The sequence below is a fragment of the Paraburkholderia sediminicola genome, from assembly GCF_046027825.1.
Taxonomy (GTDB): Bacteria; Pseudomonadota; Gammaproteobacteria; order Burkholderiales; family Burkholderiaceae; genus Paraburkholderia; species Paraburkholderia sediminicola_D.
Genome location: NZ_JAQQDU010000010.1, coordinates 1 through 115,343, shown reverse-complemented (window position 1 = coordinate 115,343; position 115,343 = coordinate 1). Strand labels below are relative to the sequence as shown.

96 protein-coding genes, 1 pseudogene and 2 riboswitches (1 of these 99 running past the window's edge) are annotated in these 115,343 nt (G+C 61.8%); of the genes and pseudogenes, 58 read left to right on the top strand and 39 right to left on the bottom strand.

What is annotated here, in order from left to right; genetic code table 11:
* Nucleotides 1-339: the start of an alpha-ketoglutarate dehydrogenase gene (mdeB, locus tag PQQ96_RS08020; RefSeq protein WP_408290616.1), read on the bottom strand. Its footprint begins 2,439 nt before the window's first position; 339 of the gene's 2,778 nt are visible here — the first part of the coding sequence; its start codon is at nucleotides 337-339; its stop codon lies beyond the left edge, outside the window.
* A 152-nt stretch (nucleotides 340-491) separates the two neighbouring features.
* Between mdeB and PQQ96_RS08015 the strand changes: the two genes are divergently transcribed.
* The 3 genes and pseudogenes from PQQ96_RS08015 to PQQ96_RS08005 all read left to right on the top strand — a co-directional run bounded on the left by PQQ96_RS08015 (nucleotide 492) and on the right by PQQ96_RS08005 (nucleotide 1,699).
* The gene (locus PQQ96_RS08015) at nucleotides 492-1,019 is read left to right on the top strand and encodes an Lrp/AsnC family transcriptional regulator (protein ID WP_408290614.1); all 528 of its coding nucleotides are present in this window, start codon (nucleotides 492-494) and stop codon (nucleotides 1,017-1,019) included.
* A gap of 23 nt (nucleotides 1,020-1,042) precedes the next feature.
* Nucleotides 1,043-1,204 (top strand): annotated as a pseudogene (locus tag PQQ96_RS08010) (helix-turn-helix domain-containing protein); the annotation flags it as partial.
* Between the two features lie 69 nt (nucleotides 1,205-1,273).
* Nucleotides 1,274-1,699, top strand: coding sequence for an HIT family protein (locus tag PQQ96_RS08005; RefSeq protein WP_074281748.1), 426 nt, complete (start codon nucleotides 1,274-1,276; stop codon nucleotides 1,697-1,699).
* A gap of 239 nt (nucleotides 1,700-1,938) precedes the next feature.
* Here PQQ96_RS08005 and PQQ96_RS08000 read toward each other — a convergent pair whose 3' ends face one another.
* Nucleotides 1,939-2,121, bottom strand: coding sequence for a hypothetical protein (locus PQQ96_RS08000; RefSeq protein WP_408290650.1), 183 nt, complete (start codon nucleotides 2,119-2,121; stop codon nucleotides 1,939-1,941).
* A gap of 277 nt (nucleotides 2,122-2,398) precedes the next feature.
* On the opposite strand from PQQ96_RS08000, the gene speG reads away from it, so the two are divergent.
* Nucleotides 2,399-2,941, top strand: a complete 543-nt coding sequence (gene speG, locus PQQ96_RS07995; protein ID WP_408290612.1) for a spermidine N1-acetyltransferase — start codon at nucleotides 2,399-2,401, stop codon at nucleotides 2,939-2,941.
* Nucleotides 2,942-3,385: 444 nt separating this feature from the next.
* Complete coding sequence (sap1, locus tag PQQ96_RS07990) at nucleotides 3,386-3,724, top strand: surface attachment protein Sap1 (protein WP_201071662.1); 339 nt, start codon at nucleotides 3,386-3,388, stop codon at nucleotides 3,722-3,724.
* A 1-nt stretch (nucleotide 3,725) separates the two neighbouring features.
* Here the strand turns inward: sap1 and PQQ96_RS07985 are convergent, their stop codons facing one another.
* The 5 genes from PQQ96_RS07985 to PQQ96_RS07965 all read right to left on the bottom strand — a co-directional run bounded on the left by PQQ96_RS07985 (nucleotide 3,726) and on the right by PQQ96_RS07965 (nucleotide 9,538).
* Complete coding sequence (locus tag PQQ96_RS07985; protein ID WP_408290610.1) at nucleotides 3,726-3,932, bottom strand: hypothetical protein; 207 nt, start codon at nucleotides 3,930-3,932, stop codon at nucleotides 3,726-3,728.
* Between the two features lie 57 nt (nucleotides 3,933-3,989).
* Nucleotides 3,990-5,723 (bottom strand): IlvD/Edd family dehydratase, encoded by a 1,734-nt coding sequence (locus PQQ96_RS07980; protein WP_408290608.1) that lies wholly within the window; start codon nucleotides 5,721-5,723, stop codon nucleotides 3,990-3,992.
* 59 nt (nucleotides 5,724-5,782) lie between these two features.
* On the bottom strand, nucleotides 5,783-6,787 hold the full coding sequence (araH, locus tag PQQ96_RS07975) for an L-arabinose ABC transporter permease AraH (RefSeq protein WP_408290607.1): 1,005 nt from the start codon (nucleotides 6,785-6,787) through the stop codon (nucleotides 5,783-5,785).
* Between the two features lie 85 nt (nucleotides 6,788-6,872).
* The gene (gene araG / locus PQQ96_RS07970; RefSeq protein ID WP_408290605.1) at nucleotides 6,873-8,432 is read right to left on the bottom strand and encodes an L-arabinose ABC transporter ATP-binding protein AraG; all 1,560 of its coding nucleotides are present in this window, start codon (nucleotides 8,430-8,432) and stop codon (nucleotides 6,873-6,875) included.
* Nucleotides 8,433-8,533: 101 nt separating this feature from the next.
* Entirely contained in the window at nucleotides 8,534-9,538 is a 1,005-nt protein-coding gene (locus tag PQQ96_RS07965; RefSeq protein ID WP_408290603.1) for an arabinose ABC transporter substrate-binding protein, read from the bottom strand.
* Between the two features lie 309 nt (nucleotides 9,539-9,847).
* Here PQQ96_RS07965 and PQQ96_RS07960 point away from each other — a divergent pair, with 309 nt between their 5' ends.
* Together PQQ96_RS07960 and PQQ96_RS07955 are read left to right on the top strand one after the other, a co-directional pair.
* Nucleotides 9,848-10,825, top strand: coding sequence for a LysR family transcriptional regulator (locus PQQ96_RS07960; RefSeq protein WP_408290601.1), 978 nt, complete (start codon nucleotides 9,848-9,850; stop codon nucleotides 10,823-10,825).
* 152 nt (nucleotides 10,826-10,977) lie between these two features.
* On the top strand, nucleotides 10,978-11,532 hold the full coding sequence (locus PQQ96_RS07955; RefSeq protein WP_074281756.1) for a YaeQ family protein: 555 nt from the start codon (nucleotides 10,978-10,980) through the stop codon (nucleotides 11,530-11,532).
* Nucleotides 11,533-11,702: 170 nt separating this feature from the next.
* On the opposite strand, the gene PQQ96_RS07950 is transcribed toward PQQ96_RS07955, so the two are convergent.
* Complete coding sequence (locus PQQ96_RS07950) at nucleotides 11,703-12,128, bottom strand: VOC family protein (protein WP_408290599.1); 426 nt, start codon at nucleotides 12,126-12,128, stop codon at nucleotides 11,703-11,705.
* Nucleotides 12,129-12,524: 396 nt separating this feature from the next.
* On the opposite strand from PQQ96_RS07950, the gene ada reads away from it, so the two are divergent.
* The 4 genes from ada to PQQ96_RS07930 all read left to right on the top strand — a co-directional run bounded on the left by ada (nucleotide 12,525) and on the right by PQQ96_RS07930 (nucleotide 17,338).
* Nucleotides 12,525-13,700: a bifunctional DNA-binding transcriptional regulator/O6-methylguanine-DNA methyltransferase Ada gene (gene ada / locus PQQ96_RS07945; RefSeq protein ID WP_408290597.1), complete on the top strand. Its 1,176-nt coding sequence runs from the start codon at nucleotides 12,525-12,527 to the stop codon at nucleotides 13,698-13,700.
* Nucleotides 13,697-14,614 carry a DNA-3-methyladenine glycosylase family protein gene (locus PQQ96_RS07940; protein WP_408290596.1) on the top strand — a complete coding sequence of 306 codons (918 nt, stop codon included), beginning with the start codon at nucleotides 13,697-13,699 and terminating at the stop codon, nucleotides 14,612-14,614. Before ada ends, PQQ96_RS07940 begins: the two co-directional genes overlap by 4 nt.
* Before the next feature lie 330 nt (nucleotides 14,615-14,944).
* Nucleotides 14,945-16,561, top strand: coding sequence for a glutamate--cysteine ligase (gene gshA, locus PQQ96_RS07935; RefSeq protein WP_408290594.1), 1,617 nt, complete (start codon nucleotides 14,945-14,947; stop codon nucleotides 16,559-16,561).
* A 273-nt stretch (nucleotides 16,562-16,834) separates the two neighbouring features.
* Nucleotides 16,835-17,338, top strand: coding sequence for a hypothetical protein (locus PQQ96_RS07930; protein ID WP_408290592.1), 504 nt, complete (start codon nucleotides 16,835-16,837; stop codon nucleotides 17,336-17,338).
* Between the two features lie 390 nt (nucleotides 17,339-17,728).
* On the opposite strand, the gene PQQ96_RS07925 is transcribed toward PQQ96_RS07930, so the two are convergent.
* Both PQQ96_RS07925 and PQQ96_RS07920 read right to left on the bottom strand, forming a co-directional pair.
* Complete coding sequence (locus tag PQQ96_RS07925; protein ID WP_408290590.1) at nucleotides 17,729-19,291, bottom strand: DHA2 family efflux MFS transporter permease subunit; 1,563 nt, start codon at nucleotides 19,289-19,291, stop codon at nucleotides 17,729-17,731.
* 135 nt (nucleotides 19,292-19,426) lie between these two features.
* Entirely contained in the window at nucleotides 19,427-19,969 is a 543-nt protein-coding gene (locus PQQ96_RS07920) for a MarR family winged helix-turn-helix transcriptional regulator (protein WP_408290589.1), read from the bottom strand.
* A 254-nt stretch (nucleotides 19,970-20,223) separates the two neighbouring features.
* On the opposite strand from PQQ96_RS07920, the gene PQQ96_RS07915 reads away from it, so the two are divergent.
* Nucleotides 20,224-20,580 carry a hypothetical protein gene (locus PQQ96_RS07915; protein ID WP_408290587.1) on the top strand — a complete coding sequence of 119 codons (357 nt, stop codon included), beginning with the start codon at nucleotides 20,224-20,226 and terminating at the stop codon, nucleotides 20,578-20,580.
* A gap of 249 nt (nucleotides 20,581-20,829) precedes the next feature.
* Entirely contained in the window at nucleotides 20,830-22,398 is a 1,569-nt protein-coding gene (locus tag PQQ96_RS07910; protein ID WP_408290585.1) for an efflux transporter outer membrane subunit, read from the top strand.
* A gap of 189 nt (nucleotides 22,399-22,587) precedes the next feature.
* On the opposite strand, the gene PQQ96_RS07905 is transcribed toward PQQ96_RS07910, so the two are convergent.
* From PQQ96_RS07905 to gspG, 8 genes are all read right to left on the bottom strand, one after another.
* Nucleotides 22,588-23,367, bottom strand: a complete 780-nt coding sequence (locus tag PQQ96_RS07905) for a type II secretion system protein N (RefSeq protein WP_408290583.1) — start codon at nucleotides 23,365-23,367, stop codon at nucleotides 22,588-22,590.
* A gap of 22 nt (nucleotides 23,368-23,389) precedes the next feature.
* Nucleotides 23,390-23,893: a type II secretion system protein M gene (locus PQQ96_RS07900; RefSeq protein WP_408290581.1), complete on the bottom strand. Its 504-nt coding sequence runs from the start codon at nucleotides 23,891-23,893 to the stop codon at nucleotides 23,390-23,392.
* A complete protein-coding gene (gene gspL, locus PQQ96_RS07895; RefSeq protein WP_408290579.1) occupies nucleotides 23,890-25,311 on the bottom strand; it encodes a type II secretion system protein GspL in 1,422 nt (473 codons plus the stop codon). The genes PQQ96_RS07900 and gspL overlap by 4 nt, the downstream gene beginning before the upstream one ends.
* 28 nt (nucleotides 25,312-25,339) lie before the next feature.
* Nucleotides 25,340-26,383, bottom strand: a complete 1,044-nt coding sequence (gene gspK / locus PQQ96_RS07890; RefSeq protein WP_408290649.1) for a type II secretion system minor pseudopilin GspK — start codon at nucleotides 26,381-26,383, stop codon at nucleotides 25,340-25,342.
* A gap of 1,198 nt (nucleotides 26,384-27,581) precedes the next feature.
* Nucleotides 27,582-28,259, bottom strand: coding sequence for a PulJ/GspJ family protein (locus PQQ96_RS07885; protein WP_408290577.1), 678 nt, complete (start codon nucleotides 28,257-28,259; stop codon nucleotides 27,582-27,584).
* The gene (gene gspI, locus PQQ96_RS07880) at nucleotides 28,237-28,653 is read right to left on the bottom strand and encodes a type II secretion system minor pseudopilin GspI (RefSeq protein ID WP_408290575.1); all 417 of its coding nucleotides are present in this window, start codon (nucleotides 28,651-28,653) and stop codon (nucleotides 28,237-28,239) included. The genes PQQ96_RS07885 and gspI overlap by 23 nt, the downstream gene beginning before the upstream one ends.
* A 1-nt stretch (nucleotide 28,654) precedes the next feature.
* The gene (locus PQQ96_RS07875; RefSeq protein ID WP_408290573.1) at nucleotides 28,655-29,233 is read right to left on the bottom strand and encodes a GspH/FimT family pseudopilin; all 579 of its coding nucleotides are present in this window, start codon (nucleotides 29,231-29,233) and stop codon (nucleotides 28,655-28,657) included.
* A 136-nt stretch (nucleotides 29,234-29,369) separates the two neighbouring features.
* Complete coding sequence (gene gspG, locus PQQ96_RS07870; protein WP_408290572.1) at nucleotides 29,370-29,834, bottom strand: type II secretion system major pseudopilin GspG; 465 nt, start codon at nucleotides 29,832-29,834, stop codon at nucleotides 29,370-29,372.
* A gap of 226 nt (nucleotides 29,835-30,060) precedes the next feature.
* On the opposite strand from gspG, the gene PQQ96_RS07865 reads away from it, so the two are divergent.
* Entirely contained in the window at nucleotides 30,061-30,474 is a 414-nt protein-coding gene (locus PQQ96_RS07865) for a type II secretion system protein N (protein ID WP_408290570.1), read from the top strand.
* Nucleotides 30,475-30,622: 148 nt separating this feature from the next.
* Here the strand turns inward: PQQ96_RS07865 and gspF are convergent, their stop codons facing one another.
* The 3 genes from gspF to gspD are packed head-to-tail and all read right to left on the bottom strand — an operon-like array spanning nucleotide 30,623 to nucleotide 35,770.
* The gene (gene gspF / locus PQQ96_RS07860) at nucleotides 30,623-31,840 is read right to left on the bottom strand and encodes a type II secretion system inner membrane protein GspF (RefSeq protein ID WP_408290568.1); all 1,218 of its coding nucleotides are present in this window, start codon (nucleotides 31,838-31,840) and stop codon (nucleotides 30,623-30,625) included.
* A 4-nt stretch (nucleotides 31,841-31,844) separates the two neighbouring features.
* Nucleotides 31,845-33,413 carry a type II secretion system ATPase GspE gene (gene gspE, locus PQQ96_RS07855; RefSeq protein WP_408290566.1) on the bottom strand — a complete coding sequence of 523 codons (1,569 nt, stop codon included), beginning with the start codon at nucleotides 33,411-33,413 and terminating at the stop codon, nucleotides 31,845-31,847.
* The gene (gene gspD / locus PQQ96_RS07850; RefSeq protein ID WP_408290564.1) at nucleotides 33,410-35,770 is read right to left on the bottom strand and encodes a type II secretion system secretin GspD; all 2,361 of its coding nucleotides are present in this window, start codon (nucleotides 35,768-35,770) and stop codon (nucleotides 33,410-33,412) included. Before gspD ends, gspE begins: the two co-directional genes overlap by 4 nt.
* A gap of 515 nt (nucleotides 35,771-36,285) precedes the next feature.
* On the opposite strand from gspD, the gene PQQ96_RS07845 reads away from it, so the two are divergent.
* Nucleotides 36,286-36,735 carry a lytic transglycosylase domain-containing protein gene (locus tag PQQ96_RS07845; RefSeq protein WP_408290563.1) on the top strand — a complete coding sequence of 150 codons (450 nt, stop codon included), beginning with the start codon at nucleotides 36,286-36,288 and terminating at the stop codon, nucleotides 36,733-36,735.
* A gap of 147 nt (nucleotides 36,736-36,882) precedes the next feature.
* Nucleotides 36,883-38,211, top strand: coding sequence for a GTP-binding protein (locus tag PQQ96_RS07840; RefSeq protein WP_408290561.1), 1,329 nt, complete (start codon nucleotides 36,883-36,885; stop codon nucleotides 38,209-38,211).
* A 118-nt stretch (nucleotides 38,212-38,329) separates the two neighbouring features.
* On the opposite strand, the gene PQQ96_RS07835 is transcribed toward PQQ96_RS07840, so the two are convergent.
* Nucleotides 38,330-38,608 carry an HU family DNA-binding protein gene (locus PQQ96_RS07835; protein ID WP_006050811.1) on the bottom strand — a complete coding sequence of 93 codons (279 nt, stop codon included), beginning with the start codon at nucleotides 38,606-38,608 and terminating at the stop codon, nucleotides 38,330-38,332.
* Between the two features lie 414 nt (nucleotides 38,609-39,022).
* Between PQQ96_RS07835 and mnmC the strand changes: the two genes are divergently transcribed.
* From mnmC to PQQ96_RS07800, 7 genes are all read left to right on the top strand, one after another.
* A complete protein-coding gene (mnmC, locus tag PQQ96_RS07830) occupies nucleotides 39,023-40,990 on the top strand; it encodes a bifunctional tRNA (5-methylaminomethyl-2-thiouridine)(34)-methyltransferase MnmC2/FAD-dependent 5-carboxymethylaminomethyl-2-thiouridine(34) oxidoreductase MnmC1 (protein ID WP_408290559.1) in 1,968 nt (655 codons plus the stop codon).
* 843 nt (nucleotides 40,991-41,833) lie between these two features.
* Nucleotides 41,834-43,039 carry a cation:proton antiporter gene (locus tag PQQ96_RS07825; RefSeq protein ID WP_408290557.1) on the top strand — a complete coding sequence of 402 codons (1,206 nt, stop codon included), beginning with the start codon at nucleotides 41,834-41,836 and terminating at the stop codon, nucleotides 43,037-43,039.
* Between the two features lie 128 nt (nucleotides 43,040-43,167).
* Nucleotides 43,168-44,283 (top strand): YbdK family carboxylate-amine ligase, encoded by a 1,116-nt coding sequence (locus tag PQQ96_RS07820; protein WP_408290555.1) that lies wholly within the window; start codon nucleotides 43,168-43,170, stop codon nucleotides 44,281-44,283.
* A gap of 537 nt (nucleotides 44,284-44,820) precedes the next feature.
* Nucleotides 44,821-45,459 carry a MarR family winged helix-turn-helix transcriptional regulator gene (locus tag PQQ96_RS07815; RefSeq protein WP_074281782.1) on the top strand — a complete coding sequence of 213 codons (639 nt, stop codon included), beginning with the start codon at nucleotides 44,821-44,823 and terminating at the stop codon, nucleotides 45,457-45,459.
* Between the two features lie 128 nt (nucleotides 45,460-45,587).
* Nucleotides 45,588-46,301 carry a glutamine amidotransferase gene (locus PQQ96_RS07810; RefSeq protein ID WP_408290553.1) on the top strand — a complete coding sequence of 238 codons (714 nt, stop codon included), beginning with the start codon at nucleotides 45,588-45,590 and terminating at the stop codon, nucleotides 46,299-46,301.
* A 73-nt stretch (nucleotides 46,302-46,374) separates the two neighbouring features.
* Nucleotides 46,375-47,487, top strand: coding sequence for an NADH:flavin oxidoreductase/NADH oxidase (locus tag PQQ96_RS07805; protein WP_408290551.1), 1,113 nt, complete (start codon nucleotides 46,375-46,377; stop codon nucleotides 47,485-47,487).
* Between the two features lie 220 nt (nucleotides 47,488-47,707).
* Nucleotides 47,708-48,232: an SET domain-containing protein gene (locus tag PQQ96_RS07800; protein ID WP_408290549.1), complete on the top strand. Its 525-nt coding sequence runs from the start codon at nucleotides 47,708-47,710 to the stop codon at nucleotides 48,230-48,232.
* A 62-nt stretch (nucleotides 48,233-48,294) separates the two neighbouring features.
* On the opposite strand, the gene PQQ96_RS07795 is transcribed toward PQQ96_RS07800, so the two are convergent.
* Together PQQ96_RS07795 and PQQ96_RS07790 are read right to left on the bottom strand one after the other, a co-directional pair.
* Nucleotides 48,295-49,797 carry a sensor histidine kinase gene (locus PQQ96_RS07795; RefSeq protein WP_408290547.1) on the bottom strand — a complete coding sequence of 501 codons (1,503 nt, stop codon included), beginning with the start codon at nucleotides 49,795-49,797 and terminating at the stop codon, nucleotides 48,295-48,297.
* A gap of 135 nt (nucleotides 49,798-49,932) precedes the next feature.
* Nucleotides 49,933-50,619: a response regulator transcription factor gene (locus PQQ96_RS07790; protein ID WP_028197606.1), complete on the bottom strand. Its 687-nt coding sequence runs from the start codon at nucleotides 50,617-50,619 to the stop codon at nucleotides 49,933-49,935.
* A 160-nt stretch (nucleotides 50,620-50,779) separates the two neighbouring features.
* Here PQQ96_RS07790 and PQQ96_RS07785 point away from each other — a divergent pair, with 160 nt between their 5' ends.
* Entirely contained in the window at nucleotides 50,780-51,004 is a 225-nt protein-coding gene (locus PQQ96_RS07785) for a DUF3717 domain-containing protein (protein WP_408290545.1), read from the top strand.
* A gap of 95 nt (nucleotides 51,005-51,099) precedes the next feature.
* Here the strand turns inward: PQQ96_RS07785 and PQQ96_RS07780 are convergent, their stop codons facing one another.
* Both PQQ96_RS07780 and phhA read right to left on the bottom strand, forming a co-directional pair.
* Nucleotides 51,100-51,444: a 4a-hydroxytetrahydrobiopterin dehydratase gene (locus tag PQQ96_RS07780; RefSeq protein ID WP_408290647.1), complete on the bottom strand. Its 345-nt coding sequence runs from the start codon at nucleotides 51,442-51,444 to the stop codon at nucleotides 51,100-51,102.
* A gap of 49 nt (nucleotides 51,445-51,493) precedes the next feature.
* Complete coding sequence (gene phhA / locus PQQ96_RS07775) at nucleotides 51,494-52,384, bottom strand: phenylalanine 4-monooxygenase (RefSeq protein ID WP_408290543.1); 891 nt, start codon at nucleotides 52,382-52,384, stop codon at nucleotides 51,494-51,496.
* 148 nt (nucleotides 52,385-52,532) lie between these two features.
* On the opposite strand from phhA, the gene PQQ96_RS07770 reads away from it, so the two are divergent.
* The gene (locus PQQ96_RS07770) at nucleotides 52,533-53,024 is read left to right on the top strand and encodes an Lrp/AsnC family transcriptional regulator (RefSeq protein WP_408290542.1); all 492 of its coding nucleotides are present in this window, start codon (nucleotides 52,533-52,535) and stop codon (nucleotides 53,022-53,024) included.
* A 90-nt stretch (nucleotides 53,025-53,114) separates the two neighbouring features.
* On the opposite strand, the gene PQQ96_RS07765 is transcribed toward PQQ96_RS07770, so the two are convergent.
* Both PQQ96_RS07765 and PQQ96_RS07760 read right to left on the bottom strand, forming a co-directional pair.
* On the bottom strand, nucleotides 53,115-53,651 hold the full coding sequence (locus tag PQQ96_RS07765) for a class IV adenylate cyclase (RefSeq protein WP_408290540.1): 537 nt from the start codon (nucleotides 53,649-53,651) through the stop codon (nucleotides 53,115-53,117).
* A gap of 343 nt (nucleotides 53,652-53,994) precedes the next feature.
* A complete protein-coding gene (locus tag PQQ96_RS07760; protein WP_408290539.1) occupies nucleotides 53,995-54,894 on the bottom strand; it encodes a LysR family transcriptional regulator in 900 nt (299 codons plus the stop codon).
* Nucleotides 54,895-55,027: 133 nt separating this feature from the next.
* Between PQQ96_RS07760 and PQQ96_RS07755 the strand changes: the two genes are divergently transcribed.
* The 26 genes from PQQ96_RS07755 to PQQ96_RS07630 all read left to right on the top strand — a co-directional run bounded on the left by PQQ96_RS07755 (nucleotide 55,028) and on the right by PQQ96_RS07630 (nucleotide 86,987).
* Entirely contained in the window at nucleotides 55,028-56,566 is a 1,539-nt protein-coding gene (locus PQQ96_RS07755; protein ID WP_408290537.1) for a CoA-acylating methylmalonate-semialdehyde dehydrogenase, read from the top strand.
* A 1,086-nt stretch (nucleotides 56,567-57,652) separates the two neighbouring features.
* Nucleotides 57,653-59,368 (top strand): GMC family oxidoreductase, encoded by a 1,716-nt coding sequence (locus PQQ96_RS07750; protein ID WP_408290536.1) that lies wholly within the window; start codon nucleotides 57,653-57,655, stop codon nucleotides 59,366-59,368.
* Nucleotides 59,369-59,823: 455 nt separating this feature from the next.
* The gene (locus tag PQQ96_RS07745; RefSeq protein ID WP_054038612.1) at nucleotides 59,824-60,603 is read left to right on the top strand and encodes an ABC transporter ATP-binding protein; all 780 of its coding nucleotides are present in this window, start codon (nucleotides 59,824-59,826) and stop codon (nucleotides 60,601-60,603) included.
* The gene (locus PQQ96_RS07740; protein ID WP_172309471.1) at nucleotides 60,600-61,358 is read left to right on the top strand and encodes an ABC transporter ATP-binding protein; all 759 of its coding nucleotides are present in this window, start codon (nucleotides 60,600-60,602) and stop codon (nucleotides 61,356-61,358) included. Before PQQ96_RS07745 ends, PQQ96_RS07740 begins: the two co-directional genes overlap by 4 nt.
* A gap of 51 nt (nucleotides 61,359-61,409) precedes the next feature.
* Nucleotides 61,410-62,624, top strand: a complete 1,215-nt coding sequence (locus PQQ96_RS07735; protein ID WP_408290535.1) for an ABC transporter substrate-binding protein — start codon at nucleotides 61,410-61,412, stop codon at nucleotides 62,622-62,624.
* A gap of 192 nt (nucleotides 62,625-62,816) precedes the next feature.
* A complete protein-coding gene (locus tag PQQ96_RS07730) occupies nucleotides 62,817-63,701 on the top strand; it encodes a branched-chain amino acid ABC transporter permease (protein WP_408290533.1) in 885 nt (294 codons plus the stop codon).
* Nucleotides 63,701-64,672, top strand: coding sequence for a branched-chain amino acid ABC transporter permease (locus PQQ96_RS07725; protein WP_408290645.1), 972 nt, complete (start codon nucleotides 63,701-63,703; stop codon nucleotides 64,670-64,672). Before PQQ96_RS07730 ends, PQQ96_RS07725 begins: the two co-directional genes overlap by 1 nt.
* A 519-nt stretch (nucleotides 64,673-65,191) precedes the next feature.
* A complete protein-coding gene (locus PQQ96_RS07720; protein ID WP_408290531.1) occupies nucleotides 65,192-66,358 on the top strand; it encodes an ABC transporter substrate-binding protein in 1,167 nt (388 codons plus the stop codon).
* A gap of 405 nt (nucleotides 66,359-66,763) precedes the next feature.
* Nucleotides 66,764-67,924: an ABC transporter substrate-binding protein gene (locus tag PQQ96_RS07715; protein ID WP_120346424.1), complete on the top strand. Its 1,161-nt coding sequence runs from the start codon at nucleotides 66,764-66,766 to the stop codon at nucleotides 67,922-67,924.
* Between the two features lie 205 nt (nucleotides 67,925-68,129).
* Entirely contained in the window at nucleotides 68,130-69,185 is a 1,056-nt protein-coding gene (locus tag PQQ96_RS07710; RefSeq protein WP_408290529.1) for a branched-chain amino acid ABC transporter permease, read from the top strand.
* A 4-nt stretch (nucleotides 69,186-69,189) separates the two neighbouring features.
* Nucleotides 69,190-70,974, top strand: a complete 1,785-nt coding sequence (locus PQQ96_RS07705) for a branched-chain amino acid ABC transporter ATP-binding protein/permease (protein ID WP_408290527.1) — start codon at nucleotides 69,190-69,192, stop codon at nucleotides 70,972-70,974.
* 11 nt (nucleotides 70,975-70,985) lie between these two features.
* Nucleotides 70,986-71,738 carry an ABC transporter ATP-binding protein gene (locus PQQ96_RS07700; protein WP_408290525.1) on the top strand — a complete coding sequence of 251 codons (753 nt, stop codon included), beginning with the start codon at nucleotides 70,986-70,988 and terminating at the stop codon, nucleotides 71,736-71,738.
* A 175-nt stretch (nucleotides 71,739-71,913) separates the two neighbouring features.
* Entirely contained in the window at nucleotides 71,914-73,872 is a 1,959-nt protein-coding gene (gene mnmG / locus PQQ96_RS07695) for a tRNA uridine-5-carboxymethylaminomethyl(34) synthesis enzyme MnmG (RefSeq protein WP_408290523.1), read from the top strand.
* Entirely contained in the window at nucleotides 73,869-74,552 is a 684-nt protein-coding gene (rsmG, locus tag PQQ96_RS07690) for a 16S rRNA (guanine(527)-N(7))-methyltransferase RsmG (RefSeq protein WP_408290521.1), read from the top strand. The genes mnmG and rsmG overlap by 4 nt, the downstream gene beginning before the upstream one ends.
* A gap of 99 nt (nucleotides 74,553-74,651) precedes the next feature.
* On the top strand, nucleotides 74,652-75,443 hold the full coding sequence (locus PQQ96_RS07685; RefSeq protein ID WP_074281806.1) for a ParA family protein: 792 nt from the start codon (nucleotides 74,652-74,654) through the stop codon (nucleotides 75,441-75,443).
* A gap of 18 nt (nucleotides 75,444-75,461) precedes the next feature.
* A complete protein-coding gene (locus PQQ96_RS07680) occupies nucleotides 75,462-76,349 on the top strand; it encodes a ParB/RepB/Spo0J family partition protein (RefSeq protein WP_074281807.1) in 888 nt (295 codons plus the stop codon).
* An 892-nt stretch (nucleotides 76,350-77,241) separates the two neighbouring features.
* Nucleotides 77,242-77,787, top strand: a complete 546-nt coding sequence (locus PQQ96_RS07675; protein ID WP_408290519.1) for an ATP synthase subunit I — start codon at nucleotides 77,242-77,244, stop codon at nucleotides 77,785-77,787.
* Nucleotides 77,788-77,962: 175 nt separating this feature from the next.
* A complete protein-coding gene (atpB, locus tag PQQ96_RS07670) occupies nucleotides 77,963-78,814 on the top strand; it encodes a F0F1 ATP synthase subunit A (RefSeq protein WP_408290518.1) in 852 nt (283 codons plus the stop codon).
* A 93-nt stretch (nucleotides 78,815-78,907) separates the two neighbouring features.
* Entirely contained in the window at nucleotides 78,908-79,177 is a 270-nt protein-coding gene (gene atpE, locus PQQ96_RS07665; RefSeq protein ID WP_007180033.1) for a F0F1 ATP synthase subunit C, read from the top strand.
* Between the two features lie 138 nt (nucleotides 79,178-79,315).
* Entirely contained in the window at nucleotides 79,316-79,786 is a 471-nt protein-coding gene (locus PQQ96_RS07660; RefSeq protein ID WP_074281809.1) for a F0F1 ATP synthase subunit B, read from the top strand.
* Nucleotides 79,787-79,788: 2 nt separating this feature from the next.
* Entirely contained in the window at nucleotides 79,789-80,328 is a 540-nt protein-coding gene (locus PQQ96_RS07655) for a F0F1 ATP synthase subunit delta (RefSeq protein ID WP_408290516.1), read from the top strand.
* Nucleotides 80,329-80,386: 58 nt separating this feature from the next.
* Nucleotides 80,387-81,928 (top strand): F0F1 ATP synthase subunit alpha, encoded by a 1,542-nt coding sequence (gene atpA / locus PQQ96_RS07650; protein WP_408290514.1) that lies wholly within the window; start codon nucleotides 80,387-80,389, stop codon nucleotides 81,926-81,928.
* Between the two features lie 139 nt (nucleotides 81,929-82,067).
* Entirely contained in the window at nucleotides 82,068-82,952 is an 885-nt protein-coding gene (gene atpG / locus PQQ96_RS07645; RefSeq protein WP_408290513.1) for a F0F1 ATP synthase subunit gamma, read from the top strand.
* A gap of 101 nt (nucleotides 82,953-83,053) precedes the next feature.
* Nucleotides 83,054-84,448, top strand: coding sequence for a F0F1 ATP synthase subunit beta (gene atpD, locus PQQ96_RS07640; protein WP_074281813.1), 1,395 nt, complete (start codon nucleotides 83,054-83,056; stop codon nucleotides 84,446-84,448).
* A 199-nt stretch (nucleotides 84,449-84,647) separates the two neighbouring features.
* On the top strand, nucleotides 84,648-85,073 hold the full coding sequence (locus tag PQQ96_RS07635; protein WP_012434800.1) for a F0F1 ATP synthase subunit epsilon: 426 nt from the start codon (nucleotides 84,648-84,650) through the stop codon (nucleotides 85,071-85,073).
* 183 nt (nucleotides 85,074-85,256) lie between these two features.
* Nucleotides 85,257-86,987 (top strand): AMP-binding protein, encoded by a 1,731-nt coding sequence (locus PQQ96_RS07630; RefSeq protein WP_408290511.1) that lies wholly within the window; start codon nucleotides 85,257-85,259, stop codon nucleotides 86,985-86,987.
* A 732-nt stretch (nucleotides 86,988-87,719) separates the two neighbouring features.
* Here PQQ96_RS07630 and PQQ96_RS07625 read toward each other — a convergent pair.
* The gene (locus PQQ96_RS07625; RefSeq protein ID WP_408290510.1) at nucleotides 87,720-88,517 is read right to left on the bottom strand and encodes a transporter substrate-binding domain-containing protein; all 798 of its coding nucleotides are present in this window, start codon (nucleotides 88,515-88,517) and stop codon (nucleotides 87,720-87,722) included.
* 230 nt (nucleotides 88,518-88,747) lie between these two features.
* Between PQQ96_RS07625 and hemE the strand changes: the two genes are divergently transcribed.
* The 4 genes from hemE to PQQ96_RS07605 all read left to right on the top strand — a co-directional run bounded on the left by hemE (nucleotide 88,748) and on the right by PQQ96_RS07605 (nucleotide 94,429).
* The gene (gene hemE, locus PQQ96_RS07620; RefSeq protein WP_408290508.1) at nucleotides 88,748-89,848 is read left to right on the top strand and encodes a uroporphyrinogen decarboxylase; all 1,101 of its coding nucleotides are present in this window, start codon (nucleotides 88,748-88,750) and stop codon (nucleotides 89,846-89,848) included.
* A gap of 464 nt (nucleotides 89,849-90,312) precedes the next feature.
* Nucleotides 90,313-92,559, top strand: coding sequence for a primosomal protein N' (locus PQQ96_RS07615; protein WP_408290506.1), 2,247 nt, complete (start codon nucleotides 90,313-90,315; stop codon nucleotides 92,557-92,559).
* A 194-nt stretch (nucleotides 92,560-92,753) separates the two neighbouring features.
* Nucleotides 92,754-94,184, top strand: a complete 1,431-nt coding sequence (locus PQQ96_RS07610) for a YeiH family protein (protein WP_408290505.1) — start codon at nucleotides 92,754-92,756, stop codon at nucleotides 94,182-94,184.
* Nucleotides 94,184-94,429 carry a hypothetical protein gene (locus PQQ96_RS07605; RefSeq protein WP_408290503.1) on the top strand — a complete coding sequence of 82 codons (246 nt, stop codon included), beginning with the start codon at nucleotides 94,184-94,186 and terminating at the stop codon, nucleotides 94,427-94,429. Before PQQ96_RS07610 ends, PQQ96_RS07605 begins: the two co-directional genes overlap by 1 nt.
* 110 nt (nucleotides 94,430-94,539) lie before the next feature.
* On the opposite strand, the gene PQQ96_RS07600 is transcribed toward PQQ96_RS07605, so the two are convergent.
* On the bottom strand, nucleotides 94,540-94,713 hold the full coding sequence (locus PQQ96_RS07600; protein ID WP_408290501.1) for a hypothetical protein: 174 nt from the start codon (nucleotides 94,711-94,713) through the stop codon (nucleotides 94,540-94,542).
* A gap of 313 nt (nucleotides 94,714-95,026) precedes the next feature.
* Between PQQ96_RS07600 and putA the strand changes: the two genes are divergently transcribed.
* Nucleotides 95,027-98,956: a trifunctional transcriptional regulator/proline dehydrogenase/L-glutamate gamma-semialdehyde dehydrogenase gene (putA, locus tag PQQ96_RS07595; protein WP_408290499.1), complete on the top strand. Its 3,930-nt coding sequence runs from the start codon at nucleotides 95,027-95,029 to the stop codon at nucleotides 98,954-98,956.
* An 87-nt stretch (nucleotides 98,957-99,043) separates the two neighbouring features.
* A complete protein-coding gene (locus PQQ96_RS07590; RefSeq protein ID WP_201071490.1) occupies nucleotides 99,044-100,192 on the top strand; it encodes a branched-chain amino acid ABC transporter substrate-binding protein in 1,149 nt (382 codons plus the stop codon).
* Between the two features lie 141 nt (nucleotides 100,193-100,333).
* Here PQQ96_RS07590 and PQQ96_RS07585 read toward each other — a convergent pair whose 3' ends face one another.
* The 8 genes from PQQ96_RS07585 to PQQ96_RS07550 form a co-directional block, all read right to left on the bottom strand.
* Nucleotides 100,334-102,043 (bottom strand): thiamine pyrophosphate-binding protein, encoded by a 1,710-nt coding sequence (locus PQQ96_RS07585; protein WP_408290497.1) that lies wholly within the window; start codon nucleotides 102,041-102,043, stop codon nucleotides 100,334-100,336.
* A 239-nt stretch (nucleotides 102,044-102,282) separates the two neighbouring features.
* Nucleotides 102,283-103,671: an L-serine ammonia-lyase gene (locus PQQ96_RS07580; RefSeq protein WP_408290496.1), complete on the bottom strand. Its 1,389-nt coding sequence runs from the start codon at nucleotides 103,669-103,671 to the stop codon at nucleotides 102,283-102,285.
* Nucleotides 103,672-103,699: 28 nt separating this feature from the next.
* Nucleotides 103,700-104,830 (bottom strand): alginate lyase family protein, encoded by a 1,131-nt coding sequence (locus PQQ96_RS07575; RefSeq protein ID WP_408290494.1) that lies wholly within the window; start codon nucleotides 104,828-104,830, stop codon nucleotides 103,700-103,702.
* A gap of 117 nt (nucleotides 104,831-104,947) precedes the next feature.
* Entirely contained in the window at nucleotides 104,948-107,878 is a 2,931-nt protein-coding gene (gene gcvP / locus PQQ96_RS07570) for an aminomethyl-transferring glycine dehydrogenase (RefSeq protein ID WP_408290492.1), read from the bottom strand.
* 94 nt (nucleotides 107,879-107,972) lie between these two features.
* Nucleotides 107,973-108,353, bottom strand: a complete 381-nt coding sequence (gene gcvH / locus PQQ96_RS07565) for a glycine cleavage system protein GcvH (protein ID WP_408290490.1) — start codon at nucleotides 108,351-108,353, stop codon at nucleotides 107,973-107,975.
* A gap of 62 nt (nucleotides 108,354-108,415) precedes the next feature.
* Nucleotides 108,416-109,534 (bottom strand): glycine cleavage system aminomethyltransferase GcvT, encoded by a 1,119-nt coding sequence (gene gcvT / locus PQQ96_RS07560; RefSeq protein WP_408290489.1) that lies wholly within the window; start codon nucleotides 109,532-109,534, stop codon nucleotides 108,416-108,418.
* An 81-nt stretch (nucleotides 109,535-109,615) separates the two neighbouring features.
* Nucleotides 109,616-109,767: riboswitch (glycine riboswitch) on the bottom strand.
* A 34-nt stretch (nucleotides 109,768-109,801) separates the two neighbouring features.
* A riboswitch (glycine riboswitch) is annotated at nucleotides 109,802-109,902 on the bottom strand.
* A gap of 142 nt (nucleotides 109,903-110,044) precedes the next feature.
* Nucleotides 110,045-110,398 (bottom strand): hypothetical protein, encoded by a 354-nt coding sequence (locus tag PQQ96_RS07555; RefSeq protein ID WP_408290488.1) that lies wholly within the window; start codon nucleotides 110,396-110,398, stop codon nucleotides 110,045-110,047.
* 201 nt (nucleotides 110,399-110,599) lie between these two features.
* Nucleotides 110,600-111,649, bottom strand: coding sequence for an oxidoreductase (locus tag PQQ96_RS07550; protein WP_408290487.1), 1,050 nt, complete (start codon nucleotides 111,647-111,649; stop codon nucleotides 110,600-110,602).
* 428 nt (nucleotides 111,650-112,077) lie between these two features.
* Here PQQ96_RS07550 and PQQ96_RS07545 point away from each other — a divergent pair, with 428 nt between their 5' ends.
* Complete coding sequence (locus tag PQQ96_RS07545) at nucleotides 112,078-114,168, top strand: UvrD-helicase domain-containing protein (RefSeq protein ID WP_408290486.1); 2,091 nt, start codon at nucleotides 112,078-112,080, stop codon at nucleotides 114,166-114,168.
* Between the two features lie 70 nt (nucleotides 114,169-114,238).
* Here PQQ96_RS07545 and PQQ96_RS07540 read toward each other — a convergent pair whose 3' ends face one another.
* A complete protein-coding gene (locus PQQ96_RS07540; protein ID WP_408290484.1) occupies nucleotides 114,239-115,138 on the bottom strand; it encodes a c-type cytochrome in 900 nt (299 codons plus the stop codon).
* Nucleotides 115,139-115,343 lie beyond the last annotated feature (205 nt).

Genomic DNA, 115,343 nt, shown 5'->3' with positions numbered 1-115,343 from the left:
GCGCACCACCATCGCCAGCGCATTCCAGCGCAGCGCGCCGGCAAGGCGTTCTTCGAGTTCGAGATTGCCCGGATAGCGCGGCTGCTGATCGAACGGGATCGTATTCTGGTACGGCGTGACGTTGGTCCGCGCCGACTCCACACCCAGCGACAGCGCATGCCCCGCGAGCTTGTCGAACAGAAACTGCGCGCGGTCCCGCCCGACATGCGCGACGACTGCATCGAGCGCTTCCAGCCATTCGGCGGTTTCCTGCGGGTCGGTATCTTCACGCGCCGCACGTTCCGCGCGCTGAAGATCCAAAGACCGCAACTGCTCGCTACCACTGGACAAATCCGTCATGGCACCACTCCCGCATTGACGCGTTCGGTTCAAGATCGAGTGAGTCAATGGTACCCACGTGCTCACAAAATGAGCCTCTCATTTGCTTGCGATCCCGCTCTGGGATAGGCTATTTATTCCGGATTTCGCCACTGTCACGGAATATTTCATCTATGACCACGCCACCCAGACGGCTCGACCGCATCGACATCGGCATCCTGAGCCAGTTGCAGCAGAACGCGCGCATCACCAATGCGGATCTGGCCCGCTCGGTCAATCTGTCGCCCACGCCCTGCTTCAACCGCATGCGCGCGCTCGAAAAGCTCGGCCTGTTCAAGCAGCAGGTCACGCTGCTGAACCCGGAGCCGCTCGGGCTGCGCATCAACGTGTTCATTCAGGTAAGTCTGGAAAAGCAGGTGGAAGACGCGCTGCTGCGCTTCGAGCAGGCGATTTCGGAGCGCCCCGAGGTGATGGAGTGCTATCTGATGACGGGCGACGCCGACTATCTGCTGCGCGTGGTGATGCCGGATATGCAGACGCTGGAGCGCTTCATCGTCGATCATCTGACGAAGATTCCGGGTATCTCGAACATTCGCTCGAGCTTTGCGCTCAAGCAGGTGCGCTACAAGACGGCGCTGCCGCTGCCGTCGTCGGGACTGACACTGGTCGATCCCGACGACGTTGCAACCGATTGGCGCTAGGCAAACATCAGGGGTCGCTAAGCCGCCGCCGACCCGCGCGCGCCATGCTCGAAGCGGGCCGTCACTCGATGGAAGCCGTCGCGGCCGAAACTGGTTTCATCGATACCGAACGGATGCGGCGCGCCTTTCTGCGTGCGTTCGGCCAGCCGCCGCAAGCGATCAAACGCGCAGCGCGCGCGTTGTAATAGTTGTGGTGGACAATATCGCCAACAGCATCTCCACCTTGATACGTACGGCAACCCAGAGGACGCGTGATGAATTACGACGACAGCAATCCCTTCGCGAAGATTCTGCGCGGCGAACTACCCTGCATCAAAGTGGCGGAAAGCGACGCCGCGCTGGCCTTCATGGACCTGATGCCGCAAGCCGACGGTCATGTGCTGGTCGTGCCGAAAGAAGCGGCCGTTGAGATTTTCGAGTTGTCGGATGCCTCGACGGTGGCCTGCATGCGCATGACGCAGAAGCTCGCCATCGCCGTTCGCGCTGCCCTACGCCCCGACGGCGTGTTCATCGGACAATTCAACGGCGCCGCGGCTGGACAAACGGTGCCGCATGTGCATTTTCACGTGATCCCACGCTGGGAAGGACAGCCGCTGCGCATGCATGCACGCGATGTCGCCGACGCCGCTACGCTCGAAGCGCTGGCCACCCGCATCCGCGACCATTGGCGTGCTGACTGACGCCGGGCGCGGCGCGACTGTGGTCATACCCCGTAATATGTGTAATGGCCGGTGAAACCAGCGGGACGCGCCATCCGGATAGACTGGCACATGCCTTGTACCCGCAAGGCATTGAGTGTGGATCTCTTTTTAGCCTGCCCGAAACGGCAGGCTTTTTTATTTGCGAGTCCGGTTCGCGCCCCACCCTCGCCGTGCGGCGATGCTTTCAGCGTGAAGATTGGTGCAACTCGCCACGCCACTCAAACCCGATGCCGCGGGCGGCGCAGCGGATGCCGCCAGTCAATGCGGCGAGGTCTCGCGTACATGGGCTCCGTGTGGTCGTGCAGATGCCGATGTTCTTGCCACAATTCGTCGGAGAAAAGAAACGCGACGATAAGCAGCGGGATGACCAGAAAAGCGCCTAATATCAAGTGCTCAATCACGGTAGCCTCCATCGCAAGAGCCTGATTTCATTGTAGAGCACCGCATGTGCCCGCACGGTGGCGAGTCCCTCACAAATTTGCGATAAGCGGCCTGCGACAACGCGTCGCCCCACCCTTGCCGAACCCGCGCGGCGCCTCGCGCTTTACAAGAGCGCGCTGCGCCCGAACGAGGCGTTGTAAGAACTCCCCACGCTGAGCCCGGACTAACAGGAAACGCAAGCCGGGGCTCTCACCCTGAGCCTGCTCACTCAAACCAATAATTCTGAAGGGGAATCCAATGACTACCGAACGCAGCAGCGAACTGACCCTGCGCCCGCTCGAGCGCACCGATCTGCGCTTCGTCCACGAAGTGAACAACAACGCGAAGATCATGCGTTACTGGTTCGAAGAACCCTATGAAACGTTCTCTGAACTGACCCAACTGTACGACCAGCACGTGCACGATCTGCGCGAGCGCCGCTTCGTGGCGATCGACAACGCAGGCGAAACCGTCGGCGTCGTCGAGTTGATCGAGCTGGACTATATCCACCGGCGCGGCGAGTTCCAGATCATCATCGCGCCGGATGCGCAGGGCCGCGGCTATGCCACCATCGCCACGCAACTCGCGATCGACTATGCGTTTTCGGTGCTGAATCTGCGCAAGGTCTACCTGATCGTCGACAAGTCGAATACCGCTGCCATCCACATCTATGAGAAGTGCGGTTTCCGGCACGAGGCCGAGTTGATCGAGGAGTTTTTCGGCAACGGCCGCTATCACAATGCGTTGCGCATGTGCATGTTCCAGTCCGAGTTTTTCGAGGCCAACAAGCTCGGCGAGTGACCTAACCTACGTCGCCCAGGGACGCCATGCTGCGTCGCCTGGCAGACCTGGCACCGTTTATCTTCTGCACACACACCCTTATTTCGTGATTTTTGATTAGTCGGGTGAATGACTTTGTGTGCAATGCACCAAATGCGCCCGTTGATTGTATTAATTCACTTAATTGGTGCCCCTCGTTTACGCCAATACGCGCCGCAAAGCCTTACTGGTTAAAGCGGTGCGCCCTGCCCGTCTTTTAGTTATCCGTTTCAATGCGCCCTGTTTAAGCTGCTGCTTAAGGTTTAAGCAGGTGCGACAGGTGGTGCGACAATTCGCCGCTGTTGCGACCGCACACAAGATGTGCTTGTCGTTCTCTCGCGTTCTCCTAAAGTGCAAGGTGCGGGTTCGACGTTAAAGTTAAATACATAGCTAACCTGAATAATTCAACCCGCACCGGAGGAAAATATGAAAATGCGAATCGCCCTTGTTTTCGCCATTGCGGGTTTGGCTGCCGCTTCCGTTCAGGCGCAAGACGCCATGGTCAAGCCGCAGCAAACGATCCAGTTCAAGGCCAATGCGTATGGCTGCCTGTCGAAGGATAAACTCGACGCCGCCGATCAACATGCGCAAGCCGGCGAACAGCAAAAGATGCAGGAATTCTTCTCCGGATATCAATGCGTCTCCACGCCGGAGAACTCCAGTTTCCGCGTTGTGCGCGTGGTCGGCCATGATGTCGAATTTGTGAATTCGGCCAATAGCGATACACAAGGCCTCTGGGCAAACGATCGATTTATCAAACAATAAGCTAAACGCCAACGCTCCGGCGAAAAGCCCGGGCGTTTGATTTTCTGCATAAACCCTCTGCTTTAAAAGTCGAGGGGCTGTGAGTCTGCGAGTTATAAAACGGCTGGGCATTGAACGCCCAGCCGTTTTTATTGCTGCCCGCGTTTTCCATGACTTTTTCCACGGTGTAAAGCCGATAAAAAAGCCGATGCGGGCTGTCGATCCGCATCGGCAATACGCCTTCTCGCAAAGCGCAGGGAGAAACGTCTAGCCGTTCAAACGGCGATCAATGCGAGTCGCGCGGCACCGGCGCACCGCTCGATCCGACCAGGAAGTCGAGATCCGCACCCTGGTCCGCTTGCAACACGTGTTCGACATAGAGCTTGTAGTAGCCGCGCGCGGGCGGTGCAGGCGGCTGCCAGGCCGCACGGCGACGCGCGAGTTCTTCGTCCGTAACGTCCAGATGCAGACGACGCGCGTCGACATCGAGTTCGATCATGTCGCCGGTTTGCACGAACGCGAGCGGCCCGCCTGCCGCCGCTTCCGGCGATACATGCAGCACCACCGAGCCATAGGCCGTGCCGCTCATACGGCCGTCCGAAATGCGCACCATGTCCGTGATGCCTTTTTGCAGCACCTTCTTCGGCAGCGGCATGTTGCCGACTTCCGCAAAGCCCGGATAGCCCTTCGGCCCCGCACCCTTGAGCACCATGACGCAGTGCTCGTCGATATCGAGTGATTCGTCGTCGATCTTCGCGTGCAATTCCTCGATGTTCTCGAACACCACGGCGCGGCCGCGATGCTTCAGCAGGTGCGGCGTCGCCGCCGACGGCTTGATCACCGCGCCGTTCGGCGCCAGGTTGCCCTTGAGCACCGCAATGCCGGCCTTCGGCTTGAACGGTTCGGCGAACGTTGTGATCACCTTCTCATCGTAATTCGGCGCGTTGCTCACGTTGTCCCAGATCGTCTTGCCGTTCACCGTCAGCGCTTCACGATGCAACAGGCCTTGTTCGCCGAGTTGCTTGAGTACCGCCGGCAAGCCGCCCGCGTAATAAAAGTCTTCCATCAGGTATTCGCCTGACGGTTGCAGGTTCACCAGGCACGGCACGTTCGAGCCCAGTTCCCAGTCTTCCAGCGAAAGCTCTACGCCGATGCGCTTGGCCAGCGCGATCAGATGCACGACCGCGTTGGTCGAGCCACCGATCGCCGCATTGGTGCGGATCGCATTTTCGAACGCCTGGCGCGTGAGGATCTTGTCCATCGTCAGATCCTCGCGGACCATGTCGACGATGCGCCGCCCGGCAAGATGCGCGAGCACTTGCCGGCGGGCGTCGACGGCAGGAATCGCCGCGTTGTGCGGCAAGCCCATGCCGAGCGATTCGACCATCGAGGCCATCGTCGACGCCGTGCCCATCGTCATGCAGTGGCCGCGCGAACGGTTCATGCACGACTCGGCTTCGGTGAATTCTTCCTGCGTCATCGTCCCGGCGCGTACTTCCTCGGACATCTGCCAGACACCCGTGCCGGAGCCAATGTTTTTGCCGCGAAAGCGGCCATTGAGCATCGGGCCGCCGGAAACCGCAAGCGCGGGCAGGTTGCACGACGCTGCGCCCATCAGCAGCGCGGGCGTGGTCTTGTCGCAACCCACCAGCAGGATCACGCCATCCATCGGATTGCCGCGAATCGACTCCTCGACGTCCATCGAAGCGAGGTTGCGAAATAGCATCGCGGTAGGCCGCAAATTGGTTTCGCCAAGCGACATCACCGGAAACTCCAGCGGCAGGCCGCCCGCTTCGTGCACGCCCTTTTTTACATACTCGGCAAGCTCGCGAAAATGCGCGTTGCACGGCGTCAGTTCGGACCAGGTATTGCAGATACCAATCACCGGGCGGCCGTCGAATTCGTCGTGTGGAATGCCCTGGTTTTTCATCCACGAGCGATGCAGAAAACCGTCGCGGTCCTTGAGGCCAAACCACGCCTGGCTGCGCAGCGGCTTTTTAGTCTGGTTGGAATCAGCCATGAAATCTCCTGTTGGCAAATAGGTAGGGCGGGGCGCGTAGCCTGGGCGTGCGTCAGTCGTCAGTGCACGCGCTTGCTGCGGCGGTACTGATCGAACAGCACCGCGAGCAGCAGAATCCCGCCGCGAATCAGGTACTGATAGAAGGTCGGCACATTCATCAGGCTCATTGCGTCCTGCACGGAGCCCATGATCAGCACGCCGACCAGCACACCGGAAATCGTCGCGACGCCGCCCGTCAGCGAGACGCCGCCGAGCACGCATGCGGAGATCACGCCGAGTTCGAGGCCCACCGACGTTTTCGGGTCACCGAGACTCATGCGCGACGCCAGCATCACGCCCGCAAAACCTGTTACGAGGCCCTGCAATACGAACACTGTGATCTTGATGCGCGTGACGGGCAAGCCCGCGAGCAAAGCGGCCTCGCTATTGCCGCCAACCGCCAGCACGTTCTTGCCGAACACGGTTTTCTTCAGCAGAAAGCCGAACAGCACGAAGCCGACGATGTTGCTCCAGATCGGATACGAAATGCCGAGGAACGCACCGCCGCCGAGGTCGAAGAAACGCTCCTCCGAGATCATCACCGCGTCGCCATTCGACGTGATGTAGGCGAGGCCGCGCACGACTTCCATCATCGCCAGCGTGACGATCAGCGAGTTGATCTTGTAGCGCGCGACCAGCACGCCGTTGACCAGTCCGACCGCGCCACCCGCGAGCACCCCGGCGGCGATGCCGAGCGTCACGCTATGGGTCGCGGTGATCAAGGTAGACGCCACCACGCCTGCAAACGCAACGATCGACGCCACGGAGAGATCAACTTCGCCCAGCGCGAGCACGAACATCATCGTTACGGATATCGAACCAATCAGCGTGACGGAAAGCAACAGGCCCTGGATGTTTCGCGAGCTTAAAAAATCTGGCACGGTGAACGACAAAACCGCGAACAGGATGACGAACACCATCACGATGCCGGATTTGTTGATCAGGTCCCAGGCGCGTGCGGCGCGCGCGCCCAGGCCGGCGGGAGCGACGGCTGGCAGAGAAGAGTCGGTGGAGGGTGTCTGCATGATGTCTATTCCGTTTTCAATGGCGCGATTCAGTTGGCTTCGGTGGCCTTCAGTGGCACTCGGTGGCCTGATAGGTGCGGCGTTCCTAGCGAGGCAACGCGAGCTTGATCAGCGCATCGGGCGTGGCCTGTGCCTTCGGCAGATTGCCGACGATGCAACCTTCCTTCATCACGATCACGCGATCCGCCACGCCGATCACTTCAGCCAGATCGCTCGACACGACAATGACCGTGCGGCCCGCTTCAGCCAACCCGTAGAGCAGGCCGTAAATCTCGCTGCGCGCGCCGACGTCGATGCCACGGGTGGGTTCATCCATCAGGAACACATCGATGTCTTCGGCGAGCCAGCGCGACAGAATCACCTTCTGCTGATTGCCACCGGAGAGGGTGCCGATTGGCGTGTCGCCATTACGTGTCTTGATCGCGAGCTTGCCGATGAACGTCTTGGCGGTCTGCGCTTCCTTGCGGCCGTTGAGCACGTTGAAGCGGCTGAAGTGGCGGCGGCAACTGATATTGAGGTTGTCCGATACCGAGGCGATCGACACGATGCCTTCCTGCTTGCGATCTTCCGGACACAACGCGACGCCTGCACGCACGGCATCGCGCGGTGTAGCGAAGCGCACGCGCTTGCCTTTGAGCTCAATCTCGCCGGAAGCCGGTTTGACCGCGCCGTAGATGAGCTTCATCAACTCCGAACGTCCCGCGCCGACCAGGCCGAAGAAGCCAAGGATTTCGCCCTTACGGGCCTTAAACGAAGCCGGTTCGCGTAAGCCACGTCCCATCAATGCCCTGACGTCGAGCTGGACGCCGCCGAGTTCGCGTGAGCGGTAGCCGTACACGTCGGCGATCGAACGACCCACCATGCAACTGATCAGGCGATCGCGATCGAGCCCGTCACCGGCTTCGAACGTATCGATGTGGCGGCCGTCGCGAAACACCGTCACGCGGTCGCACAGTTCGTAGACTTCATCCATTCGATGCGTGACGTAGATGATCGCGCGGCCCTCGGCCTTCAACGCGCGAATGATCCGGAACAGTTGCGTGGTTTCGCGCGACGACAGCGAGCTGGTCGGTTCGTCGAACGCGATCACACGTGCATCGCGCATGAGCGCCTTGCCGATTTCGATCATCTGCCGCTGACCGATCGACAGATTCTTCACCTGCTGCGCAGGATCGATCTTTTCGCCGAGTCTTTCCAACTCGCGCACCGCACGCGCAATCAGCGCCTTTTCATCGAGCACGCCGAAGCGGTTGGGCAGGGCGCCGAGCATCAGGTTTTCGGCAACCGTCAGCTCGGGCACCAGATGCAGTTCCTGATAGATGATCGCGACGCCCGCCGCGATGGCCGCCTTGGTGGTGACGAACTGCTGCTCGACACCATCGAGCAACAAGGTGCCCGCCGCGGGCTGATTCACGCCGGACAGCACTTTGAGCAGTGTCGATTTGCCTGCGCCGTTTTCGCCCATCAAACCGTGTACTTCGCCACGCCGCACGTCGAGCGACACCTGGTCGAGCGCGAGCACGCCGGGAAAGCGCACGGTGATACCGTCGAGTTCCAGATACGGATCAATCGACGTAGACGCAGGCGAGGGCGCTTGCGCGGGTCGCGCCGCTTGGCCCGTTTCGCCAGTGTGAGAAACCGTCATCGAAAGCCTCTAGCGGGTGGACAACCAGTGCGGGCCTTTTCTCGCGTTAGCGTGAGCATCAACGCGAGAAATGGCCCGCAGCGTGCAGACTCGAATACCGCTTAAATTCCGAGCTCTTTACGCACGTCCAGCCAGTTGCTGCGCACCATCAGCTTGCCGGTAGTTTGCGTGTCGGCGGGCGGCTGCTTGCCGTCCTTGATCCACTCGACGAGGTTCTCCGTGCTCTCCTTGCCGTGCATCGTCGAACTCACAGCGATCGTGCCGTAGAAGCCCGTCGGTTCCTTCTTCTGGAACTCGGCAAACGCTTCGCCCGCACCGTTGATGCCGACGCCAATCACATCTGCCGCCGGAATGTGCAGTTGTTCCGTCGCGCGAACGCCGCCCAGCACGCTTTCCTCGTTGAGCGCGAAGATCACCCACTTCTTGATGTTCGGATGCTGCGCGAGCACCGGCGACGACGCGTTGAAACCGCCTTCGTCATCGGTCGTCTTTTGCGGTGCGTCGAAGATGTTTTCCTTCTTGAAACCACCGGCCAACAACGTTTCCGTTGCGCCGTCGGTACGCAGTTTGGCGGTCGGCAGTTCGTAGTTCGTGATGCGCAGCGCGCCGACTTCTTCCGGCTTCCAGCCACGGCGCTTCATCTCTTCGGAGATCGCCGTGCCGACCTGATTGCCGATCTTGAACGCGGACATGCCCAGATGCGGCACGTTCGGCAGCGGCTTGCCGGTGGAGTCGACCAGTTGATCGTCGACCGTGACGAACTTCATGTTGTAACGCTTCGCACGCGCCTGAATCGCCGGTCCGAGTCGCACGTCGGGCGCACAGATCACGAAGCCTTGGGCACCTTGCGCGCCGAGGTTGTCGATTGCGGCCAGCACTTTTTCGCCGTCCGGCGTGCCGATATTGACCACCGAAAAGCCGTCCTTCTGACCGAGCGCGGTGGCGGCTTTCTGTTCGTTGATGAACCAGGCCTGTTCCGGCATCTTCACGAGAAAGCCAACTTTGAGCGACTGATCCGCGTGCGCGGAGAATTGTGCGGCAAAGGGTGCGGCGAGCGCCGCGGCGGCAATCGCGGATAGCGTCAAACGGCGAAGCGTGCTGGTCATATCTGTCTCCTGTCGATCCGGAGTTAGCGCCGTGGCACTGACTCCGGTCCCATGCAACGTAGTTGCTGAGATTTAAACGCTGCGTTGATTTCGTTTATTTGCAGCATGCGGATTCACGGCGGCGTCAGCCTGGACATGGATGAACGCTGGGGTGAGTGGTCAGAAAGCCCACGAATGGTATGAGCCGCCCCAATAACTTTCCAATCCCTTTTTTGGCCATCCCGATATCAATTTCGATATGGCATGATGGAGGCTGAACGACGGCAAATCGTCCGACAGACGGCTTCAAGCCGCATAGGGAGACAGGCCATGACGCGTAGTTACTCGAACTGGTTCGTGCGAGCGCGGCTTAAGACGCGACAGTTGCAACTGCTCGCGGCGATGGAAGAGGAGGGTAACGTCCGGCGTGCCGCCGACGTACTCGGCATGACCCAGCCCGCCGCATCACGGCTGCTGAAAGAGCTGGAGGACATGCTGGAGGTGAGCTTGTTCGACCGCACGCCGCACGGCATGCACGCCACGCTGTATGGCGAAGTGATGATCCGTCACGCGCGCATGGTGCTCTCGAATCTCAGCCACGCGCACGAGGAAATCTCGGCACTGCGTGCCGGTCTGGCCGGCCAGGTGCGCATCGGCGTGATCGCCGCGGCCGCCGCGACGATGGTGCCGCGCGCCATCGCCAGCGTGAAAGAACGTTATCCCCAGTTGCAGATCTGGATGGAGGTGGAAACCTCAGACGTGATGTTGCCGAAGCTCGCCGAAGGTGAACTGGATATCATGATCGGCCGGGTGTTGGAGCGGCAAAACCAGTTCAAGGCCGACGTCCGCTACGAACCGCTCGCCGACGAGCCGCTATGCGTGGTGGCGCGCCCCGGCCATCCTCTCGAAAATGAAACAGGTTTGACACTGCGAGGAATCGTCAACGCGAGCTGGGTTTTGCATCCGCCGGGCAGCGTTCTGCGCCATCGTTTTGATCTGATGTTTTCGCAGATCGGACTGAATCCGCCCCAAAACGTCGTCAATACCAACAACTTTCTGGCGATTTCGAGCTTATTGCTCCAAAGCGACATGTTGGCGGTTTTACCTGATGAAGTGGCGCGTCAGTACCAACAGTACGGTGTTCTCAAGCAGGTACCGATCGAATTACCGTGCAGAATGGATACATTCGGTATCATCACGCGCCAGTCCCACCTGCTTTCGCCGGCGGCCTCCGTCGTGCTGGAAGCCTTGCGGGAAGCCGCTGCCGAGGTCTATGACACCGCTCTCGAGCCGACAGTGGCGCGATAAATGCTTCTCCCATTGCGATAGTCGCAATAGCAGCCGGCGTTTCGGCTCGGGAGGAACACGCGATGTACAACACACACCGAAAACGGCAACGCGCCGTCGACGATTCTTTTTCTGTTCGCTCCGGTGGAGCGAGCGCCTGGTTTAGTAACGGCATGGCTCTCAAATCGACGATTTACAAGGCAGAACTCCAGATCGCCAACATGGACCGGCACTACTACGCCGACCATTCCCTGACGATCGCCCGCCATCCCTCGGAAACCGACGAACGGATGATGGTCCGCGTCGCCGCGTTCGCGCTGTTCGCGCAGGAACGCCTCGAATTCTGCAAAGGTTTGTCGGACGTCGACGAACCGGACCTCTGGCAGAAGGACCTCACCGGCGCGATTGAAACCTGGATCGAAGTCGGCCAGCCGGACGAACGGCGCATCGCCAAGGCGAGCGGCCGCTCGAACGAGGTGATCGTGATCGCCTATGGCGGCCGCACGTCGGACATCTGGTGGCAGGGCGTACGCAGTAAGGTCGAACGCATGCGCAATGTGACGGTATGGTCGCTTGGCGAAGACGTCGCCGCCGCGCTCAGCAAGCTCGCCGAGCGGACCATGCGTCTGCAATGCACCGTGCAGGACGGCGAAGCATGGCTCGGCAGCGCCGAGGCCGATGCGGTGAAGATCGAGTGGACGGTTTTGAAGGCGCCTGCCAACGCCTGATCGTGGCTGATAAGGGCGGTAGCGCTGGTACCGCCGGGTAGGACAGCTAACGCCGGTAGCTCTGGTAGCGCCGGTCGCGGATGCCGCTTGGTTTTATAACCGCCGGTGAGCGCGCGTCGATCTTGACCCCAGCGTGCTGTTCACCGGCCGGGCTGCGACGGCCACGCCCATTACAACGACGTCACACGCGCCGCTTCGGGCGGCCCTTTCAGCTCGACCATATTGCCTTCCGGGTCGAATAGATACAGCGACTGCCCAAACCCATCCGCGCCATAGCGCAAAGCCGCCTCCCCAGGCCGCGCGCCGTGTTCGTCCAGATGCGCCTTGAGCGCCTCGGCATCGAACGGCTCAACGCGCAAACACACGTGATCCATATTCCGGCCCGCGCCCGGCTCGCCGTTCTCGGGATGATCGAGCTTCCCGCCGACCTTTAACAGATCGATCAGCGAGCGCCCCGCCCGTAATTGCGTCAGGCCCAGATCGGCCTGTTCCTTCTCAAGGCTGCAACCGAGCACCTCGCAATAAAAGCGTGTCATCTCCGGGACGTTCGACGCCCGAATGACGATGTGATCAATTTCGCGAATGTGGATTTTCATGTCAAACGCCCCTTGGCTGGTTCGCAGAACAGATGAACAGCCCACCAGTGTAGGAGAAAGGAGGGGCAGCGGGAGCGGGCGATGAAGCAGCCGCGAGGGACAGATCATGAATGATTAGACGAAAAAAAGCCCGCTCTATGTGGAGCGGGCTGAATCCATATCAGGAGGAGACATGGAGGAGACAAGGACTAATATACACATGAGGTTGGTGCGACGCAATAACTTTTTAAGGGAAAACCCGATATCGTGCCAAATTGTCGCAGTTTGAGGCGAAACGAGCGCCTGGCGGGGCTTCAGGTCTACGAGGAAGCGCAATGACAGAGCAAGAACCGGGGCGTAGTGTGTTGGCATGCGGCCTACATTGGTGAGCATCGACACCTCCTTTCCGGGACCATCATGAACCGCACCGACCCTACCGATACCGGCAGCGAAACCGCCGTCGGCACCACCCACTGGGACACCGACGCCGAGCGTTGGGAAGCCGTCAGCCGCCGCGAGCCGCAGGCCGACGGCGCGTTCTTCTACGCCGTCAAAACGACGGGGGTGTTCTGCCGCCCGTCATGCGCGTCGCGCCAGCCGCGCCGCGAAAATGTCGCTTTCTTCACCGATGTAACCGCCGCGCGCGCCGCAGGCTATCGCGACTGCAAGCGTTGCCAGCCCGGCGGCTTGCCACGTGAGCTGGAGATCGTCAATCGCGCGTGCGCCGCGCTGGATGCCGATCCGCAGCAACGCCTCACGCTCGCGCAATTGAGCGATGCGGTGCACGTCAGCCCGTTCCACCTGCAGCGTCTGTTCAAGCGCGTGGTGGGCGTGTCGCCGCGTCAATATCAGGCCGCGCAGCGCGGCGCCGCGTTGCGCGATGCGCTGCAGAGCGGGTCTGATGTGACGCGCGCCACGCTCGATGCCGGCTTCGGCTCACCGTCGCGGATGTACGACAGCGCCTCGGCGGAATTGGGCATGGCGCCGTCCGCGTTTCGCCGCAAGGGCGCGGGGCTCACCGTGCGCTACGCCAGCGCGCCGACCTCCCTCGGCTTCGTGCTGGTCGCCGCAACCGACAAAGGGATCTGCAAAATCGGTTTCGGCGACGATGCCGCGACACTCGCCGACGATCTGCGCGGCGAGTTCGCTAATGCCGAGCTGATCGAAGACACAGCGCGGCTTGCACCGTTCATCGCCCAGATCGACGCGTATCTGCTCGGCACCCGCCAGGACTTCGATCTGCCTCTGGATATCGCCGCCACCGCGTTCCGGCAGCGTGTATGGGACGCCCTGCGGCGCATTCCCTACGGCGAGACCCGCAGCTATTCGCAGATCGCGGAAGCGGTCGGCTCACCCCGCGCCGTGCGCGCAGTGGCAAGCGCGTGTGCGACGAATCCGGTTGCATTGGCGATTCCCTGTCATCGGGTCGTGCAAAAGGGCGGGGCGCTGGCAGGGTATCGCTGGGGCCTGCCGCGCAAGGCCGCGTTGCTCGACAACGAAGCCCAGCACGCAGGCGGCGTTTCGCTCGATGAACCCAATCGCCGCGAACACGCGGCCCTTGCTGCCACCACCAACCTGGACCACGCCGCGTGAGTACGCTTGACGACGTCGCAACACTCGAACTGCCCTTCAAACCACCCTTCGACTGGCCCCGCCTGCTGCGCTTTTTCGGCGGACGCGCCACGCCCGGCGTCGAAGCGGTCGAAGACGGCGCCTATCGCCGCGCGATCGACTGGGCTGGCGACAGCGGCACACTGACCGTGCGCCTGCATCCGCGCAAGCGCTGCATTGTCGCGAACATCGACGGTCCCGCGAGCCGCCACGCCGACGCGCTCGCCGCACCGATCGCGCGGATGTTCGACCTGCGCGCCGATCCGAAGAAAATCGGCAACGAACTGTCCGCCGACCCATGGCTCGCGCCGCTGATCGAAGCGGTGCCGGGCTTGCGCGTACCGGGCGCGTGGTCCGGCTTCGAACTGGTGGTACGCGCGATCGTCGGCCAACAGGTCAGCGTGAAGGCGGCGACCACGATCATCGGACGGCTGGTGCAGCGTGCCGGCGAGCGCATCGAAGGTCATCCGCATGAGAACACCGCCTGGCGCTTTCCGACGCCCGCCGCTCTCGCGGCTGTGGATCTGGACAAGATCGGCATGCCGGGTAAACGCGTAGCGGCTTTGCAAGGCTTCGCGCAGGCGGTCGCGTCAGGCGACGTACCGGTCGACAGCAGCGTCGCCGATGCCGACAGCCTGCGCGCAGCGTTGCTTGCCCTGCCTGGCATCGGTCGATGGACGGTCGAATACGTGGCGATGCGCGCATGGCGTGACGCCGACGCCTGGCCCGCATGGGACCTCGTGCTGATGCAGTCGATCTGCGCGCGCGACCCATCGCTCGTGCGGCCCACGCAGCAACGCACCCGCACCGACGCATGGCGGCCATGGCGCGCGTATGCGGCCATGCATCTGTGGAACGAGGTGGCGGATCGGGCAGGGGCCGCGCGCGGCGGCTGAGGTAGTGTGGCAGTCGGGGAGCATGGCCGCCCGATAGATTGGACCGGCGCCCTCGCCCTTCGGCCACGGTCATACGCTGATCGGGGACAAGCGCGAATCGCGCGACGCGGGTAATCGGTAGCGTAACGAGGCGCGCGGCAGGCCGTTTCGTCCTGAAATTAGGCCGGGGTGTGTCGCCCGAGGGCCCGCCGAAGCGGCCTCAAGCAGCCGTCGTGGCGAGATGTTAAAGTGCCCGCTACCCGAAAATTCCGCCGAACGTTGTCAACCGCGCAGTGCTGCCTGTATGGAGTGAAGCGGCACATGGCGGCCGACAACGCCCGACTCGCATCAATGCCAAACACGACACCTTCCCGCACGAACGACGCGTTATTGCACCGCCTGTCCGTGCTGACCTCAGGCCCGCAGCGCGACTCGCTGATACGTGGCCTGCGCGGCATCGAAAAGGAAAGCCTGCGCGTGACGCCCGAGGGCCAGCTTGCCCTGACGCCGCATCCGGTCGCGCTCGGTTCGGCTCTTACGCATCCGTCGCTCACCACGGACTATTCCGAAGCGCTGATCGAACTGATCACACCGGCTGAGCACGACGTCGCGATCACGCTCGAGAAGCTCGATACGTTGCATCGTTTTGTCTACGCAGAACTCGGCGACGAGATCTTGTGGAACAACTCGATGCCCGGCCTGCTGCCCGACACGGACGACGGCATTCCGATCGCGCATTACGGCACGTCGAATATCGGCAAACTGAAGTACGTGTACCGCATTGGCCTGGCGCTCCGTTACGGCCGCACGATGCAATGTATTGCGGGCATCCACTACAACTATTCGCTGAACGAAGAAGTGTGGCGGGCGTTGCATGCCGACCAGCAATCCACGGCGACCGCCGTCGATTTCCAGTCCGACCGTTACCTTGCGTTGATCCGCAATTTCCGCCGCACCAACTGGCTGCTGATGTACCTGTTCGGCGCATCGCCGGCACTGGATCGCCGCTTCCTCCGCGACCGTAAACACACGCTCGAAACCTTCGACGCCGACACGCTGTATCGCCCGTACGCAACCAGCTTGCGCATGAGCGACCTCGGCTACTCGAACACGACGGCACAAGCCGCGCTGCAGGCCGACTACAACACCTTGGCGGGCTACCTGGATGCACTCGCGAAGGCCGTGAGCCAGCCCTATCCCCCGTACGAGGCGATTGGTACCCAGCGCGACGGCGAGTGGGTGCAGATCAACACAAACGTGCTGCAAATCGAAAACGAGTTCTATTCGACGATCCGTCCGAAGCGCGTCACGTATCCCGGCGAGCGCCCGCTGCACGCGCTGGCTGCGCGCGGCGTGCAATACGTCGAAGTGCGCTGCATGGACATCGATCCGTTTGAGCCGACCGGCATTTCGCTTGAGACGTCGCGTTTTCTCGACGCTTACCTGCTGGTCTGCGCGCTCGACGACAGCGCACAACTGCCGCCGGACGCCTATGCGGAGGCGAACCAGAACTTTGGCCGCGTGACGATGGAAGGCCGCAAACCGGGCCTCGAACTAACGCGCGACGGCAACCCGATCGCGATGACGGACTGGGCAAACGAACTGCTCACCAAAATCGACGCAGCCGCTGCAACGCTCGACGCTTTGCACGGCGGCGACCAGCACGCGCGCGCCGTGACGGTTCAGCGCGCCAAGTTGGCGGACGCATCGCTGACGCCGTCGGCGCGCGTATTGCAGACGATGCGCGACAAGCAGCAGAGCTTCCTTGCCTTCGGCCTTGAGCAAAGCGAGGCGCACGCCGCTTATTTCCGCTCGCGTCCGCTGGATGCCGCCCAGACCAAGGAATTCACCGACCTTGCAGCGCAATCGCTTGCAGAGCAGGCGAAGCTTGAACGGGAAGAGGTGGGTTCATTCGACGCATTCGTCGCAGCATACCGGGCGTACACGCTAAACCGGTTTAGCGTCTAGGCGACAAAGGTAGTTGCGCCGGAAAAAGCGACCCTGGGGGAAATGCCGTTCAGCGAACACTGAACGGCATTTTGCCTTGTGAAACAGGAAGCAGCCTTGGAGGGCTGCTTTTTTATTGTGCACCGGTAACGTCTGCGCAAAGCGATGCTGGCCGCCTAACAGTATCGGCAAAATCTCCGCTCGTTTTGTCCATTCGCAAATGGGTATGAAACACCGTGCCGGGGAAGCGGTCCAACTTACACGACACGCTCCAGAGCGGGAGGCTTCAGCGAAATGAAAAAAGGTCTGTTGGCAGTACTGTGCCTGGTGTCGGCGGCGGGATGTTCGACGCAGGGTCAGGTCGATCCGGACGTCATGCAGATCGCGACTACCCCGTTGACGTGTTCGACCAAAACCGAGTGCGATGTCTGGTGGCAGCGCGCGCAGACGTGGGTGGCGAGTCATTCGAAGTACAAGATCGAATCTGCGACTGACACTTTGATCCAGACGGCGGGCCCGGACGGCGGCAAGCGCGCGCTGGCATACCAGATTACGCGCACACAGAACCCGGACGGCACGGCAACGATTGGATTCGCGGCACATTGTGATGGCTCGATGGGCTGCAAACCGAACCCATGGGAGGCGGGCGCCGACTTCAAGGAATACGTCCGAGGCACCACTGCGGGCGAGCCGCAGGACGGTGCAAAACCAACGCAGCCGGGGCCAACGGCGATGCACCCAGACGCCATGCAGGGCCAGTCGATCCCGGGAACGAGTGGGGAAGCGGTAACGCAGTGAGGGGGAAACGGCAAAGCCGTCTGCGAGGAGAACGCGCCCACGCATGAACCGCGAGTGCGGCACTGAGTAAACCAGCCGCGCGAAAACACGGCGAGTCGTCTTAAGAACTACGCTTCGGCGCGCGCAGCGCCGCCGGAAGAATGACGCCCGTGTCACTGGCGCCGAATGTGCGAAGACACAGATTCCAGATGCACCACTACCGCAACTGCGCGGGGGACCCGCTTAAGAACTAGCGGTATAAGCCGCTTTCTTTGCTTATCTTTCTTTGCGGCGGCAAAGAAAGTAAGTGCCGCCCCGCACAGGGGCGACGCTAATAAACCAATATCAATTCAAGGAAAGGCCAACGCCACAGGCACACAGACGACCAAGCGCCGCGCGGCAAAAAACTCATCAATGCCCCATAGAAGGCCCGACCCCCTTCCTGGGTTTAGTCACCCAAACAAGCACAGCCAGCACAAGAAACGCCGCACACGAGATGCGGAAAAAGTCATTAGTGGCCATCATATAAGCCTGCGCCGTCACAACCTGATTCAACTGAGCCGTGAGACTATCCCCCGAAAGCCCAAGACTCGCCAACCCATTGGTATAAGCATTCGTATTAGCCGAATAAACATTAACAGAATCAGTCAACATCGCATGATGATAAATCGTATCGTTTTCCCAATAAGTCGTACTAACAGCCGTCCCAATCGCCCCTGACAGAGTCCGAAAAAAGTTCGACAACCCAGAAGCACTAGCAAGCCGATCATCCGACACGCTGGACAGCGTAATGGTCGTCATCGGGACAAAGAAACAAGCCACCCCAATCCCTTGCACCAACCGCGGCCAGATCACATGATTGAACGGCACATCGAGCGTAAAAGTCGAGTTCCAGAACGACACAAACGCGAACACGATGAACGCAAAACTCGCCACTACACGCAGGTTCAACCGATGCATGTTCTTGCCGATCATCGGCGACAAAAACAGCGCGAGAATGCCGACCGGCGCCGTTGCCAAACCGGCAAGCCCCGCGGTGTAACCCATCACCGTCTGCAGCCAGAGCGGGAAAATCACCACTGACCCGAAGAACGCCATAAACCCGAACGAAATAATCACCACGCCGAGCGCGAAGTTCCGATCCTTGAATAGCGAGAGATCGACAACGGGTTCCTTGTCCGTCATCTCCCACACCAGCAGGAACGCAATCGACACCACCGCGATAATCGCCAGCGTGATAATAAACGTCGAGTTGAACCAGTCGCGATCCTTGCCGAGGTCGAGCACCATCTGCAGACACGACACGCCGATCACGAGCAACGCGAGGCCGATCGCATCGATACGCTGTTTGGTGACCTTCGTCTCACGGCCGCGCAGCAACAGGAACGCGCACACCGCCGAGAACAACCCGATCGGCACATTGATGTAGAAGATCCACGGCCACGTGTAGTTATCGGTGATATAGCCGCCCATCACGGGTCCGAAAATCGGCGCGCAAATCACGGTCATCGCCCAGAGGCCGAGCGCGAGCCCACGCTTCTCCGGTGGATACGAGCGCATCAGAATCGTCTGCGAAAGCGGGACCATCGGCCCCGAAACGAGCCCTTGCAGAAGCCGGAACGCGATCAGCGACTCGAAGTTGTGCGCAAAGCCGCACAGCGCCGAGGCGATCGTGAACAGCAGAACGGACAGCGTGAACAGCCGCACCTCACCGACGCGCCGCGCGAGCCAGCCGGTCAACGGCACGGCGATCGCGGAGGCCACGGAATACGATGAGATGACCCAGGTGCCCTGACTGGTCGCCACACCGAGGCTGCCGGAAATGGTCGGCACCGCCACGTTCGCGATCGAAGTGTCGAGCACTTCCATGAACGTGCCGAGCGCAAGACCGACGGTGAGCAACGCCAGCGTCCCGCCCTTAAGTGGGGCGAGTTCGGCGGCGGGTAGGGCTTCGGCGGGAGCCGTGGCAGCCATGTGTGTTTCTCCTCAGCTGGGAAAGCTTGTCACGGCAGCCTTATCGCACCCCGCGAATGGCGCGCTTACATGCCGGATCACCCTCTGCCCAGACAGACATTTTCAAACAATGGCGCTCTTGAAAGCGCCTCTTGGTTACTGCCCGCCGTGATCTGGCGGCGGCTCTTCGGGTGAATCTTCCAGCGATTCCTGCGGGGACCCGACGCCGCAACACGCGATGGCTCCCTCACCGATGCCGTTCGCAATGAAGCGGCCAAGCAGGTCGAGCAAGGTGGCGTGGTCCGCCGCGGAAAATCCGCGCAACTGCTCGTTCAGCACGGCGGCGCCCAGGCTGGGCAATTGCCGCGCGGCTTCGTGGCCCTGCGGCGTCAGCTCCAGCTTGACCATCCGGCGGTCGGCGTCGCTGCGCGTGCGCACGATAAAGCCTTTCTTTTCAAGGCGATCGAGCAGACGCGTCATCGACCCACTGTCATACGACATGACCCGCGACAACTCGAACGGCGTGCTCGCGCGTTGCGCCGACAACACCAGAATCACGCCAATCTGCTGAGCAGTCAGTCCTAACGGTTTGACCGCACGGTCCATCCGCTCGACAAGCACGTTTCGCGCTTTCGTCAGGTAATAGCCAAGACTCGATTCGAGGTGAATCTCGTCCGCGTTGTAGGGGCCGTCAGTCATCGTGTATCCGGGAACATCGTCGAGCAGAACGAATTCTAGCTGCCTAAGCAGACAAGTCAAACTCCGTTTCGCGTAGCGCGAACAGCGCAAAAAACAACACCGCTGCGGCGCGCGAAGCAAAGTATCTTGAAATTTAATTGCATAGTCAATATTATTATAGGCAACGAGTTACGCGCGATCCGCGCCACCCGAGACCATGTTCTGACCCGATTGTCTGCACGCCGCAATGGCGCCGTGCGAAAAGGATTTCCCCGATGCTGTACCTCAAAAACACCCTTGGCGGCTTGAGCCGCTCCCTGACCGATTCCGCGCTGAGCAGCTTTCAAGGGCCGCACCGCTGGTGGAAACTGGCGTTGTTCGCTGTGCTGTTCGTGCTGCCGGGTGGATCGGTGGGGGTCGCGGTGTTGGCATGGGCGGAGCATCGGCGAGGGCAGAAGGGGGCTAAGGCTGCCTCAGCGAAATTGGCGGGGCCCGCCATTGCGGCAAGCAGCGCCGCTATTGCCGCTGACGCAAGCCCGGCAAGCGCGTGTCAGGCACGCTCAGGTGCGCCGTGCCGCGCTGCAGCCGGCAAGCTGGCCCGGCAGACTACGTCCTCGGATTCGCGGGTTTAATTCTCTTCTCGCCGCGCCAGCGTTCGTTGCCTTCGCGGCGTTTTTGCGTCGCCCAAGGCAACGAAGCTGGTAATAGCACGTAACCATCCCGCCCCCTTCAGTAACACACCTCCGCCGTCCCCCGCATTACCCTTTCAGTTTCCCGCGCCCAAGCGGGCCCATACGCTAACATTCCGGCAGAGCCATGATCTCGCCCGGCCAGCAGTGCCGCCATTGGCCGCATTGCGGCGTCCTGAAGGAATCCATTGCATGCAGTTTGAACGAATCGCGCGCGCGCGGACGCTTGCGCCCCGCGCCCTGACTATCGCAGTCGCTGCGGCCCTCGCCACCCTGCTGGCCGGTTGCGTGGTCGGCCCCGACTACAAACGGCCCGCGGCCGAGATCCCCGCGTCCTATAAGGAAGCCGCCCCCGGCTGGAAAGTCGCCCAGCCCGCCGATCAGCATGACCGCGGCGACTGGTGGACCATTTACGAAGACCCACAACTCAACGCGCTCGAAGACAAGCTGAACGCATCGAACCAGACTATCGCCCAATACGCCGCCGCCTACCGGCAGGCACGAGCGCTGGTTAGCGAGGCCCGCGCGGCGTATTTCCCGACCGTCGGTGCATCGGCAGGCGGTACGCGTTCCGGCTATGGTTCGTCGTCCAGTAGCAGCACGACGACCACCTCGAGCCGCTCCGGCATCAGCAACAGCTACAACGTGCAACTCGACGCAAGCTGGGAGCCGGACCTGTGGGGTTCGGTCACCCGCTCGGTGAATTCGCAGAAAGCCGGCCAGCAGGGCGCCGCCGCCGATCTGGCGAATGCGCGGCTGTCCGCCCAAGGCACGCTCGCGCAAACCTATTTCTCGCTGCGCGCGCTCGACTCCACCCAGAAGCTGCTCGACGACACCGTCGTGGCCTATCAGAAATCGCTGCAGCTCACGCAGAATCAGTACGCGGCAGGCGTCGCCGCACGCTCGGACGTGATTCAGGCGCAAACGCAGTTGCAATCGGCGCAAGCGGCCGCAATCGACAACGGTGTGCAGCGCGCGCAGGACGAGCACGCGATCGCCGTGCTCGTCGGCGAACCGGCCTCAACCTTCTCGATTCCGCCGATGCCGCTGACCGCCACGCCGCCTGCCGTGCCCGAGCAGATGCCGTCGGCGCTGCTCGAGCGGCGTCCGGATATCGCGTCGGCCGAGCGCAAGGCGGCCGCAGCGAACGAACAGATCGGCGTCGCGATCGCGGCGTTCTTCCCGTCGCTCACGCTGTCAGCCACCGGCGGCTTCGAGAGTTCGGTGTTCTCGCAACTGCTGACCTTACCGTCGCGCTTCTGGACGCTCGGCCCGCAGCTCGCCGGTACGATCTTCGACGCCGGCTTGCGGCAGGCCAAGACCGAAGCCGCTCGCGCGGCCTACGATCAGGAGGTGGCTGTCTACCGTCAAACGATTCTGGCCGCGTTCCAGGACGTCGAGGACAATCTTGCCTCGCAGCGCATTCTCGAACAGGAAATCGTCGTGCAGCGGCAAGCGGTGGATTCAGCGCGTCAGGCGGTCGACATCGTCACCAACGAGTACAAGGCGGGTACGGTTGGCTACGTCAACGTGCTGACCGCGCAGACCACGGCCTTCCAGGCCGAACAAAAGCTGGAGAGCCTCGCAGGGCAGCGGATGGTGTCGTCGGTGGGCCTGGTGAAGGCGCTCGGCGGCGGCTGGGATGTGTCGCAAATGAACCGCGAAACGGGCGATGTGGCGGCGCCCGCGCCGCTGCCGGCAGCGTCGGCGACGCCTGTCGCGCAAAGCGGGGCCACGCCGCAACCGGCGCAGAGCAACTAGGCGGGCGATTCGCCAAGGCAAAGCCAAGCAAAAGCAAAAGCAAAAGAGGCATGCCCGCGCAACGCGGCCATGCCTCTTTTTTATTCACCCAATGGTATTGATTCACGCGGTGGGCGCATCGCGCGAACGGCCTCCGATCACCTCAACCGCGTGACTCGCGCTTCAAACCCTCACCTTAATGCACGAACTTCAGTGTACGAAAGTCAGCGCGACCGTATCCGGTCCGCTTGGCCGGCCCAACAGGTTCAGGAGTCCCGCGAGGTTGTCACGCGCTTCCGGAGCGGCGCTGGCCGTCCCATGAAACGATGTCGAGGCTGGCGACACGCTACCGTTGCCGGTCAGCATCAGCGGCCCCTTGAGGGTCGTCAGATCCAGCGTGGACGACGCACCCTGCGCCTGGAACACCAGCCGATAGGAACCGAGCGGCTTGACCAGCGAGACGCGCGAACTGACATCGTTGAGGGTCACAGTCAGCTGGCCGAACGCTTCCTGATTGAAGCTGCGCCAATCGGACCATGCGAGGCGCACGTCGCCTTGCAGATCGAGCGTATTGAACGGCGCGCCCAGGCCGCTCAGCAGCGAAGCCGGCACCGCCATCGCTCCCGGCGTGACGGTGGCGCTGCGCAGGGTCGCGTCGACGGTGATCGGGTCGGGCATCGCTTCGCTGTGCCGCATGATCATCCGCACACGGCCGGTGAAGAGCGGCCAGAACGCGGTACGCCATTCGATCCGCCCCGGCAGCAGGGTCGCCGCGCTCATGTCGGAACCGGCGGCGAGCATCAGCGTAGCCGAGCCGTGCCACAGCGAGCCGGCCGGATCGACGAGATTGACGTGACCACGGGTCTGTTTGGCGAACTGCGGCGTGATCCAGGCTGCCGGCAACAGCGTGAGCAGCACAGCCGCACTCGCCAGCACCGCGACCACCAGCCAGGGTAGCGCGACGCGCAGGCGCCGCATCCAGTAAGTCATGCGAGATCCTGTAGCGGCGCGGTCATTTCGCGGTAGACGGCTGCATCGAAGCCGTCAGATCCACCTGGCCGTCTTCCTTGAGCGCGGTTACGTGCGCCTCGGCGACCTGCACCTTGAACTGCTTGCGCGCGTCGTCAACCCAGCTCGTCCATGCGGGGAACGACGCATTCTTCATCTGGATCTGCACCGCGTTGCCGATCACCTGCACCTGGGTCGCGGCAAGGCCGTGATCGCTGAGCGAGGCGGTGAGGGCGTCCTTTAACGCCGCGCCGGTCGGCGCGACACCTTGAGCCGCCGCGGAGAGCTGGCGCGCTTCATTCGACTGCGCGGTCATCTGCGCCAGTTGGCGCTGCAAGCTGGGCAGCGATTCACGCAGATGCGCGCGGCCATCCTGCGCCGGCGCCCACAGCACCGACCACGCGATCACGACGGCCAGCACTCCGCCGCCCCACGCCAGCAGCGTTTTTTCGCGCTCGGTGCGCTGGTCCCAGAATCCAGCCCAGCTTTGGGCAAGTTCAGCTTTCATTGTCCGTTCCTGATGGTCCACTTGCCGGTGTTGCTATCGATCGCGCCGGTCAGGCCGTTGCGCGCAAGGCGCTTGGTGAAATCGGCATCGAGTTTCACTTCGGGCTTGAAGGTCACATCGAGCCGCCGGTCGTGATAGTCGAGCGCGGCGATGCCGTTGACCGGCACCGGCGCCAACGAACGCGCCAAGCCATCGGCGAGCGACAGAAAATCGTCCGGCGACAGTTCACCCGCCGCCACCCGCAACTGCTGCAGCTGACGCGACATCTGATCGGGCGCATCGAGCACGACCGTCGTCTTGGGGAAGGTGTTGAGGAGCAACTCGGTCATCTGCGTGTTGATCGCGTCGCGCTGACGCGAGAGCATCAGCCACTGCACGTTCGAGCCGATAATCGCGATCACCAGCGCGCCGACCGCCAGCATGACCGGCAGGCGCAGACGCCGCAGTGTCGCGCGGTCGAGCCGCCACGGCTGCGAGGCGAACTCGAACTGACACAGGTCGAAGCGGCACGTCAGCGCACGGCGCGCGAGTTGTTCGAACGGCAACGGGCTGGCCCCGTGCACATAGGCGGCGAGCTTCGCCGGGCTCGTTGCTGCGAGACTCGGCTCGTTGCCGGGCACCTCCGTCAGCATGTACAGCGAGACCGGCGCGGCGCCGGCAAGCGCGCTGAGCGTTGCGTTCACTGCGCTAGCCGGCACCGCCAGCCCCTCGCCTTGCACGCCGCGCGCGATCGCCAGTTCGACGCGTGGCGCACCGTTCACCACCACGCTTTCGACCGCGCCTTCAAGCAGGAACGCGGGCGCGGTCTGGACGACAGCGCCGAGCACGGCCGCCACCATCGGCACGGCCGACGCGACGCCCGGAGCGATGACCGGCGCCACGCCCGGCAGCGACGTCGCCACGCTAGCCGAGCCCGCTACGACCGGCTCGCCCGCGTTGACCATTTCCGCGACTTCGGCGGGTGTATCGAGCGCGACGGCTTGCGGCAGGCAGCGCGTGACCGGCACGGCGCGCACGCTGCGGTGGCCGGCGGCGGCAAAGCCTTCGCAGATGAAGCGGAACCAGCCGCGGTCGATGATCGCGAGCAACTGCCGGCCGCCTGCGACCGGTTGCGGGTCGACGGCGATGTGACAGGTTTGCGGGTCCTGGATCAGTTGATCCTCGACGATATTCGGCAATGCCTGACGTAGCCGCGGGCCGCGCAATGGTGGCAGCTTGGCGGGCATCATCAGCAGGTCGCGGGCGGCGACCATCAGCACCGTCGACGAAGCGCGCGGCAGCAGCGCGAGCGTCGAGCGGCCCGCGCGTTGGGTGCGGCCCGACTTGTCGAGCAGCACGAACGGCAACTCCGGAAGTTGCCATTCCTGCGATGGCACCGCCGGATCACGCGGCGGCAATAGGACGATCAGCGTGCTCAAAGGCCACTCTCTCTGGGAAAGGCGTTATTCATAATTGATCTTGTATCCGCACGATACGCGTAGTGTGAGTCAATGCGTCGCGATAGACGAGGGTCGTGCGGTCCACTACCGCGCGTTCGTGCTGCACGCGGCCGTGGATCAGAAAGTAGTTCGTGTTGACGTCCATTTCATTCGGATCGATTGCGGCCGACGGTACGCCGGAACCGACCAAGGCGAGTTGCACGTCGCTGACGTTACGGAAAAATACCGTCTGCCGGCGCGCGACGAAGGCTTGCGCGGCGGACAGACTCATTCCTGGCACGATCGCCGCGACCACTTCGGCGGAGGCCGTATTCATGTTGACCGCCGATACCGTGGGCAGCACGGTGACGAACGGCCGCAAGCGCGCGACCATTTCCGGCGTATAGCCGGGGATATCGAGCAGCGCATCGACGCTGGTCATTTGCAGCGGCGCGACCGCCGCGTTGTCGTCGCCGTCTTCAATACCGGGTTTATCGGTGAAGCTGCCGCCGGTGGCGCCACCGCCTGGGGCGATCGGGGTCGCCGTTGTCCCGGCGGCGGAGGTGACCGTCTGAAAACGCGTTGCCGATTGAGCAAGACTCGCGCGTACCTGCACGGCGGTGGTTTTTGCCAGTGCGCTGTTCACGCCGAGGGATACCAGCAGGCGCTGGTAGGCGTCGATCTGCTCGGCGTTGAGTTGCATGACGCCGGGCGCCGGGCTCGAGACCAGATTACGGAGGTTGAATTTGGCCTGGGCGTCTTCGATCGAGCCGGAGAGATAGGTTTCCTGGCCTTGCTCGGCTCGAACTTCGCCTATTTGCCCGAGGAAATCTGACAGACGTGTTTTAGCAATGGGGACGCCCCATACGCCGCCTAAGTAGGTGATGCCTGCTGAGGTGTCGCCCTCCGAGCGGAGGATCAGGCGCGTCCAGTCCAGCGCGCCTCGGGCGACCCATTGCGCCTGGGAGAGGAGACGTTGGTTTTCTATCCTTCGGATTTGGACTTGCTGGCGCCAGAGCATGCCCGATACTAATATCGCTGATAGCGCGACTACTAGTAGGGCGCTGATTATTGCTACTCCCTGTTGTTTTGCCTGCGGCGGCTTTCTTGGCTGTGTGCGTGCGGTGTTGGCCTTTCCTTGATTTGCCTGCGGCCGCTTTCCTGGCTGTGCGCCTGCGGCGTTGGCCTTTCCTTGATTTGCCTGCGACAGCTTTCCTGCCTGTGTGCCTGCGGCGTTGGCCTTTCCTTGATCTGCCTGCAGCGGCTTTCCTGCCTGTACGCCTGCGGCGTTGGCCTTTCCTTGATTTCTTATCGGTTTATTAGCTTTCCCCCTGTGCGGGGGGGCACCTACTTTTCTTTGCCTGCCGCAAAGAAAAGTAGGCAAAAGAAAGCGGCTCCAACCGCTAATTCTTAAGCGGGTCCCCTGGCTTGGAGGTGGTGCATCTGGAATCTGTGGCCCCACACCCCCAACCCGGAGTGACAAGGCAGTCATACTTCCCGCCTCGCGCTGCGCGCTCGCCGGAAGGGTCTGCTTTGAACACCATTCGCTTCGTTTTAGGTGGGTGGGGGCCATCGGCTTCGCCTCGGCGATGCGCCCAACCAAATTTTCTGCAGATGCCTGTGCGTGCGGACTGGTGGGTACGACCGAAAGGCCCGTCGCGTCGGGACGGCCGAATGATGAGAGCGCCGGCGCCGATGAAAGCAGCTGGGCGTCTGCGCGTGCAAAGGCGGCGCCCGCCGGGGCGCGGAGGCCAGTGGCACTCAAGGCGGTGCTCACCTGAGCAAAGGCATGAGATACACCAAAGGCGCTACCCGCTGAGGCGTAGGGTTCAAGAGCTCTGGCCGGTGCGCAGCCGTCAGAACCACCAAGTGTTTTCTGTGATGTGCCGCTCGGCGCGCGCAGCGCCGCCGGAACTGATGACTGCTTTGTCACTGACGCGGAGTGTGCGAGGGCACGGATTCCAGATGCACCACTGCCCCCTCCAAGCCAGGGGGCCCACTTAGCATTAGCGGTTGGAGCCGCTTTCTTTTGCCTACTTTTCTTTGCGGCGGCAAAGAAAAGTAGGTGCCCGCCCCGCACAGGGGCGACGCTAATAGACCGATAAGAAACCAAGGAAAGGCCAACGCCGCAGGCACACAGACAAAAGCGCCGAGCAGGCAAAGAACCGAAACAAAGACACGGCCGCCCGCACCCAAACATAGAGCGTCGCGAAGACAACAACAACACCAAAGACCTAGAGCGTCGCGGAGACAAAAGAAAATACTTCATTTCACTCTCCGACGAGAAAAACCCGCACAACAGGCCGCGCCAACGACTTAGCCCCAACACTCACTTCCAGCCCAGTCACCGACCGCGGCAGCGGCGCATTCCCCAACTGGGGCACCTTCAAATTATTGTCGTTCTCCGTAATAGCACTCTGCACATCCTTCATCTGCGTAGTCCAGCCAACCTTCGGCACATAAAGACGAGCCGAGATAGCCCCGACGCCTCCCATCAAAGGCACCGCCGTCCAGCCATCACCCTCGCCACCGCGCAGCGCGCGCCGCAGATCGCCCACATTACCCAACGGCGGCGACGCATACCGAATCACGCGTCCCTCAGATACGCGGTACCTCACCACCTGCAAACGCGGTGCCTCCCCCGGTAACACCATCTCCCGCACGATCTGCAACACGCTGCCTGAAACCGATATCGCCGCCTGCCCGGACTCGTCATCCGACGCGGCCTGCCGCGCATCGATCCGCATCTGGTCGAACAACTGCGCAAAAACGCGCTCGTCTTCCATCGCGTTCGTGATCGTCTCCCGGCCACGAATGATCTGGTCCAACCCGCGCCACGACAACACGGCAATCACCGCCATGATCGCAATCGCAACCAGCAACTCGATCAGCGTGAAACCACGCGCGCCCATCCGGCCGCGGCGCTTAGAGCGAACGGTTGTTTTCATTCGCCACCACCGTCACCATCTGGGCAAGATTGCCGGAACGCCCAGGCATCGTCACCATCACTTCCACGCGGCGAAACACCGGATTCGGCGTCGCCGTCACCTGTTCGGTACAGACCAGCTGCAAATTGCCCTGCGAGCAGTCAAAACTCGTCGAGCCGACGTTTGGCCAGCCGTGCGTCAGATGCAATTGCGCCAGCGTATTGTCCGCGCTCCATCCCGCCAGCAGTCGACGATGCAAATCCGCCTCGCCGCTCGCCAGACTCCCCACCGCGCGCATCGATGCCGCCAACGCAATCGCGATGATCGCCAGCGCCACCAGGACTTCGATCATCGTAAAACCACGCTGCGAATCACACCGCGATTCGCGCGCGCCCATTCCCCTGCAACGACGCATCTCAGTGCACCTCATAGCGGCCATTGCCGGTGCCGACGATCGTCGCGCTCCCCGCAGCCGAAAACAGGGTGATCTGCACGGGCACGTCGATCGCTTCCGTGCCGAACACGACACGGCTCGGGTGCGAATCCGACCCCGGGTAATTGATCGTCACGCCGGTCACACCACCTTCCCAATTGCGCGGCCCGAGCAGGTCGTCACGCAGCGGACGCCAGCCGTCTTCGGTTCGCAGATCGAAGCGGAAGCCGCCATCGAGCGGCTGCCACGCGATCGGCCGTGCACGCACCTGAGCTTCGTCGCCGGCCGATTCGAACAGCAGCGCAAGACGCTGCGCTTCTTCGTTCAGATCGGTGCGCGGGTTGCGCGTCATCGTCAGCGCGGTCAGCGATACGAGAATGCCCGCGATCACCAGCACCACCATCATTTCCAGCAGCGTGAAACCCGCCGCACGCTTCAGGCCGCCTGCGCTGAAACCACGTGCGCCACGCGAGCCGCGCGCGCGCGCGTCAGCGCACGCCGTGCCCGGCAGCGATGCCGTACACGGCGTGTCCACACAGGACTTGCAAGCGGACAGTCGCATAGTGCCGGCCACAAACGATCAACTAAAGATCAAAAAAAACAATACGTCGATAAGACGCGCGGTGGATCACCAAAGGGCAGGGCAATCCGGCGCGCGTGACAATCAACAGCGCTTAATGAACGACTGAACTACCGGACTACTGCCACGAGCCTATGTCGGCGTCATTGCCTTCGCCGCCCGGCTTACCATCCGCGCCATAGCTGAACACGTCGATCTCACCATGCACGCCCGGGTTCAGATACTGGTAGGTATTGCCCCACGGATCGTTCGGCAGACGTTCGAGATAGCCGCCGTCCTTCCAGTTGTTCGGCACCGGGTCGGTGGTCGGCTTTTCGATCAGCGCGCGCAGGCCTTGCTCCTGAGTCGGATAACGGCCGTTGTCGAGACGGTAGAGTTTCAGCGCCTGCATCACGGTGCCGATATCCTGCTTGGCGGCCACGCGCCGCGCTTCGTCCGGACGACTCATGATTTTCGGCACGATCAACGCGGCCAGAATGCCGAGAATCGCGATCACGACCATGATTTCAATCAGCGTGAAACCGCGTTGACGACGGCTGCGCTGACCCGCGATGTCAGTACGGCGAGTGGTCGACAGTTGCATAGCTTGCTACCTCTTTTCAGGTGAAATTTTCGATCGGGCGGGATTCGTGTATCCGCAATTGGGGTGCTATTGAACACGCCCGGCCGGTCATTTTAATGTCATGGTGTTGAAGGGTTGCGAGAAAACGCCGGGCCGCCCCAAGTTTTCCCTAGGGGGCTGGTGCGAAGCACCAGGTTAAGGCACTTTCCCTCAACGCAATTTTCACAATAGTCCGTACAATATGCGCATGAACGCTATCCAAATCCGCCTTCTGTCGCTCGCGCTGTTCGCCGTGTTCTGCGCGACGCTGACCTACTGGGTCATCACGATCTCCACGACGTCGGGTGCACCGTTGCCCGCTGCCGCCGCGCATGCGCAGGTCTCGACCGAACAGGCCGCCACACTGTTCGGCGGTCAGCTCACCCGCAGCGTTAACCAGGACGTGCATCTGTTCGGCGTCCTCGCTTTGCAGCAAGGCGCCGCGGCCATCGTCAGCGTCGGTGGCGAACCACCGCATGCGGTGTCGCTCGGCAGCGCGCTCATGCAAGGCGCCAAACTCTCCGAAATCCGCCCCCGCTCGATCATCATCGACCGCAACGGTGCGCATTCCGAAGTGTTCCTACCGGCCAATCCTGCAGGTCCCACTATTTACGTTCGCTGACCCAGGCGTTCTGCCCGGGTTCAGCTGATTGCGCAGCGGCAACCGCGGCTGCTTGCTATATGCGGTGGCCACCAGGGTTGCCACTGCATTGGCCACCGTAGTTGCCACCTCATGCGCTGCAGCCACGCAATCGAAAAACCTCTCCGCTTTACTGCACCAGGTTGTTCAACTCGATGATCGGCAGCATCACCGCCAGCACGATCACCAGCACCACACCCCCCATCGCCAGAATCAGCAACGGCTCGAGCAGGCTCGTCAGAAACATCGTGCGACGCTCCAGCTCGCTCGCTTCGCCGTCGGCCGCGCGGTCGAGCATGGTCGTCACGTCACCGGTCGCTTCACCCGAGCGGATCAGGTGAACCAGCACCGGCGGAAACGTCTTGGTATTGCCGAGCGCGCGCGATAAGGACGTGCCTTCGCGCACCCGCACGATCGCATCGTCGATGTTCTCGCGCATCGCGTTGTTGCTGAGCGTCTCGGCGGCAGCTTGCAGCGCGCGCAGAATGGGCACGCCGGCTGCCGTCAGAATGCCTAGCGTGCTGGCAAAGCGCACCGTGTTGTAGCCACGCACGAGTTTGCCGAGCAGCGGGGCGGTCAACAGCCACCGGTCGAAGGCAAGCCGCGGGCCGGGCTGCTTCAGGACTGAGCGCACCAGGTACACCAGCACGATCACGCCGATCAGCATCGCCCACCACCAGTGCCGCACGAAACCAGACAGCGCCATCATCATGATGGTGAGAACCGGCAATTGCTGTTTGGTGCTGGCGAACACGTTCACCACTTGCGGCACCACGTAGCTCAACAGAAACGTGACGATGCCGAAGGCGATCAGCGTCACGATCGCCGGATACGTGAACGCGAGCACGATCTTCTGCTTGAGCGCGTTGCGTTGCTCGATGTAGTCGGCCAGACGCGAGAGCACGAGACCGAGCTTGCCGGTATGTTCACCGGCGGCCACCAGCGCACGATAGATCTCGGGGAAGTCTTTAGGATGCTGCGTCAGCGCATTCGCGAGCGAATGGCCGCCGAGCACTTCGGCGCGAATCGACGCCATCAGCTCGCGGATGTAGTCGCGCTCCGATTGCTCGGTGAGCACCGCGAGCGCTTCGTCGAGCGGCAAGCCGGCGATCAGCAGGCTGGCCAGTTGCCGCGTGAGAATCGCCTGCTCGCGCTGCGACAAACGGCGTCCCATCGACAAGCGCTGATTGCGCTCGCCACGTGTGCGCGTCGCAGCCGGTTCGACGACGAGGGGCGTCAGTCCTTGCGAACGCAGATTGGTCCGCGCACCGCGCGCACTGTCCGCGTCGAGCACGCCTTTTTGCGCCTTGCCCGCCGCATCGATCGCTTCGAAACGAAATGCCGGCATGACCTTATGCTCCGCCCGTCACGCGGATCACTTCTTCGAGCGACGTCAGCCCGGATGCGAGCCAGCGGTCCGAATCTTCGCGCAGCGTGCGCATGCCTTGCGCGCGGCCCGAAGCGAGAATTTCCGCATCGGATGCGTTGCGGTGAACCAGCGTGCGGATTTCATCGTCGATCAGCAGCAGTTCGTACACGCCGCGTCGGCCTGCGTAACCGGAGTGACCGCACTTGTCGCAACCGACCGGGTGCCAGCGCACGCTGCCGTCCTCTTCAACGCGTTCTTCGCGGCACACCGGGCACAAGCGCCGCACCAGCCGCTGCGCCAGCACGCCAAGCAACGACGACGCCAGCAGATACGGCTCGACGCCCATGTCGGTCAAACGCGTGACGGCGGATGCCGCGTCGTTCGTGTGCAATGTCGCCAGCACAAGGTGACCCGTCAGCGATGCCTGCACTGCAATCTGCGCGGTTTCCAGGTCGCGGATTTCACCAATCATGATGACGTCCGGGTCCTGCCGCAGAATCGAGCGCAGCGCCCGCGCGAAGGTCATGCCGATCCGTTCGTTGACCTGCGTCTGGCCGATGCCGGACAGGTCGTATTCGATCGGGTCTTCGACCGTCATGATGTTGGTCGTCGCGGTTTCGAGCCGCGACATCGACGCATACAGCGTGGTCGTCTTACCCGAGCCGGTCGGGCCGGTCACCAGCACGATGCCGTGCGGTTTGCCAATCAGCTTGTCGAACTTGACGAGCGTGTCGGGCGCCATGCCGAGCGCTTCGAGATTCAGGCGCGAGGCGTCCTTTTCCAGGAGACGCAGCACGGCCCGTTCACCGTGACCGGTAGGCAGCGTCGAGACGCGCACATCGACCGGACGTCCGCCGACGCGCAGCGTGATACGGCCATCCTGCGGCAGGCGCTTCTCGGCAATGTCGAGTTGCGCCATGATCTTGATCCGCGAGATCAGCGCACCGTGCAGTGCTTTTTTCGGCCGCACGACATCGCGCAGCGTACCGTCGACGCGGAAACGCACCACGGAAGAAGTCTCGAACGGCTCGATGTGAATATCCGAGGCCTGCTCACGCGCTGCTTGCGTAAGCAGGGCGTTAATCATGCGGATGATCGGCGCGTCGTCTTCCGACTCGAGCAGATCCTCGACCTCGGGAATATCCTGCATCAAACGCGACAGATCGACTTCGCCTTCCACTTCACCGACCACCTGCGCCGCGCTGCCGTCCTGGCGCGCGTACGCCTGGTTGATCGCCTGAGCGAGTTCATCGGCGGGCAGACGCACAACGGACAACGCGCCGAAATTGCGCGCAACCTCGGCAAGCGCCGCATCACTGGTGCGTTCGCTGATCCAGACTTCCAGGCTGTCGGCATGCTGATGCGCGACCAGAATCTGACCGCTGCGGGCGAAGCCGTAGGGCACGAGGCGCGCGGCAACCGCCGACGGCGCAATGCGTTCGGCATGTTCCGTCACGACTGCAGGCGGAATCGCCGAGGCTTGCGTCGACGCACCGGCTCGCGCCGCTACCGACGACGCGGAACCTGACGGCGGCGTGGACGGCGTACTCACGGCTGCACTCCGGGCGACGCCGTGGACGGCGCCGGTACCGGGTTCGTCTGTACAGCACCGCCATTCATCACCGGATTCGACTGCGCGGGAGCGCCATTCATGACCGGATTCGTCTGCACAGCACCGCCGTTCGTGACCGGCGCCGGGGCAGAACCTGGAGGCGGTGCCATCTGCTGACGACGCATCTGATCAAGATTGAACAGGTTCATCGCCGGCGAGCCACCCTGGCTCGGGCCGAGCGGCATCGGCGGAACCACCGGATCGTCCTTGTCCTTGATCAGGTTGTTATCCGACTTGTACGCGCCCGTCACACCCTGGACGTAGTCGTAACGGTTCGACGTCACGGCTTGTGCCGTATCGCGATCGGTGATGATCACGGGGCGCAGGAACACCATCAGGTTGGTCTTCTGACGGGTCTTCTGTTCGGAGCGGAACAACTGGCCGAGCCACGGAATATCGCCCAGCAGCGGCACCTTGCTGTTGCTGACCTGATAGTTGTCCTGCATCAGGCCACCCAGCACGATGATCTCGCCGTTATCGGCGAGCACCGTCGACTGGATCGAACGCTTGGTGAATTCCGGACCGGCCGGGTTGGTCGTCGCGTTGGTCGTGCCGTTCACGATCGCCGAGTCTTCCGTGTAGAGCTGCAGCTTGAGAATCCCACCGTCGGTGATCTGCGGCTTGATGTGCAGCGTCAGACCGACATCGACGCGGTCGTAGGTATTGAACGCCGAGGTCGCGGTGGCGCTCGTGAGGTTCGAATACGAACCCGTCTGGATCGGCACGTTCGTACCGACAACGATCTTGGCTTCCTCGTTGTCGAGCGTGATGAGGTTAGGCGTTGACAGCACGTTCGCGTCGGCGGTCTGCGACAGCGCCTGCAGCAGCGCGCCGAGTCCCTGCACGCCGAAAATGTTGTGCACCCAGCCAACGTTGAGCCCCTGCTGGAGACCCGTGAGCGCTCCCGCCAGACCCGCAGGGTTCGTCGCCGTCACCGCCGCCGCCGCGGTCAGATTGATAATGCTGTTGCTGTTGCCGGTCGTCAGATTAGTGCCGGCAAAGGTCGAACCATTCGCGATCTGCCACTGAATGCCGAGATTGGCATTCGTGGTCGAATTCAACTCGACGATCAGCGCCTCGATATAGACCTGCGCGCGCCGCGCGTCGAGTTGGTCGATGACCGCCCGCAGATTGCGGTACACCGGGTCGGACGCCGTGATGATCAGCGAGTTGGTCGCGGCGTCCGCCTGAATCATGCCGCCGGCCTGATTGTCGTCGCCCTTGTTCTTGTCGCTGCCGAGCAGGTCGCCGGAACTGCCGTTCGAGCCCGATCCGCCGCCCATCGGCGACGCCGTCGAGCTGCTTCCGAGTCCGCCCGACGGCAGCGGCGGCGTACCCGACGCACCCGTCGAATTGCTGCCGAACCCACCCCCGCTACCGCTGTTCTGGTTGAACGAATTCGCATCGTTCGAGCCGCCCGATGAGCCGGTGTCGCCGCCTTTGCCGAGCATCCCGCGCAAGGTCTTCGCGAGCTTCGTCGCGTCCGCGTTGCGCAGCGCCACCACGTGCATGTTGCCGGGCATGGCGGTCGGCGCGTCGAGTTCCTTTGCCAGTTGCTTCGCCGCCGCGAGCCGCCCGGCGTTCGACGCCCGGATCAGCAGCGAGTTGGTGCGCGGATCCGCGGTGATCGACACCTTCAGCGTCGCGTCGGTACTGCCGATCGCGCCCGGGTCGAGCATCTTGGTCAGTTGCGTGGCGATATCGATCGCGTTCGCGTTCTTCAGCGGCACCACCGACACCGACTGGCCCGCAGCCGTATCGACCCCTGCGATGATCTGCGCGATGCGCCGCACGTTGTCGGCGTAATCGGTCACGACAATGGTGTTGTTGGCCGGGTAGGCCGCCACGGTATTGTTCGGCGAGATCAGCGGACGCAAGACCGGCAGCAGGTTATTGGCTGACTCGTTCTTCAGCACGAATACCTGCGTGACCACCTGATCGCCACGCGCAACAGGCGTATTGCCGACGTAGGTCGGCACGCCTTGCAGCTTGGCATCGGCCTCGGGCACGACCTTCAGCACGCCGTGGTCCTGCAACAGCGCGAAACCCTGCATCCGCAAAGCGGATTGCAAGGTCTTGAGCGCCTGATCTTCAGGCACCGCATTCTCTGACACAAGGTTCAATTGACCCTTCACGCGCGGGTCGACAATGATCGTCTTGCCGGTTGCCGCGCCGATCGCCTTGGCCACCTGGTCAATGTCGGCGTTCACGAAGTTGAGTGTCACCTGTGCCTGTGCTGTCTGCGCGGTGATCAATCCAGCCACCAGCAGCGCCGTTGCGACGCGACGCAATGCCATACGATTTCTTCTCATGGAATAGGGTATCGATGCCGACGGCTCTAGCCGTCGACGGTCATGCAGTGCGAACATTTGAGCAAACCGCCGCCCTGTCGGCCTGCCAGCCGGCCTCACAGGCGATCAACGGCCCGGATGCCGGACATCCAATGTCCGAAAAAAATGAACAGTAACAGCTTTTCATGTCGGATTTGTCACAAAACAAACGGCCCGGTGCGATTACTCTAAAGACCATCACAAACTGTCAAGCAATTGAAAGCAAACAGCTTCTGTGCGCCGGGCCGCAGAAGCGCTTGGTTTTCCGCCGGATTATGTCGGTTAGCCAACTTGACGCGTGTAGGTCTGCCGGTATGATACGAGCCGTTCGAGGTGCTGGAAGGGGGTTGCGGACGCGGGTTTTCCCCGATGCCCGACAAAAGCCCAGCCAGCGAGCCCTACCGGCTTCCAGAGGCTGAAGTATGGCCGACGCATTGCCTTACCAAACCTTACCCTTGCGATTTGCTTAGTCGTCTTGACTGATGAAACGAACCTTCGTCACCGTCGCCGCAGGACTTGCCGTGCTGATTGCAGCAGGGTCCGCGCGCGCCGATTGCTTTGACGAGGCTGCGAGATATCAGAAGGTCAACCCCCTGATTCTGCGCGCAATTGCGTGGCAAGAGTCACATAATCGACCGGATGCGTTGCATAAGAACGCCAACGGCTCGACCGACTACGGCGTCATGCAGATCAACTCGGTTCATCTGCCGATACTCGCCCAGTACGGCATCTCGCAAGGCACGCTGATGGAGCCTTGCAAGAACGTCTACATCGCGGCATGGCATCTGCGCCGCCAGATGAACAAGTACGGCAATACCTGGCAGGCGGTCGGCGCGTATCACTCCGAGACGCCGGCGCTGCGCGATAAATACGCACAGCAGATCGCCACGATCCTGCGCCAGTGGCATCTGATGCCGGCGGCTGCCCGCTGAGCGGATCCTGCCCGCCACGCGGCCATTCCCTGTTTGATGCACAATGCGGCTTCGTGCTGCCGTCGGGGTTCGGCCATCTTCTGGCCCCGGAGTCATGCGACCCCAAGCCCGGCACGCCTTCCAATCCTCTTGTCTTTCCGTACTGCGATGAACCAGCCGCTATTGCCCGTCACCGTGCTCTCCGGTTTTCTGGGCGCTGGCAAGACCACGCTCCTGAACCACATCCTCGCGAATCGCGCCGGTTTGCGCGTCGCCGTGATCGTCAACGATCTGGCCGCCGTCAATATCGATGCGACCCTCGTGCGCGATGCCGCCGCGCTCTCGCATGTCGAAGAGCAGCTCGTCGAACTGTCGAATGGCTGCATCTGCTGCACGTTGCGCGACGACTTGCTGGTCGAGATCAAGCGGCTTGCGGGTGAAAAGCGCTTCGATGCGATCCTGATCGAGTCGACCGGGGTGGCCGAGCCGATGCCGATTGCCGAAACCTTCACCTTCGTCGACGACGACGGCGTGTCGCTGTCCGACGTCGCCCAGCTCGATACGATGGTGACGGTGGTCGATGCGTTCAACTTCCTGCGCGACTACGGTTCAGCCGACGCGCTCTCCGAGCGGGGCATCGCGGCGACCGAGGAGGATGATCGGACGCTGGTCGAGTTGCTGATCGAGCAGATTGAATTCTGCGACGTGCTGGTGGTGAACAAGGCCGATCTGGTGAGCGCCGATGAACTCACGCGTTTGCAGCGCATCCTCGCCCGCATCAATCCGCGTGCCGTGCAGGTGGTGAGCCGGTTCGGTGACGTGCCGCTTGCCGAGGTGCTGAATACCGGGCGTTTCGATTTCGACGCGGCCTCGAGCGCACCGGGCTGGCTCGCATCGCTTGATCACGAGAATGAGCACGAACATGACCATGAGCACGGCCATGCCCATCACGGTGAAGCGGACGAATTCGGCATCGGTAATTTCATTTACCGCGCGCGGCGGCCGTTTCACCCAGAGCGCCTGTGGGCGCTGCTGCATCAGGAGTGGAAGGGTGTCTTGCGCAGCAAGGGCTTCTTCTGGCTCGCCACGCGTAACGACATCGCCGGTTCGCTGTCACAGGCGGGGGGAGCTTGCCGGCATGGTCCGGCGGGGATGTGGTGGGCCGCTCAGGATCGTAGCGAATGGCCGGACGGCGATGACGAGTTGGCCGCCGAAATTGCCGCCGACTGGTACGGCGATCCGGACGATCTGAGCATCGGCGATCGTCGCCAGGAACTGGTGATGATCGGGGTCGGTGTCGACCCGGCTGTCTGGCAAGCGAAGTTCGACGCGTGCCTTGTGACCGATGAGGAATACGCGGCGGGACCGCAAGCGTGGCAGCAATTCACCGATCCGTTCCCAGCATGGGACTTCGACGAAGACGAACATGACCATGATCACGATGGTCACGATCACGACCACGACGGCCATGGCGAAATCGTGCATCGCCACGACTAACCGGCCCTTCTACCTGGTAGTGATGCTTTAGCCGCGACGCCCGTCGCGGCTAAAGCAAAAATCGCAGACGAAAAAAAACCCGCCGTTGGCGGGTGTCAACTGCCAGGCAGTAATCTGCTTAGCGCTTGTTGACAGCGTCCTTGAACGCCTTGCCAGCCGTGAACTTGACGGTCTTGGCTGCCGGGATCTTGATAGTTTCGCCGGTCTTGGGGTTACGACCCGTACGTGCTGCGCGCTTGCCCGAACCGAAGCTGCCGAAGCCGATCAATTGGACCGCGTCACCCTTCGACACAGATTTCTTGATCACTTCAAGCAACGTGTCCAGCGTCTCACCGGTTTGAGCCTTGCTGGCGCCCGTCTGTCCTGCGACGGCGTCGATCAGTTCCTGTTTGTTCATTAAGGTTCCTTTCTGAGTTTAGGTTGACACGAACAGCGCGAACGCGCCGATTATACGTGCGCGGGCCGCGCCGTCGAGCAGCTGCGGCTCCGGATCCCCTCCGGATATAGCGCCGGGCGATTGACTGCCCGTCGGCCGTGCTGCCGCTCCCTTCGCGGCGCTTGCTATGATAGCGCAGCGCAAACCCAATCAGGACAAGGGTTTCGAAGATTTAGGCGGTTCCGGGGGCAGATAGCGAGGGGAAACCCTTCTTTTTGCTCGTCGCGGACCTCAATCGAAGGCTGAAACCCAGTATGGACGGGGCTTAGCGTTGGTTTTTGCCAACGCTGCAGCGCGTCTTTTTCGCCGCCCGGCGAGCTGCGCGCGCTGGCGGTAACGTCTGATCCGCTCTTTCGAGCATCATTTCCGCCGCGCATGACCGATCCGCTGATCCCCGCCGTCCTCGCGTTTCGCGACAACGGCTCACTTTTTTCGCCGCACTACGACGACATCTATCACAGTGCTGTCGGCGCTCTCGAACAGGCTGAATACGTCTTCCTCCGCGGTAATGCGTTGCCGCAGCGCTGGCAGGGCCGACGCGTCTTCACCGTGCTCGAAACCGGCTTCGGCATGGGTATCAACTTCCTGACGACCTGGGCCGCCTGGCGTGCCGATCCAACGCGCTGCGAGCGCTTGCACTTCGTCTCGACCGAGAAGCATCCCTTTACTCAAACCGATTTGCAGCGCGCCTATGCCGCGACGATTTCTGATCCGACAGTGGCCGCGCTCGCGCAAACGCTCGTCGACGCATGGCCGATGCTCGTCCCCGGCACCCATCGGCTGGAATTCGAAGATGGGCGGATCGTCCTGACGCTCGTGTTCGGCGACGCGGTGGAAACCTTGCCTGCCTTAAGGCTGCGCGCCGATGCGTTCTACCTGGACGGCTTCGCGCCAGCCAAAAACCCCGAGATCTGGACTCCGGCGATCTTCAAGGCGCTCGCGCGGATGGCCGGCGAGGGCGCCACGTTCGCCACCTACAGCAGCGCCGGCGAGATCAAACGTGCGTTGACGCAATGTGGCTTCGAATATCGCAAGGTCGATGGCTTTGGTTGGAAACGCGCGATGCTCGTCGGCCACTTCGCGCCGCGCTGGCGCGTGCGCCGCTATGAGCCGCCGGCACCCCTCGAGGTCGACGAGCGGCACGCCGTCGTGATCGGTACCGGTCTCGCCGGCTGCGCGGTCATCGAGCGCCTCGCTGCGCGGGGCTGGCGCGTCACGTCGCTGGAGCGCCACGCGTCGGTGGCACAGGACGCCTCGGGTAATCCGGCCGGCGTGTTTCATCCCATGATCTCGCGCGACGACAGCGTTGCTTCCCGCGTCACGCGTGCGGGCTTCCTCTACACACTGAGACGCTGGGCAGCGCTCGAGCGGCTGGGTCACCATCCAGTGCGCGGTACGCCTGGGCTGTTGCAGATCGCCGCGGACGACGAGGAAGCCCGCTCGATGAGCGAGGCCATCGCGGCGTTCGGTTATCCCTCGGACTATGTAACGCCCGTATCGCTGAGCGAAGCACAGCGGCTTGCCGGTATGCCGCTCGCGCGAAGCGGCTGGTTTTTTCCGCATGGCGGCTGGATCGACCCGTCGTCGCTTTGCACCGCGCAGTGCGCAGCGGCGGGCGGATTGCTCGAACGCCACTTCGGCGTGGACGTGGCGCGCCTCGAGCGCGCCGGCAATCAATGGACCGTGTTCGACGCAGCAGGGCAGGCCATCGCGCGCGCGCCGGTGGTCATCGTCGCGAGTGCACACGACGCCGCACGCATTGCCGGTTTGCAGCACGCGCCAACTCGCAGCATCCGCGGCCAGTTGACGCTGCTGCCGCCGGGCGCTGTCCCGCCGCTCGGGATGCCGGTGATGGGGGAAGGCTATGCCGTCCCGCTCGCCGACGGCGCCACGCTGACCGGCGCGACCTACGAACTCGACGACCCCGACACCTCGCTGCGACCGGATGGCCATCTCGAAAACCTCGAACGGGTCGCGCAGATGCTCCCGGCCTTCGACGGCATCGTCGACCCGGCACGGGCAGCGGCCCTCATCGGGCGCGTCGCATTTCGCTGCGTCACGAGCGACCGGATGCCGATGATCGGCAACTTCGCCGACGAAGCCGCGTCGACGCGCGACGCCCAGCGCCTGCGTGGCGCGTGGCCGCTCGACCTGCCGCGCGTCGACGGCTTGTACGGCGCCTTCGCTTACGGCTCGCGCGGTCTGGTTTGGGCTGCGCTGGGCGCCGAGTTGATCGCCTCGCAGATTGAAGGCGAGCCATGGCCACTCGAACGGGAGTTGGCCGAAGACATCGATCCTGCTCGCTTCCTCTTACGGGCGTTGCGCCAGGGTACGGCGCGTTAACCGCGCGCGCCGAACATCGGTGACGAAAAAAGTTATCCACTGAAATGTGTGGATAACCACGCTGTTTACCGGCGCAACACATGTGGAACCGTTGTGGACGTAAACGGGGTAACTTTGCCGCCGCCGAAAATCCCGAAAAGTTACCCTTGTATACCCGCCGCTGCCGCACACGCTGTGCATCCTGTTGTGCGAGCTGCAACTTCATGAATTGATTCGGTAAACCGGGGTTATCCACAGAAAACGAGGCACCTTGTTAACTGTTACTACGTATACATACAGTAAACCTGTAAACAGAAAGGCCGTGCCGAGATCGAACGCCATCGTCGCATTCCAGGCGCCGAAAACCGGTGAAAAACGCATCCGTTAGTGCCCCACAAAACACATCTGCCACGTCGAATGTGTACCCTATGAGAGCCAGCCCCGTTTTTAGAACGGTCGGTTTTTCCTCATCTCACGAAGATAACGTACGTTTTTACCGTTTTGCCTGCATGTTGCTGTGCTTTCGGTCGAGTACGAAAAAGCTATGGCACAATCGCCGTTCTTTTCCGCGTCGTGCCTCGCCTCTGGCGGCACACGCTGCAACGGAACGGTGCCGCTCAATCAGAATCTGATTCAAAGTCGACGGCGTTCTTTCACCGTGCCGGGCCGGTTGCTACGGCCGCACCCCAGAATGCGCCGCGCTCCCAGCGGCTGCGGCGTATTCAGATCATCCGATCGTTGAAAACTCGCAACGCGGGTCACGCGAAGCGATCGCGACAGTGAGCGCCCGAGGCGCCCATCCGCTCGCCGGTGTTTGCGCCGGTTCGTGTTGTCTGCCGTTGCTGCAAAGGAGAACCCATCACGATGAAGTCGGCGTTTTCATTTTTCCCAGCCTGGCCACTCACACCCGACGCCATTTTTTGGGCTGGTCTTGCCTTGCTTGCTGCAGGTTTGTGCGGCGAACTTTGCTATCGCGCGTGGCGTTTGCCGCGCATTTCCGGGTATGCGGTCATCGGTCTGGTCGCAGGCGCAGCCGGTTTCGGTGTGATCGACGCGGATTCCGCAAGCGCCGCGCGGCCCTTGCTCGATGTGGCGCTCGGTTTGTTGCTATTCGAACTGGGTAGCCGGCTCGATCTGCGCTGGATTCGCCGCAATCCATGGCTGATTCTGTCGAGCATCGCCGAAGCCACGCTGACATTCGCGCTGGTGTTGCCGGTTTTGTTGTTCCTGAAGGTGCCACTGATCGTGGCAACGGTGCTCGCCGCGATTGCCATGGCGACTTCGCCGGCGATGGTGATCCAGCTCAAAACCGAGCTGCGCGCAGAAGGTCAGGTGACCCAACGGTTATTGACCCTTACCGCGCTGAACAGCATGTATGCGGTGGTGATCGAAAAACTTGTCTCCAGCTGGTTGCATCAGGAGGTTTACGGCAACGTATACGCCACGATTCTGCAGCCGCTGTACCTGCTGGTCGGCTCCCTCGTGCTGGCCTATCTGCTGGCGCGCACCTGCACGTTTTTTTATCGCCGCCTGAACATGCAGGACGAGCATTCGTTCGTCGCGCTGTTCGGCCTCGTGCTGCTGGCCATTGCGGTGGCGCATGTGTTCAAGCTTTCCACCATTCTTGCCTTGCTGGCCGCAGGCATCATCGTGAAGAATCTTGAAGCGCGTCCGCAGTTGTGGCCGGAACATTTCGGCACGGCCGGCTGGTTGCTGACCGTGATTCTGTTCGTGCTGACGCTGACTTCATTCGAATGGAAAGACATCGCACTCGGCGGAGTCGCGGCGCTGGGTCTGATTGTTGCGCGTCTGGTTGCAAAACTGGTTGGCGTGATGGCGTTCGCCAAGCCGAGCGGCTTGAACTGGAAGCAGGGCATGGCGCTCGGTTTGTCGTTATCGCCCATGTCGGCGCTTGCCTACCTGCTCGTCGACGATACGTACAACCTTTATCCGAATTTCGATCCGCAATTGCGGGCCATCGTGATGTGTTCGATCTTCGTGCTGCAGATTCTCGGCCCGTGGCTTGTGTATCGCAGTCTGGCGCTGGTGTCCGAACGGCGCGAAGACTAGCCACGCACCGTTGCTCGATTCTTCACGCGCTTGATTTGCGCGCTTTATTCAGCTTATTCGCTTAAAAAACGGCTGGTGTGTGACACACCCATGTGACACACACCGGCCGACCTGACTCAGGGGACGCCATGTCACTCGAACCCTTCATCGATTCGAAACCGTTCACTTTCGGTGTCGAACTCGAGATGCAGATCGTTAATACGCACGACTATGATCTGACCAAAGCCGGCTCGGATCTGATGCGCCTCATCAAGGACGAAAAAATCCCTGGCAACATCACGCCGGAAATCACCGAAAGCATGATCGAGTTGTCGACCGGTATCTGCACGACGCATGAACAGGCCGTCACCGATTTGCGCAAGATCCGCGACACGCTGGTTTCCGCGGCCGATCACCTGAATGTCGGCTTGTGCGGCGGCGGCACGCATGCGTTCCAGCAATGGAGCGAACGGCAGATCGTCGATACGCCGCGCTTTCAGTATCTTTCGGAGTTGTACGGCTACCTGGCCAAGCAATTTACGGTGTTCGGCCAGCACGTGCACATCGGCTGTCCGAATCCGAACAGCGCGCTGTATCTGCTGCATTCCATGTCGCGCTTTATTCCGCATTTCATTGCGTTGTCCGCTTCGTCACCGTTCGTGCAGGGCGTCGACACCGGATTTCATTCGGCACGCCTGAATTCCGTGTTCGCGTTTCCGCTGTCGGGCCGCGCGCCGTTCGTGTTGACCTGGGACAGCTTCGAAGAATATTTCTCGAAGATGGTTCACACCGGCGTGGTCAACAGCATGAAGGATTTTTACTGGGATATCCGGCCGAAGCCGGGTTTCGGCACGATCGAAGTGCGCGTGATGGATACGCCGTTTTCAGTGGATCGCGCCGCGGCGATTGCCTGCTACATCCAGACGCTGGCACGGCATCTGTTGCTCGACAAGCCGATCACGCCGCAGGAAGACGATTACCTCGTCTACACGTTCAACCGGTTTGAAGCATGCCGCTTTGGTCTGGCCGGCAACTGCATCAATCCGCAAACGAGCGAGCGCAAGACGATTTCCGAAGACATCCTCGAAACGCTGGATCTGATTGCGCCGCACGCCGAAGCATTAGGTTCGGGCAACGCACTCGCGGAAATCGGTGCGATCGCGCGTGGCCAGGTCAATGATGCGACGTGGCTGCGCGGCGTTTTCGAGCAGGAAAAGTCCTTGCATGAGGCTGTCAGGCAACAGTGTCTGCAGTGGCGAGCCTAGCCAGATGCAGGAATGCGTACGTTAAACCGTAAGGAAGACCCGCTTCGTGCGGGTTTTTTTTCGTAAATAAATTTCCAGCTCGAGGTGCTTTAGGTTTTTCTAAAGTTTACGTATACAAACATAGTAGTAGTTAACAAGCATTGCATCTGCCTGTGGACAACTGAATAATTCCCTGAAAAGTCAAAGCGCTACGTAAACCATAACTGGGCTGATCCAAGGCGTATCGGTGCCGGTAAACGAGGACAACTTTGGTAAGGGCGGTGGCGACCAGGTGCTTATCAAGAATCGGCACACATGCCATCCCGGTGTTTTCCCATGGTTATCCACAGGTTATGTTGGATAACTTAGCTGTACGATTGGCCGGTCTCGCATAGAATGTCGTTTTCGCCGCCTTTGGCTTGCAAGGCGGTAGATTTTTGAGATAGTAGAAACCGTCTCGTCTGCTGTTGGGCGAGGCTACCCCACACAGGCTACGGGCGTGTTCGGCGGCGGTTTGCCGGCATCGCACCAAAGCTTTAAATAAACGAATCGAAGATTATGAGCGAAGGCGTATACGGAGAACAGGCAACCGGGCGAGTGACCCACAGCCTATTGCGATTGAGCACGGCCATGCGGAGCCAGGCTTGGGAATGGGCGGAAGGCGCAGGCCTGACGCCGACCCAAGGCGAAATCCTGGTCTTGCTGATGCAACGCAAAGGCCCGATGCGTCTTGGCGAAATCGCCCGTGAAACGGCGCTGACCGCCGCGACCACCAGCGATGCCGTGAGCACGCTCGAGACCAAGGGTCTGGTCGAAAAGCGCCGTGCCCTCGACGACGGCCGCGCTCTCGCGGTCCGTCTGACGGCGCGTGGCCGCACCGCTGCCAAGCGCGCTGCGCAATGGCCGGACTTCCTGGCCAAAGCGGTCGGCACGCTGCGCGAGGAAGAGCAGACGCTGTTCTATCGCACGCTGCTGAAGACCATTCACCAGCTGGAAGCGCAGGGCACGATTCCGCCGCACCGCATGTGCCTGAGCTGCACACACTTCGAGCCGAGCAAGAATCCGAAGAAGACGCCGCATCACTGCGCGCTGCTCGACATGAATATGTCGGACACGGATCTGCGTCTCGATTGCTCGGTGTACGAAGCGGCTGACGTTGCCACCCAGAAGAAGACCTGGAAGATCTTCGCCCAATAAGGCGGCGTTTTCCGGGACAATCCGCTACACTGCCAAGCCGTGTTCCGGCGGGCGGCGTTTGCCGTCCGCTGGCCGGTTCGCGCCGTGTAGCGGCAAGTCTTTAGTCAACCTGAAGGTGGGGCAGGCTGATGAATCGCGAAGTTCTGGCCATTCGCCATGTATACTTCGAGGATCTGGGCAGTTTTGAGCTGGAGCTCGGCGAGCGTGGTCGGCCGGTGCGTTATCTCGATGTCGGCCTTGGCCGTATCGAAGCGCCGGACCCGGTTGCCGCATCGCTCATGGTGGTCCTCGGCGGTCCGATCAGTGCAACCGACGACGCGCTTTATCCGACGCTCGTCCCGTTGCTCTCCATGATCGAAAGGCGCATTGCCGCCGGTTTGCCGACGCTCGGCATCTGCCTCGGCGCACAATTGATCGCCCGTGCACTCGGTGCGCGCGTCTATCCCGCAGGCCATACCGAAATCGGCTGGACACCGCTAACGCTCACCGATGCGGGCCGTGCTTCCCCGGTGCGTCATCTGGACGGCGCGCACACGTCGATGCTGCATTGGCACGGCGATACCTTCGATCTGCCCGACAACGCCACGCGTCTGGCTTCGACGCCTGCGTGCGAAAACCAGGCTTTCGCCTGGGGCGGTCACGTGCTGGGTTTGCAATGTCATCCGGAGATTCGCGCTGACCGGTTCGAACCCTGGCTGATCGGCAACGCCGGTGAGATTGCCGGCCACGGTATCGATGCGCGTCAGTTGCGGGCAGAGACCGCGCAGTTCGGTCCGGCGCTGGAAGCCGCCGCGCGCCGGATGTTTGGCGAGTGGCTCGATCAGGTCGAGCCGAAACCCTGATCTGAGCGAGGCTGCAGACAATCACCCGCGGTGCTATGCTCGTTCGCTCTTGGGTTTTTTCTGGGCGTAATCCATGAGCGCGCTTTTTTCTCCGCTCACGCTGCGTAGCGTGACGCTTCCCAATCGTATCGTCGTCTCCCCGATGTGCCAGTATTCCGCCGAACGTGGCGAGGCGACGGCGTGGCACATGATCCATCTCGGCAGTCTCGCGCTATCCGGCGCCGGCCTGTTGTGTATTGAGGCGACGGCCGTCGAACCGGATGGCCGCATCACCCCGGGCGATCTCGGATTGTGGGACGACGCCACCGAAGCCGCGCTTGAGCCGGTTCTGGCCGCGATCCGCAAGCATTCGCCGATTCTCGTTGCGATGCAGTTGTCGCATGCGGGGCGCAAGGCGTCGAGCCACGTGCCTTGGGAAGGCGGTCAACTGATTCCAGTTTCGCAAGGCGGCTGGCTGCCACATGCGCCGTCGGCGTTGCCGCACAAAGCGGGTGAAGAACCGCCGCTCGCACTCGACACACCCGCACTAAACCGGATCCGCGAAGCGTTTGCGGCCTCCGCGCGCCGCGCCGCGCGCCTCGGCATCAATGCACTGGAAGTGCACGCAGCACACGGCTATCTGCTGCATCAGTTCCTGTCGCCGATCGCCAATCAACGCAGCGACGACTACGGCGGTTCGCTCGAAAACCGTATGCGCTTTCCACTCGAAATTTTCGACATCGTGCGTGCTGCGTTTCCCGCCGACAAACCGGTTGGCGTGCGTGTCTCTGCAACTGATTGGGTCGAAGGCGGCTGGACGCTCGCGGACACGATCGCGTTCGCACAGGAGTTGAAAAAGCGCGGCTGCGACTGGATCGATGTGTCGTCCGGCGGCGTCTCGCCATTGCAGAAGATTCCGCTTGAGCCGGGCTACCAGATCCCGTTCGCGAGCGCCGTCAAACATGCAACTGGTCTCACGACCATCGGCGTCGGCCTGATTACCGATCCGCTGCATGCCGAACAACTGATCGAAAACGGCGACGCAGATCTGATCGCGATGGCCCGCGCGTTGCTGTACAACCCGCGTTGGCCGTGGCACGCCGCGGCGCAACTCGGCGCGACGGTCGAAGCGCCGCCGCAGTACTGGCGTTCGCAACCGCGCGAGCAAAAAGCACTGTTCGGCGACATTTCTTTCGGACAACGGTGAACCTGCCAATGCGCCTTGAGCGCGTGCGTCTTATTGACGGTTGAACGAAGCCGTCTTGAACGTGTAGGATGCCGGATGTGGCGCATGAGCGTCGCAGGTCGACGCGGCGCTCGCAAGGCGCCGCGTTTGCTATCCGCGTCAGAAAGAGCAGCGCGTTAGACGCGGGCAATTCTGACGGCTGCCGGATCTTCACCCCCAGTTCTTCACAAGGATTCATTCAATGAGTTCACGCAGGATCGCCGTGCGCCGTTCGGGTGTGCACGGCAAAGGCGTGTTTGCCATCGAGCCGATTGCGGCCGGCGAGCGGCTGATCGAATATAAGGGTGAGCGGATCTCCTGGAAGGAAGCGTTGCGCCGTCATCCGCATAATCCGGCCGAACCGAATCACACGTTCTACTTCGCACTCGACAGCGGCAAGGTGATCGACGGCAAAGTGGACGGCAATAGCGCGCGCTGGATCAACCATTCATGCGCGCCGAACTGCGAAGCCGAAGAGATCGACGGTCACGTGTACGTAACCGCGCTGCGCGACATCGCCGAGGGTGAGGAGGTCTTTTACGACTACGGCCTCGTCATCGACGCGCGTCAGACCAAGAAGCTCAAGAAGGAATACGAATGCCGTTGCGGCGCGCGCAAGTGCCGCGGCACGATGCTGGCGCCGCCGGAGAAAGAGAAGGGCGCGTCCGGATCCGACAAGACGGTGAAGAAGGCGAAGACGTCGGCGAAGAAAGAGAAGAAGAAATGAAACGCGGGCTGCCTGAGTTGAACGTCAGTTAACTCGATGCAGCCCGTTGACCTACTGCAGAGTCACATATCGATCGGCGCCGAGTGCGCCGATTTTTTTGCCGGACGCCGTGTCTCGGGATCGACGTCGTGCTGAACGCTGGTCGGCATAAGCGGAATACGCACGATAAAGCGCGCCCCGCCTTCTGGTGCATCTTCGTAATGCACGCTGCCGTGATGCAGCACCATGATGTCGTGGACGATCGCAAGACCGAGACCCGCACCGCTATCCACGCCGGCCTCAGTCTGACCGTCGCCCCGGAAGAATCGCTTGAACAGATCGGCTTGCTGTGCGAGCGGCACGCCTGGCCCATTGTCTTCCACGATGATCTCAGCCATGCGGACCTCGTCGATCACGGTTTGCGACACCGTCACGGTAATGCGACCGCCATCGAAGCGCGACGGCGGCACGTACTTGAGCGCGTTATCCAGCAGATTGGCGATCACTTCGTGCAGCAGCACCGGATTGCCACGCGCCATCAGCGGGTGATCGTTGGCCGGATCGTCGAGGCGCTGGAAGCCGAGGTCGACGTGGAACGTCAGCGCGCGCGGCACCCATTCCGCACCCGTATCGAAAGCGAGCGCGGCCATGTCCACGTTGACGAAACGTGCCGCCTGTTCGCCCGGCTCGGCGCGCGCAAGCGAAAGCAACTGGTTCGACAGCCGCACAGCACGATCAGCCGCTGCACGCAGTTCACGGACCGCGGTGAGCGTCTGCTGCGGGTCGCGTGCGACCGCGGCCTGTTCTGCATGTAGCTTGACGGCGGTGAGCGGCGTGCGCAACTGATGCGCAGCGTCGGCGATAAATTTGCGCTGGCCGTCGAGGGCGGTTTTCAGACGGTCGAGCAACGCGTTCAGTGCGCCGGTGAGCGGCCGGATTTCAACCGGCACGTAGGTCTCGTCAACCGGTTCGAGCGACGTATGCGTTTGCCGGTTCAATGAGTCCGCGAGATCGGTCAGCGGATTGAGTTGTTGATTGACGACCCGCCACACGATCACCCAGCCCGCCAGCAGCAGCAATAGCAGCGGCATCATAATCGCGACCAGAAACTCGGCGGCGATGCGAAAACGGTGATGTACCGGCTGACCTACTTCGACGACGATCGGATTGCCGCTCGGCTGATCGACGCGCACCTGCGCCACGCGCACCGTCACGCCTTCGTGTTGGGTTTCGAATACGTACGCATAATGCATACGCCGCACGCTGGTGCCCTGCAGCGGCAGATTGTGGTCGCCGGCAATTTCGGTTTCGCCGTTGCTGATCCGATAAACGAGTTGTTCGACCGGATCGGAGAACATGGCCTGCGCGAGCGGCGGCACCGTCACCTTGGCGTCAGGGCCGGCTATCTGGATCTGTTTGGAGATCGCGGTGGCGAGATCGGCGAGCGACCGGTCAACCACGTGCTGGGTGTACTGCCACGCCAGCCAGTAAGCGATCAGGCCGCTCATTAGTGCGAGCAGCGAAAGGGGAGCAGCGAGGCGCCGCAGCAGCGTGCGGCGCAAACTATTAGCGGCCGGCTGGGGCATGATCGAACGCGCGGGAAAGAAGCAACGGCAAAAAACGCCGTGAAAATTCGCCGGATGCCGGCGAATTGCGCACCGAGTGCGCGGCGCCGGCCCGGCGCCGTCAGGCCGCAACACAGAGTGCGGCCCTTGCGACGATTATGCGGCCTGGCGGATTTCCTGCAACAGGTAACCGAAGCCGCGCACCGTGACGATTTCGACACGGCAGTTTTCGAGCTTTTTACGCACCCGGTGCACATAGACTTCGATCGCGGTATCGCCGAGATCGCCGCCGAAATGCGTCAGATGGTCTTGCAACTGAGCCTTGCTGACCACGCGGCCGTGGCGCAGCAGCAGCATTTCGAGCACGGCGAATTCACGCGGCGACAGTTCAAGCGGCTTGTCGTCGTTGAAAATGCGGCGATCGACGCCCGACAGACGCACACCACCCAGCGACACTTCCGGACGCGGCATATCGCCGTGCGGGCCGCTGCGGCGCATCACCGCACGGATGCGCGCTTCGAGTTCGGTGGGTTCGAACGGCTTCAGCATGTAGTCGTCCGCGCCGGAATTCAGGCCTTGCACGCGATCGTTCAACTCGTCGCGCGCGGTGAGGATGATCACCGGCGTGTGGCGATTGCTCTGACGGAAGCGCGCGAGCAGTGTCATACCGTCGATACCGGGCAGGCCCAGATCGAGGATCACCAGTTCGTGGCGGTTTTGGGTGAGGGCCTGTTCGGCGAAAATGCCGTCATGGACCATGTCGACGGTGAAGCCGGCTTGTTCGAGACTGCTTTGGATGCCGCGTGCGATGGGGCGGTCATCTTCGATCAGAAGGAGTCGCATGGATTTCGCTCAAGTACAATGGGTTTAGGCGTTTGGGCAAGCGGTTCGCCGGGGCGCCTGCTGCACAGCCAGCGTGCGGCATGGTCATGCCGAACTGGCACGAAGGACCACGAAGCAGCTATCGAGCAGCGTTAATGCGGCCAATGAGCGATCAGGAATCATGTCCGAGATAACGATTCACGAACTGGAAGCCGCGATCAACTTCTGGCGCGCCCGCTCACCTTCAAGCGGTGACGAACTCGTTCTGTGCAAGGAGGCAAGCGCGCTCTCCAAGCCGTATGCGCTGATGATTGTACAGCGTCAGCAGACGCTATCGCCGGATCGTTTAGACAGGATTGCAAGGCTTGCCTGGGATTCTTACGTGCGCCTTAATAATAACCTGTAGAACTGAAGGTTTGGGCGCCAGATTGCCTGCAATGTCCTTTCATTTTCGCCCAATCCGCTCGATACGGGGCGCATTAGTGCACCTGAGCGATTGTATTACACTGTAATACTGTCGATAAATCGTGCCAATTTGATGTCCCGCTCGGTCAAACCATTGGCTTCGTGCGTCGACAGCGTGATCTCCACCTTGTTGTACACGTTGAACCATTCCGGGTGGTGGTCCATCTCCTGTGCCTTGATCGCGACGCGCGTCATGAAGCCGAATGCTTCGTTGAAATCGGCGAATCTGAAGTGGCGCTGGATCGCGTCGCGGCCTGCCACGGCTTGCCAGCCGCACAGTTCCGCGACCTGCGTGGCACGTTCTTCGGAAGTCAGTTTGTTAATCATGGTGCTACCTCGTTGATCTGAACAGGCACGCCGATGGGCGTGCGCATCCGCTATTTTTTCACGGATGCCAACAGCCTGCTGTCGGCCCGATCAGCTTTGGTTGTCAGATATCGCCGTCGGTCTGCCAGCCTTCCTGGGAGCCGCGCGTGATGACGCGATCGTGCTTGAGCACGTCGCCGGCTGCGAACGCCGACTCCGCGGCCAGCTTGGCCAGGAGCGGCGCGAAGTCGGTTTGCGCGACGCCAAACAATTGGGTGAAGTCGTCGATCACGAAGTAGGTTTTCTGGAACGTGTCGATGCGGTAACGCGTGCGCATCACGCGTTCGAGGTCGAAGCCGAGCCGGTTCGGCGCCGCGCTTTGCTGGCTGTAGAGCGTCTCGCCTTTGCTCGAGACGATGCCCGCGCCGTAGATCTTCACGCCGTTCGGACTGGCCGCATCGCGGATCAGGCCGAACTCGACTGTGTACCAATAGAGCCGCGCGAGCAGCGGCAGGGCGCCGGCATCGTTGGCGGCCAGCGCGGCGCGGCCGTATGCGTGCATGTAGTCCGCAAACACCGGATTGATCAGCAGCGGCACGTGGCCGAACAGATCGTGAAAACAGTCCGGCTCCTGCAGATAATCGAGCTGGTCGGGGCGGCGCATCCACCATGTCACCGGAAAACGGCGGTTCGCCAGATGTTCGAAGAACACCTGGTCGGGCACGAGTCCGGGCACGGCGACGATTTGCCAGCCCGTCGCGGGCGTCAGCCTGGCGTTGATTTCGTCGAAAGAGGGCACGCGGTCGGGCGGCATGCCGATACAGTCGACGCCGGCCAGAAACTCATCGCACACGCGGCCCTTGAGCAGCGCTGTCTGGCGTGCATAAAGCTGTTGCCAGACAGCGTGGTCGACTGCGCCGTATCGTTCGGTTGGCTGGTCGATGGTGAAATCGGCGCGGGTTTCGAGTCCGGCGTCGAATTGCTCTTTGAGTTTGGCGGTGTTGGCTGTGGACATATCGCTGCGCGTTCTACGATGACTGCGGGTTGAAACGGTGATGCAAGTGTAGAGCGGCAGGTCTGCGGAAAGGGCGCAATGATGGCGTTACAGAGGATCGATATGCAATAATCGTGCATTGATTACAGATTTAGTGCGGATATTAATCATGTTGGAACTCGATCACTTCGATCTCGCGCTGCTGGACGTTCTACAGCGCTTTGGCCGGGCCACGCATCAGCAACTGGCTGAGCAGGTGCCGCTGTCGCCGTCGCAGATTGGGCGGCGTTTGCAGCGGCTGGAGCAGGTGGGGGTGGTGGACGGCTATCGCGTCGTGCTGCGCCAAGAAAAACTTGGTCTCGGCGTCACGGCTTTTACGAGCCTGAAGTTGAAGCATCACGGCGACTCGATCATCGAGCAATTCCAGCAACAGATCGACGTGCTGCCGGAAGTACTGGAATGCCACGCGGTGGTTGGCGACGCCGATTACCTGCTACGCATCGTGGCGCCCGATCTGAATTATCTGTCGACGTTCGTAATGAAGAAGCTGATGCGCGTGCCGGGCGTCGACAGCGTGCGCTCCAATATCGTGTTGACCACGTTCAAGCGCAATGGCCCGTTGCCGCTCGGCCATCTGTCGCCGGGGGCCGCCGCCGCGTGATGCGGTGGCTTTGCGACCTTTCGGGAATTCGGGATGGTTGGGGGTCGCCGTTCCCGGATTGATTTCGTCGCGACCCGCCATGCTTAAGTTTTACGCAGCTTGTTTCGGTTCGCTGTCCGGGTTCAGCAAATCGACGTAGGCCACCGCCACCAGATCCGATTCCGGCACACCGAGGGTCTCAAACATCGCGTGCGCTTCGGCGTGGCCGCCTTCTTCGTCGTCGTCCTGAGCGAGCACGACTTCGAGCTCGACGAAGTCGCCGAGACCGTCGACGCGGTCCAGATGAATCCGCGTACGGCCCGTCAGGTAGACGTGACGTTCCTTCGTGACGATGCCACGCGTGGTCAGCGCCGTGGCGAGCAGCGCGTGCATCGCTTCAGGGTTGGTCACCGGGCTGCGTGTGTAATACGACGCCTTGGGGCCGTCGCGGTCGTCGCGCTGATAGAAGATCAGTTCGGCCGGTGTGCCGTCGTCGAACTGGCGCAGCTTCAGGCGGCCACGCGGCACATCGTAGAAAAAGTCCTGCTGGCGAAAGATCAGCGGCGCGTCCGGCGCGAGCTTCGCGGCGCGTTCGCGCAGTTGCTCGAAATGCTGGGCGCGGGCTTTGATTTCAATGTTGCGTGCCATGTCAGGCTCCTGTCGAAAGATGGAGTGGTCGGCGGCTTCCGGTGTTGCCGGGGCGAAGCCGCCGGGAAGGACAAAATCAGACGGAACAAAACGATGCGGAGCCAGCGCGTAAGCGCGAACCCCCAATCTAACAAAAAGCGCGTGACGGTGTCGTTTCAGATGCTGTGGCCGAGGACGATGACCTGTCGGTGTCATCCGTGCCGACGACCGGCAGGGGCGATCAGCGCAGCCGTTCTGCGCGGCACGGCCTGCGAGCATGAGCCACGGCCGCGCGCTGAGCGGCTGTCATGAGCGTGGCTCATATCGCTGCCGTTTTGCCCTCAGGCATGTCTTCATGCCGCTTTCACGTCGCCCACTGCTGCTCGATCAGTTTCAACGCGGCGGCAATCGCCGGTTCGTCCTTGCGCTCGGCGAGCGTAATAAAGCTGAGCTGAGTCGGCACGGTGACGCCTTCGACGATGGTCAACGCGTGCGCATGAGCCTCGGCGATCGCCGTGGCATCGCGCGCGAGCGTCAGGCCGACGCCTGATTTGACCAGATCGAGCATCGACGGCTCCTGATCCACTTCCGCCACCTTAACCGGTTTTACGCCGGCTTCGCCAAAGCAGCGCGACAACAATCTATTGTGCGCGGACGCGGGCGGTGTCCAGATCCAGGGCAGCGCGGCGAGCGAACGCCAGTCGCGCGCGCCTTTCACCCGGTCTTTCCAGCCGGCCGGCGCCAGCACACGGTACTGGAAGTGGGTGAGCGTGACGGCGTGGAAGGCGGCGACGTCACGCGTATCGTCGTCGGACGGCAAGCCGATGTAGTAGCCGACGTCCAGTTCGCCCGCGCGAACCTGCTCCAGCACCCAGCCCGACATGCCGTGGCGCAACGCCGTTTCGATGTGCGGCCAGGTTTCCACCAGTTGCTTGAGAAAGCCGCCGAGGCGCAGAAAAGCCGGGTCGAGAATCGTGCCGATCCGCAATCGACCGCGCACTTCGTGGCGCAGCGCGGCCGCCGCACGCTGCACGTCGCTCGCGGCGGCCAGCGCACGTTCGGCATGCGGCAGCAGGGCCTGGCCGTCGCGTGTCAGCGAAAGCCCGTGCGAGGTCCGGGTGAACAGCGTCACGCCGAGCGTCTCCTGCAAATGCTTGATTTGCAGGCTGACGGCAGGTTGGGTCAGGTGAAGCTGCACCGCGGCACGCGTGAGGTTGCCCTCGCGTGCGACGGTGACGAACGCCCGTAGCAGAGTCAGATCCATATCCTGATATTAGCGCGGCTTATAGCGCAGTTGAGCATTACTCATTGGATTTGTCGCCCCGAAGCGCCGTACGCTTGCGTTCATCACGCCGTTTGCGGTGGGCGGAAGACATTCATAGGAAGAGGACACGAAGATGAGCGAGACATATCAGGACGAGGCCGTCCGGAGCGAGACGAGCGCACGCGCGCTGCCCCATTTCATCAACGGCAAGAAAGTCGACGGCACGAGCGGCCGCTTCGGCGAGGTCTTCAATCCTGCGCTTGGCAGCGTGAGTGCACGCGTGCCGCTGGCGAGCGTCGCTGAAGTGGACGCGGCGGTCGCTGCTGCCAATGCTGCGTTTCCTGCATGGAGCGAAACCGCGCCGATCAAGCGGGCGCGCGTGCTGTTCAAGTTCAAGGAATTGCTCGACCGTCACCATGACGAGCTGGCGGAGTTGATCACGCGTGAGCACGGCAAGGTGTTTTCGGATGCCAAGGGCGAGGTGATGCGCGGCATCGAGATCGTCGAGTTCGCGTGCGGCATTCCGAATCTGCTGAAGACCGACTTTACCGACCAGATCGGCGGTGGTATTGACAACTGGAATTTGCGTCAGCCGCTGGGCGTGGTGGCCGGCATTACGCCGTTCAATTTCCCGATGATGGTGCCGTGCTGGATGTTCCCGGTGGCGATCGCATGCGGCAACACGTTCGTGCTGAAGCCCTCGGAGCGCGATCCGTCCACCGCGAATCGATTGGCAGAGCTGCTGAAAGAAGCGGGATTGCCGGATGGCGTGTTTAACGTCGTGCATGGCGACAAGGTGGCGGTCGATGCATTGCTCGTGCATCCCGAGGTGAGCGCGTTGTCGTTTGTCGGTTCGACGCCGATTGCCGAGTACATCTATACGGAAGGCACGAAGCACGGCAAGCGTGTGCAGGCTTTGGGCGGTGCGAAGAATCACCTCGTGGTGATGCCGGACGCGGATCTCGATCAGGCTGTCGATGCGTTGATCGGCGCGGCGTATGGTTCGGCGGGCGAGCGCTGCATGGCCATTTCGGTGGCGGTGGCGGTGGGGCATATTGCCGATGAATTGATTGAGCGACTGACGCCGCGCGTGAAGAGCCTGAAGATTTTGAATGGTATGGAATCCGAAGCTGAGATGGGGCCGTTGGTGACGGCGGCGCACCGCGAGAAAGTGACGGGTTACATTGATGCCGGCGTTGCGGCGGGTGCGAAGCTGGTTGTCGATGGGCGCGGCCATCAGGTGGCCGGTCATGAGAAGGGGTTCTTTCTCGGCGGCACGTTGTTCGACGATGTGTCGACCGATATGAAGATTTATCGTGAAGAGATTTTTGGTCCGGTGCTGTGTGTTGTGCGGGTGCCGGATTTTGCTTCTGCTGTCGAGTTGATTAACGCTAACGAGTTTGCTAATGGGGTGGCGTTGTTTACCTCCGATGGTGGGGTGGCTCGGGCTTTTTCTCGACAGATCCAGATTGGGATGGTCGGCATCAATGTGCCGATTCCTGTGCCGATGGCCTGGCATTCTTTTGGTGGGTGGAAGAGGTCTCTGTTCGGGGATCATCATGCCTACGGCGAAGAGGGTGTGCGGTTTTATACGCGGTACAAGAGCATTATGCAGAGGTGGCCCGATAGCATCGGGAAGGGGGCTGAGTTCACTATGCCTGTAGCGAAGTAGGTTTTGATTTTGCCTGCGCGGCGCTCGTTTCAGTGTGCCTGCGGCGTTGGGGTTTTCTTTTCTTAGTGGTCTATTTGTGTTGCCCCTGTGCGGGGCGGCACTTACTTTCTTTGCCGCCGCAAAGAAAGATAAGCAAAGAAAGCGGCTCGAACCCCCTGCTAAGCGGGTCCCCCGCGCAGTCGCGGTAGTGGTGCATCTGGAATCCGTGCCCTCGCACATTTGGCGTCAGTGACAAAGGTGTCATCAGCTCCCACTCCGCACTACGTGCGTCGCGGATGGGGCCGCCAGGGAAACCTGGGGCTTCGGTTGGACGCAGTGGGGGCCATCGGCTTCGCCTCGGCGAGGCGCCTGATCGGTGGGTGGCGAGTTGTACAAGCAGATGCCGTCGACAGTGCGCAAGTGTCGATACGGGATGCTGCGTGAAGTGGTTGGCCGGCGGAAAATGCGAGCGGGAGAAGATGCCGAGTTAGGCAGTCGACGGAAAGCAAATGTGGGTAGATGAGGTAGTGGAGAAGATGCCGAGTTAGGCAGTCGACCGGAAGCAAAGGTGACTAGATGAGGTCGTGGAGTGGGTGCCGAGTTAGGCAGTCGACCGGAAGTAAAGGTGAGTAGATGAGGTCAGGGAATGAAGCAGTTGGCGACGGGGAGATGTGAGTGAGAGAGAGTACTGAGCGAAGCGGCTGACTGCCGGCGAATGTAAATGGAGTGGGCGCAAGTGAACCAACGTTTTTATGAAGTACGTTTCGGCGCGCGCAGCGCCGCCGGAAGTATGACTGCCTTGTCACTAGCGCCGAATGTGCGAGGGAACAGATTCCAGATGCACCACTACTCCCTCCAAGCCGGGGGACCCGCTTAAGAGTTTGCGGTTCGAGCCGCTTTCTTTGCTTATCTTTCTTTGCGGCGGCAAAGAAAGTAAGTGCCGCCCCGCACAGGGGCAACACAGATAGACCACTAAGAAAAGAAAAGCCCAACGCCGTAGGCACACTGGAACGAGCGCCGCGAAGGCAACCAAATCAGGCAAAGCCCAACGCCGTAGGCACACAGACAAAAGCGCCGCGAAGGCAAAAAAGCTTAGGAGACGAAACCATGAGCAACACCGAAAAAACGCCACTGGCGCCCCGCCGCGTGGAAGGCGAATTCGACTACATCATAGTAGGCGCCGGCACGGCAGGTTGCGTCCTAGCCAACCGCCTATCGGAAGACCCGGAAATCCAGGTCCTGCTACTAGAAGCCGGCGGCAAAGACGACTACCACTGGATCCACGTGCCGGTAGGCTACCTCTACTGCATTGGCAATCCCCGCACGGATTGGCTCTACAAAACGCAGTCAGAACCCGGCCTGAACGGCCGCTCCCTCTCATATCCCCGCGGACGCGTATTAGGCGGCAGCTCATCCATCAACGGCATGATCTACATGCGCGGCCAGCGCGAAGACTACGATGAATGGGCCCGCGTCACCAACGACGCCTCCTGGTCCTGGAACGCCGTCCTCCCCATCTTTAAACGCAGCGAAGACCACCACGCCGGCGCGTCCGAATCGCATGGAGCGGGCGGCCCATGGCGCGTCGAAAAACAACGCCTGAAATGGAAGATCCTCGAAGAGTTTTCGCAAGCTGCGCAACAAGCCGGCATACCCGCCACCGACGACTTCAATCGCGGTGATAACACCGGCGTCGGCTACTTCGACGTCAATCAGAAACGCGGTATCCGCTGGAATGCGTCGAAAGCCTTCTTGCGTCCAGCGCTCAAGCGCCCGAATCTCACCGTTATCACCGGTGCGCACACCCAGCGCGTCGTGTTCGAAGGACGCGGTTGCACCGGCGTCGAATATCGCGGCGACAACACCGACTATCTCGCCAAAGCCCGCTGCGAAGTGATCCTCAGCTCGGGTGCGGTCAACTCGCCGCAATTGCTCGAACTCTCGGGTATCGGCAATGGCGCGCGTCTGCAGAATCTCGGCATCGAGGTCATGAAGGATCTGAGCGGCGTCGGTGAAAATCTGCAGGACCATCTGCAATTGCGCATGGCCTATAAGGTCGACGGCGTGCGCACGCTCAATACGGCCTCCGCCCATTGGTGGGGCAAGCTGATGATCGGCATGCAGTACGCGCTCTTTCAAGGCGGTCCGATGTCGATGTCGCCGTCGCAACTCGGCGCGTTTGCGAAATCCGATCCGGATGATCGCTCGCTCACGCGCCCCGATCTCGAGTATCACGTGCAGCCGCTCTCGCTCGATCGCTTCGGTGAACCGCTGCATCGCTTCAATGCGTTCACCGCGTCCGTGTGTCAGTTGCGCCCGACTTCGCGCGGCAGCATTCACATCGAATCGGCCGATAGTTCGGCGCCACCGTTGATCGCACCGAATTATCTGTCCACCGAGTACGACCGGCACGTCGCCGCCAACGCTTTGCGTCTCACGCGCCGCATCGCCGCGGCACCCGCGCTCGCGCCCTATCGGCCGCAAGAGATTCTGCCCGGTATCCAGTACCAGACCGAAGAAGAACTTCAGCAGGCCGCGAGCGCGGTCGGCACCACCATCTTTCATCCGGTCGGCACCTGCCGTATGGGCACCGCCGACGACCCCTGCGCGGTAGTCGACAACCGTCTACGAGTTATCGGTGTTGACGGCTTGCGGGTGGTCGATGCATCAATCATGCCGTCCATCACCTCGGGCAACACCAACTCGCCGACGCTGATGATCGCCGAACGCGCCAGCGACATGATTCGTGAGGACCGTCGCGCACGCGTGGGCGGTAGCGTGCTGGTCCAGACGAGCGCTGCGCCGTCCATGTCCGCCGTGTGACATACCGTGTGACAGGGGAAGGCCGAGGCCGCAGCGCGTGCCTCGGCCTTCCCCCTGCTCGCCTCAAGCGCGATGGAAGCATCGCTCGCGTATCCGCCAGACATGCGCGGAGCACGGTTGGAGCATCGCTCGCGCATCCCACTGGCACGTGCCGAACAAGGTTGACGCATCGCGTGCGCATCCTTCAGGCGCGCCCCGAGCAAGGGTGAAGCGCCCCTTGAGCACGCCGCGTGCCTACCTTTCAGGCAGTCTTCATCCACTAAGTGCAAATCCCAATGAATGCGCTGCATCATTGGCGCGACAATGGCAGCCATGCTGCGTGCCGCCCCATGGATTACCGTCCGGATTGGTGCAGCACGCCAACGAGCGGCACGGGGTGTCGCCGTCACACTAAGTCGCGCAGCCGTTCGCGCGGACAATCGTAATGCTTCGCCTTACTCCGTATGGAAGGGAACATGATTCTCGGCGATACGATTCTCGAAACGCGCGGCCTCACCCGCGAGTTCAAAGGCTTCATCGCCGTGAACGGGGTGAACCTGCGCGTGCGCCGTGGCTCGATCCATGCGCTGATCGGCCCTAATGGGGCAGGCAAGACCACCTGCTTCAATCTGCTCACCAAATTCCTCGAACCGACCGCGGGCCAGATCGTCTTCAACGGGATCGACATCACCAGTGAACGCCCGGCGCAAATCGCCCGGCGCGGCATCATCCGTTCGTTTCAGATCTCCGCTGTATTTCCGCATCTGACAGCATTGCAGAATGTGCGCATCGGTTTGCAGCGCGTGCTCGGCACGGCATTTCATTTCTGGAAGAGCGAACGCACGTTGCGCCAGCTCGACGATCGGGCGATGGACTTGCTCACCCAGGTGGGGTTGACCGATTTCGCCGATGTATTGACCGTCGAGCTCTCATACGGCCGCAAGCGCGCGCTGGAAATCGCCACCACGCTGGCGATGGAGCCGGAGCTGATGCTGCTCGACGAACCGACGCAAGGCATGGGCCATGAAGACGTCGATCGTGTTACCGCGTTGATCAAAAAAGTATCGAGCGGTCGCACGATTCTGATGGTCGAGCACAACATGAACGTGATCGCCGGTATCTCCGACACCATCACCGTGCTGCAACGGGGCGAAGTGCTCGCCGAAGGCAGCTACGCCGAAGTGTCCAAGAATCCGCTCGTGATGCAAGCCTATATGGGCAGCGCCGACGCGGCGCTCGCCGGAGCCCACGCATGAATACAATCGCCGAGCGTGAAAACCTCGAGGTGAGCGGAACGGCTGGCGGTGCCCCCGCGCTGGAGATCGCGGGTTTGCAGGCATGGTACGGGGAGTCCCATATCCTGCATGGCGTCGATTTGACGGTGAACCGCGGCGAAGTCGTCACGCTGCTGGGCCGCAACGGCGCGGGGCGCACCACCACATTGCGCGCGATCATGGGGCTGACCGGCCGGCGCACCGGTTCGATCCGCATCGGCGGACGCGAAACCATCAACCTGCCCACGCATCGCATCGCCCATTGCGGCATCGGCTATTGTCCGGAAGAGCGCGGGATTTTTTCAAGCCTCTCGTGTGAGGAGAACCTGCTGTTGCCGCCGCCGGTCGGCGACAAGGCGCACATGATGTCGCTCGAAGAAATCTATTCGATGTTTCCGAATCTGCAGGAACGCCGCATGAGCCAGGGCACGCGGCTCTCAGGTGGCGAGCAGCAGATGCTGGCCGTCGCGCGCATTCTGCGCACCGGCGCGAGTTTGCTGCTGCTCGATGAAATATCGGAAGGCCTCGCGCCCGTGATCGTGCAAGCGCTTGCCCGCATGATCATGACGCTCAAGGCGCGCGGCTACACGGTCGTGATGGTCGAACAGAATTTCCGCTTTGCCGCGCCACTCGCCGATCGGTTCTACGTGATGGAACACGGCGGCATCGTCGAACACTTCGAGGCCAGTGAACTCGAAAGCAAGATGCCAGTACTGCACGATCTACTGGGCGTATAAAAAGCGTCCGATTGCCTCTGATAACCACAAGTGAAGAAACAGGAGACAGGAATGAAAAAGAACCCACTCGCGCGACTTGCCACACTGTGTTTCGCGGTTGCCGCCGGCGCCGCGCTGACGATGGGCAGCGCGCAGGCCGCTGACGATGCCGTGAAGATCGGCTTCATCACCGACATGTCGGGTCTGTATGCGGATATTGACGGTCAGGGCGGGCTCGAAGCGATTCGCATGGCCGTGGCCGACTTCGGCGGCAAGGTCAATGGCAAGCCGATCGAGGTGGTCTATGCCGATCACCAGAACAAGGCCGACATCGCTGCGTCGCGGGCGCGCGAATGGTTTGATCGCGATGGCGTCGATCTGTTGATCGGCGGTACGAATTCGGCAACCGGGCTGTCGATGAACACGGTGGCCGGTGAAAAGCACAAGGTCTATATCAGCATCGGCGCAGGCGCCGACACCCTGACCAATGAGCAATGCACGCCTTACACGGTCCACTATGCGTACGACACGACGGCGCTCGCCAAGGGCACGGGCTCGGCGGTGACAAAGCAGGGCGGCAAGACGTGGTACTTCCTGACGGCTGACTACGCGTTCGGCAAGGCGCTCGAAAAGAATACGTCGGACGTGGTGAAAGCGAACGGCGGCCAGGTGCTGGGCGCGGTGCGGGCACCGCTGTCGGCGTCGGACTTCTCGTCGTTCCTGTTGCAGGCGCAAGCGTCGAAGGCGCAGATCCTCGGGCTCGCCAATGCGGGCGGTGACACGATCAACTCGATCAAGGCCGCCAAGGAATTCGGCATCACGAAGACGATGAAGCTGGCTGCGCTGCTGATGTTTATCGACGATGTCCACAGTCTGGGTCTGGAAACGACTCAGGGCCTGGTGCTGACGGACAGCTGGTACTGGAACAAGGACGCCACAACGCGCGCATGGGCGCGGCGCTACTTCGACAAGATGAAGAAGATGCCGTCGAGCCTGCAGGCCGCCGACTACTCGGCAACCACGACTTACCTGAAGGCCGTGCAGGCGGTCGGTTCGACCGACTCCGACAAGGTGATGGCGCAACTGAAGAAGGCCAAGATCGACGACTTCTACGCAAAGGGCTACATCCGTCAGGACGGCAGCATGATCCACGACATGTACCTGATGCAGGTGAAGACGCCGGCCGAATCCAAAGAGCCGTGGGATTACTACAAGATCACAGCGACGATCCCGGGCGAACAGGCGTTCACAACCAAGGCGGAAACGCGCTGCGCGTTGTGGAAATGAGCGTGGCTTGATAACCAGACGACTGTCTGTATGCCCGTCCTGACGGGCGATGCATAGCGGCACGTTGGTACACAGGCCGATAGCAAAGCGCTTCACATGCGGCGTGCGATTGGTTGATTTACCGATCGCACGCGGGCTGGGTCGTGTGTAACCGATCTCACCTTGGCGATGGCTTAAGGGATTAAGGCTTCAATGGAAATCTTTGGCGTTCCGCTACCGGCAATGCTGAGCCAGTTGCTGCTGGGGCTCGTGAACGGCTCGTTCTACGCGATTCTGAGCCTGGGTCTTGCGGTGATCTTCGGCTTGCTCAACGTGATCAACTTCGCGCACGGGGCGTTGTTCATGCTCGGCGCGATGCTCGCGTGGATGGGCCTGTCGTATTTCGGTCTGCCTTACTGGGTGATGCTGGTGCTTGCACCGCTGATCGTCGGCGTATTCGGCATCGTGATCGAACGCTCGATGCTGCGCTGGCTGTACAAGCTCGATCACCTGTATGGGTTACTGCTCACCTTTGGACTCACGCTGGTTGTCGAAGGCGTGTTCCGTTCGATCTACGGTTCGTCTGGCCAGCCGTACGATGTGCCGTCGGCACTCTCGGGCGCGACCGATCTCGGCTTCATGTTCCTGCCGAACTATCGCGCGTGGGTGGTGGTGGCGTCGCTCACGGTCTGCTTCGCAACGTGGTTCGTGATCGAGAAAACCCGCCTTGGCGCCTATCTGCGCGCGGGCACTGAAAACCCGAAGCTGGTCGAGGCGTTCGGTGTCAACGTGCCGTTGATGATCACACTCACCTATGGCTTCGGCGTCGCGCTGGCGGCGTTCGCCGGCGTGCTTGCCGCGCCTGTGATCCAGGTCTCGCCGCTGATGGGCCAGCCGATGATCATCACCGTATTCGCGGTGGTCGTGATTGGCGGCATGGGGTCGATCATGGGCTCGATTCTGACCGGCCTGATGCTTGGTGTGATTGAAGGGCTGACGCGTGTGTTTTACCCGGAAGCGTCGGCGACCGTCGTCTTCGTGATCATGGCGCTCGTGCTGCTGGTGCGCCCGGCGGGTCTCTTCGGCAAGGAAAAATGATGCAGAGAAAAGTGCTCTACGGTCTGCTGCTGATCGTGCTTCTTGCGGTGCCCGTGCTCGGCATCTATCCGCTCTTCGTCATGAAGGTGATGTGCTTCGCATTGTTCGCGGCGGCCTTCAATCTGCTGATCGGCTACACGGGCTTGCTCTCGTTCGGGCACGCGATGTTTCTCGCCTCGGCCGGCTACGTCACCGGCTACGCGATGCAGACGCTCGGCTTCTCTCCGGAACTGGGCGTGCTGGCCGGAACCGCCGCGGCAACGGCGCTCGGCCTGGTGGTCGGCCTGTTTGCGATCCGCCGGCAGGGTATCTACTTCGCGATGGTGACGCTGGCGCTCGCGCAGATGGTCTACTTCGTTTTCCTGCAAGCGCCGTTCACGCACGGCGAGGACGGCCTGCAGGGCGTGCCGCGCGGCAAGCTGTTCGGCTTGCTGGATCTGTCGTCGGACGTGACGTTGTATTTTGTCGTGCTGGCCGTGATGGTGCTCGCGTTTCTGCTGATCGTGCGGATCGTGCATTCGCCGTTCGGGCAAGTGCTGGTGGCGATCAAGGAGAACGAACCGCGCGCCGTGTCACTCGGCTACGACACCGATCGCTTCAAGCTGCTGGCGTTCATTCTGTCCGCAGGGCTCGCCGGTCTCGCGGGTTCGCTCAAGGTGCTGGTGCAGGGCTTCGAGACGCTGAGCGACGCATACTGGACCATGTCGGGCCTCGTGATCCTGATGACGCTCGTCGGCGGCATGGGTACGCTGTTCGGGCCACTGCTCGGCGCGGCGCTGATCGTTGCGCTCGAAGACCGGTTGGGCGATATCGGCACAGCATTGGCAACGACCACGGGGGTCGATTGGTTCCGCTCGTTGGGCGAATCCGTGACCATCGTGACGGGCGTGATTTTCATTGCCTGTGTGCTGGCCTTCCGGCGGGGCATTGTCGGGGAGATCGTCGCGCGAGTGCGGCCATTGCGTGCCTGACGCGCCGCTGAATTTTTAATTGCTTGGGTGTCCGATGTAATTCGAGGATCTTGAAACCAGGCGGGCTGGATCTTGCATTGTGCGTAGCGTCGGCCCGCGACCCAAGCTGCACCAAGCGTGCCCCAAATTTGTGCCGCAGTGCACCACTAGGGTAATTGCTAGTTGTAAGCCGATAGGTGCTCGTTTAATCTTCATGCAGTTCTGATGCACCACGAATTTTGCAGGTGGAGAACGAGGAGACAATGAGGCACTCAGTGCCCAGACGAAAGCGCTGTTGGATTGATATCCAACAGCGCTTTTTATTTGTGCTTTTCGTTATTCGCCATTCAATTCCTCCTCTAATTCGGTGACCCTTTTTTATTCACCGAAGCACGCCCAATTTCGCCTGTTGCTACCCTGCAAATTGCTTGCAGCGCCGGGCTTTCGTCCGCTAAACTCGCTATTCACCGACCGCTGGGTCGGTGATTTAAATCTGCGGATTTAAATTCAAATGAATAACGGGGTAGATAGAGGAGCGGGATGAAGTCGGCATTGCGTTGGATCAGCGCGGCATTGGTCGCCACCGGAGTATCCGCAGCATGGAGCGGCCATGCATTCGCGGACGTGAAAATCGGCGTCACGGTGTCGGCAACGGGGCCGGCCGCCTCGCTCGGTATTCCGGAAAAGAACACCATTGCGCTGCTGCCGAAAGAAGTGGCAGGGCAGAAAATCGACTACATCGTGCTGGACGACGCAACCGATTCGACCCAGGCCGTCAAGAACGCACGCAAGCTCACCAGCGAAGATCATGTGGACGCGTTGATCGGCTCGACCGTCGTGCCGAACTCGCTGGCCATGATCGATGTCGCCGCTGAAAGCACCACGCCGATGATCTCCATGGCCGCGGCGGCCAGCATCGTTGAACCGATGGATGCGAAGCGTGCATGGGTCTTCAAGACGCCGCAAAACGACATTCTGATGGCCACCGCGATCGCGCAGCATATGGCAAATCACGGCGTGAAGACGGTCGGATTCATCGGTTTTGCGGATGCGTACGGCGAGAGCTGGTTCAAGGAGTTCGGCAAGGCGGCCGATCTCGCGAAGATCAAGATCGTCGCGAACGAACGCTTCGCGCGCAACGACGCTTCGGTGACCGGCCAGGTGCTGAAGATCATGTCGCAGAACCCGGAAGCGGTGCTGATCGCCGGCGCGGGTACGCCGGCCGCCTTGCCGCAGAAGACCCTCAAGGAACGTGGCTACAAGGGCAAGGTCTATCAGACACATGGCGTCGCCAATAATGACTTCCTGCGCGTGTGCGGCAAGGATTGCGAAGGCACCTATCTGCCGGCCGGTCCGCTGCTGGTTGCTGAGCAGTTGCCTGATTCGAACCCGGTGAAGAAGACCTCGCTCGCGTACAAGCATGCCTATGAAGCCGCGTACGGCGCCGGTTCGGTGTCGACATTCGGCGGTCACGCGTGGGATGCAGGCTTGCTGCTGCAACGCGCGATTCCGTTGGCGCTGAAGAAAGGTCAGCCGGGCACGCCAGCGTTCCGCGAAGCGCTGCGTGCGGCACTGGAAAACACGAAAGACATGCCCGCTTCCCACGGCATCTTCAACATGAGCGCGAACGACCACGCTGGCCTCGACCAGCGGGCGCGTGTGATGGTGGAGATCGTCGGCGGCAAGTGGAAGCTGTCCGGCGACTGAGCGAAGGCGAAGCGATACGGAACCCCATCAAAAAGACGCGTGCAGTTGACGCGTCTTTTTTTATTGTCCGCGCTTGATGAATGGCGGTGCGGGGAGGGGATTGGGTAGCGGAGGGTGAGCGGTCAAAACGCGGTCAAAGCGGCTGGTTTCAGGACAAACCCGCATTCGGGCGAGAGTCTATTGACCGTGCATAATGCAGAACGCAATACTACTAACATGTTAGTGTTTGATGCATAAGAAATCGCAGTAGTGGTTCGCAGCAGGGGAGTGGCACCAAAGTGGCGACGGCATTGACGCTGAGCAGGGAAAACCATGCTTGGCATGCCTGAGTCCTATAACTAGATTCAGACACCCGGCCCGTGAGCCGGATTACAGATACGCGCTTCAAAGCGTTTGGAGACTTGCATGAAGAAGACAAAGCAATGGGTACGCACCGGTATCGCGATGGCCTTGATGTGCGGCGCGGGGGCCGCCTTCGCACAGGTCAAGATCGGCGTCACGCTGTCCACCACGGGGCCGGCCGCATCGCTCGGGATTCCTGAAAAGAACACGATCGCGCTGCTGCCGAAAGAGATCGGCGGCAAGACCGTGCAATACATCATTCTCGACGATGCATCGGATACCGGTAAGGCCGTGCAGAACACGCGCAAGCTGATCGACGAAGACCACGTCGACGCCATCATCGGTTCGACCGTCACGCCGAATTCGCTGGCGATGCTCGACCCTGCAGCGGAAGGCAAGACGCCGGTGATCTCGCTGGCCGCATCGGCCGCGATCATCTCGCCGATGGACGCCAAGCGCGCATGGGCCTTCAAACCGCCGCAAAACGACAGCCTGATGGCTGATGCGATCGCCGACTACATGGAGCGCCATGGCGTGAAGACGGTCGGTTTCATCGGCTTTGCGGATGCCTATGGCGACGGCTGGAACAACGTCTTCACCGCCGCTGCCGCGGCACACCATCTGAAGATCGTCTCCAACGAACGATTTAACCGCACCGACGCATCGGTGACCGGCCAGGTACTGAAGACGATGGGCGCGAACCCGGATGCGGTGCTGATCGCGGGTGCGGGCACGCCGTCCGCGCTGCCGGCCAAGACGCTCAAGGAGCGCGGCTATAAGGGCAAGGTCTATCAGACCCACGGCGTCGCCAACAACGACTTCCTGCGCGTATGCGGCAAGGATTGCGAAGGCGAATTCCTGCCGGCCGGCCCGATCCTCGTAGCGGATCAGTTGCCGGAATCGAATCCGGTGAAGAAGTCGTCGGAAGCCTATAAGGCAGCGTATGAGAAAGCGTATGGCGCGGGCTCGGTGGCGACCTTTGGCGGTCACGCATGGGATGCCGGCCAGATGCTGCAAGCGGCGATTCCGGTCGCGCTGAAGACCGCTCAGCCGGGTACCGAAGCGTTCCGCGTGGCACTGCGCGGCGCGCTTGAAAACATCAAGGAGCTGCCGGTCTCGCACGGCATCATGAACACCACGACGACCGACCACAACGGCCTCGACAAGCGTGCACGCGTGATCGTGCAGATCGTCGACGGCAAGTGGAAGCTGCAGAACGACTAACAACAAAAGCGATACGCGCCTCTCGCGCAACCTGCGGCAGATGATGCCGCATTGCCATTCTGTTCGATGACAATGGCAACGACCGCCGCGCCGTGTTCCGGCGCGGCGGTCGCCTTTTCAGGCATTGCAGGTCGCTGGCCGGCCGCGGGTTCTGCCGCCACGACTATTTCCCGGTTTCGATTTCGACGCTTCAGGACGAGGAAGTATGGATCTATCAATTGCGGCGATCCTCGCGCAGGACGGCATCACCACCGGCGCGATTTACGCGCTGCTCGCGCTTGCGCTGGTGCTGGTGTTCTCCGTGACGCGGGTGATTTTCATCCCGCAGGGTGAGTTTGTTTCGTACGGTGCGCTGACGCTCGCCGCACTGCAGACACAAAAATTTCCGGCGACGTGCTGGTTGCTGATGGCGATGGGCGCGGCATGCTTTGTCGTCGAGATAGCGGGGCTGGTGCGGCATCCCGAACGACGCCGGCATGCGGCGCGCACGCTGGTGATGCTGGTGGGCAAATACCTGCTGTTTCCGATCGCGGTGTACGCGCTCACGCAAGGTGTTTTCCTGCATCAGCTACCGATGCTCGCGCAGATCGCGCTGACGCTGCTGATCGTGATTCCGATGGGGCCGTTCGTCTACCGGCTCGCGTACGAACCGATCGCGGAGGCGACCACGCTGCTGCTGTTGATCGTTGCCGTAGCGGTGCACTTCGCGATGGTCGGCCTCGGGCTCGTGATGTTCGGTGCGGAGGGTTCACGCACCACGGCGTTCTCCGATGCGACCTTCAATCTCGGCACCTTGTCGATTTCCGGACAAAGCCTGTGGGTGGTCGGCACGGCGGTGGTGCTGATCGGCGGGCTGTATCTGTATTTCGACCGCTCGATCTCCGGCAAAGCGTTGCGCGCGACGTCCGTGAACCGACTCGGCGCGCGGCTCGTCGGCATCGGCACGACGCAAGCAGGGCGCCTCGCCTTCACGCTTGCTGCGGGCCTCGGTGCGCTTTGCGGCATCCTTGTCGCACCCTTGACCACCATCTACTACGACTCGGGCTTCCTGATCGGTTTGAAGGGCTTCGTGGGGGCGATTATCGGCGGTCTGGTCAGCTATCCGCTGGCCGCCGCGGGTTCGATCCTCGTCGGTCTGCTGGAGTCGTATTCGTCGTTCTGGGCGAGCGCCTATAAGGAAGTGATCGTGTTCACGCTGATCATCCCGGTGCTGCTGTGGCGGAGTCTGGCCAGCCCGCACTCGGAAGAGGAAGAGGAGTGACACGATGAAACGGATCATGCAAAACAAGTTCTTCTGGCTGTTCCTCGTGGTGCTGTTCGCCTTGCCGGTGTTGCCGCACCCGATTCATGTACCCGAGTACTGGGTGACGCTGCTCAACTACATCGGCCTGTATTCGATCGTCGCGATCGGTCTCGTCCTGCTGACGGGTATCGGCGGGATGACGAGTTTCGGGCAGGCGGCGTTCGTCGGTATTGGCGCGTATGCGACCGCGTACCTGACGACGACCTACGGCGTGTCGCCGTGGCTCGCGCTGATCGCGGGCGTGGTGGTGACGGCATTGATCGCGCTGATGCTGGGGCTCGTGACGATGCGGCTATCGGGTCACTTTCTCCCGCTCGGCACGATCGCGTGGGGTCTCGCACTGTTCTATCTGTTCGGCAACCTGGAGATGCTCGGCAAGTACGACGGCATCAATGGGATTCCGGTGCTGAATGTTTTTGGTATCGACATGGAGTCCGGCCGCCATATCTATTACCTGATCTGGGTGGTGGTGCTCGGCGCGGTGATTTCTGTTCAAAATCTGCTTAATAGCCGCCCGGGGCGGGCGATCCGCGCATTGCGGGGCGGCGGCATGATGGCCGAAGCGATGGGCGTCAATACGGCGTGGATGCGCGTGGTGATCTTCGTCTATGCCGCCGTGTTGGCGTCGATTTCAGGGTTCCTTTACGCGCACCTGCAGCGCGCGGTGAATCCGACGCCGTTCGGTCTGAACCACGGCATCGAGTTTCTGTTCATGGCGGTGGTGGGTGGCGTGTCGCACGTCTGGGGTGCAGTGCTCGGAGCTGCGATTCTGACCATATTGCAGGACTATCTGCAAACGCTGCTGCCGAAGCTGCTGGGCGAGAACGGTAACTTCGAAGTGATCGTGTTCGGCATCCTGATGGTGCTGTTGTTGCAATACGCTCGCCAGGGCGTCTGGCCTTTTGTCGCGCGGTTCTTCCCGAAGGGGCCGCGCGCCCATGTGTCGGATCATGCCGAACCGTTGCCGCAACGCAGCAAGCCCACAGCAGGCGAGAACCTGCTGACGGTGGATAAGGCACGCAAGCAGTTCGGCGGGCTGGTCGCGGTGAACGATGTCAGCTTCGAGGTGAAAGCAGGGCAGATCATCGGTTTGATCGGCCCGAACGGCGCCGGCAAGTCGACCACCTTCAATCTGGTCACGGGCGTCTTGCAAGCGACGAGTGGCGAAATCACGTTCCGCGGCGAACGTATCGATTCGCTGAGTTCACGTGAAATCGTCAAACGCGGCATTGGCCGTACCTTCCAGCACGTCAAGCTGCTGCCTGGGATGACGGTGCTGGAGAACGTTGCGATCGGCGCGCATCTGCGTGGCCAGGCCGGTGTGTGGCGCAGCGTTGCGCGCCTGAACGGCGCGGAAGAAGCGCGCTTGATGGCCGAAGCGGCTCGCCAGATTCGTCGCGTCGGGCTTGAGCAGCATATGTACGACGAGGCGGGTAGCCTGGCGCTGGGGCAGCAGCGAATTCTCGAAATCGCTCGGGCGCTGTGCTGCGACCCGACGCTGTTGTTGCTGGACGAACCTGCCGCCGGTCTGCGGTATCAGGAAAAACTGCAATTGGCGGACTTGCTGCGCCGCCTCAAGGCCGAAGGCATGAGCGTACTGCTGGTCGAGCACGATATGGATTTCGTCATGAATCTCACCGATCGTCTGGTGGTGATGGAGTTCGGCACGCGGATCGCGGAAGGCCTGCCGCAGGATGTCCAGCAAGATCCGGCTGTGCTCGAAGCGTATCTGGGCGGGGTGGAGTGATGGAGAACACGATGAATGCAGCAGGTCCAATTCTCGACGTGAACGGTTTGTCGGTGCGCTACGGCAAGGTTGAAGCGCTGCACGGCGCGGCAATCAAAGTGCGGCCCGGTCAGATCGTTTCGGTGATTGGTCCGAATGGTGCGGGCAAATCCACCTTGTTGAACGCGATCATGGGTGCATTGCCGACCACAGGCCATGCGAAAGGCGAAGTCCTGTATCAAGGTGAAGACGTCAGCGCGGTGCCGGTCGAAAAACGCGTCGCGCGCGGTATGTGCCTGGTGCCGGAGAAGCGCGAACTGTTCGCGTCGATGACCGTTGAGGACAATCTGGTCCTCGGCGCGTATCGGCGCAAGCGGGCAGGGGAGCGCAACTTTCTCGATCAACTCGAGCCGGTCTTTACGCTCTTTCCTCGCTTGAAGGAACGCCGGAAGCAGGCGGCCGGGACGCTATCCGGTGGCGAACGGCAGATGCTCGCGGTTGGGCGTGCCTTGATGGGCAAACCCGATCTGCTGATGCTCGACGAACCGAGCCTGGGTCTCGCGCCGCTGATCGTGAAGGAAATTTTCCATATCATTAGTGCGCTGCGGCAGACCGGTGTCGCGACGCTGCTGATCGAGCAGAACGCACGCGCTGCGCTGCAGATCTCCGACTACGGCTACGTGCTTGAAACCGGTGAACTGGCGCTGGAAGGGCCGGCGGCTGATCTGGCGCAGAATCCGCGCGTGATCGAAACGTATCTGGGGCTGGCCAAGAAAGTGGCTTAGTTCTCCGTTTTCGTCCCGGTCACTGCCGTTCAAAGCGGTGTGTTTCACGTGAAACACACCGCTTTTTTGTTGCCTGGCCATTCGGCCGAAATTCGGGCCTAAACCGAACCCGTTATAATTCGCCCATACATTTTCCTTTGAAAGGCTCACGCGACGATCTGGCGTGAGATCCGCGATGCTTTTTCCCACAGAATTTGACGTAATCGTCGTTGGCGGCGGTCATGCCGGCACCGAAGCCGCTTTGGCTTCGGCACGCATGGGCAATACCACGCTCCTGCTGACGCATAACATCGAAACCCTCGGTCAGATGAGCTGCAATCCGTCCATCGGCGGGATTGGCAAGGGCCATCTGGTGAAGGAAGTCGATGCGCTTGGCGGTGTGATGGCGGCTGCGACGGACGAGGGCGGGATTCAGTTCCGCATCCTCAATTCGTCGAAGGGGCCAGCTGTTCGTGCGACGCGCGCGCAGGCGGACCGTCTGCTGTACAAGCAGGCGATCCGGCATCGGCTGGAGAATCAGCCGAACCTGTGGCTGTTCCAGCAGGCGGTCGACGATCTGATCGTGGAAGGTGACCGTGTCGTCGGCGCGGTGACGCAGGTGGGGATTCGTTTCCGCTCGCGCGCAGTGGTACTGACGGCTGGGACGTTCCTCGACGGCAAGATTCACGTGGGTTTGAACAACTACACCGGCGGCCGTGCCGGCGATCCGGCAGCGGTGTCGCTGTCTGCACGCCTCAAGGAATTGAAGCTGCCGCAGGGCCGCCTCAAGACCGGGACGCCGCCGCGCATCGACGGTCGGACGATCGACTTTTCAAAGCTTGAAGAGCAACCGGGCGATCTGGATCCGGTGCCGGTTTTCTCGTTTCTTGGCCGGGTGGAACAGCATCCGCGCCAGGTGCCGTGCTGGGTCACGCATACGAATGAGCGCACGCACGACATCATCCGCGGGGGGCTAGACCGTTCGCCGATGTATACGGGTGTGATCGAAGGGGTGGGGCCGCGCTATTGCCCGTCGATCGAAGACAAGATTCACCGCTTCGCGTCGAAGGAATCGCATCAGATCTTCCTCGAGCCGGAAGGGCTGACGACCAACGAGTTCTATCCCAATGGGATTTCCACCAGCCTGCCGTTCGACGTGCAACTGGAACTCGTGCGTTCGATGCGTGGTTTGGAGCATGCGCATATTCTCCGACCGGGCTACGCGATCGAATACGACTACTTCGATCCGCGTGGGCTGAAGGCATCGCTTGAAACCAAGGTGATCAACGGGCTGTTCTTTGCGGGCCAGATTAATGGCACGACCGGCTACGAAGAAGCGGCTGCGCAAGGTTTGCTGGCGGGGATTAACGCCGGCTTGCACGTACAGGGCAAGGAGGCATGGTGCCCGCGCCGCGATCAGGCATACCTCGGTGTTCTGGTCGATGATCTGGTCACCCGTGGGGTGTCCGAGCCGTATCGTATGTTCACGAGCCGTGCCGAATACCGCCTGAGCCTGCGCGAAGATAACGCCGATATGCGTCTGACGGAGATCGGCCGCGAACTCGGCGTGGTCGACGACGTCCGCTGGGACGCATTCAGCCGCAAGCGTGAGGCTGTTTCACGTGAAACAGAGCGCCTTCGTACGACGTGGGTCAATCCTAAGACGTTGCCGGCAGAAGAAGCGACTGCCTTGCTCGGCAAGCCGATTGACCACGAATACAGTCTGGCCGATCTGTTGCGCCGTCCGGGCGTGGCATACGACGGCGTCTGCGGTTTGCGCGAGGGTGCCTGTGCTGCCCCCGAGACGCTGGCCGAAGACGACGTTCTGCTCGCCCAGATCAAGGAGCAGATCGAGATCGGCATCAAGTATCAAGGTTATATCGACCGCCAGGCCGATGAGATCGAGCGGAATGAATCGCACGAAAGTACGCGTTTGCCGGAAGGGTTGGACTACGCGGAGGTAAGAGGGCTGTCGTTCGAGGCACGTCAGAAACTGACGCAATTCCGCCCCGAAACCATCGGCCAGGCGTCGCGTATCTCCGGCATTACGCCGGCGGCGATTTCCCTGCTGATGGTCCACCTGAAGCGTGGCTTGGGGCGCCGTTCGACGAAAACCGCCGAACCCGGCACCGACAGCACGCCGGTGGCGCAATGACGGTGGGTCAGAAGGGAAGGGGTGACGAGGTATTGGCGCCGTTGTTGGCGGACGGCGTTCGCGAGCTCGGCCTCGATTTAAGCGACGCACAACTCGGCAAACTGCTCGACTACGTGGCGCTGCTGTCCAAGTGGAATGCCGTCTATAACCTGACGGCGATCCGCGATCCCCGGCAAATGCTTATCCAGCACATCCTGGATTCGCTGTCGATCGTGCCGCATCTCGCTACGCGCGGCGCGTCCTCTGTGCTGGACGTGGGTTCCGGCGGCGGCCTGCCGGGTATCGTCTTGGCGATTGTGCTGCCCGACTGGACCGTCACCGTGAACGACATCGTTCACAAGAAAACGGCTTTTCAGGCGCAGGCCAAAGCCGAGCTCGGCCTTACCAATCTGTCGGTCGTCACGGGGCGCGTCGAGACTTTGCAGCCGGGCGCCGAAGTACCGGCAAAGTTCGACGTAATCGTGTCGCGCGCATTCGCAGAGCTCGCGGATTTCGTTACACTGGCCCGTCATCTGGTTGCGGAGCAGGGTGCGATCTGGGCAATGAAGGGGGTGCGTCCGGATGGCGAGATCGAGCGCTTGCCCGCTGGGGCCCACGTGGAACAGATCATTCGGCTGAAGGTGCCGTCGCTCGATGCGGAGCGGCATCTGATCAAGGTTCTGGTGGACGGCGACACCTGACGGGTCACGGGCCACCGCAGGTCCGCAGCATGCACCGCATATCAGAAGCGCTTTCTACTTTATTCAAGCAGTTTCAGTAGCAAAAGGGACACACCAACGATGGCAAAAATCTTCTGCGTTGCGAACCAGAAGGGCGGCGTCGGCAAGACGACGACGGCAGTCAATCTGGCCGCGAGCTTGGCAGCGCAGGGACAGCGAGTCCTTCTCATCGATCTGGACCCGCAGGGCAACGCCACGATGGGCAGCGGTGTCGACAAGGCCGCATGCACGAACACCGTCTACGAAGTGCTTGTAGATGGCGTGTCGGTGGCGGATGCGCGGGTACGTCCGGAAGCCGTCGGTTACGACGTGCTGCCCGCGAACCGTGAACTCGCGGGTGCCGAGGTCGAACTGGTCAGCGTGCAGAACCGTGAGCGCCAAATGAAGATTGCGTTGGCCGCGGTCGAAAGCGAATACGAATTTGTCCTGATCGACTGCCCGCCGGCTTTGTCGCTGTTGACGCTCAACGGCTTGTGCGCCGCGCATGGCGTGGTGATTCCAATGCAGTGCGAGTACTTCGCGCTCGAGGGGCTGTCCGACCTGGTCAACACGATCAAGCAGGTGCATGCGAACCTGAATCGCGATCTGAAGGTGATCGGCCTGCTGCGCGTGATGTTCGATCCGCGCATCACCTTGCAACAACAAGTTTCGGATCAGCTCAAAGAGCACTTTGGGGACAAGGTGTTCGACGTGGTGATCCCGCGCAACGTGCGTCTCGCCGAAGCGCCTAGTTACGGATTGCCGGGCGTTGTGTTCGATAAGGCGTCGCGCGGCGCGCAGGCGTATGTGCAGTTCGGTGCAGAGATGATTGAGCGGGTGCGCGCGTTGAATGACGCGCCCCAGGCGTCCTAAGCGGATCGAGGAAGCACGATGAACGCAGTAGCAAGAAAAAAGGGCTTGGGCCGCGGCCTGGAAGCATTGCTGGGTGGCAGTGCGGACATTACCGAGGCGGTGGCGATCGAGGGTGCGCCGAACGTGCTGCCGCTCAGCAAACTGCAGGCCGGCAAGTACCAGCCGCGCACGCGCATGGACGAAGGTGCGTTGCAGGAATTGGCGGCCAGCATCCGCGCCCAGGGGCTGATGCAACCGATTCTCGTGCGGCCGGTTTCGGCGGACAAGTACGAGATCATTGCTGGCGAGCGGCGCTTCCGGGCGGCACGCATTGCCGGTCTCGACGAGGTGCCAGTGCTGGTGAGGGACGTGCCGGACCAGGCCGCCGCGGCGATGGCGCTGATCGAGAATATCCAGCGCGAAGATCTGAATCCGCTGGAAGAAGCGCAGGGCATCCAGCGCTTGCTCGACGAGTTCAATTTCACGCACGAGCAGGCGGCTGAGTCGGTAGGCCGCTCGCGCAGCGCTGTGTCGAATCTGCTGCGTTTGCTCAACCTGGCGGCACCGGTGCAGACGATGTTGCTGGCCGGTGATCTCGACATGGGGCATGCACGCGCGCTACTGGCGGTCGACGCAGCGACGCAGATCACCCTGGCCAACCAGGTCGTCAACAAGCGCATGTCGGTACGCGAGACCGAAAAACTGGTGACGGCGACCACCAAGGCTGCGCCTACAGTAAAGGCGCGGGCCAATCAGGACGGCGGCCGCGACACGCGACGGCTCGAAGAGGAGTTGTCCGATCTGCTCTCCGCAACTGTCAAGATCAAGCTCGGCCGGCGCGGCCGCGGCCAGGTGCTGGTGGACTTCGGCGATCTGGATGCGCTGGAAGGCATTCTTGTCCGGTTGCGCGGTAACGCCACCGTCTGATCATGGCGGGGTGAGCATGCTTGCGCGCCTGGCGAGGTCTCGCTCTCGCTCCCGCCCGCAAGCTGTTTGACGTGGTTCGTGCGTTGTCGGCGGCGATGGCGCTGCGGTCGCCTCTACGGCCAGCGTGGCGCGTTTGACGATCTCCCAGGTTGATCGACATCCCATGTGGATGTCAGGTGGAATCCTAACTATTGGCCGCGTTTAATAATAAGGATTGCGATGTATCTTTCAGCGCTGACATTTTTGCGGTGACGCAGACATGGTCGGGTTGTTCTGCGAATTGAGTTGGCCGCGCAGGCGAGGTCGTTTGCGGGTTGGTCTTACCGCTGCGCCGAGAACTGCACATGCCGTCCTTTCGCGTGTTTGGATCTGGCAACGAGCGCTGTGTACCGACGTATGAATGGGCAGGGGTGCGATGCAGGGCCGGCACCGACATGAAGTAGCCGGCGCCTGACCGCTCGCGGCGTCGATCATCCGATGCGGACGGCCGCGTGCTACGTTGTTGCGGTGCCATGAGAAGGGGAGGCCGATAGTCGCCGTCCCGCGACTACCCGTTGCCGTCCCCCATGTCCACCAAAGCTGGCAAAAATTGTCGTCTGTTGCATTTTTGAGACGTCCGCAGCAGCGTCGAAACGACGCATCCGGGCACTTCAACCTCCCCGATTCATTGGGCATGTTTTGCCATCCCCCGGCCGCCTTACATTTGCCGTGTACAGGCGGACCGAGATCGCATTCCCGCATGGTGAAGAGCGTTTTCACGATGGTTATTGAACGGCCTAAAGTCTTGAATTGCCTGCAACTATCGCTTACAATCGCCCGGATTTAATTGCACGGCAACCCCGTAAGCGCAGCGTAAGCTCGCGGGCTGGAACAAGACTTTCGGAACACTGCGATGGCGGTTAAAACGTCGAATCAAGCGCCGAAGAATGGGCGTGACGACCACCGCGCTGAACGCACCGTTTCCGATGCGTCCACCGGTCAGCACGTTACAACTGACGATGCGTGGGATGTCGAGCAACAAGATAACAATATCGTTCCGCTCACGCGGGTCGAGGCTGAAAAGCTGTTTGGCCCGAATGTGAGTCGTCCATCGCGCGTTACGCCTTTCAAGGTCGTGGCGGCGCAAATGGTTTTGTCCCTGGGTGCGACGCTGGTGTGGTGGCTGTTCTACAAGCCGCCGGGCGCTGCTGCGCTGTCCGCGTTCCTGGGGGGGGCGATCTGCTGGGCGCCGAGCGCGCTGTTCGCGGCACGTCTTAGAACGCTGAGCGGCGCCAAAACAGCGATGAGCTGGATGATCGGCGAAGCGCTCAAGATGGGGACAACGATCGCGATGTTTGTCGTCATCGCCTTCTGGTATCACGACGTATGCTGGGTGCCGCTGCTCGTGACTTACCTCATCGCGCTCAAGACTTACTGGATCGCCTTGGCGTGGCGCTAAGGTTGTAGCGAAAAGTGGTAGCACAAGAGTAGCGGCACAAAATTCAGGCCGGCGCGCAGCGCCGGCATCAGGAGTGCGGATTTGACATGATCCGCACCCGGCGTGTTCCCGCAATACAGTATTGCGGCGGGAACGGCCCGAGACGATTTTCGACAATTTGGGTGGCATTAACGATATGGCAGCTAGCGAAGGCACGCGCGCTCTGGATCCGTCCGAGTACATCGCGCACCACTTGCAGAACTTTTCCACCGCGCACCAGACGTCGATTTTCGACATTCACGTGTGGAATCTGGACACCCTTTTCTGGTCGATCGTTTGTGGTCTGGCCACGATCGCCATCCTCCATCTGGCGGCCCGCAAGGCAACGTCCGGCGTGCCGGGTCGTTTCCAGTGCGCGGTCGAAATGCTGGTCGAGATGGTCGAAGATCAATCGAAGTCGATGATCCACGGCTCGCGCACCTTCATCGCCCCGCTGGCACTGACCATCTTCGTCTGGGTCGCATTGATGAATTCGCTCGACTTCATCCCCGTCGATCTGCCGGGCCGCGTGATCGGCTGGCTGGGCCTGTCGCAAGCTATTCCCCATCACCGCATCGTGCCGACTGCCGACCTGAACGGTACGCTCGGCATCGCGCTCGGCGTGTTCGCGCTGATGATTTATTACAACCTCAAGATCAAGGGCGTAGGCGGCTTCGTGCATGAACTGCTGTCGGCCCCGTTCGGTGCGCATCCGCTGCTGTGGATCCCGAACCTTGCATTGAACATCATCGAGTTCGTCGCAAAGACGGTTTCGCTCGGCATGCGGCTGTTCGGCAACATGTATGCGGGTGAGCTGTTGTTCCTGCTGATTGCCCTGCTCGGCAGCATGTGGGGTTTCGGCGCGGACGCGTCAGTGCTCGGCTTTATCGGCCACGTCATCGCAGGCACGGTTTGGGCGATCTTCCACATCCTGATCGTTTTCCTGCAGGCATTCATTTTCATGATGCTGACGCTGGTGTACATCGGACAGGCACACGACAGCCACTAATCACGGCGTGTCGAACGACGAATTGTTTTTAGTTTTGTTTTATTAAATCCCAGTTCCAACCAGTTCTAAAAGACTTTTCACAAAGGAGTGATCATGCAAGCTTTCATCGCCAACATCCAGGGTCTGACCGCCATCGGTATCGGCATCATCATCGGCCTGGGTGCAATCGGCGCCTGTATCGGTATCGGCCTGATGGGCGGCAAGTACATCGAAGCATGTGCTCGTCAGCCGGAACTGATGAACCCGCTGCAAACCAAGATGTTCCTGCTGGCTGGTCTGATCGATGCGGCGTTCCTGATTGGCGTTGGTGTGGCAATGCTGTTCGCGTTCGCGAACCCGCTGCTGTCGAAGCTGGCAGGCTGAGGTTCCTCGGAAGTTTGCGCCTGAGCTATAACTGGTAAAGGCGCAGGGCGGAACGGGCACTTGGGCGCTGATCGAATACAGAATCGATGAGCGCCTTGCCGTTTCACTTTCCGAACTAGCAACGTTTAAGGAAACACCGTGAATCTCAACGCAACCCTGTTTGCGCAAATGGTCGTGTTCCTGATCCTCGCGTGGTTCACGATGAAGTTCGTGTGGCCGCCGTTGATCAACGCCCTCGACGAGCGCTCGAAGAAGATCGCTGACGGTTTGTCGGCTGCTGAAAAGGGCAAGGCGGAACTCGAAGCCGCCCATAAGCGCGTCGACCAGGAACTCGCTCAGGCACGCAACGACGGTCAGCAACGTATTGCTGACGCAGAAAAGCGCGCTGTGACAGTCGCTGACGAAATCAAGGCTCAAGCACAAGCTGAAGCCGCTCGCATCATCGCGCAAGCGAAGGCCGACGCGGACCAGCAAGTCGTGAAGGCGCGCGAAACGCTGCGCGGCGAAGTTGCTGCACTCGCCGTGAAGGGCGCTGAACAGATCCTGAAGCGCGAAGTCGACCAGGCAGCTCACGCTGACCTGCTGAATCAACTGAAAGCCGAGCTCTGATCATGGCCGAACTTGCAACCATCGCCCGTCCGTACGCAGAAGCGCTGTTTGGCGTGGCCGAAGCTGGTGACATCGCCGCCTGGTCCACGCTCGTGCAGGAGCTGGCACAGGTTGCGCGTCTGCCCGAAGTGCTGTCGATCGCCTCGAGCCCGAAAGTAAGCCGCACCCAGGTCAGCGAACTGCTGCTGGCTGCGGTCAAGTCGCCGCTCAAGGACGACGCGCAAGCGAAGAATCTGGTGCAAATGCTGGTCGATAACCATCGCCTGCAACTGTTGCCGGAAATCGCTGTGCAGTTCGAAGAGTTGAAGAACGCCCGCGAAGGGGCGGCAGATGTGCTGATCGTCAGCGCATTCCCGCTCGAAGGCGCGCAGTTGAACGACCTCGTCGCAAGTCTCGAACGCAAATTCAAGCGCAAGCTGAAGCCGACGGTCGAAGTCGACTCGTCGCTGATCGGCGGCGTGCGCGTGACGGTCGGTGACGAAGTGCTCGATACCTCGGTCCGCGCGCGGCTTGCCAGCATGCAGACGGCTCTGACGGCCTGAAGCGCCTAAAGCGCTGAAGCGGCTGGCACGCAACAGAATTGACTATCAGGAGCGAATAATGCAACTCAATCCCTCTGAGATCAGCGAGCTGATCAAGAGCCGGATCCAGGGCCTTGAAGCGAGCGCAGACGTTCGCAACCAGGGCACCGTGATCTCCGTGACCGACGGTATCGTGCGTATCCACGGCCTGTCGGAAGTGATGCAGGGCGAAATGCTCGAATTCCCGGGCAACACCTTCGGTCTCGCACTGAACCTCGAGCGCGACTCGGTCGGCGCCGTGATTCTGGGTGAGTACGAACACATTTCGGAAGGCGACATCGTCAAGACGACGGGCCGCATTCTCGAAGTGCCGGTGGGTCCGGAACTGCTCGGCCGCGTGGTCGATGCACTCGGCAACCCGATCGACGGCAAGGGCCCGGTCAACGCGAAGAAAACCGACGCAATCGAAAAGATTGCACCGGGCGTGATCTGGCGTAAGTCGGTTTCGGAACCGGTCCAAACCGGTCTGAAGTCGATCGACGCGATGGTGCCGGTTGGCCGTGGCCAGCGCGAGCTGATCATTGGCGACCGCCAGTGCGGCAAGACCGCAGTCGCAGTCGACACGATCATCAACCAGAAGGGCAAGAACCTCTTCTGTATCTACGTCGCGATCGGCCAGAAGGCTTCGTCGATCATGAACGTGGTGCGCAAGCTGGAAGAAACCGGCGCGCTGGAATACACGATCGTCGTGGCCGCTTCGGCTTCGGAATCGGCTGCGATGCAATACCTCGCACCGTACGCCGGCTGCACGATGGGCGAATACTTCCGCGACCGCGGTCAAGACGCGCTGATCGTGTATGACGATTTGACCAAGCAAGCTTGGGCATACCGTCAGATCTCGCTGCTGCTGCGCCGCCCGCCGGGCCGCGAAGCTTACCCGGGTGACGTGTTCTATCTGCACTCGCGTCTGCTGGAACGTGCTGCTCGCGTCTCGGAAGAGTACGTTGAGAAGTTCACGAACGGCGAAGTGAAGGGCAAGAGCGGTTCGCTGACGGCACTGCCGGTCATTGAAACGCAAGCAGGCGACGTGACGGCATTCGTTCCGACGAACGTGATCTCGATTACCGACGGCCAGATCTTCCTGGAAACCGACCTCTTCAACGCAGGCATCCGCCCGGCAATTAACGCCGGCGTGTCGGTGTCGCGCGTGGGTGGTGCGGCTCAAACCAAGGTTGTGAAGAAGCTGTCGGGCGGTATCCGTACCGACCTGGCACAGTACCGTGAACTGGCTGCGTTCGCGCAGTTCGCTTCGGACCTCGACGAAGCCACCCGCAAGCAGCTGGAACGCGGTCGCCGCGTGACGGAACTGCTCAAGCAGCCGCAGTATCAGCCGCTGCAAGTGTGGGAACTGGCGGTTGCGCTGTTCGCTGCGAACAATGGTTACCTCGACGATCTGGAAGTCGCGCAAGTGCTGCCGTTCGAAAAGGGCCTGCGTGACTACCTGAAGTCGAAGCACGCTGACCTGATCAAGCGCATCGAAGATACCAAGGAACTCTCGAAGGACGACGAAGGCCTGCTGCATACGGCTCTCAAAGACTTCAAGAAGTCCGGCGCTTATTGATCCGCGAGTGACCCGCAAGGCATAAATGGACATTGAAGCGGCGTGGGCCGCAGGTAACTGAACCCGCGCTGCTTCGATCGCTTTGCATGGGACCCGAGTAACCGCTAAAGCGCTAACTCGGGCCGACAAGGAGCAAGCAATGGCTGGAATGAAGGAAATTCGCGGCAAGATCAAGAGCGTGCAAAACACGCGCAAGATCACGAAAGCGATGGAGATGGTGGCCGCATCGAAGATGCGCCGCGCTCAGGAGCGCATGCGCGCTGCTCGCCCGTATGCCGACAAGGTCCGCGACATCGCTGCGCACATGAGCCGTGCGAACCCCGAGTATCGTCACCCGTTCATGGTGTCGAACGAAGGCGCGAAAATGGCCGGCATCATCCTCGTCACGACCGATAAAGGTTTGTGCGGCGGGATGAACACCAACGTGCTGCGTGCGTCGGTCCAGAAGTTCAAGGAACTGGAAGCTCAGGGCAAGACGATCGAGGCAACTGCGATCGGCACCAAGGGTCTGGGTTTCCTGAACCGTCTGCGCGCCAAGGTGGTGTCGAATGTCGTGCATCTGGGCGACACGCCGCATCTGGAAAAGCTGATCGGCGCGGTGAAGGTGCAGCTCGACCTGTACTCGGAAGGTAAGGTTTCGGCGGTGTACCTCGCGTACACGCGCTTCGTCAATACGATGAAGCAGGAGCCGGTGATCGAGCAACTGCTGCCGCTGTCGGCAGACCAGTTCGAGCGCAAGGACGAAGACGGCACGACACCGAGCACACAGTGGGACTACATCTACGAGCCGGATGCACAGGCGGTGGTTGACGAACTGCTGGTGCGTTATGTCGAAGCGCTGGTCTATCAGGCCGTCGCGGAAAACATGGCATCGGAGCAGTCGGCACGAATGGTCGCAATGAAGGCCGCTTCGGACAACGCGAAGACGGTCATCAACGAACTGCAGCTCGTGTACAACAAGAGCCGTCAGGCCGCGATCACGAAAGAACTGTCGGAAATCGTCGGTGGTGCAGCGGCAGTCTGACCCTAACGGTCAGGCACGCCGCTTCGAGTGCGCCGGTGTGGCGCACCCACCGAAACTGCGCCTTTGCGCGAGTGAAGAATTGAGTATCTAAAGGAAATGCGATGAGTACTACTGCTTTGGTAGAAGGCAAGATCGTACAGTGCATCGGCGCGGTGATCGACGTGGAATTCCCGCGTTCGGACATGCCGAAGATTTACGACGCGCTCATTCTCGAAGGTTCGGAACTGACCCTCGAAGTCCAGCAGCAGCTGGGCGACGGCGTTGTCCGTACCATCTGTCTGGGTGCCTCGGACGGTCTGCGCCGCGGTACGACGGTGAAGAACACCGGCAAGCCGATCAGCGTGCCGGTTGGCAAGCCGACCCTCGGCCGGATCATGGACGTGCTGGGTCGCCCGATCGACGAAGCCGGCCCGATCAACTCGGACGTGGTTCGCGGTATTCACCAGAAGGCTCCGGCGTTCGACGAACTGTCGCCGTCGACGGAACTGCTCGAAACCGGCATCAAGGTTATCGACCTGATCTGCCCGTTCGCCAAGGGCGGTAAGGTTGGCCTGTTCGGTGGCGCCGGCGTGGGCAAGACCGTGAACATGATGGAACTGATCAACAACATCGCTAAGGAACACGGTGGTTACTCCGTGTTCGCCGGTGTTGGCGAGCGTACCCGCGAAGGGAACGACTTCTATCACGAAATGAAGGACTCGAACGTTCTCGACAAGGTCGCGCTGGTGTACGGCCAGATGAACGAGCCGCCGGGCAACCGTCTGCGCGTTGCGCTGACCGGTCTGACGATGGCTGAGCACTTCCGTGACGAAGGTCTCGACGTGCTGTTCTTCGTCGACAACATCTACCGTTTCACGCTGGCAGGCACGGAAGTGTCGGCACTGCTCGGCCGTATGCCGTCGGCAGTGGGCTATCAGCCGACGCTGGCTGAAGAAATGGGTAAGCTGCAAGAGCGTATTACGTCGACCAAGACCGGCTCGATCACGTCGGTTCAGGCCGTGTACGTCCCTGCGGATGACTTGACCGACCCGTCGCCGGCTACGACTTTCGGCCACCTGGACGCAACCGTCGTGTTGTCGCGTGACATCGCTTCGCTGGGTATCTACCCGGCAGTGGACCCGCTCGATTCGACCTCGCGTCAGATCGACCCGAACGTGATCGGCGAAGAGCACTACGCAATCACGCGCGGTGTGCAGCAAACGCTGCAGCGCTACAAGGAATTGCGCGACATTATCGCGATTCTGGGCATGGACGAACTGGCGCCGGAAGACAAGCTCGCCGTGGCGCGCGCTCGTAAGATCCAGCGTTTCCTGTCGCAGCCGTTCCACGTCGCTGAAGTGTTCACGGGCTCGCCGGGCAAGTACGTGCCGTTGAAGGAAACGATTCGTGGCTTCAAGATGATCGTTGAAGGTGAGTGCGACCATCTGCCGGAACAAGCGTTCTACATGGTCGGCACGATCGACGAAGCCTTCGAAAAGGCCAAGAAGATCCAGTAAAGGTCGGGTGTAACGAAGCGGGCGCCGGCCTCGCGCGGATCGGTACTAACTGTACCGGCACGCAAAGCCGGCGCCTCTTACTACGCTCAACAGCCTTGCATGGGACCAGAGCGAGCGCTAAAGCGCCAACTCTGGTCGTGCCTTGCATGGGACCCGAGTAAGCGCTAAAGCGCTAACTCGGGTCGCAACAGGAGTCGATATGGCAACCATTAAAGTAGACGTCGTCAGCGCGGAAGAGCAGATCTTCTCGGGCCAGGCGAAGTTCGTCGCGCTGCCGGGCGAAGCGGGTGAACTCGGTATTCTGCCGGGCCACACGCCGCTCATCACGCGGATTCGTCCGGGTGCGGTGCGCATCGAAGCTGAAAACGGTGAAGAAGAGTTCGTGTTCGTCGCCGGCGGCATTCTCGAAATCCAGCCTGGCGCTGTGACGGTTCTCGCCGACACGGCGATCCGCGGTAAGGATCTCGACGAAGCCAAGGCCGAAGATGCACGCAAGCGCGCGGAAGAAGCGCTGCAGAACACGGGTTCGAACCTCGAATACGCTACCGCGCAAGCGGAACTGGCGTACGCAACGGCTCAACTCGCTGCGATCCAGCGTCTGCGCAAGCTGCGCGGTCAGAACTAAGCATCACGTATCAGAGAGAAAGCAGCCTTTGTGGCTGCTTTTTTTTGACCTCGACTTGACGTTTACGGAAAGGTAAGGGAAATTCGGGTTTTGCTCGTAGCGGGTTGTTGCGAGCCGGTGGCACAATCGGTTTCAAATTCATTTCAATCGAATGGGCGAGCTTCCGCTCACGGAGACAACACCATGGCAACGCACATGTCAGGCGAAGGCGCACTCATCGAACCCAAAGACAATCTGTCGTATGTTCGCGGATCGACCGAGATTCCGTTGAGCGAAGCGCCGCTCGGACAATTTCTGCAGAACACCGCCGCGCGCTTCCCTGACCGCCCGGCCGTGGTGTTTCGTGAGCAAGGAATTCGCTGGACATGGAAGGAGTTCGCCGAAGAAGTGGACGTGTTGGCGTCCGGGCTCCTCGCGCTCGGCATTGAGAAGGGTGACCGCGTCGGCATCTGGTCACCGAACCGGGTGGAATGGCTGCTCACGCAGTTCGCGACCGCGCGCATCGGCGCCGTGCTCGTCAACATCAACCCGGCCTATCGGCTCGCGGAGCTCGAATACGCGCTGAACAAGGTCGCATGCAAGGCGATCATCTCGGCCGAGCGGTTCAAGACGTCGATGTACCTCGAGATGCTGCAGGAACTCGCGCCGGAACTGGCGACGCAAGCGCCGGGCGAACTGCACGCCGCTCGCCTGCCGGATCTTCGCTACGTGATCCGCATGTGCGACACGGAAACGCCCGGCATGCTGACCTTCTCCGACGTGATCGAGCAGGGCCGCGCGACACTCGACGTCGCGAAACTCGATGCCATCGGTGCGACGCTGTCTTGCCACGAGCCGATCAACATCCAATTCACCAGCGGCACGACAGGCAATCCGAAGGGCGCCACGCTGACCCACAGCAATGTCGTCAACAACGCGCGCTATATCGCGATGGCGATGCGTCTAACCGAGCAGGACGGCCTGTGCATTCCTGTCCCGCTCTATCACTGCTTCGGCATGGTGCTGGCGGTGCTGGCGTGCGTATCGGTCGGCGCGAACATGGTCTTCCCGGGCGAGGGCTTCGACCCGGCCGCGACTCTCGCGGCCGTCGCCGAGGAGCAGTGCACCGCGCTGCACGGGGTGCCGACCATGTTCATCGCGGAACTCGATCATCCGACCTTCGCCACCTATGACTTCTCGCGTCTGCGTACCGGCATCATGGCCGGCTCGCCGTGCCCGATCGAGACGATGAAGAAGGTCGTCTCGAAGATGCATCTGAACGAGATCACCATTGCCTACGGCATGACGGAAACGAGTCCGGTGTCCTTCCAGAGTTCGACCACCGACCCACTCGACAAGCGCACCACGACGGTCGGCCGTATCCAGCCGCATCTGGAAGTGAAGATCGTCGATCCGCTCGGCGCGATCGTGCCGGTGGGCGAGACGGGCGAACTGTGCACCAAGGGCTATTCGGTGATGCAAGGCTACTGGGGTGACGAAGCAAAGACGCGGGAAAGCATCGTCGACGGCTGGATGCATACCGGCGATCTGGCAACGCTCGACGCCGAAGGCTACTGCAACATCGTCGGCCGCCTGAAGGACATGCTGATCCGCGGGGGCGAAAACATCTATCCGCGGGAAATCGAAGAGTTTCTGTTCCGCCATCCGAAGATCCAGAGCGTGCAGGTGTTTGGCGTGCCCGACGCGAAGTACGGCGAGGAAGTATGTGCCTGGATTGTATTGCGCTCAGGCGAGCAGGCCACAGCTGAGGACATCCAGCAGTTCTGCCAGGGCCAGATCGCGCATTACAAGGTGCCGAAGTACATCCGCTTCGTCGACGAACTGCCGATGACGGTGACCGGCAAAGTGCAGAAATTCATCATGCGCGAACGGATGATCAGCGAGTTGAAGGTGAAGGAAGACAAGACGGCCTGATGGCTATGCGGGTCGGGCGCCGCACGTGAATTCGCGCGACGCCGGCCGGCATTTTTGGGAAAACCGTTTGCATTGGAATGAGCTCTGCAGGCAGCAAATCAGGCGGCTGGATCAGCCGAAAAATCAGCCTGCCAGGAAGCTCGCAAACGTTTGACCAGACGAAAAAAAAGCGGGCCTGGAGCCCGCTAAAAACCACACGCTACGGGGTTAGCGCGAGGAGACCAAAGATGGAACCAACTGAGACGACGACCCTGCGTCGACTACGGCCCCAGCAGGGATGCCCCTTCACAGGGCTTCGGCATACGCCGACCGGCAAGTGCATCGTATCCGCTCACACCACGCACCCAGCCACATCCGTGTTGAAACCGTTGAGGGCATTGTGGGCGAATTAACCTACGAGCGCGGTAACAAAGTGTTTCAGGTTGTAACGCCCGTCCGATAAGGCGCCACGGGACTTATTTCCAATTTTAAACGTTTTAAACGTAATTTTTACCGATGACTGACAGGCAATTTCATACGGCTGATTGATGCTATTCGCGACGCATAGTGCAGCGCAATCCGTTCAGTCGATTCCGCATGAAATGGTTGCACGCTCATCTTTTTTCGAAAGGATGGGCCGTGTTACAGGCCCTCCCAGCGTCAGCAGGCAGCATTGTTCACGGCCAAGCGATCGTGCTGCAATGCGGCATTTCACGCATGGGGGAAGCACTCGGCCGTCTCCCAACAATCCTTCTACTTCAGCCACTTGTCCGAGATCGCCTGATACTCGCCGGTCGCGCGCGCAAGGTGCAGCCACTGGTCGACGTATTGCTGGAACGTCACATCGCCGCGCGGCAGCAACCAGGCCTTCTCGCCGTACTGGAACGGCTTGTCCGGATGCACCGAGCAAAGACCCGGATTCAGCTTTTGCTGCAACAAGGTCTCGGACGCATCCGTCACCATCACGTCGGCCTTGCCGGCAAGGATCTGTTTGAAGATCGTGACGTTGTCCGGGTAGACGGTCAGGTTCGCGTGCGGGAAATACTGTTTGGCGAAGCGTTCGTTGGTGCCGCCCGGATTGACGATCACACGGGTCGCCGGCTGGTCGATCTGCGCCACCGTCTGGTACTTGTTGACGTCGTCACACCGAACAATCGGCGTCTTGCCGTCGATCATGTACGCCTGGGTGAAAAACGCGCGCTTCTGGCGCTCCAGCGTCGGCGAAACACCGCCCACCCCGATGTCGCACTTCGCGACGAAGTCGTTCATCAGGTTTGGCCACGACGTCTTGACGAATTCCGCCTTTACGCCGAGCGATTTGGCGAGCGATTCGGCCATGTCGATATCGATGCCTTCGAACTGACCGTCTGCCTTGTAAAACGAGTAGGGTTTGTAGTCGCCGGTCGTACAGGCGCGCAACGTGCCGCGCGCGAGGATTTCATCGAGCCGCGAGGGTGCTGCGGCGGTAGCGCTGGTCTGCGCCTGGGCCACGCCCGTGTGCATCAAAACACCGGCCAATACGCCGAGCAGTGCGAGTGCAGCCTTGTTCATCGAGTCTCCTTGCTTATGCGTAATTTTGTGCGTAATTGTTTGGTAAGGCCGTCGGATGATAGCCCGGCAATTCACGCTTGAACATTAGCCGTTCAGCTGAGTCATGACGCCGCACGGGGCAGCAAAGAAGCCGGCCGCAAGTAAGGTGCGCGACAGTTATTGCCCGCATCAAGCGCGATGCGACGAGCCGGGTCCGGTAAAATGCCCCTTTGCCTTCAGTCGTACGCAACGTGGCCCATAAACTCCTGAACGACACTTTCCTGCGCGCGCTGCTGCGCCAGCCGACCGACTACACGCCGATCTGGCTGATGCGGCAGGCTGGCCGCTATCTGCCGGAATACAACGCCACGCGGGCTCGCGCGGGCAGTTTCCTCGGTCTGGCGAAGAACCCGGCGTACGCAACGGAAGTCACGCTGCAGCCGCTCGAGCGCTATCCGCTCGACGCCGCGATCCTGTTCTCCGACATTCTGACGGTGCCGGACGCAATGGGCCTGGGTCTCGAATTCGTTGCGGGCGAAGGTCCGAAATTCGCCCGGCCGGTGCGCACGGAAGAGGATGTGGCACGCCTCGCGGTGCCGGATATCGACGCCACGCTGCGCTACGTAACCGACGCGGTGCGCGAAATCCGCACCGCACTCACCGACGCGCAAGGCGGTCAACGCGTGCCGCTGATCGGTTTTTCGGGCAGCCCCTGGACGCTGGCGTGTTACATGGTGGAAGGGAGCGGTTCGGCGGACTTCCGCACGGTCAAATCGATGTTGTACGCACGCCCGGACCTGATGCACCGTATTCTCGACGTCAATGCGAAGTCGGTGGCGGCGTACCTGAATGCGCAGATCGAAGCCGGCGCGCAAGCCGTGATGATTTTCGACACGTGGGGCGGGGCGCTCGCGGACGGCATCTACCAACGCTTTTCGCTGCAGTACATCCAGCAGGTTGTGAGCCAGTTGAAACGCGATCACGACGGCGAAAAGGTGCCGGTGATCACCTTCACGAAGGGCGGCGGGTTGTGGCTCGACGAGATCGCCGATATTGGCGTGGACGCGGTCGGCCTCGACTGGACGGTGAACTTGAGCCAGGCACGCGAGCGCGTGGGTAGCAAGGTGGCGCTGCAAGGCAATATCGATCCTTCGGTGCTATTTGCGCCGCCGGCTGCGATCCGCATGGAAGCGCGCGCCGTGCTCGACAGCTTCGGCAATCATCCTGGCCACGTTTTCAATCTCGGCCACGGCATTTCGCAATTCACGCCGCCGGAGAATGTTGCCGAACTCGTGGACGAAGTCCATCGTCATAGCCGCGCGATTCGCAGCGGTGCGCATGCACCAAGCTGACGCCGTAAACGTTGTCATTTTTGCTGCAACGCAGCGAACTGGGCTCTCGCTCTAAGGGAATATTTGTAGTCAACGGGCCGTCAGATGGCGGTCCCGCGAAAGTCAAGACTTGACTTATGCACATTGATCACGCTGCGGCGCGGTAGAAGCTTTCGTCGTGCCCTGGCCCTTGCACATTGCGGGCGCATTTGATCTAAGCCTTGTCTGGCAAGGGTTTCGCGGGGTCGCGACAAAATGAGCGGAAACCCACAGAAGGCCGCTGCGGCGCGGTTCCCGGCCCTTCTGAACGAAGTTCTCAACAAAGTTATCCACAGGCACGCGGACCGATTGCAATTGTTCAGCCGAATCCAAAACTTAGCGCCGAAATTGAAGTTTTACTTTAACTTCGATGGGTTCGCCGTTTGCGCAATGTGCACCGTGACGCTGCGTCGCACCGCATCCCTTGACCTGATCCACCCCGCTGCGTGAGTGACGTGTTCGTCCGCGTTGCGCTGGATCATCCGCTGCCGACTTTGTTCGACTACCGCTGTGACACGCCCGAGCGCGTCGCGCCGGGCATGCTGGTGAGCGTGCCGTTCGGCAAGCGTCACGTGGTGGGTCTCGTCTGCGAAGTGACCACTCACAGTGACGTGCCCGCTGACCGTCTGCGGGCGGTCAGCCATGTTTGCACCGCCTGCCCGCCCGTGTCGGCCGAGTGGCTCGCGCTCACAGCTTTCGCCGCCGACTACTATCAACGCGGCCTCGGTGAAGTGGCGCTGCCCGCCTTGCCGCAGGCCCTGCGTGATGCCTCACGCTGGTCGCGTCTGTTCGCACCGGAAGAGCGGTACAGCCTGACGGTGGCGGGTCGCACCGCGTTGCCGGAAACGTTGCCCACGCGCGCGAGCGCGTTGCGCAAGCTTGCCCAGGCCTTGGCCGAGGCCGAATTTCTGATCGCTGGAGACGCGCGCGCGCTCCACCCCAAAGCCATCACAACCCTGGATGCATGGCAAGCCGAAGGCTGGGTTGCGCTGGAGGTGATCGAAGCCGCCGAGGTGCTCGCCACCCCCGCATCACCGGATACGCCCGCACCCACCCTGCCGACCCTCACCGACGAACAGGCGAGCGCAGTCGAAGCGATCCGCGACGCGAACGGCTTCGCACCGTTCCTGCTGCATGGCGTGACGGGCAGCGGCAAGACCGAGGTGTATCTGCGCGCGCTCGCCGAGATTCTGGCGGCGAAGCCCGACGCGCAGGCGCTCGTCCTCGTCCCCGAAATCAATCTGACGCCGCAGTTCGAGTCGGCCTTTCGTGCGCGTTTTGCCGCGCTCGAAGGCACGTCGATCGTCACGCTGCACAGCGGCCTCGCGGAAGGCGAACGCGCCCGCAACTGGTTCGCGGCGCATACCGGACGCGCCCGCATTGTGCTCGGCACGCGGCTGGCGGTGCTCGCCTCGCTGCCGGAACTGGCGGTCATCGTCGTCGACGAGGAACACGACCCGGCCTATAAGCAGCAGGAAGGTCTGCGCTATTCGGCACGCGATCTGGCGATCTATCGCGCCAAGCAACTCGGCTTGCCGGTCGTGCTCGGTTCGGCCACGCCGTCGCTGGAAAGCTGGTGGCAGGCGGATCAGGGGCGTTATAAGCGTCTCACCCTGTCGCGCCGTGCCGTCGCCGAGGCCGTCCTGCCGACCGTCAGGCTGATCGATCTGGAAGAAGAGCGCAGGCGCGGGCGGGCCTCGGTGGAGGGTTTGTCCGGGCCGTTGATCTCGGCCTTGAAGGCGCGGCTCGAGCGCGGTGAGCAAAGTCTCGTGTTCCTGAACCGGCGCGGCTACGCGCCACAGCTCGCCTGCGATGCCTGCGGTTGGGTGGCCGGCTGTCCGCGTTGCAGCGCCTACGTCGTGTTGCACAAACCCGAGCGCGCGCTGCGCTGCCACCACTGTGGGTGGGAATCGCGCATTCCACGTTCGTGCCCGGAGTGCGGCAACGTCGACATTGCACCGATGGGGCGCGGCACGCAACGCGTCGAAGAAACGCTGGCGAGCGCGGTACCCGGCGCCCGTGTGTTGCGTATCGACGCTGACAGCACGCGCCGTAAAGGCAGCGCGCAGGCGCTGTTCTCCGATGTGCACGCCGGCGAGGTCGACATTCTCGTCGGCACGCAGATGATCTCGAAGGGCCACGACTTCCAGCGGGTCTCGCTGGTCGGCGTGCTGAACGCCGACACCGCCTTGTTTTCCCACGACTTCCGCGCGAGCGAACGCCTCTTTGCGCAATTGATGCAAGTGAGCGGTCGCGCGGGCCGCTCCGGGTTGCCGGGCGAAGTGCTGGTGCAGACGCGCTATCCGCGCCATGCGCTGTATCACGCGCTGGGGCGCCATGACTACGTCGGCTTTGCCAATTCGACGCTGGCCGAGCGGCGCGACGCCCATCTGCCGCCGTTCGTGTATCAGGCTTTGCTGCGCGCCGAGGGCCGCACACTTGAAGCCGCGATCGCCTTCCTGCAGCAGGCCGCCGCAGCGCTGACAGAGATCCCGGCCGCCGGGCGCGTGACGGTCTATGACGCCGTGCCGCTCACCATCGTCAAAGTGATGCACGTGCATCGCGCGCAATTGCTGATCGAGAGCGCGTCGCGGGGCGCGCTGCAGGCCACCTTGCGCGCATGGCAACCGATGCTGCGCGGCCTGAAAGGCGTGCTGCGCTGGAACCTCGAAGTCGACCCGCTCGATATCTGACGCCTGGCCTCTAGGCCTCTACGCCCTTATGCCGCACCATCCGGGGGCGTTACTCCTTTAAGTCATATTCATAGAGCGAATGGTCGTTTCGCTTTGCGACGCCGCTCGCCTATATTTCGCCGAATCGGCGCATGCTTCAGCAAAACTCAATAATTCCCGCGCCGATGCACCTCAACTACCTCGGGGGCATTGCGATGAGCGATACCAATCAAACGCTGCCGACCGGCGCTACGCCCGGCAAGCACCGAAGCGACCATAGCGCGCACGGCGGCGGTCTTTTTTCGACTGAAGACTGGTGGGCCGTCTGGATCGGCCTGTTAGTCATCGTCATCGCCTGGGGGCTGTTCGCCTCGGGCAGTAGCATCAAGTGGCTGGCGGTCGCGCCGGCCAAATGGTCGAGCGTGGCGCAAGCCGCGCAGGACATCGGCAAGCACCTGCCGAACTATGCTGCGTTGTTCATCGGGTTCGCGTTGCTTTTCGGCGTGAGCCTTGCAGCGCTGAAACAGCGGGTCGGCTCGTTCCTGGCGTCGTTCCTGATCCTGTTCATCGCATCGGCGCTGATTTTCACGCTGGGCGCGTGGGCCAATGCGTCGAAGTACAACCTCGAGCCGCCGCTGGTGGCGCTCGCGCTCGGCCTGCTGATCTCGAACGTGTTCACGCTGCCCGAGTGGTTTTCAGCGGGCTTGCGCGTGGAGTTTTACATCAAGGTCGGCATCGTGCTGCTCGGCGCGACGCTGCCGTTCACCTTGCTGGTGTGGGCGGGGCCGATCGCGGTCGGGCAAGCGACTATCGTCTCGCTCGTCACCTTTTTCGTCATTTTCTTTGCCGCCAAGGCACTCGGCCTAGACCGGCGTTTTGCGGCCGTGCTCGGTGTGGGCGGCGCGGTGTGCGGCGTGTCGGCCGCGATTGCGATTGCCGGCGCGGTGCGGGCCAAGCGCGAGCAGGCGTCGGTGGCGATCACGCTGGTCGTGCTGTGGGCCATCGTGATGATCTTCGTGCTGCCGTTCGCATCGCGTTCGCTCGGACTATCGACGGCGGTGGCGGGCGCCTGGATCGGCACGTCCGAATTCGCCGACGCCGCCGGCATCGCCGCCGCGCAGGCGTATGGCGATTTCGCGAAGCACGCGGGCGGCGTGATTGCGGGCGCGCCCGAGGCGTCGCTGCAGGCGTTCACCTTGATGAAGGTGGTCGGCCGCGATATCTGGATCGGTATCTGGGCGTTCGTGCTGGCCATTGTCGCGACGACCCGCTGGGAATCGCAGGACAGCGGCGTCAAAGCCAAGGCCCACGCCGGTGAGATCTGGGCGCGCTTTCCGAAATTCGTGATCGGTTTCGTGATCGCGTCGGCGCTGGTGACGTGGATCGCGAGCCATTACTCGTTGGCTGACTACCGCAAGGTCGTCACGCCCGAGTTCGTCGCGCCGATCACCGCGCTGCGCACGTGGGCGTTCACGTTCTGTTTCCTGAGCATCGGGTTGACCACACGCCTGCGCTCGCTGACGTCCATTGGCGTGAAGCCGTTCCTGGCCTTCACGGCGGGCGTCGCGGTCAATATCGCCATCGGCTACGCGCTGTCCGCGCACGTGTTCGCACCGTACTGGAATAGCTTGGGGCAGGGCACGTGATGAGCGCGGCAGTTCGCATCGCCGGCACGGCCCAGGCACGCGGAGACGCGTGTGTGCCGCGTTGTGCAAGCTGCCGGTATCGCGCCGAGGATCGGCATTCACTGGAGCAGAGCATTCCGGGTCTCGCCGTGTTCAGTTCCGGGTTTGGCGCGAGCGTGGCGGACAGCCGGCTTTGCCGTCTGCACGACCAGTTCGTTTCGCCCGACGACGCTTGCGCGCAGTTCGAGCCGATCCCACCTCATTGACGTGCGCGTTGGCGCGGCCGCCGGTCGAACCTGGCGGCGCGCATTTTCTGCTCGTTGTGTCAGTCGGGACCGGCGTCGCTATGGCTATCGCGAGTCGCCGGAGTAACCACTCAATCGTTCAACGCTGCTCGCGTATCGCCCGCCGATGCACGCGATGCGGGGCGCGCGCGCTCCTCTGCGAGCGCACGCCGGGACGAAGCGCCACCCGTCGCGCCTCGGATGAACAGCACAGCGCACGTCGCACACATCGCCCAGATGCCCAGTATCGCCAACCACTTTTCCATTTCGCCAGTCCTCTAAAACCCCGTACCGTTTTTATGTGCGTGCCTTGCGGCCGCGACCATCCATGTTCTGTATAACGGCGCGCCGAGGAATCTGATAAGGGTAAAAGCGAAAAGAATCACGCCAGGGAAAATACTGATCGCAACCGCCGTTGCCACGCGCAGCGCCATCCGGCGCAAACCCCCGCCGTATCGGGCTCTCACAAAGGTGCAACCATGCGCGACGCATGGTTGCACCTTTTTATTGGGAGGCGTACGATTCGCCCAACTTTTAGTCTTTCTCCAGCGAATTCGTCTGGCATCCGAAGAAGGAAACATGGCTAGCACCACCCTTGGCGTCAAGGTCGACGACCTCCTGCGTTCCCGGCTGAAAGATGCCGCCACCCGCCTCGAGCGCACACCGCACTGGCTGATCAAGCAGGCGATCTTCGCATACCTCGAAAAGATCGAACACGGCCAATTGCCGCCTGAATTGTCAGGCCACACCGGCTTGGCCGACCTGGCTGACGGCGCCTCGGTGGAGCAGGAGGAAGACGGTGCGTCGCATCCGTTCCTCGAATTCGCGCAGAACGTGCAACCGCAATCGGTGCTGCGCGCGGCGATCACTGCGGCGTACCGCCGTCCCGAACCGGAATGCGTGCCGTTCCTGCTCGGCCAGGCGCGTTTGCCGGCCAACCTCGCGGGCGACGTGCAAGCGATGGCCGGCAAGCTGGTCGAAACGCTGCGCACCAAGAGCAAGGGCGGCGGCGTCGAAGGGCTGATCCACGAGTTCTCGCTGTCGAGCCAGGAAGGCGTCGCGCTGATGTGCCTCGCCGAAGCGCTGCTGCGCATTCCGGATCGCGCCACGCGCGACGCGCTGATCCGCGACAAGATCAGCAAGGGCGACTGGAAGTCGCACGTCGGCCAGGCGCCGTCCCTGTTCGTCAATGCCGCAACGTGGGGCTTGATGATCACCGGCAAACTGGTGGGGACCAACAGCGAGGCGAGCCTTTCGTCGGCGCTTACGCGTCTGATCGGCAAGGGCGGCGAGCCGCTGATTCGCAAGGGCGTCGACATGGCGATGCGCCTGATGGGCGAGCAGTTCGTCACGGGCGAGAACATCTCCGAAGCGCTGGCGAATAGCCGCAAGTACGAAGCACGCGGCTTCCGCTACTCGTACGACATGCTCGGCGAAGCCGCCACGACCGAAGCCGACGCGCAGCGCTATTACGCCTCGTACGAACAGGCGATCCACGCAATCGGCAAGGCTGCCGGCGGCCGCGGCATTTACGAAGGCCCGGGCATTTCCATCAAGCTGTCGGCGTTGCACGCACGCTATTCGCGTTCGCAGCAGGAACGCACAATGAGCGAGTTGCTGCCGCGCGTGCGCGCTTTGGCGATCCTCGCGCGCCGCTACGACATCGGCCTGAACATCGACGCCGAAGAAGCCGACCGCCTCGAAATCTCGCTCGATCTGCTCGAAGCGCTGTGCTTCGATCCGGAACTGGCCGGCTGGAACGGCATCGGTTTTGTGGTGCAGGCGTATCAGAAGCGCTGCCCGTTCGTGATCGAGTACATCATCGATCTGGCCCGCCGCAGCCGTCACCGCATCATGGTCCGCCTTGTGAAGGGCGCGTACTGGGATACTGAAATCAAGCGTGCGCAAGTGGACGGCCTCGAAGGCTATCCGGTCTATACGCGCAAGATTTACACCGATGTCTCGTACGTCGCCTGCGCGAAGAAGTTGCTCGGCGCGCCGGACGCGGTCTATCCCCAGTTCGCCACGCACAACGCGCACACGCTGTCGGCGATCTATCACCTCGCGGGCAATAACTACTACCCCGGCCAGTACGAGTTCCAATGCCTGCACGGCATGGGTGAACCGCTGTACGAGGAAGTGACCGGTCGCGACAAGCTGAACCGTCCGTGCCGCGTGTATGCACCGGTCGGCACGCATGAAACGCTGCTCGCGTACCTCGTGCGCCGTCTACTGGAAAACGGCGCGAATACGTCGTTCGTGAATCGCATCGCCGACGAAAATGTCGCGATCAAGGACCTGATTGCCGACCCGGTCGACGAAGCCTCGAAGATCGCCCCGCTCGGCGCGCCGCACGCGAAGATTCCGCTGCCGCGCAATCTGTTTGGCGCAGAGCGTCTCAATTCGATGGGCCTCGATCTGTCGAATGAACATCGTTTGGCGTCGCTGTCGTCGGCATTGCTGGCGAGCGCGCATCATCCGTGGCGCGCCGCGCCGATGCTCGAAGACAACGAGATCGCCGTCGGCGTCGCACGTGACGTGCGGAACCCCGCCGATCATCGCGACCTCGTCGGTACGGTCGTCGAGGCGACGTCGGAACACGTGAGCGCCGCATTGGCCCACGCGGTCGCCGCCGCACCGATCTGGCAAGCCACACCGGTCGATGCCCGCGCCGATTGCCTGGCGCGTGCCGCCGATCTGCTCGAAGCGCAGATGCACACGCTGATGGGTCTCGTGGTGCGTGAAGCCGGTAAGTCGCTGGCGAACGCGGTCGCGGAAATCCGCGAAGCGATCGACTTCCTGCGCTACTACTCGACGCAGATTCGCAACGAATTCTCCAACGACACGCACCGCCCGCTTGGTCCGGTGGTGTGTATCAGCCCGTGGAACTTCCCGCTGGCGATTTTCATGGGTCAGGTGGCCGCGGCGCTTGCAGCGGGTAACACCGTGCTCGCGAAGCCGGCCGAACAAACGCCGCTGATTGCCGCGCAAGCCGTGCGTATCCTGCGCGAAGCCGGCGTGCCGGCGGGCGCGGTGCAACTGCTGCCGGGCGACGGCGAAACGGTCGGCGCCGCGCTGGTGGCCGATTCGCGCACCCGTGCGGTGATGTTCACCGGTTCGACCGAAGTCGCGCGTCTGATCAACAAGACGCTCTCGAACCGCCTCGACCCGGAAGGCAAGCCGATTCCGCTGATCGCCGAAACCGGCGGCCAGAACGCGATGATCGTCGATTCGTCGGCGTTGGCTGAACAGGTGGTCGCGGACGTGCTGCAGTCGTCGTTCGATTCCGCCGGTCAACGGTGTTCCGCGTTGCGCGTTCTTTGTCTGCAGGAAGATGTGGCGGACCGCACGCTGGAAATGCTGACGGGCGCGATGCGCGAACTGTCGGTGGGTAATCCGGATCGCCTGTCGATCGACGTCGGCCCGGTGATCGACCTCGACGCAAAGCGCGGCATTGACGCGCACGTCGCAGCGATGCGCGAGAAAGGCCGCAAGGTCGAGCAACTGCCGATGCCCGAAGGCGGCGCACAAGGCACGTTTGTTCCGCCGACGCTGATCGAACTCGACAGCATCGACGAATTGAAGCGTGAAGTGTTTGGCCCGGTGCTGCATGTGGTGCGTTACCGCCGCAGCCAGCTGGACAAGCTGCTCGAACAGATCCGCTCGACCGGCTACGGCCTGACGCTCGGCATTCACACGCGGATCGATGAAACCATCGCTCACGTGATCAGTCGGGCGCACGTCGGCAACATCTACGTGAACCGCAATGTGATCGGCGCGGTGGTGGGTGTTCAGCCGTTCGGTGGCGAAGGTTTGTCGGGCACAGGACCGAAAGCGGGTGGCGCGCTGTATCTGCAACGTCTGTTGGCGACGCGTCCGGCTGGCTTGCCGAAGTCGCTGGCGCAGTCGTTGATCGTGGATGCACCACAAGCCGGTGAAAACAGCGACAATCCGTCCGCTGCTTTGACGGCGCTGCGCGACTGGCTGATCAGCGAACAACTGCCGGTGCTGGCCGCACGCTGCGACGGTTATCTGTCGCATGTGCCGGCGGGCGCAACTGCGGTATTGTCTGGGCCCACCGGCGAGCGCAACACGTACACGTTGGGCGCGCGCGGCACGGTGCTGTGTATCGCCTCGACGGCGAGCGGTGCGCGCGTGCAGTTTGCCGCGGTGCTGGCTACGGGAAATCGCGCGTTGTTCGAGGGCGCGGCTGGTGAACAATTGGTGTCCCAGTTGCCTGCCGCGTTGAAGTCTTACGCAAGCGTGAAGAAGAGCGCCGATACGCCTTTCGATGCCGTGCTGTTCGAAGGCGATAGCGACGAACTGCTGGCGCTGGTGAAGGAAGTCGCGAAACGTCCGGGGCCGATTGTCTCGGTGCAGGGCGTCGCGGCTCGCGCGCTGGAAAGCGGCGACGAGGACTACGCGCTCGAGCGTCTGTTGACGGAACGCTCGGTCAGCGTGAATACGGCAGCAGCAGGCGGTAATGCGAATTTGATGACGATCGGTTGAGCGAACCTCATTGATCCTTTCAATAGAACGGAAGCGGTACGGCGACCCCGAAACCGCTCCATCCACACCTGGTACCAAGGAGAAGCTATGCAACACAAGATGAAACAGCTGGCAGGCGCAGCACTGGTTGCGGCAATGTCGCTGGCGGGGACGGCCAACGCTCAATCGACGGAAGACGTGAAGATCGGCTTTGCCGGTCCGATGACGGGCGCACAGGCGCACTACGGTAAGGATTTCCAGAACGGCATCACGCTGGCTGTCGAAGACATGAACGCGACCAAGCCGGTGATCGGTGGCAAGCAGGTTCGCTTCGTGCTGGATTCGGCCGACGACCAGGCTGACCCGCGCACCGGTACGACCGTTGCACAAAAGCTGGTGGATGACGGCATCAAGGGCATGCTCGGCCACTTCAACTCGGGCACCACGATTCCGGCTTCGCGCATCTACGCGAACGCGGGCATCCCGGAAATCGCCATGGCGACGGCGCCTGAGTACACGCAACAAGGCTTCAAGACCACGTTCCGCATGATGACGTCCGACACGCAGCAAGGTTCGGTCGCCGGCACGTTCGCGGTGAAGACCCTGGGCATGAAGAAGATCGTGATCGTCGACGACCGCACGGCTTACGGCCAGGGTCTGGCAGATCAGTTCGAAAAGGCGGCGAAGGCTGCGGGTGGCCAGATCGTCGATCGTGAATACACGAACGACAAGGCTGTCGACTTCAAGTCGATTCTGACCAAGTTGAAGTCGGTCAACCCGGACATGGTCTACTACGGCGGCGCGGATTCGCAAGCGGCACCGATGGTCAAGCAGATGAAGCAACTGGGCATTAAGGCACCGCTGATGGGCGGCGAAATGGTCCACACGCCGACTTTCATCCAGCTCGCGGGTGACGCAGCGAACGGCACGGTGGCGTCGCTGGCCGGCCTGCCGCTGGAAGAAATGCCGGGTGGCAAGGACTACGTCGCGAAGTACAAGAAGCGCTTCAACGAAGACGTGCAGACGTACTCGCCGTACGCTTACGACGGCGCGATGGCCATGTTCGACGCAATGAAGAAGGCTAACTCGACCGATCCGGCCAAGTACCTGCCGTTGCTCGCGAAGACCTCGATGCCGGCAGTGACGGCAGCGAACCTCGCGTATGACGGCAAGGGCGACCTGAAGAACGGCGGCATCACGCTGTACAAGGTTGTCGACGGCAAGTGGACGACGCTGCAAAGCGTGGGCGGGAAGTAAGCAGTCTCCCGCATGAGCATTTGAGTGCCGCGCGTGGTTTTGGCGTGGCGCTCGACGCACAAAAAAGCCCTGCAGTTCTTCTGAGCCGCAGGGCTTTTTCTTTGGTGCTCCGTTATGCGTGCCGGTCGCCACGCAACTTCATTATTCCCCTCGCAGCTTCCTCCCCTGCTCGCGAATCTGCTCCAACGTAGCGCCCGGCGTGCTCGCCTCCTGCGGCATGCGGATCTCGATCACTGCCGCACGCTTGGCTTCGATCGAACGCTGTAACGCTGGCAGAAAGTCTTCAGTCCGCTCGACCGTTTCACCATGCGCGCCGAACGACCTCGCGAACGCCGCGAAGTCCGGATTCGTGAGGCCCGTGCCATGCACACGATTTGGATAGTGCCGCTCCTGATGCATCCGTATCGTGCCGAAGTGGCTGTTATTCACGACGATAAAAATGACATGCAGGTCGTACTGCATCGCCGTCGCGAGTTCTTGCGCGGACATCATGAAGCAGCCGTCGCCGGCTAAAGCGACCACTGCACGTTGCGGGTACATCGACTTCGCGGCAATCGCCGCCGGTACACCATAGCCCATTGCGCCACTGGTCGGCGCGAGTTGCGAGCGGAAATGCCGATACGAGAAATGCCGATGCAGCCACGTGGCGTAGTTGCCCGCACCGTTCGTGAGGATTGCGTCGTCCGGTAGATGCGCGCGCAACTGTTGGATGACTTCACCCATTTGCACGTCGCCAGGAATTTGACGTGGTTTGCGCCACTCTAGATACGCTTGATGCGCTTCCTCTGCCGCACCGTCCCATGCGAGCTTACCGGAGGACGGCTTTAGCGCTGCAAGCAGCGCCGCCAGTTCAGGCATCCCAGAGACAATCGGCAGATCCGCCGCATACACGCGCCCGAGCTCTTCCGCACCTTGATGCACATGCACCAGCGTCTGCTTGGTCTTCGGAATGTCGAGCAACGTGTAACCGTTCGTCGTTGCTTCACCTAGTCGCGGACCGAGCGTGAGTAGCAGGTCCGCATCACGGATACGCTGAGCAAGCGCCGGATTGACACCGAGGCCGACGTCGCCGGCGTAATTCGGGTGCTCGTTGTCGAGTGTGTCCTGGAAGCGGAACGCGAGGCCGACAGGCAATTGCCAATTCTCGACAAAGCGTTGCAGGTCGGAACATGCTGCCAACGTCCAACCGCTGCCGCCTGCAATCACCATCGGCCGTTGCGCCCCTTCCAGCAATCGACGCAGCTCTTCCATCTGCGCTGCGGACGGCGACGCCGCCACACGCTTATACCTCGGCGCACCGGCGACGGCTTCACACGCGTCGCTCAACACATCTTCCGGCAACGACAACACGACCGGTCCCGGCCGTCCCGATGTCGCCGTGTGAAACGCATGGCTCAGATATTCGGGAATGCGTTTCGGATCGTCGATCTGCGCGACCCATTTCGCCATCTGTCCGAACATGCGCCTGTAGTCGATTTCCTGGAAGGCCTCGCGGTCGAGGTGTTCGCGCGCGCATTGACCGATCAACAGGATCATCGGCGTCGAATCCTGAAACGCGGTGTGCACGCCAATCGATGCATGCGTCGCACCCGGCCCACGCGTCACGATGGCGACGCCCGGACGACCGGTCAATTTGCCAACCGCTTCGGCCATATTCGCCGCAGCCGCTTCGTGACGGCAGACAATGGTCTGAATGCGTTCGGTCTCGTCGTGCAACGAATCGAGTACGGCGAGGAAGCTCTCACCAGGAACACAGAAAACACGTTCGACGCCATGCCTCAGCAACGCATCGACGATGAGACGCGCGCCAGTGGTTTGGGCGGTAGAAGAAGATTCAGAAGCGAGCGACATTGCGATGAAGCCTCCAGGCGTTGCGATGGGTGAGATCGGTGCTGTTGGGTCGTTGCCGCATCGGGTTTGCATAACGTCGATGGGCGCCTCGACAGCTTACGCCGACCGCGCATCCCATGTCATGGCGCACTGCAACCGCATTTGTGAGGCACAGGTATCGCGGAAACGAAAACGCGGGCCGAAGCCCGCGTCGTTATTCGCACAATCCGCCGCACACCCGCCGGCGAAATACAGCGCCCTCAACACTCCACAATATTCACCGCCAATCCGCCGCGTGAGGTTTCCTTGTACTTGGTCTTCATATCCGCGCCGGTCTGCATCATCGTTTTGATCACAGAATCCAGCGACACGTAATGCGTGCCGTCACCACGCAGCGCCATTCGCGCGGCATTGACGGCCTTCACCGAGCCCATCGCGTTGCGCTCGATACACGGAATCTGCACCATCCCGCCGACCGGATCGCAGGTCAGACCGAGGTTATGCTCCATGCCGATTTCGGCCGCGTTTTCGACTTGCGCAGGCGTGCCGCCCATCACCGCCGCGAGCGCGCCCGCGGCCATCGAGCAGGCCACGCCGACTTCACCCTGGCACCCCACTTCGGCGCCTGAAATCGACGCGTTCAGCTTGTACAGAATGCCGATGGCCGCAGCCGTCAGCAGGAAATCGATCACGCCCTGCTCGTTCGAGCCCGGCATGAAGCGCGTGTAGTAATGCAGCACGGCGGGAATGATGCCGGCCGCGCCATTGGTCGGTGCCGTGACCACGCGCCCGCCCGCCGCGTTTTCTTCATTCACGGCGATGGCGTAGAGATTGATCCAGTCGACCATTGACAGTGGATCGCGCAGCGCCAGCTCGGGATTCCCCGACAACGCGCGATACAACTGCGGTGCGCGGCGCTTCACCTGGAACGGACCGGGCAACGTACCGTCTGCGTCCGGATTGTTGATGCCGCAACCGCGCGCCACGCACGATTGCATCACGTTCCAGATCTTCAGCAGGCCCGTACGCGTCTCTTCTTCCGTATGCCAGACGCGCTCGTTTTCCCACATCAATTGCGCGATGCTCTTACCGGTCGAGTGGCACAGCGCGAGCAATTCGTTGCCGCTGCGGAACGAATGCGGCAATTGTTCGACGGCGCTCAGCACCTTCGTGTTCGGCGCGCCCGCCGTCACCACAAAACCGCCACCCACCGACAGATACGTCGACTCGCGCAGCGTCTCGCCCTGCGCATCGAACGCACGCAGCTTCAGGCCGTTCGGATGCTCGGCCAGTGCCTGGCGATAAAACGAAATGTGATCTTTCTGGACGAAGGGCACGTCGTGCGTGCCGAGCAAGGCGAGCTTGCGCGACGCCTTCACTGCTTCCAGACGCTGCGCGATTGTGTCCGGGTCGACCGTGTCGGGCGCGTCGCCCATCAGGCCGAGCATCACGCCGCGATCGGTACCGTGCCCCTTGCCGGTCGCGCCGAGCGAGCCGTACAAATCCACTTTCACCGATGCCGTCGCCGCAAGGAGCCCGTCGCGTTCGAGCCCTTGCGCGAACATCAGCGCCGCGCGCATCGGCCCGACCGTATGCGAACTGGACGGACCAATGCCGATTTTGAAGAGGTCAAACACGCTAACTGCCATTTACTGCTCCCTGCTGATAAAAGTAAGTTTAGCGCGCCGGCAGCGGCAAACACACGGCGAGCCACGCGGGCGGCGTCGGTGCGAGCTGCAGCGCGATCGGCGTATAGCGTCCATCTAGACGCGCCGCCAGGTGAAACAGTTCTGTCGCGTTTTTCGGATCCCATTGACCCGAATAGCCGGGCAAACCGGCCTCGCGACGTTTAGCATCGAACGCAACGGTCGAATGCACAAATTCTTCATGCGTCTTGCTGCCGTCCGCATAAGGCGTGAGCCAGTTCAGCGCGGCTTGCAGCGACGCGCCGTTTGCCCCCTTCTCCGGCAACCAGTTGCGGTTGTGGCGGCGCGCGGCGAGCGCGGCGGTCACGAGCGGCTGCAGGTCGTAGGTGACGTAATGCAAGGCATCGCGCTCGGCGAAGTCCACCGTCGAGCCGTCCGGCGCGATGTTGTCGCCGATATGCTCGTCGAACAAACGCTGCGCCGCGTTGATCATCTTGCGGTTATCGAGCGTGAACGCGGCCATTGCGATCAGCTTGATCCGGTGGCTCTGCCAATTGTTCTTGAACGTACCCTTGAGCGGCCGCGGTTGCGCGTCGATCTGCGCGATGTAGCCGCTCGCGAGCTTCGTCAGGAACGCCATCGATGCGTTGCGCGTTTTCACCGGCAACGCGCTCGCGGTCATGTCGTAGGCGAGGATCAGGCCTTCGAAATGGGTTTCGTCGATCGGATTGAAACTGGGTTGATACGTCGTGACCCACGCATACAGCAAGCGGTCGACCAGCTTGAGATAACGGTCCTCGCTGGTCGCGCGCCAGGCGAGCGCGGCGTCGCGCAGCAGATCGAGATCTTTCTCCGCCTCGACGCTTTGATCGTAGATGCCCTCGTGCGGCAGCGTGCCTTCGGAATGCAGTTTCGCCAGCGCATGCGGCGGGTCGTTCAGATGGGCCTGCACATTGCTCACCAGCGCCTTGACGCCCGGATCGGCGTTCGTGCGCTCGCTGGTTTGCAGCGCGGGCGCTGCACAAAAATTCATCGCGGCTTGCGCCTGCCGTAGCGGCAGCAGCGCCGCTGCGCCTGCTAACAACAGTGTGCAAGCCTGCTGCCACGTCTGGGCTCGCCTTGCTTCGGTCCGGCCTTGCATCAATCGCACCTTTCGCGCCATGCGAAACTCCTCGTTAGGCTGATTCGGTGTGTGATGTTAGCCGTTTGCCGTGACAAGCGACAGAACCGCGCAACGCCTGCTTACAACCTTCAGGCGATGCGCGGTTGGCGGCCACGCTTACTCGTAGTCGGCGATCGGCACGCAGGCGCAGAACAGGTTGCGGTCGCCGTACACGTTGTCCGCACGGCCCACCGGCGGCCAGTACTTCTTCGCGATCAACGTGGCCAGCGGATACGCCGCGGTTTCACGCGCATACGCATGCTTCCAGTCGTTAGCGATGACCACCGCCGCCGTATGCGGCGCGTGCTTGAGCGGATTGTCTTCGCGATCCGAGCGGCCTTCTTCCACGGCGCGAATTTCCTCACGGATCGCGATCATCGCTTCGATGAAGCGGTCGAGTTCTTCCTTCGACTCCGATTCGGTCGGCTCGACCATCAGCGTGCCCGGCACCGGGAAGCTCATGGTCGGTGCGTGGAAGCCGTAGTCGGCGAGGCGCTTGGCGACGTCGTCGACCGAAATGCCGCTGGTTTCCTTGATTGGACGCAGATCGAGAATGCACTCGTGCGCGACCAGTCCGCCCGGGCCCGAATACAGCACCGGGTAATGCGGCGCGAGTTTGTTCGCGACGTAGTTGGCGTTGAGGATCGCGGTTTCGGTGGCAGCCGTGAGGTTCTTCGCGCCCATCATCGCGATGTACATCCACGAAATCGGCAGGATCGACGCGGAACCGTACGGTGCGCCCGACACGGCGCCGATACCGTTCGGCGTACGCTCATAGCCCGACGAAATCTGATTCGGCAGGAATTGCGCGAGATGCGCGCCGACCGCGACCGGACCGACGCCCGGTCCGCCGCCGCCGTGCGGAATGCAGAAAGTCTTATGCAGATTCAGGTGCGAGACGTCGCCGCCGAACTGGCCCGGCGCACACAGGCCGACCATGGCGTTCATGTTCGCGCCGTCCACATAAACCTGGCCGCCATGCGCATGCACGATTTCGCAGATTTCGCGGACGTTCGACTCGAACACGCCGTGTGTGGACGGGTACGTGATCATGATCGCCGCGAGCTTGTCGGCATGCTGCTCAGCCTTCTTCTGCAGGTCGTCGATATCGACGTTGCCTTGCGCGTCGCACGCGACGACGACGACCTGCATGCCGGCCATTTGCGCCGATGCCGGGTTCGTGCCGTGCGCCGAAGCGGGAATCAGGCAGACATTGCGGTGACCTTCGCCGCGCGATGCGTGGTACGCGTGAATGATCAATAGACCAGCATATTCACCTTGCGAGCCGGCATTCGGTTGCAGCGACACGGCTGCGTAGCCGGTGGCCGCGACCAGCATCTGTTCGAGCTGATCGATCATTTCCCGGTAGCCGACCGTTTGCTCAGCCGGCGCAAACGGGTGAATCTGACCGAATTCGGGCCACGTGACCGGCAGCATTTCCGAGGTCGCGTTCAGCTTCATCGTGCAGGAGCCGAGCGGGATCATCGAGCGGTCGAGCGCCAGATCCTTGTCGGACAGGCTGCGCAGGTAGCGCAGCATTTCCGTTTCCGAATGGTGGCGGTTGAACACATGGTGCGTGAGGTACGCGCTGGTGCGTTCGAGCGCGGCCGGCACGGTGCTCTCTGCCGGGAGTTCTGCGTCGAGGGCGTCGATTTGCGGGACCTCGTCGACAAATGCCGCTTGCGCAAATGCCGCGAGCAGGTCGGCGAGATCGCTGCGCTTGGTGGTTTCGTCGATCGAGATGCCGACGCGCGTGTCGCTCACGCGGCGCAGATTGATGCGCTTGGCCGTCGCCGCGTCATGCAGCGCCTGGGTGCGCGCACCGGTTTCGAACGTGAGCGTGTCGAAGAAGGTGTCGTTGACGAGCGTGTAACCGAGCTTCTTCGCGCCGGCTGCGAGCAGCGCCGCGATGCGATTCACGCGCAGCGCGATCGTCTTCAGGCCGTGCGGACCGTGATAGACGGCGTACATGCTGGCCATGATCGCGAGCAGCGCTTGCGCGGTACACACGTTCGAGGTCGCCTTTTCGCGGCGGATATGTTGTTCGCGCGTTTGCAGTGCCAGACGCAACGCCGGATTGCCTTGTGCGTCGACGGTTACGCCGACCAGACGGCCCGGCATCTGACGCTTGAATTCGTCGCGCACAGCGAGGTAAGCCGCGTGCGGGCCGCCGAAACCAACCGGCACGCCGAAACGCTGCGTGTTGCCGACGGCCACGTCCGCACCCCATTCGCCCGGCGGCGTGAGTACGGTCAGCGCGAGCAGATCGGCGGCGACCACCACGTGGCCGCCCGCTGCGTGGATGGCGTCGGCCAGTGCGCGGTAGTCGCGCACGTCACCGTTCACGCCCGGGTATTGCAGCAGCACGCCGAAGGCATTCGCGTTCGCCGCCTCCGCAGCCGGGCCGACTTTCACTTCGATGCCGACCGGCGTGGCGCGCGTCTTCACCACTTCGATGGTTTGCGGCAGCACGTCGTCGGCGACGTAGAACACATTCGACTTCGGCTTGCCGACGCGTTGCAGCAAGGTCATCGCTTCCGCGGCGGCGGTCGCTTCGTCGAGCAGCGATGCGTTCGAGATCGCCAGACCGGTGAGGTCGACGATCATCTGCTGGAAGTTCAGCAGCGCTTCCAGACGGCCTTGGGAGATTTCCGGCTGATACGGCGTGTACGCGGTGTACCACGCCGGGTTTTCCAGCACGTTACGCAGGATCACCGTCGGGGTGTGCGCGTTGTAATAGCCCTGCCCGATGTACGAGCGGAACACCTGGTTCTTGTCCGCCAGCTCACGCAGCGCGGCGAGCGCTTCGGCTTCGCTCTTCGGCTGGGCGAAGGGGCCGAGCGGCAGCGTTTCGGTGCGGCGGATCGTCTTCGGAATGACGGCGTCGATCAGCGCGGCGCGTGATGCAAAGCCGAGGGCTTCGAGCATCGCATGCTGGTCGGCCGAATCCGGGCCGATGTGCCGTTCAGCGAAGGCATCATGCACTTCGAGCGCGGCGAGCGAGAGAGGAGTGCGGTTCATCAGACGATCCGGGTGTTCGAGCTTCATGAGGTGTTCCTGCCGGTGCGGGCGTCCGTTCGACGATTGAATCGGACGCGCCGCGCCTGTCGGGTTTAAACGTAATGGTGCGACTTGCGGTGAATCAGGCGCCGACGGCCTTGGCGTACGCGTCCGCGTCGATCAGGCGGTCCAGCGATGCGTTCGCGGCCGGCTTGATCTTGAAGAGCCAGTTCTCGTACGGGGCGCTGTTGACGCCATCCGGCGTGTCGGCGACGGCCGGGTTCGCTTCGATGATTTCGCCCGAAACCGGTGCGTAGATATCGGAAGCGGCCTTCACCGATTCGATCACGGCGACGGTGTCGCCGGCTTCGACGGTCTTGCCCAGTTCCTGGACTTCGAAGAAGACGATATCGCCGAGCGCTTCCTGCGCGTGGTCGGTGATGCCGACCGTCAGCGTGCCGTCCGCTTCGGTGCGGACCCACTCGTGCGATTCGGTATATTTCAGATCGGCCGGGATGCTCATCGGATGCTCCTATGCGGTGTAATTGGGTAGTGATTCAAAGTGGTGACGCACGCGCCGGCTGCTTAAACCGCGAGCACCTTGCCGTTGCGCACGAACGGCAGTTTTACCACGCTTGCGGGTACGTTCTTGTCACGAATCTGGACGTGAACGGTGTCGCCCGGCTGCACGCCTTTCGGCACGCGCGCGAAGGCGATCGATTCCTGCATCGTGGGGGAAAAAGTACCGCTGGTGATCTCGCCTTCGCCCTGCGGCGTGACGACTTTCTGGTGAGCACGCAGCACGCCTGCCGCCTTGCCGTTTTCCTTCAGCAGGATCAGACCGACGAACGCGGCCTGCGAGCCATCGGCTTCCAGCTTGCTTTTGCCGACGAAGTCGCGGGGCGTTGTCAGATCGACGGTCCAGGCGAGGCCGGCGTCGAGCGGCGAGACGTTGTCGTCCATGTCCTGGCCGTACAGGTTCATGCCGGCTTCGAGACGCAGCGTGTCGCGCGCGCCGAGACCCGCAGGGTGTACGCCTTGACGCACCAAGGCGTCCCAGAACTCGCAGACGGACGTGGCGGGCAGCACGATTTCGAAGCCGTCTTCGCCGGTGTAGCCGGTGCGGGCAATCATCAATTCGCCAAACGGCGTGTTGTCGACGATCGCGGCGTTAAACGGCTTAAGGAGTTCGGTCGAGGTGCGGCTGGACGGCGCGACTTGCCAGACCTTGTCGCGGGCGTTCGGGCCCTGCACGGCGACGATCGCCAGATCGCGGCGCGGCGTGATGGTCAGGCCGTAGCTGCCTTCGGCGTTGAGCTTGCTGAACCAGGCGACGTCTTTCTCGGCGGTGCCGGCGTTGACGACCAGGCGGAAGTGCGTCTCGCTGAAGTAATAGACGATCAGATCGTCGATCACGCCGCCGTTCGGGTTCAGCAGGCAGGAATAGAGCGCGCGGCCCGGCGTTTGCAGCTTGCCGACGTTGTTGGCTAGCGCGTATTCGAAGAAGGCGCGTACGCGCTCGCCGGTGAAATCGACGACGCACATATGCGAGACGTCGAACATGCCGGCGTCGGTGCGCACGGCGCGGTGTTCGTCGATCTGCGAGCCGTAGTTGACGGGCATGTCCCAGCCGCCGAAATCGACCATGCGGGCGTTAAGCGCACGATGGGTGGCGTTGAGCGGGGTGTGTTTGAGTTCGGTCATGGGGCCTCAGGCGTCTCGCGAAACAAAAAAGGCCATGCGGCACTACGCCTCGCGGCCTGCTGGCTGCGAGCGAATGCGTTGCATGACCCCTCTGTCCTCGATACCTGAGAGATTGCGCTGCCGTGCGATGTTGAAGCCGTGATCGCCACGGTGAAACGCGCGCCCCTTCGGTGGGCAGCCTGCCAGAATCTGCTCAATGCAGACGGCTACTGCCGCTCTCCAGAGTGCGAAAAACCGATGCCTTGATGTTGCCTGGGCGCGGGTTTTTCGACGCAGTCGGTCCTTTTGCCTGAGAGTTTGCGGGTGTGCCCCTTCGGCGGCGCGGCCTGCGATTTTCTGCGGCCAGCACGCTCTCCCGACGCGTGCGGCGAATGTACGCGAGGGCCGGGGGCTTGTCAAATAAAGGCCCGCAAGGGGCGTGGGGGTTGGCCCTGCCGGTTTGCGAAAGTCGAAAAAAAGCGCGGGACGTGATGCCCGCGCTTCGTTGCTTCAGTGCCTGTACAGGCGCGATTATTCGCCGATGGCGTGTGCCGCGTTGTCCAGTTCCTGGTTCAGCACGCGCTGTTCGTCGCCGGACAGGCCGCCGCCGTGTTGCGCCGCCATGTCGTGCGCTTCCTGACGGATCACGTCGAGGCGGTGATGCAACGCGCCGCCTTGCGGGGGCGGGTAGTAGCCTTGGTTGACGTGCACGTCAATGCGGCGGCTCAGGTTGTCGATACGGCCGTTCACCTGATGGAGGCGCTCATCCGCGATTTGCTGCGGGTTAGGGCGCGGCGCCGGTGCGGGTTGCTGGGGGGCCACCACGCAGGCGGCGAGAGAACTGAGCAATGCGCATGCTGCTACTGCGCGGGCGATACGGGGCATGGACTCTCCGGAAGTCGTTGTCATTTTCTGGTGCTACTGGGGTAGCAACGGATTACCGGGGATTCACGCTGACCAGGGAGACGGGGTTATTTGTAACGTTATGTTCCTTTCGGGCTTGTCAGAATCTTTGCCTGTGGCGGTGGGATAGTCAGCGTGCCGCCGCCACAGGCGCAGAAAGCGCCCCGTAGCGAAGGAAAAAAGTCAGCGAATACGCTCAAACGGCAGCCGCATGCCTTCCTCGGAGCTTCGGGCAGCAAGCTCGATAATCGTCATCACGTCGACCGCATCCTGAGCGGTGACCGGAAATTTCACGCCGTTTTGAATGGCATCCGCCAGGGCAATATAAAAGCCAACGTATTCACCGTTACGCGTAGGCACAGCCCGCTCGACTTCCTGATCGCCTTCCAGCACACGCAGTACCCCCGCCGTGTTGCTAGCGCCAAACCCCTCGTCGCCCGGCCGTAAGCCAGCTTTCAACTGATCTTCCTGCGTATCGAGCCCGTATTTCACATAGCTCCCCTGCGTGCCGTGAATCGCAAACCGTGGCGCGACCAGCGCGGTCAACGCGCTTGCATGCAACACCACCTCGAACTCGCCGTACCCCAGTTGAATATGCACGTAGTCCGGCGCGCTGGCTTGATCCCGATGTGTCCGAACCGTCGCGGATACGGTCTGCGGTGCGCCGAACAACGCCAAGGCCTGATCGATCAGGTGCGGCCCGAGGTCGAACAGCAGACCGCCGCCGCGCGAAGCCTCTTCGCGCCAACGCTGCCGAACTTCCGGGCGGAAACGGTCGAAATGCGATTCGTATTGCGTGATGCGTCCCAACTCTCTGCTGGCAAGCAGATCCCGCACGGTCAGAAAGTCACCGTCCCAGCGGCGGTTGTGAAAGGGCACGAACAGCTTGCCCCGGGCGAGCGCAATGTTGGCGAGCGTGTGAGCGTCGGCGGCGGTCAGTGTGACCGGCTTGTCGACGACGACGTGCTTGCCCGCTTCCAGGGCGCGGCGCGCCAGGTCGAAGTGCGTGTCGTTGGGCGTCGCGATCACGACGCACTCGACTTCTTCGAGCGCCAGCAGCGCGTCGAGATCGGCCACCACCTTCGCGTGTGGGTAATCGGCCAATGCGTGCTCGGGCTGACTCGTCGCGATGGCCGCGATGCTTGCTCGCCCGCAGTGCTCGATCACCGGCGCATGAAAGGTCGCGCCAGCAAAACCGTAACCCATCAATCCAATCTTCAGCGATGCGGACATGCGTGTCTTCCTGCAAAAACGGCGCGCCGCTTTGCCACCGCGGCGACGGCGCGCAACACTGTAATTGTGGCATGTCCCGAAGGCGGACTGTCAGCATTGGTGTGGGCGGTTGTCAGCGATAGCTGTCGTTCCATCGTAGAGGCGTGGACGCCGCGTCGACCAGGCGTAGCCATCGGGGTATCCGGCGCGGCGTGTCCGCCGCGGTCATCCGTGCCCAGTCTGTCCCGTTTATCCGTCGCGTTCGTCCGCCGCGTTTATCTCGCGTTTATCTGTTAACATCGCTCCTCTCGCGCTGAGCGTAGCGAGCCGGAACCCCGCAATGCACGCGGCGCTGTTCCAGCCGCCCGCCCCGCGCAGCATGCCCCCGGGCCTTCGGTCTCGCGATTCCGCACCCAAGCGCCCTCAACCGCATTACCCATCCACAGACGATGTCCGCAGGCCTGAACCCCGCTCAAAATGAAGCGGTCCGTTATCTTGACGGTCCGTGTCTCGTGCTCGCCGGCGCAGGTAGCGGCAAGACGCGCGTGATCACGCAGAAAATTGCGCACCTGATCGAGGCCAAAGGCTTCGAGCCGCGCCATATCGCTGCCGTCACGTTCACGAACAAGGCCGCGCTGGAAATGCGCGAGCGCGTGGGCAAGCTGCTCGAAGGCAAGACGCTGACCACGCCCGGCAAGGAAGGCCGCAAAGTGCCCGTCAACCAGTTGACGGTTTGCACCTTCCATTCGCTCGGCGTGCAGATTCTGCGGCAGGAGGCGGAACACGTCGGCCTGAAGCCGCAGTTCTCGATCATGGATTCGGACGACTGCTTCGGCATGATCCAGGAGCAGGTCGGCTCGACGGACAAGGGCTTCATCCGCAAGATCCAGTCGATCATCTCGCTGTGGAAGAACGGCATGGTCATGCCCGAGCAGGCGATTGCGATCGCCGCGAGCGAGGATGAACATCAGGCCGCGATCGTCTACCGCAACTACGTGGCGACGCTGCATGCGTATCAGGCGGTCGATTTCGACGACCTGATCCGCCTGCCCGCTGAGCTCTTCGAGAAGAACGAGCAGGTGCGCGACCGCTGGCAGAACAAGCTGCGCTATCTGCTGATCGACGAGTATCAGGACACCAACGCGTGCCAGTACGAACTGGTGAAACTGCTGGCGGGTAAGCGCGCGGCGTTCACGGCGGTCGGCGACGACGATCAGGCGATCTACGGCTGGCGCGGTGCGACACTCGAAAATCTCGGGCAGCTCAGCAAGGATTTTCCAAAGCTGCATCTGATCAAGCTCGAGCAGAATTACCGTTCGACGGTGCGCATTCTTACCGCCGCGAACAATGTGATCGCGAACAACCCGAAGCTGTTCGAAAAGAAGCTGTGGTCCGAACACGGCATGGGCGACACGATCACCGTCACGCCTTGCAACGACGAAGAGCACGAGGCCGAGTCCGTCGTGTTCCGCCTGTCCGCGCACAAGTTCGAGCGGCGCGCGAATTTCCGCGACTACGCGATCCTGTATCGCGGCAACTTCCAGGCGCGCATCTTTGAACAGGTGCTGCGTCGCGAACGGATCCCGTACGTGCTGTCGGGCGGCCAGTCGTTCTTCGACAAAGCCGAGATCAAGGATATCTGCGCGTATCTGCGCCTGATCGCCAACGCGAACGACGACCCCGCGTTCATCCGCGCGATCACCACGCCGCGCCGCGGTGTCGGTAATACGACGCTCGAGGCGCTGGGCTCGTTTGCGGGCCAGGCAAAGGTGTCGTTGTTCGAAGCGGTGTATATGGGCGGCATCGAGGCGCGCCTGTCGCCGCGGCAGATCGAACCGATGCGCGTGTTCTGCGACTTCATGCAGCGTCTCACCGACCGCGCCGAGAAAGATGCCGCCGGCCCGCTGCTCGACGAATTGATGGACGCGATCCACTACGAAGCCTACCTGTACGACGCTTTCGACGAACGTCAGGCGCAGTCCAAGTGGCAGAACGTGCTCGAGTTCATGGAGTGGTTGAAGCGCAAAGGCACCAAGGCCGAGCCCGAGGGTTCAGAGAAGAGCGAAGCAACCGGCTACGACACCGCCGACGGCCTCGGCGACACCGGCAAGAATCTGCTCGGCCTGATTCAGACCGTCGCGCTGATGTCCATGCTCGAAGGCCGCGAAGAAGATCCGGATGCGGTGCGGCTTTCGACCGTGCACGCGTCGAAGGGGCTGGAGTATCCGCACGTGTTTCTGGTGGGTGTCGAAGAAGGCATCATGCCGCACCGCGGCGGCCCGGACGACGAGCCGATCGACGACGCGCGCATCGAGGAAGAGCGTCGTCTGATGTACGTCGCGATCACGCGGGCGCAGCGCAGCCTGCATCTGAACTGGTGCAAGAAGCGCAAGCGTGCACGCGAAATCGTGGTGTGCGAACCGTCGCGTTTCATCCCTGAGATGCTGCTCGACGACGCGCCGCCGCCGACGCCTGAAGAGGCGCCGATGTCGCCGAAAGACCGGCTCGCGAGTTTGAAGGCGCTGTTGCAGAAGCCTTGAAGAAAAAATCCCTGCCCGTGTCGCCGCGGTGCAGGGATTTTTTTATTCTGCGGCGACCGCCGGAAGCGCCTTACTTCACTGCGCTGACCATGTAGTCGACGGCGGCCTTCACGTCCGCATCGGAGGCGGTCGAGCCGCCTTTGGGCGGCATCGCACCCTTGCCGTGCAGCGCATAGTTGTAGACCGTGTCGATCGGGTCTTTCAGGCGCGGTGCCCACGCGTCCTTGTCGCCGAACTTCGGTGCGTTCAGCACGCCGGCCGCGTGACATGCCTGGCAAACCTGCTGATACAGGGCCTTGCCGGCTTGCGAGGCGTCCGCGCTCTGCGCTCCGCCTGCTGCCGGCGCAGCCGCTTGCGGCACGCTTGCCATGGCTGCCATCGCCGCGGCGGCTTGGGCGGCGCCTGCGTCCGACGCACCTGCCGGCGCCGCGGCAGCAGCGCCCGAGGCGGCGGCCGCGGCACCCGCTGCCGGTTGCGCCGGTTCAGGGAAGCTCGCGCCGGAGTTGTTCGCCATATAAACCACCGCGCGGGCGATTTCGAAGTCGCTGTAATCGTCCGGGCTGGTGCCGCCGCGCGGGGGCATCGCGCCCTTGCCGGTGAGCGCCGTGTGCCACAGCGTGTCGAAACCCTGCGAAATGCGCGGGGCCCAGTCGGCGGTATTGGTGAATTTCGGCGCGCCCGCCGCACCCGCTGCGTGACACGCGGAGCAAACGGCCTTATAGACCTCTTCGCCGGTCTTGTAGACGCGCGGTGCATTGGCGTCGCGAATGTCGACCTGAGCGAGCGGCTGGATGCGCGCGGTGACTTCGGCTTCGGAAAGACTGTCTGTGCCAGCGCCTGTGCGCGTCGAGTTATCGACGTAGATCACTAGCAGAACGATGATAACGATCGGTACCGCAAAACTGGCAATGATCGCGGCAATGAGCTGCCCGGGGGTTTTGATTGGGGCTCCGTGTGGTGCTTCGCTCATGCTTGTCTCGTCTCCGTGGGTATGTGAGCGGTACAGCGTGACGGCAACTTCTTATTCTTTAATCAGGCACGGACGATTATAGACGCAACATTTCGGCGGCGGCGAGGGGCGTGGAGCGGTGTTCAGCAGGCGTTTACCCGCATCGCGGGGCGCGGCCGGCGTTGCCAGGATGGCGGGCAACAGGCGCCCGATCCCGTCATATAGG

Excerpts from the sequence above, each read along its gene's own strand:
- PQQ96_RS08015 (WP_408290614.1), top strand. The coding sequence starts at position 492 with ATGACCACGCCACCCAGACGGCTCGACCGCATCGACATCGGCATCCTG.
- PQQ96_RS08005 (WP_074281748.1), top strand. The coding sequence starts at position 1,274 with ATGAATTACGACGACAGCAATCCCTTCGCGAAGATTCTGCGCGGCGAA.
- speG (WP_408290612.1), top strand. The coding sequence starts at position 2,399 with ATGACTACCGAACGCAGCAGCGAACTGACCCTGCGCCCGCTCGAGCGC.
- sap1 (WP_201071662.1), top strand. The coding sequence starts at position 3,386 with ATGAAAATGCGAATCGCCCTTGTTTTCGCCATTGCGGGTTTGGCTGCC.
- PQQ96_RS07985 (WP_408290610.1), bottom strand. The coding sequence starts at position 3,932 with ATGCGGATCGACAGCCCGCATCGGCTTTTTTATCGGCTTTACACCGTG.
- PQQ96_RS07980 (WP_408290608.1), bottom strand. The coding sequence starts at position 5,723 with ATGGCTGATTCCAACCAGACTAAAAAGCCGCTGCGCAGCCAGGCGTGG.
- araH (WP_408290607.1), bottom strand. The coding sequence starts at position 6,787 with ATGCAGACACCCTCCACCGACTCTTCTCTGCCAGCCGTCGCTCCCGCC.
- araG (WP_408290605.1), bottom strand. The coding sequence starts at position 8,432 with ATGACGGTTTCTCACACTGGCGAAACGGGCCAAGCGGCGCGACCCGCG.
- PQQ96_RS07965 (WP_408290603.1), bottom strand. The coding sequence starts at position 9,538 with ATGACCAGCACGCTTCGCCGTTTGACGCTATCCGCGATTGCCGCCGCG.
- PQQ96_RS07960 (WP_408290601.1), top strand. The coding sequence starts at position 9,848 with ATGACGCGTAGTTACTCGAACTGGTTCGTGCGAGCGCGGCTTAAGACG.
- PQQ96_RS07955 (WP_074281756.1), top strand. The coding sequence starts at position 10,978 with ATGGCTCTCAAATCGACGATTTACAAGGCAGAACTCCAGATCGCCAAC.
- PQQ96_RS07950 (WP_408290599.1), bottom strand. The coding sequence starts at position 12,128 with ATGAAAATCCACATTCGCGAAATTGATCACATCGTCATTCGGGCGTCG.
- ada (WP_408290597.1), top strand. The coding sequence starts at position 12,525 with ATGAACCGCACCGACCCTACCGATACCGGCAGCGAAACCGCCGTCGGC.
- gshA (WP_408290594.1), top strand. The coding sequence starts at position 14,945 with ATGCCAAACACGACACCTTCCCGCACGAACGACGCGTTATTGCACCGC.
- PQQ96_RS07930 (WP_408290592.1), top strand. The coding sequence starts at position 16,835 with ATGAAAAAAGGTCTGTTGGCAGTACTGTGCCTGGTGTCGGCGGCGGGA.
- PQQ96_RS07925 (WP_408290590.1), bottom strand. The coding sequence starts at position 19,291 with ATGGCTGCCACGGCTCCCGCCGAAGCCCTACCCGCCGCCGAACTCGCC.
- PQQ96_RS07920 (WP_408290589.1), bottom strand. The coding sequence starts at position 19,969 with ATGACTGACGGCCCCTACAACGCGGACGAGATTCACCTCGAATCGAGT.
- PQQ96_RS07915 (WP_408290587.1), top strand. The coding sequence starts at position 20,224 with ATGCTGTACCTCAAAAACACCCTTGGCGGCTTGAGCCGCTCCCTGACC.
- PQQ96_RS07910 (WP_408290585.1), top strand. The coding sequence starts at position 20,830 with ATGCAGTTTGAACGAATCGCGCGCGCGCGGACGCTTGCGCCCCGCGCC.
- PQQ96_RS07905 (WP_408290583.1), bottom strand. The coding sequence starts at position 23,367 with ATGACTTACTGGATGCGGCGCCTGCGCGTCGCGCTACCCTGGCTGGTG.
- PQQ96_RS07900 (WP_408290581.1), bottom strand. The coding sequence starts at position 23,893 with ATGAAAGCTGAACTTGCCCAAAGCTGGGCTGGATTCTGGGACCAGCGC.
- PQQ96_RS07885 (WP_408290577.1), bottom strand. The coding sequence starts at position 28,259 with ATGAAAACAACCGTTCGCTCTAAGCGCCGCGGCCGGATGGGCGCGCGT.
- gspI (WP_408290575.1), bottom strand. The coding sequence starts at position 28,653 with ATGCGTCGTTGCAGGGGAATGGGCGCGCGCGAATCGCGGTGTGATTCG.
- PQQ96_RS07875 (WP_408290573.1), bottom strand. The coding sequence starts at position 29,233 with ATGCGACTGTCCGCTTGCAAGTCCTGTGTGGACACGCCGTGTACGGCA.
- gspG (WP_408290572.1), bottom strand. The coding sequence starts at position 29,834 with ATGCAACTGTCGACCACTCGCCGTACTGACATCGCGGGTCAGCGCAGC.
- PQQ96_RS07865 (WP_408290570.1), top strand. The coding sequence starts at position 30,061 with ATGAACGCTATCCAAATCCGCCTTCTGTCGCTCGCGCTGTTCGCCGTG.
- gspF (WP_408290568.1), bottom strand. The coding sequence starts at position 31,840 with ATGCCGGCATTTCGTTTCGAAGCGATCGATGCGGCGGGCAAGGCGCAA.
- gspD (WP_408290564.1), bottom strand. The coding sequence starts at position 35,770 with ATGGCATTGCGTCGCGTCGCAACGGCGCTGCTGGTGGCTGGATTGATC.
- PQQ96_RS07845 (WP_408290563.1), top strand. The coding sequence starts at position 36,286 with ATGAAACGAACCTTCGTCACCGTCGCCGCAGGACTTGCCGTGCTGATT.
- PQQ96_RS07840 (WP_408290561.1), top strand. The coding sequence starts at position 36,883 with ATGAACCAGCCGCTATTGCCCGTCACCGTGCTCTCCGGTTTTCTGGGC.
- PQQ96_RS07835 (WP_006050811.1), bottom strand. The coding sequence starts at position 38,608 with ATGAACAAACAGGAACTGATCGACGCCGTCGCAGGACAGACGGGCGCC.
- mnmC (WP_408290559.1), top strand. The coding sequence starts at position 39,023 with ATGACCGATCCGCTGATCCCCGCCGTCCTCGCGTTTCGCGACAACGGC.
- PQQ96_RS07825 (WP_408290557.1), top strand. The coding sequence starts at position 41,834 with ATGAAGTCGGCGTTTTCATTTTTCCCAGCCTGGCCACTCACACCCGAC.
- PQQ96_RS07820 (WP_408290555.1), top strand. The coding sequence starts at position 43,168 with ATGTCACTCGAACCCTTCATCGATTCGAAACCGTTCACTTTCGGTGTC.
- PQQ96_RS07815 (WP_074281782.1), top strand. The coding sequence starts at position 44,821 with ATGAGCGAAGGCGTATACGGAGAACAGGCAACCGGGCGAGTGACCCAC.
- PQQ96_RS07810 (WP_408290553.1), top strand. The coding sequence starts at position 45,588 with ATGAATCGCGAAGTTCTGGCCATTCGCCATGTATACTTCGAGGATCTG.
- PQQ96_RS07805 (WP_408290551.1), top strand. The coding sequence starts at position 46,375 with ATGAGCGCGCTTTTTTCTCCGCTCACGCTGCGTAGCGTGACGCTTCCC.
- PQQ96_RS07800 (WP_408290549.1), top strand. The coding sequence starts at position 47,708 with ATGAGTTCACGCAGGATCGCCGTGCGCCGTTCGGGTGTGCACGGCAAA.
- PQQ96_RS07795 (WP_408290547.1), bottom strand. The coding sequence starts at position 49,797 with ATGCCCCAGCCGGCCGCTAATAGTTTGCGCCGCACGCTGCTGCGGCGC.
- PQQ96_RS07790 (WP_028197606.1), bottom strand. The coding sequence starts at position 50,619 with ATGCGACTCCTTCTGATCGAAGATGACCGCCCCATCGCACGCGGCATC.
- PQQ96_RS07785 (WP_408290545.1), top strand. The coding sequence starts at position 50,780 with ATGTCCGAGATAACGATTCACGAACTGGAAGCCGCGATCAACTTCTGG.
- phhA (WP_408290543.1), bottom strand. The coding sequence starts at position 52,384 with ATGTCCACAGCCAACACCGCCAAACTCAAAGAGCAATTCGACGCCGGA.
- PQQ96_RS07770 (WP_408290542.1), top strand. The coding sequence starts at position 52,533 with ATGTTGGAACTCGATCACTTCGATCTCGCGCTGCTGGACGTTCTACAG.
- PQQ96_RS07765 (WP_408290540.1), bottom strand. The coding sequence starts at position 53,651 with ATGGCACGCAACATTGAAATCAAAGCCCGCGCCCAGCATTTCGAGCAA.
- PQQ96_RS07760 (WP_408290539.1), bottom strand. The coding sequence starts at position 54,894 with ATGGATCTGACTCTGCTACGGGCGTTCGTCACCGTCGCACGCGAGGGC.
- PQQ96_RS07755 (WP_408290537.1), top strand. The coding sequence starts at position 55,028 with ATGAGCGAGACATATCAGGACGAGGCCGTCCGGAGCGAGACGAGCGCA.
- PQQ96_RS07750 (WP_408290536.1), top strand. The coding sequence starts at position 57,653 with ATGAGCAACACCGAAAAAACGCCACTGGCGCCCCGCCGCGTGGAAGGC.
- PQQ96_RS07745 (WP_054038612.1), top strand. The coding sequence starts at position 59,824 with ATGATTCTCGGCGATACGATTCTCGAAACGCGCGGCCTCACCCGCGAG.
- PQQ96_RS07740 (WP_172309471.1), top strand. The coding sequence starts at position 60,600 with ATGAATACAATCGCCGAGCGTGAAAACCTCGAGGTGAGCGGAACGGCT.
- PQQ96_RS07735 (WP_408290535.1), top strand. The coding sequence starts at position 61,410 with ATGAAAAAGAACCCACTCGCGCGACTTGCCACACTGTGTTTCGCGGTT.
- PQQ96_RS07730 (WP_408290533.1), top strand. The coding sequence starts at position 62,817 with ATGGAAATCTTTGGCGTTCCGCTACCGGCAATGCTGAGCCAGTTGCTG.
- PQQ96_RS07725 (WP_408290645.1), top strand. The coding sequence starts at position 63,701 with ATGCAGAGAAAAGTGCTCTACGGTCTGCTGCTGATCGTGCTTCTTGCG.
- PQQ96_RS07720 (WP_408290531.1), top strand. The coding sequence starts at position 65,192 with ATGAAGTCGGCATTGCGTTGGATCAGCGCGGCATTGGTCGCCACCGGA.
- PQQ96_RS07715 (WP_120346424.1), top strand. The coding sequence starts at position 66,764 with ATGAAGAAGACAAAGCAATGGGTACGCACCGGTATCGCGATGGCCTTG.
- PQQ96_RS07710 (WP_408290529.1), top strand. The coding sequence starts at position 68,130 with ATGGATCTATCAATTGCGGCGATCCTCGCGCAGGACGGCATCACCACC.
- PQQ96_RS07705 (WP_408290527.1), top strand. The coding sequence starts at position 69,190 with ATGAAACGGATCATGCAAAACAAGTTCTTCTGGCTGTTCCTCGTGGTG.
- PQQ96_RS07700 (WP_408290525.1), top strand. The coding sequence starts at position 70,986 with ATGAATGCAGCAGGTCCAATTCTCGACGTGAACGGTTTGTCGGTGCGC.
- mnmG (WP_408290523.1), top strand. The coding sequence starts at position 71,914 with ATGCTTTTTCCCACAGAATTTGACGTAATCGTCGTTGGCGGCGGTCAT.
- rsmG (WP_408290521.1), top strand. The coding sequence starts at position 73,869 with ATGACGGTGGGTCAGAAGGGAAGGGGTGACGAGGTATTGGCGCCGTTG.
- PQQ96_RS07685 (WP_074281806.1), top strand. The coding sequence starts at position 74,652 with ATGGCAAAAATCTTCTGCGTTGCGAACCAGAAGGGCGGCGTCGGCAAG.
- PQQ96_RS07680 (WP_074281807.1), top strand. The coding sequence starts at position 75,462 with ATGAACGCAGTAGCAAGAAAAAAGGGCTTGGGCCGCGGCCTGGAAGCA.
- PQQ96_RS07675 (WP_408290519.1), top strand. The coding sequence starts at position 77,242 with ATGGCGGTTAAAACGTCGAATCAAGCGCCGAAGAATGGGCGTGACGAC.
- atpB (WP_408290518.1), top strand. The coding sequence starts at position 77,963 with ATGGCAGCTAGCGAAGGCACGCGCGCTCTGGATCCGTCCGAGTACATC.
- atpE (WP_007180033.1), top strand. The coding sequence starts at position 78,908 with ATGCAAGCTTTCATCGCCAACATCCAGGGTCTGACCGCCATCGGTATC.
- PQQ96_RS07655 (WP_408290516.1), top strand. The coding sequence starts at position 79,789 with ATGGCCGAACTTGCAACCATCGCCCGTCCGTACGCAGAAGCGCTGTTT.
- atpA (WP_408290514.1), top strand. The coding sequence starts at position 80,387 with ATGCAACTCAATCCCTCTGAGATCAGCGAGCTGATCAAGAGCCGGATC.
- atpG (WP_408290513.1), top strand. The coding sequence starts at position 82,068 with ATGGCTGGAATGAAGGAAATTCGCGGCAAGATCAAGAGCGTGCAAAAC.
- atpD (WP_074281813.1), top strand. The coding sequence starts at position 83,054 with ATGAGTACTACTGCTTTGGTAGAAGGCAAGATCGTACAGTGCATCGGC.
- PQQ96_RS07635 (WP_012434800.1), top strand. The coding sequence starts at position 84,648 with ATGGCAACCATTAAAGTAGACGTCGTCAGCGCGGAAGAGCAGATCTTC.
- PQQ96_RS07630 (WP_408290511.1), top strand. The coding sequence starts at position 85,257 with ATGGCAACGCACATGTCAGGCGAAGGCGCACTCATCGAACCCAAAGAC.
- PQQ96_RS07625 (WP_408290510.1), bottom strand. The coding sequence starts at position 88,517 with ATGAACAAGGCTGCACTCGCACTGCTCGGCGTATTGGCCGGTGTTTTG.
- PQQ96_RS07610 (WP_408290505.1), top strand. The coding sequence starts at position 92,754 with ATGAGCGATACCAATCAAACGCTGCCGACCGGCGCTACGCCCGGCAAG.
- PQQ96_RS07605 (WP_408290503.1), top strand. The coding sequence starts at position 94,184 with ATGAGCGCGGCAGTTCGCATCGCCGGCACGGCCCAGGCACGCGGAGAC.
- PQQ96_RS07600 (WP_408290501.1), bottom strand. The coding sequence starts at position 94,713 with ATGGAAAAGTGGTTGGCGATACTGGGCATCTGGGCGATGTGTGCGACG.
- putA (WP_408290499.1), top strand. The coding sequence starts at position 95,027 with ATGGCTAGCACCACCCTTGGCGTCAAGGTCGACGACCTCCTGCGTTCC.
- PQQ96_RS07590 (WP_201071490.1), top strand. The coding sequence starts at position 99,044 with ATGCAACACAAGATGAAACAGCTGGCAGGCGCAGCACTGGTTGCGGCA.
- PQQ96_RS07585 (WP_408290497.1), bottom strand. The coding sequence starts at position 102,043 with ATGTCGCTCGCTTCTGAATCTTCTTCTACCGCCCAAACCACTGGCGCG.
- PQQ96_RS07580 (WP_408290496.1), bottom strand. The coding sequence starts at position 103,671 with ATGGCAGTTAGCGTGTTTGACCTCTTCAAAATCGGCATTGGTCCGTCC.
- PQQ96_RS07575 (WP_408290494.1), bottom strand. The coding sequence starts at position 104,830 with ATGGCGCGAAAGGTGCGATTGATGCAAGGCCGGACCGAAGCAAGGCGA.
- gcvP (WP_408290492.1), bottom strand. The coding sequence starts at position 107,878 with ATGAAGCTCGAACACCCGGATCGTCTGATGAACCGCACTCCTCTCTCG.
- gcvH (WP_408290490.1), bottom strand. The coding sequence starts at position 108,353 with ATGAGCATCCCGGCCGATCTGAAATATACCGAATCGCACGAGTGGGTC.
- gcvT (WP_408290489.1), bottom strand. The coding sequence starts at position 109,534 with ATGACCGAACTCAAACACACCCCGCTCAACGCCACCCATCGTGCGCTT.
- PQQ96_RS07555 (WP_408290488.1), bottom strand. The coding sequence starts at position 110,398 with ATGCCCCGTATCGCCCGCGCAGTAGCAGCATGCGCATTGCTCAGTTCT.
- PQQ96_RS07550 (WP_408290487.1), bottom strand. The coding sequence starts at position 111,649 with ATGTCCGCATCGCTGAAGATTGGATTGATGGGTTACGGTTTTGCTGGC.
- PQQ96_RS07545 (WP_408290486.1), top strand. The coding sequence starts at position 112,078 with ATGTCCGCAGGCCTGAACCCCGCTCAAAATGAAGCGGTCCGTTATCTT.
- PQQ96_RS07540 (WP_408290484.1), bottom strand. The coding sequence starts at position 115,138 with ATGAGCGAAGCACCACACGGAGCCCCAATCAAAACCCCCGGGCAGCTC.